Below are 114,710 nucleotides of genomic sequence, written 5' to 3' on the forward strand. Positions count from 1 at the left end.
GATAACGATGTGAATGTGCTGGTCCTGACCGAAAAGACGCTTGGGGCAGGCCGCGGAGCTAATCATATGCTCTGCATTGCGCTTGGAACGGGCGTCGGCGGTGCGGTCTTTACAGGTGGGAAGCTTGTTCACGGCGCTTGGGGCGGTGCAGGAGAGCTTGGACATCTCAGTGTGGATTTTAACGGTTTGCCTTGTGTATGCGGCGGCGTTGGATGTTTGGAGCAGTACGCTTCAGGCACCGGAATCGCCAGCAGGATGCAGGCAAAACTTCGCTCACTGGGAAGCGAACCGGCATCAGCAGTAGATTCCAGAGAAGTGCTTGCCCGCTGGCAATCGGGCGATCCGGTTGCAATGGAAGTGATGGATGAAACCTTTGCCGCCTTAGGGGCTGCTATTGCGTCACTGATCCATGCGCTAAACCCGGAAATGATCGTTATCGGCGGCGGGGTTGCGGAAGCAGGGGAGCCGTTCTTTGAGCGAGTGCGAAAGGAAACGGCAAAACGCTGCATGAAGTCTTTTATGGAAAATGTGAGCATCGTACAGGCTCATCAAGGGAATTACAGCGGGATGATCGGAGCTGCGCTTCTGGTTTTTGATGGTAAACATTCGGATGAATAAGGGAAGGATAAACGATGATTATAGGACACCAAGTCACTTGGGAGGCTGAACGGGCGTTTGCCCACCCGGTTATACGAAAAGCTGTTGATTATTTGACATCAACCGATTTTGCCTCACTTCAGCCGGGCCAGTATCCGATCCAGGGCGAGGACATGTTTGCTAGAGTCATTGAGCTGACCACCCGCCTGAAGGATGAGCAATTGGCTGAGAAACATGAGCAGTTTTTTGACATCCATTACCTGCTGGAAGGCGATGAAACCATCGGCTGGAGCCTAAGCGAAGGCGGCGATCTCCTATCTCCTGTAGAACCTTATAGCCTGGACAAGGATGCTGCGCTCTACGGGAATATTCCATCCGAAACACCCATCCGCTTAAGCCCCGGGATGTACATGGTATTGTTCCCGGAGGACATTCACCGGCCAGGGCTCACCTTAGGAGAGCCGGGTAACGTTCGGAAGGTCGTTGTTAAAATCAATACCACGCTGTTTAAGGCGACGGACTAATTACAGAATCAATTATATTCTTATCATTTAAGGGGGTTCTATTCATGTTAAAAAAACGCTTTCTGGCTATGTTCACCGCATCTGTTATGATGCTTACCTTGCTTGCCGGGTGTGGCGGCAAAGATTCGGGAGCAAGCGGTGGCACAGACAAAAACGCAGCGAATGGAAAAGAAAATGTGGAAATTTCCTTATGGCTCACACCGCAGTGGAAGGGCGTATATGAGGCGACCGAAGAAAATGCCGATTACGACAGCTTCTTTAAAGCGGCAGCTGATAAATTCGCCAAGCAGTATGACAAATATAACGTGAAGGTTAATGTGCAGGTGATTGCCGGCGATCAGCGTGATGAGCTGCTGAACGTCAACCTGAACGGCGGAACGCCGCCTGATATTTTCTTTGAAAGCGTATTCGCCATGGGAGACTTTGCTCATCGCGGCGCGCTGGTACCCCTCAATGACATCATTGATGAAGACTCAAAGAAGGATATCGCCCAGAGCTACTGGGATAACGTGACCTTCGGAGACAATATCTATTTCTATCCGTTCTCCCACAATCCAGGCACACTGGCTTACAACGCGGATATGTTCAAAGCCGCAGGCTTGGAGAGCTTTGTTGGCGGAGAGAACGAGATCAAAACATGGACGCTTAGCGAGTACGAGCAAATTCTGGAGGGTCTGAAAAACAATCTTCCACAGGATCAGTATCCTAGCGCACGTCCAATGGCCTTGTATGGTTTGAATAACCAGGGCGACACATGGAATCTTGCTTACCTGCGCATGTTCGGCAACAAATTCTTTGATGATGAAGGCAATATCGTACTGGATGATGCGAACGGAGTAAAGGCTGCTGAATGGCTTAAGAAGATTTATACAAGCGGTTACACCAATCCGGGTGCTGAATCTGTTTCCTCCAACGATGCGAATGCCATGTTCCAAAATCAGAAGCTTGCCATCAGCTTCACAAACGCTGTTCTGTTTAACAATGCCAAAGCAGATATGGAAAGCGGCAAAGCTCCTAAATTCGATATTCGGCTTGCCAACATCCCTTCGGAAAGCGGCGATCCACTGTCCTTCACTTACGTAATCGGCTCGAACGTATTTAACACAGGCGATGAGAAGAGAACCGAAGTAGCCAAAGATTTCGTGAAGTTCTATTCCTCTGATCCGGAGCTGGTGAAAGCTTCGAAGAATAGTATTCCGGTACGCAGCTCCGTTGCAGATGAGCTCAAGGACCAATATCCGCTCTTCGCAGCATATGATGCCAACTCGAAATATCTATTCAACTTCACCGGCAACGTACCAGGCTACAGCCAGCTGCGCCAAGTTCTTTACCCTGAACTGCAGGCGATCTTCATTGGTGAGAAAGAGCCGGCCCAAGCGGTGAAAGACTATCAAACCCAAGGCAATGCGGTGATTCAAAAGGCGAAGGAAAGCTCAACCGTCTACAAATAAACCTTCCCCTTATACCGACAAAATGATTCGGCGCCTGGAGCCATGCCTATAGAAGGCTCCAGGCAGCTGAATAAGAAAGGTAAAGGATATCCATGAAACTACGCCATCAACATATAAGAGAAAACATAACGGGTTATCTGTTTATTCTGCCTCAGTTCCTTCTCTTTCTCCTATTTGCTGTATATCCGATTCTGGAAGGGATCAGGCTGAGCCTGTACCGAGTCGATTATCAGAATGAAACCTTTGTCGGTCTGAGCAATTATACGACGTTATTTCAGGATCCCGTATTTTTTAAATCAATCGTCAACACCGTTATTTTTGTAGTCTTTATCGTCCTGTTGACTGTCATATTCTCTTTGTTCGTAGCATCATCCATCTTTGATAAAAATGCGAAGTACGTCTCCTTTATCCGGGGAAGCTACTATATTCCCGTCATGGTCTCCATGGTTGTTATGAGTATGGTTTGGAGCTTTTTGCTCAATCCGGCTAACGGACTGATCTCCTATTTAACGAGCCAGATCGGCTCGGGTCATATCAATTTGCTAGGGAATAAAGCGACCGTTATGCCGGTCATTATCTTCGTCACCTTTGCCACGAATGTCGGTCAGGCAATCATTCTGTATATTGCTGCGATGATCGGGGTGCCAAAGGACTTGTTCGAGGCAGCAGAAGTGGACGGGGCGAGCCGTATCAAAGTCATATTCAAAATCCTGATTCCACTCGTGAAGCCTACGACCATTTATATCACCATCATTAACATTATTGCGGTATTGAAAATTTTCGTCGTCATTCAACTGTTAACCGGCGGTGGACCGAATAACGCCTCGGTAACGATGATGTACTATCTCTACAACAATGCGTTCAAATACAACCAGATAGGCGTTGCTTCAGCTGTAGGGGTTATCATGTTCATCATCACGTTGCTGCTGTCCATTCCCCAGTTGAGAGCGATGTTCAAGGATAAGTGAGGGATCAACCATGCAGCTAATGAAAACCGGGAAAAAGCGGGAAAAGTTCGATGTGGTTGCGAATATAGTCGTCATTTTCTTTGCGATCCTTAACCTGTTCCCTCTATATTGGTTATTTACAAGTTCATTGAAGAACAGCTCGGACGTGCTGAAAATGCCGCCGGACTGGTGGCCTGCTACCATTACCTTCTCCAACTATACCGAGGTCTTCCAAAGCCAACCAGCCTTGCGCTGGACGTTTAACAGCTTGTTCGTCGCGGGTGTAACAACGGTGTTTGTAGTCGTAGCCAGCTCCATGGCAGCTTATGCCTTCTCAAAGCTGAAGTTTACAGGAAAGAACGTCATTTTCATTGTGTTTATCTCAAGCTTGATGGTTCCAAAAGAAGTCATGATTGTGCCGTTGTTCCGCATTTCCCAGGATCTTGGCCTTGTGAACAATCTGTTCGGGATGATCTGGCCGAATGTCGCCGCAGCGTTTGGTGTGTTCCTGTTGAAGGGCTTCTTCGACTCTGTGCCGGATGCACTGCGGGAAGCCTCCCGGATCGACGGGGCTGGTGAAGTCCGGACTTTCCTCCAGATCCTGCTTCCAATCGTGAAACCGGGTATCGGCGCCTTGTTCATTTTGAACTTCGTGCAGGTATGGAACGACTATCTCTGGCAGCTTGTCATCGGCCAGGATAAACAGATGAAGACGCTGATGGTCGGTGTTGCAACACTGATGCAGGACCTCAATCCGAACTTTGCCTACAAAATGGCAGGGGCTACGGTGGCCGCGATACCGATGCTTATTATCTTCATCATGTTCCAGAAATACTTCACCAGCGGTATCTCGATCGGTGCAGTAAAGGAATAGTGACAAGCTCCGTGTATGTAGGGGCAATAGCATTAAAGAAGCATCCTCGCCGGGAATTTGGCGGGGATGCTTTTTTGCTGTACATTCTTTTTCAAATTCTTTTTCAAAATAACGGTTGACAGTCGAAAGGAAATCATATATCTTGATATTAAAGTAAACAACTATATAAAAGTAAGCAAATAGAAAGGGGTAAGTTTAAAGGTGTTTAAACGTTAGCTAAGTTAATAAGTGATTTCGTGAATAAGTGAAGCATGTTAATCATTCTACATGTATATATCTTAATATTAAGATATAATCTCGTTAGGTTGAAGGATTTCTATAGATTACGAAAATGAAAGTGGAGGCGTATAAAATGGCTTTAGATATTGGATTGTTAATACTTCGTTTGGTGGTTGGGTTGTCGTTCATGGCGCATGGCGCACAGAAGCTATTTGGATGGTTTGGTGGTTACGGGCCGAAAGGGACGGGCGGCTGGATGGAGTCAATCGGCATTAAGCCAGGAGTGGCGATCGCGGTGTTGTCAGGTTTGCTGGAGCTGGTTGGCGGGCTGTTGTTTGCAGCAGGCTTTCTCACGGTGCTTGGCGCCGCGCTGATTACGCTGACGATGCTGGGTGCGATTGTGAAGGTGCACGGCCAAAATGGATATTGGGCTACAGCCAATGGTTATGAGTATAATCTGCTGTTGATCGCCGTATCGGTAGCAGTAGCGCTGGCGGGTGCAGGTGTATACTCGCTGGATGCGGTCATATTTAACTAATAGATGAGGGGCGTGCAGGATATGAGTGATCTAACTACATTAATCAGGAGCCGAAGATCGGCTAATCTGTTTATGGAAGGTATCGAAATTCCAGATCAGGATTTAAGTGAAATATTTAATGAAGTGAAATATGCTCCTTCGGCTTTTAATTTGCAGCATGCGCACTATGTTGTAGTTAAGGACCCCGATATCAAGCACAAAGTGTATGAAGCCGCCCAGAAGCAGTATAAAATACTCACCGCATCGGCCGTTCTCGTTGTTCTGGGGAATCAGCTGGCGTACAAGGATATCGGAAGAATGAATGAAGGCTTCCTGAATTTAGGCGTGATTGATAAGCTGGAATATGACATGACAGTGGAATCAGTGACAAGCTTTTATGAAAATGGCGGGTCATCCTTCATGAGAGAAGAAGCCATCCGTAACGCCAGTTTATCCGCAATGTTATTGATGATGGCAGCCAAAGATAAAGGGTGGGATACTTGTCCGATGATCGGATTTGATCCCGAAGCGCTGCAGAAGGAACTGAACATTCCGGATGCTTATGTGCCCGTCATGCTGATTGCCATCGGCAAGGAGGATACAAGGAAGCCGCGTCCTCGCGGTTATCGCAAACCAGTACTGGAATTTGTAAGCTATAATCAATTTTGATGAGTATGAATATGAGAAAGAAGCTCTCGCTGGAGGTCTAAAGATCCGGCGGGAGTTTTTTTTCGTACCAGCAATAAACATTCCTCTCCGTAATGACGATGATGAATATAAAGAGATCGGTTCAGGTTCTCGTTCCAGAGGTGTTCGTTACTTTATGTGAGGGAGGTGAGTGAAGTGAAGATCGGGAAACGTTCATATGAGCGATACGGACCAACCGTGGTTTTGGTCGTTCTGGCATTTCTGATGGCAGCATGTACGAAGGAAATGCCGCCTTCAGCGGTTCAGCCTGCGTCGACAGCTGTCGCCCCGAGTGAAGAGGGAGCAGCGAATGACAAGGAATGGTTGCCGGTCGCGAAGGAGAGCATGCAGATGGTTTTTCTGCATGGGGATCAAGCTGAGACCCAAGCCACACAAGAAACGGAGCAGCCTGAGGGGGAACCTAAGCGAGATCCGGTTGAAGCAGTTCTTGGTATGTATGAAGCGCTTCAGGCGAACGATTCTAAAGCGTATTTCCGTCTATCTGACATACCGAGCATCCGTATTTCTCCCGCCAAGCTGAAATTAACATTCGAAGAGGCTGGGAAGAGGGAAGTAAAACCGGAACGATTCATGCTATTTGATAAAGCGGTGCTAGATCCGGAAAGCAGCCGGTTGTTGTCTCTTACATACGGCAGTCAGGCCGAAATTGTGCTGGAGGAGCTTAGCCAAGGCGATTTTCATATTTGGTTTGTGACCGCGTTTACGGGTGGACTCAAGGTAGTGGAGCAGTCCACAGTCTATCCCGGAGCTTACGAGCTGGGAAGAGAGGCAGAGATAGAGGAGCTTATCGCTGAGGAAATCCGCCGTACCGCAGAGGATAGAGGATTACTGGCAGCAAGAGCGAAGGAGCCTGTGTTGAACCCGGTGCAGAGCATTTCCTTGCTCTATCAGGCAGCCCAGGCAGAGGATGAGGAAACTTTCTTCGCGATGTCGGGTGGAGACGAAGGGTATTTTGCAGGTCAGCATACATGGGATATGTCGGAATTTTCCGAAACGATGAAATCGGTTGAGAGCGTGCAGCAGATGCTGATCAAATCAATATCACGCGGAAACATCGCTGAAACCTACATAGCAGAATATGATCAACGCTTCGGCTCTGACTGGCAGTTCATTGTGGCTTGGAATCCTGAGGATGGGGAAGAAAGAAAAGGGACATCCTGGATTATGGTTCCAAGCGGGGACGGGACGAGGTATGTTGTGAAACAGACATTGACCGGCAATTTAGACCCCTTTTTAAAATGAGAAATGAAATACATACAAATAATAGCCCTGCTCATGATGAGCAGGGCTATTATGCTAAGGTCAAAGGGCTGGCTTGTCTACGGCTGCAAATTCTGGAGCGTATCCATCGTCTCTTTAATGTTATTGATGGTTTGTGCCATACCTGAATTCTGGAAGTCAGTTACTCCATTCTGGATTTGGTCCATGTAGCCGTTGATGTCGGTCAGAAGTGTATCATTTAATGCTACCAGCTGTTCATGGACGTTATTTGCAAAGGCAGGGGCCTCAATGTCGTTAAACTCCGAGATTCGGGCTTTCATGGCATCAAGCTCCTTGGTCAGCTTTTCTTTGGCGTCTGTTTGGGTGGCTGCCTGCTGGGCCAGCTCCGGAATAGACTCGGCAAATTGGGAAACCTCATTGATGAAGGTGGTTGCTTCTTTCGTATAATCCAGGGAGTTGTTTACATCTTCCACCAAGGAACAGCCAGAGAGAATTCCCAGAACAAGTGAAATCAACAATAATCGTTTGATCATTTCTCATCCTCCTGTCATATAGCTACTGCTCTTTTACGTTGTTTTACGTATGACATGAGGAATGGTTGTATTTATTTCTTGCGGATGAGCAGATTGTTGCAGGTAATGTGAACGGCATTTTTCCTACGAAAGGGATTTAATACTTGTTCTGCAGATAACGGATGAGTTCAATCAAACCGTCAAGGATGTTGAAGTTCCTTGGTCTTTTGGCTGGCTGATTGGGCTTCTCAGGCTGGATTCCCTCACCCAGAGAAGTTGTGTCCACTGATGAGGAGAGGCCGGTATTTCCGCATAGACGTGGCTTAAATTTCTCTTTGCCTTTATTTGCGAATACTACATATTCTTTGCCCTCTTCGAAAGACTCCCAGCCGTTGGTATACAGTGTGATCGTGGAAGATTTCATATCTCCTTTCCACCACTCGGCAACCTCAAACACGTAGTTGGTTTGGGATACGTCGGCTTTAGGATTGTATGAGATCAGTGTACCTCTAAATACCGTGGCCGATACTTTTAATTCCTCGGATACCGGTCGAGGTCCCGCACAAGACAGTGCGGATGCTCTGGATTGATCGGTGCCAAGCCATATTCCGAGTGAGAGGGAAAGGATGATCATGATGAGCAGTCCTTTTTTCATATGGAAGACTCCTTTATCAGATTGGATATGTATTTAGACGAGCATGATTTAGTCAATGTTGCAGTTTCTGGAAGATAGCTGATGTATGAATACGGATAAATCGAGACTTGTGACAGGATCGGCTGCTGCAAGACAGGTGGCTTTTTCTCTTGCTTTATGTTTTTCGCTTGAAGAGGCAAATACCCCGCAAGCCGTAACGGCTGCGGGGTGGGATAGGACATAAGCATGTGCTGCGAGCAGATGTAGTCTTTACACCAGAATGGCTGGTATTCGATGAAACAACAAGCATCATTCATCTCATTAAATATTAAATTTGCCTTGCTTCCAGCCGTTTGGCAATCATCGACAGGAGGTAATTCAGTGTGAAGTACAGTAAGGATGCAAACACAAGGGCAGGAATTACATAAGAATAGCTGGAGCCGCTAAGAATCTGCACATTACGCATCAGCTCAGGCAGTGAGATGATCACGGCAAGCGAAGTGTCTTTGATGAGCGAGATAAACTGGCTTACCATAGGCGGGGACATCCGGCGCAAGGCCAGCGGGAGTATCACATGACGCAGCGTCTGCATATATGACAGTCCTGAAGCCCGGGCCGCCTCGATCTGACCTTTATCTACCGATACAAGGCCACTGCGGACAATCTCGGCAATCATAGCCCCTTCAAAAATGCTTAAGCCTACGACTGCCGCCCAGAAGGTGGGAATGCGCAGCCCGGTCTGCGGCAGAACCATGCCGATAAAGAAAATAATGAGCAGCAGCGGCAGATTGCGGATCAGATCCACAAATATAGCCGTCGTTCTAGACAGAAAAGGGGTTTTCGTATATCTCACGGTTCCGAGCACGGTTCCAATGATGAAACTGAATACAATGGATAAGCCGGCAACCTGCACCGTGATCCAAAAGCCATCAAGGAGATATCGCAGATTCGGCCAGGAGTATGCACCGATAAAATCCATCTCATGCCACCTCCTGTTTTAGTAGGGCGAACTTCGTATTTAACATCAATTGCTTCTCGCAAAGCGGCGCTCCATATAATGCACGGCCAAGCTGAGCGGCACGGTCAGGAGCAGGTAGAACAGAGCAACAAACGTATAGACAGGGATGCCTTTGAAGGTGCTCAGATTGATGAGATCGGCATAATACATTAGGTCGAGTCCTGCGATAACGCCCAGAACCGAGGAGTTTTTGACCAAATTGATCAATTGGTTGCCGATGGCCGGCAGCACGATTTTGATGGCCTGCGGCATAATGATGTAGCGCATAGTCTGAATATAACTCAGGCCCGAGGAACGTGCTGCTTCCGATTGACCGGAAGGAACCGCCTGAATCCCCGCCCGAATGGCTTCGGCGATGAAGGAAGCTGTGTATACCATCAGTCCGAGCGTGCCTGAAGTAAACGGGTCAACCGGTATACCGAGAGCAGGCAGGCCGAGGAAAAAGAAAAACACAACCACAAGCAGCGGGATGTTGCGGATAAATTCGACATAGATGGTGCCGATGGCTTTCAATATGCGGAAAGGGGCAATTCGCAGGATGGCGACAAAAGTGCCAAGCACCAAGCTGCCGACCAGTCCAAGCAAGCTGGCAAGAATGGTCTGGCGCAGGCCAGCCATGAATTGATCCCAGTGCTCGACCAGAATGTTAAAATCCCACAAGGACAATACGCATCACCTCCAATTGGGATTATGAGCGATTAACTGTTGAAGAAGCCAGGCAAGTCTGCCAGATAAAAAAGAGAAACCGGATTGGCGCAACACTCCTTAGGAACAGCAGGGCCATGAATGCTTTGATTATTCCGGCTTCACGCCCATCCACTGTTCGTACAGCTTGGTGTATTCGCCGCTGTCCTTCAGCTCTTTTAACAGTTCGTTGACGGTTTTCACAAACTCCGGATTTCCTTTTTTGATAGCCATCCCGTACGGCTCATCCGTAAAGTTGCCGCCCACCAGCTCAAAGCCCGGGTCCTGCTGCTGCATACCGAGGAGGATGGAGTTATCAGTGGTCAGAGCATCACCCTGTCCCGCCTTGAGTGCGGTGAATGCGTCCTGATAATTCTCGAATTCGAGAATGACGGCGTCAGGAGCTTTCTCACGAATATTTTGTGCGGAAGTAGAGCCTTTTACCGTCAGCACCTTCGTATCTTTGTTCAGGCTCTCCAGACCCGTGATCGGGCTTCCCTTCTTCACCAGCAGCGATTGCCCGGCTTCAAAATAGACATCGCTGAAATCCACCTGCTGCTTGCGCTCTTCCGTGATTGTCATCGTCGCAATAATGATATCGATATCCCCGTTTTTCAGCATGTCGATTCGAGTCTTGGAGGTAACCTCCTTCAGCTCAACCTTGGTTTCGTCACCGAGAATCTTTTTGGCCAATGCCTTGGCGATGTCGATATCGAAGCCCTCCACATTGCCAGTGGCAGGATCCTGCAGTCCAAACAGCTTGGTATCATACTTCACACCGGCTACCAGCTTGCCCCGTTTCTTGATCGCCTCAAGCGTATCCTTATTGCCGGAGCCGCCGCATCCCGACGCAACCAGCAGGACGATGAGCGCCAGAAAGGCCGCACTCCACCGGAATGATTTCTTTAAACTCTTTTTCATATCTGCATCCCCCTAAAACTTTTGATTTTTTTCCTGAGTAACACCTCACCTGAATAGCCACACATTGAATGGTTTTCATATGCATCAACAGCGATAGAATCATAAACACCGTATTCATTCCTCACGATCTACAACTGCTTTTTCTTCCAGGTCTGCGATATCCTATTAGTGATGCAGCAGGCGGCTCAAGAATGCCCGTGCTCGTTCTTCCCGCGGCTGCTGGAAGAAGTCGGAGGCAGGCGCATCCTCGATGATCCGGCCTTCGTCCATAAAGACAATCCGGTCAGCAGCTTCACGGGCAAATCCCATCTCATGTGTAACGACGGCCATGGTCATCCCTTGATGGGCCAGTGAGCGCATGACATCCAGCACCTCACCGATCATCTCGGGGTCCAGCGCGGATGTGGGTTCATCAAACAGCATGATTTTCGGATTCATGGTCAATCCGCGGGCAATCGCAACCCGCTGCTGCTGACCGCCTGAGAGCTGGGAAGGGTAGCTGTCTGCTTTATCGGCAATCCCGACCCGCTGCAGGTAGGTCATCGCTTTTTCCGTCGCTTCCGCTTTGGTCATGCCCAGCACCTTCATCGGAGCGAGGATAATGTTATCAATCACTTTTTTGTGCGGATACAGGTTGAAATGCTGGAAGACCATTCCGATATTCCTCCGAAATGCATTGATGTCGATCTTTCGGTTATGAAGCTGGACTCCGTTGACGACAAGCTCGCCATCTGTAATGCCTTCAAGCCGGTTGATGCACCGCAGCAGTGTGCTTTTCCCTGAGCCGGAAGGTCCGACAATGACGACGACTTCCCCTTGGGTAATGGTCAGGTTGATTTCTTTCAGAACATGGAAGGTTCCGAAAAATTTGTTGACGCGGCTGAATTCAATCAGTAGAAATCCCCTCCTATTCACTTTGGATCATCGCTCTATGACTGCAAGCTTGTGTCCTGTCTGGGTGCCAGGCCCTTTTTACACTGGTATGGCAAAGGGAGCTTGTTCCATGCCACTTTCAGGAAAATTTAGTATCCAAGCAGGAGGGAGTGAGATATAATAGGGGCGTAATCAGACGAAGGAGGCAACATGGAAGAGAAACGTGCAAAAATAACCGAAATCGACCTGGTTCGGGGCTTTGCGATGATGGGTGTGCTGATGGTGCATGCGACATCATTCGCTACTGTTCAGATGCGCGGGGACGATTTTTTTGGCTTGTATAATTTCTTGAACATATTCTCGAAAGTCGGGACGACGACGTTCATATTTCTAAGCAGCTTTGTGTTGTTCTATAACTATTACCATCGTCCGTTTCGGGGCCGTGATTTGGCCCGATTCTTCAAGAACCGGCTGATGTATATCCTGGTGCCGTATCTGCTGTTCTCTGTACTGTTCTTCACGGTGGCTTGGTATCATCGCGGGGGTGAATCGGATCTGCCAGCAATGCTGGACAGCTTCTGGCCCAAGCTGGCGACGGGAAAATCCTACACGCACTTATATTTCATCTTTATAAACATCCAGTTCTATATACTGTTCCCGCTCGTGCTGATGCTGCTGAAACGATTCCGCAGCTTCGCAGCGGTCTGCGTGCTGGTCGGCATTGTGCTGCAGTGGCTGTTCTATATTGGCAATGATGCCTGGTGGGACGTAACGAATCGAAACAGCTGGTCGCTGTCGTTTCTGTCGTATTATTTTCTTGGGGCATGGTTTGGCATCTATTATGAGCGGGTAAAGGCCTGGTTGACTTCAGCGAAACAGGCAGCAAGTCCGGCTCGGCGCAGGCTGGGCTGGTTTGCGCTCTGGGTAGTATGGCTGGGCGCCGCGCTGATCCATATCGGTCTTCGATACAATCAGCGCCTGCTGGGTATGGAATATCACCCACTGCTATACGATGCCTTTTGGAATGTGCATACGTTAACAACGGCTGTGGTCATGCTTCAGGTTGCTCTCCATTTCGGAAATAAGAGAGCATGGTGGTTGAATGGGTTCAGACGGCTCGGGGTGTATTCCTTCGGTGTGTATTTGGTGCATCCGCTGGTGCTCCTCGTTTATCGGGATTATCCGCCGCAGACGGAGAACTCCTGGCTGCTGCTGGCGTGGTATGCCGGCGGTTTTGTCAGCGCACTCGTGGTCTCGTATATCGTGGTGTACAGCATAAGTCGTCTCGGGAGCTGGACCTGGATCTTCTTCGGCAAATTACCAGGCAGTCTGCGTAGGGGGAGAACACCAAGTCCTCCTGTTCCTAGCCAGCCTGTTACGAAGGTTTCGTCGTAAGCTCCATACGGGAAAGGCGCTCTCCTCGTCCGAGGAGGGCTCTTTTTCTTTTCTGGGTAGCAATATTTCAGGAGGGTTCCCTGATTTTCGGAATCACGATCATCGCCTGAGAGGTCATGATATATTTTGTTTGATGTTTTGGCCTGTATAGCAGATGAAGATCATTTCAATACTTACAGGTCAATCACATTCGTTACAGACATGAGAGCGAGGGGATGCCAATATGGACGTTAGCGGAAATCCTTTGGTAAGCGGTTTTGTTAAGGCGGATGGCAAACGTGTGGTGAATGGGGACGGGCAGGAAATACTGCTGCAGGGAGTTGGGCTTGGCAGCTGGCTCCTGCCGGAAGGATATATGTGGAAAATGCCGGAGCAGGGGGACCGCCCGCGGCGCATCGAGAGCATGATTCAGGATTTGATCGGTAAGGAGAAGGCGGCCGCATTCTGGGAGACCTATTACGAGCGGTATATCACTGAAGCCGATATCCGGCAGATTGCCTCTGAAGGCTTCAATTCCATCCGGGTGCCGATCAATGCCAGGTTAATCATGGAGGAAGGGCAGCAGCCGCCATTTGTTTATCATGAGGATCATTTGAAGCTGATCGACCGTGTGATCGATTGGTGCAGGACGCATTCGCTGTATGTTATTCTGGATTTGCATGGCGCGCCCGGCGGACAGACCGGCGCCAATATTGACGATTCCGAGCGTGATTTGCCAGAGCTGTTCACGGATCGACTGAACGCAGAGCGGACCGTGGCGCTGTGGCGGATGCTGGCGGAGCGTTATAAAGACGATTGGATTGTTGCTGGATACGACCTCCTTAATGAGCCGCTGCCAGATTGGTTCAGTGAATACTATGCTCGGGTGATGCCGCTTTATAAGGAAATTACTTCAGCGATACGCGAAGTGGACAAACGCCATATGATCATTTTGGAAGGTGTGCACTGGTCTACGGATTGGAGCATTTTTAACGAAATAATCGATGATAATCTGATGCTGCAATTCCACAAGTATTGGAATAATCCTGACAAGGAGAGTATTCAGAAGTATCTCGATATCCGCGATGAATGGAATGTGCCCATCTTTATGGGGGAAGGCGGCGAGAATAATCCGCAGTGGTATACAGGAGCATTTCGGCTGTTTGAAGACCACAACATATCTTGGAACTTCTGGACCTGGAAGAAGATGAGCACCACGAACTCGCCATTCTCGATTCGTATGCCGGAAGGCTGGTATAAGCTTGCGGCTTACCTGGAAGGTGGAGAGAAGCCTTCTCCAGCCGAAGCGGAGTCCATTCTGGACGAATACCTGGATCGCCTTCCACTGGAAGCCTGCGATGCTTACCCGAACGTATCCCGTTCACTGTTTCGGCGGCTGCCCATCCAGATTCCTGCAGAGTTTTACGGATATCGGGGGGAAGGCGTTTCCTATCATGTGGAGGAGAAGGCCAGCGAGGATATCGGCTTTCGAATTTCCGACGGCGTTCCGATGCGAATGATCACGGGCAAGCTGGAGAAGCCAAGCTACGCTCCGGAAGGCGGCAAACCGTGGATAGAAGATAACCTGGTATGTGTTCAGCTCCGGGAAGGAGATTGGCTTGTTTATAATGCGCACTGCGCTTCTGCGGACGCTTTTCATCTGGATATTCGGGGGCGAATTCCTGAAAATACAGTAGATATTATGCTTCAGATCGGGGATCGGGAGCCCGAAGCACTTACTCTGACAGACCCCGGCGAAGGGCAGTGGCATGTTCATAGGCTGGGCGGGGGAATGCTGATTGAGGAAGGCCCCGTCGATGTGGTAATCATGGTGAACCAGGGCCGAATCGAGCTGGATTGGCTGGAATTTACCAAAAACACGTTAAAGGGAGATAAGTTAAAGGGGAGATAGTGCTGTGACGGAACAGGCTGCAATATCAGAAGGTTTGTGCCAATGGCTGGACGGCTTCAATTTGGAGTCAAAACAAAATGATGCGATGCTGCTATTGAGCGTAACGGAGGACGGATGGCCGAATACGGCCATGCTCAGCGTAGGAGAGGTCCTGGCTTTGGACCAAAGCCGGCTTCGAATTGCACTATGGCAGGGAACGGGGACGGCAGGCAATCTCCTTCGGGCCGGACAGGCAACCTTGGTGGCGATTCATGAGGGGGCGGCACATTATGTTCGCTTGCGTGTTCAGCCGCTTCCAGACCTGCCGGATGCCCTGCATCCGCGGCAGCGCTTTGAGGCCGAGGTAGTGTCCGTACGTGAAGATACCGCTAAGTATGCCGATATTCTATCGGCCGTGAGATTCCAGCTGCATGAACCGGATCAAGTATTGGAACGATGGAAGGAAACGCTCGGTGAACTGCGGAAATAACATTCAGGTATAAAAATCCCGCACCAGATATGGCTCCCGGAATATACCGGGGGCTATCTTGCTTTTGCTTATGCTTTCGCCGGATAATGCCAAAGAAAATAACTTTAATTTTTCCGCAGAATATTTTGCTTTGGTATTTGCTATCGGCCAATATTTGTGTTAAGATATGAATATCGAAATCGACCTGAATTCACATATTGTAGAGGGTTGTCATTTCTGGTAACCTTGTGCAATATGTGAATTTTTTTTATTCCGTCTGCGAAGAAAAAAGGTCATGTAAATATATATCAAGGAGGATTTCCCCATGCAAACAGGAACTGTTAAATGGTTTAATGCTGAGAAGGGCTTTGGTTTCATCGAAGTTGAAGGCGGAAACGATGTATTCGTTCACTTCAGCGCGATCCAAGGCGACGGCTTCAAAACGCTTGACGAAGGCCAACGCGTTGAGTTCAACATTGTTGAAGGCAACCGTGGACCACAAGCTGAGAACGTTGTTAAATTGTAATTACAATTGAAGACTGCCCTTAATGTGAGACATTAAGGGCAGTTTTCTATTATACGGCGTTTCTATTTTCTACGACGAGAATAAGGAGGAGCGTTCATGTATTCGCGTAAAAACTCGATGGAGAGTATTCCTGAAGAAATGACGGATGTTTGGGCATGCACGAAGGAAGACTGCAAAGGTTGGATGCGGGACGATTTTGCATTCGACACGGAGCCGGTATGTCATTTGTGTCAATCCCCTATGGTCAAGGAAACCAGAAGTCTGCCGCAGCTTGTTAATACCAACAAACAACAGAAATCCCTGGCTAAAGGGATCCAAATTGAACGCAAATAGCAGCTAATACCTAGAGAAAGCGCTGGGCAAACATGAAATTCTTCTTGAAGCTACCTTCGGATTTTATGGCAAATCCGTCTATTTCTGTTTCATTATGACGAGATTGGTTAGGTAATACATGTACCCTTACATTCTGGGTCAGAATGGTTTCGCAACCTAAGGGACGCATATTTCAAAGGAGTGAAATGTATTGAACACGCAAACCGAGGTACTGAAGCGCAACATTGATAACATGATCATTCAGGAGAACCAAGGCGGCTTGAACGATCAGGAGAAGTTCATCATGCAGAAGCTGATGCGTGAGAAATACCAACAGGAACACGAGAGCAGAATGGAACATCATGATGAGGACAAAAAGGAATAACCGGGAAAATCCTTGATATACGTTTGACCAAGTGATGTTCGCCAGCATAACGGTTGAAGAGATCGTATGAAGGTGGGAAGTCACTGGCAAGGTAAGAAGCGTAGAGGACAGCTGAGGCTGTCCTCTACGCTTTTTTTTGTCTTTTTTAAGTAGAAACAACCGTTCGTTGACCCGAAAAATGAGACCCTCGAAACGAAATCTGAAACCTTACTTGCAGAGAAAGACCGATTTACAATAGATACATAAGGAATGTAAGGGTTTCTTCGATCATAGTTAGGATCAACTTGGAGGTCATAATCATGCCAAATCAACTTCATCCCGATTCCGAAACCGGTGTCGGTCCCCCGATGGAGCATTCTGTAAGGAACGAAAAGAAACTAGACAGACAAAGATGGTTCAGAAGGCTCTACAGTCAACGACATCTTCAGATTATGGCACTGCTAGGTGTTGCCTGGATGATTGTCTTTAACTACATTCCCATGTACGGAATCATCATTGCATTTAAAGAGTTCAATATCGTGAAATCCATAGGCGAAGCACCATGGGTTGGATTAGAGCATTTTAAGGAATTTTTCTCAGATGACGACTTTACGACTGTCATGCGGAACACACTCGGAATCAGCTTGCTGAAGCTGTTTATCGGGTTTCCACTCCCGATCATTTTTGCCATCTTTCTGAATGAGATCAGGTCCGTTCGGTACAAGCGAACGATTCAGACAATTTCCTATCTGCCTCACTTCTTGTCATGGGTCATTCTGGGTGGCATCCTGATGACCTGGCTTGCAGATATCGGGATTATCAACAAAATTCTGATGGCTCTGCATATGATTGATGAGCCGATCACCTATCTGGCTGAACCAAAATACTTCTGGGGGATTATTATCACTTCGGATATATGGAAGGAGCTAGGCTGGTCTGCGATTATCTATCTGGCGGCCATAGCCAGTATTTCACCTGAGATGTACGAGGCGTCGACGATTGATGGCGCGGGCCGATTTCAGAAGATGTGGTATATCACTCTTCCCAGTATCAAATCGACCATATCGATCCTCTTCATTCTTGCGGTTGGTGGTGTGCTGAATTCCAACTTCGATCAGATTCTGGTGCTCCGAAACACGCTGAACGAAAGCGCGAGCAATGTCATCGATATTTTCGTGTACCACACCGGTATTCAAAACGGGCGATATTCTTACGCACAGGCGGTCTCGTTGTTTAAGTCCGTGATTGCAATCATCCTGCTGCTGATCGCGAACAAGGTGACCAAAAAGCTGAACGATACATCACTATTCTAGCGAGACCAGCCAGAAGGGAGAAGAACAATCATGTTTAAACGAAGAACCAAAGGCGAAGCCTTGTTCGATATATTCAATAATTTCGGCATGCTGATCGTATGCTTCCTGACAATCTACCCGATCTGGTACGTGCTGGTGAATGCCTTTAATGACGGGCAGGACGCCATGCGCGGTGGAATCTACTGGTGGCCGCGGATGCTCAGCTTCGAGAACTTCAGCGCGGTGTTCCAGAGCTCCGGCATCATGACGGCAATGGGCATCACCGTAGCCAAAACCGTGGTCGGCGTATTTATTCACGTCCTCTTCACGGCGATGGTAGCATATGCTTTTTCCCGAAAGGGCCTGATCGGTGGGAAGTTCTATATTCTGCTCGGAACCGTAACGATGTTTTTCGGTGGCGGATTGATTCCTTTTTATTTGCTAATCAAGGACTTGCATATGCTCGACAGCTTCCTGGTGTACATTATTCCGTTTATGTTTAGTTTCTTTGACCTGATCATCTTCATGACGTTCTTCCGCGAGATACCCGACGGTCTGGAGGAGGCGGCGAAGATCGACGGGGCTAATGACTGGTCGATTTTCTTACGAGTCGTGCTCCCTGTGTCCATGCCGGTTATCGCAACGATCGCGCTGTTTCATGGGGTGTTCCAGTGGAATGACTATTTCACCGGTGTCCTCTACATTAATAACGCGGATTTGCAGCCGATTCAGACATATCTGTATAAGGTTGTTGCCCAGTCCAGCTCGAACCAGATGATGGCCCAGGTTCCGGGCGGAGTGTCCAAGTCGGTTACCTCTCAGTCGATCAAAATGGCGACCATGGTTGTGACAACGGCACCTATCGTATTCGTCTATCCGTTCCTGCAGCGATATTTCGTAAAAGGAATGATGATTGGTTCCATCAAGGGCTAAATCATTTGTTAAATATCCGGATAATATGCCTCACTCCTAGGGGAACCACGGGGCAATCGTATGGTAGCTTCTCTTGCTGCATCTGGCAGGAGTTCTATATATCATCTATTTTTAAATAAGAAGAGGGGTAAACACATGAGCAAGATGCTTAAGCCAAAGAGCTTTCTGTTGTTGATGTTTGCACTGGTCATGGCCTTTACAACAGCGTGCTCGTCGGGAAGTGGAAGTGATAAAGGCGCGTCAGAAAAAGAGGATCAAAAACCGGCAGAAGAAGAAGTGAAATTGACTCAGGACCAGCCGGGATGGGAGATTGATACCTCCCCGATTACGTTTGACTGGTATATCAACTTTGCCTGGTTCCCGAACAAATGGGGCGAGGACATTACCTCCCAATACGTAACGAAGAAAACAGGAGTTAACGTTAACTTCATTGTACCGGCAGGGAACGAAGTCGAGAAGATGAATACGATGATCGCTTCCGGTACGCTGCCTGATTTTATTACGCTGGGCTGGTATGAAGACGCTGTCAAAAAAATGATCGAGGGCGATCTGGTACTGCCGCTGAACGAATTGGCTGATCAGTATGATCCTTATTTCTATAAAGTAACCGACCCTGCAAAGGTGTCATGGTATACCAAGGATGACGGCAACATCTACGGTTATCCGAATGCTTCGTCTTCACCCAAGGACTATGAGAAGTTTGGCGATGAACTGACTTCCAACCAAACCTTCCTTGTGCGCAAAGATATGTATGAGGCGTTGGGAAGCCCGGACATGCGCACACCGGAAGGGTTCCTGAAGGCGCTTGAGGATGCCAAGAAAATGTTCCCGGATGTAAACGGTCAGCCCCTTATTCCGTTTGGACTGCATGATTTCCATGAGAAGGGCAACAGCTCTCTCGAAGGTTATCTGCAGAACTTCCTGGCTATTCCGCAGGATAAAGACGGGAAGCTGTACGACCGCGGCACGGATCCCGAATATGTGAGATGGCTCAAGACACTGCGCATGGCAAATGAAAAGGGCTTGATGTCCAAGGATGTTTTTGTGGATAAACGTCCGCAGATGGAAGAGAAAATTGCCCAGGGCCGTTATTTCGCGATGCTGTATCAACGCAGCGATATGGCTAATCAGCAGAACGCACTGTATGCAAACGATCCAAACTCCGTTTATATCGCGGTGGATGGAATGGCTAACTCCAAGCTGGATCAGCCGACACTGTCGGGTCCATCCATCTCCGGCTGGACAGTTACACTCATATCGAAGAACGTGAAAGACAAAGCACGCGCGATCCGTTTCCTGGATTATCTGATTTCTGAAGAAGGGCAGCGGGATACCTTCTTGGGAGAGAAAGGTGTGACTTGGGATACGATTGATGGCAAGGACCAGTTCCTTCCAGAAGTTGCGGAGCTGCTGAATAGTGACCGCGGGGCATTCGATAAGAAGTATGGTGCTTCCCATACCTTCTGGATGATGATGGATGAGAATGTAACCCAGGCTTGGAAGCCTGCAGCCGTTGAGCCGTTCAAGCAATTGGAAGATTGGACGCGCGGCAAGGCCAAAAGCTTCTCGCAATTTGACCAATTGGATCCGGATGCAAATTCTGAGGAAGGCATCATTAATGACAAGGTTATGAACGAGTGGGGGAAAATCCTGCCGAAGCTGATCTTTGCCAAGTCGGATGCCGAGTTTGATCAAATCTGGAACGATTACCAAGCAAAGCGTGAATCGCTCGGATTCGCGAAAGTTCAGGAATACAGACAGAAAGAATACGAGGAGAATGTGAAGAAGCTTGAGGAATTTCTGAAGTAAATAAGCAAGGAAACAAGTAAGCAAGCATACGTAGATCAGGCGGATGCACAACTAAATGAAGATGAAGGTACCCTAGATTCGATTTTGTCGAAATAGGGTGCCTTTTGTCGCATCACGAGCTAATATAGGAGGGTAGCCGATCTGCTGCTGCATGTCTTCCAAAATTTCCATATGTTGCAACATGCTCTGGACCCGGCTACGACTCATTTTATAGAACACGGGATGTGACGGACAGGATGAAACGAATGGCAGCACTTATTCAATCGTTTACCTATTGGGTTGGCCGCAGATCGATGCAGAGCCGCTTGGTAGCGGCTTATATCTTGATTTTGCTCATACCGAGCATCATCGTGTCCAATTACTTTTTTAAACAGATTCGGGATACCTACATCAGCGATGCTCTGAATCAGAATTCGTTCCTGCTGGAAATTGAGAAAATGAACATGCTGAACCAGATCGAAGCGATTGAAATGGCTGCGCAGCTGGCGATCTCGGATGAGGGGATTAAGGATTATTTGCGGGTCCATGAGGAGCCTGATCCTGCCTGGCTATATGATCTGGTGTGGGGTCCGATTAAGGACTTACAGCGTATCCAGATCAACAACCCCAATATTACACATCTTCGTATCTTTACAAACAATCCGAACATTTTAGAAATGTGGCCTATCATTTTTCAGGAAAAACGGGTCCTGAGCGAGCCGTGGTACCCGAAGACGAAGGAGATAAACGGCGGGGAATTGTGGGTATTTCATCACCGTGATCCGGACATTTTGCAGCGCTATGCGGCAGATGCGTCCGAAGAGCTGCCCAAAGTATCACTCATCCGACAAGTTCCTGAGGGAAGCTATAGTAAGCTGGTCCAGGTCGATATGTTGCTGAAGTATTTTGCGCCGAAGACCTTTGCCGGTATTCTGGATGATAGCTCACAGATGGTTATAGCTGATGGGGAAGGGCAGCTGTTTATGGACAAGAACCAGTTGTTCATGAGCAGTCAAGAAGGGCTGCCTAATGAGGTAAAGGCTCAATTCGCAAAACTGAAGCAGCGTACCAGCGATACCGAAGACACGGTTCATGCCCAGTTTAGTTATAACGATTCATCGTATTTGCTGATTGCGACGCCAATGAAGCGGCTGGATGCCCATTTGCTCAATGTCGTTTCTCTGGAAGGAGCATTAAATAACGTATCCAAGGCCCAGGGACAGATTATAGCAGTGAACATCGGACTGATTATTTTGTTATCGATCATTACCTACTATATGAATTCCATAATCCTGAAGAGTCTTCGCCGATTGACCGAGGCTATGAAAAGAGTTCGCAAGGGAGAAGTAACCGCAGGCATTGCCATTCAGGGTGGCGGCGAGGTTGGAGAATTGGCACATCATTTTAATAAATTGCTTCGTACCATTAATGAACTGATTGCCCAAGGAGTACGAAAGCAGGCGGTAACGAAGGAAGCCGAGCTGCGTACCCTGCATAATCAGATCGACTCTCATTTTCTCTACAACACACTGGAGAATATTAAGATGCTCGCCGAAATCGAGGGACAGCGCACCATCTCGGACGCCTTAACCTCGTTAGGCGGAATGATGCGCTACAATTTCAAATGGTCGGGTGAATACGTCAAGTTAAGGGATGAGGTTCGTCATATCCAGAACTATATCGATGTTATGAATATCCGTTTTGATGAACCGATCCAGCTGAGACTTAATATTCCGTCTGAGTTCATGGAGCTTGAGCTATTGAAGATGTCGCTCCAGCCGATCGTGGAGAATGCCGTCAAGCACGCCTGGCCCGAAGCACATGATCAAGAGAAGCAGATCAAGATCGATGTCATCGCTTGGGAGAAGGACCAGATCACGATTCACATCACGGACAATGGTATCGGTATTGAGCCCTACCGGCTTGGCAGGCTGACCGAGATTTTGCGGACGACCGATCATGAAGAGCTCCCCACGGGAGACTACGGACGCGGTGGAGTACAGGCGGGAGGCATCGGACTGCGGAATGTGCACCAGCGAATCCGGTTGTTCTATGGGAATGATTACGGAATTGAAGTGAAGAGCGAACAAGGGAAATACACGCAGGTGACCATGACATTCCCTAAGGTTCTGTTAACAGGAGGAGGCAGCGGACATGAGAAATCTGATAATCGTGGATGATGAGAAGAATATCCGGGTCGGGCTGAAAGCAATGATTGAACGGGAATTCCCCCATCAATACGAAATCCACCTGGCTGCCCAGGGTCAGGAGGCGCTGGATCATCTTCGTCAGCAACCGGCGGATATCATCATTACAGACATCAGGATGCCGGTAATGGATGGTATCCAGCTGATTGGGGCAATTGCTGATTGGGAAGAACCATTGCAGGTTAAGCCTGTCATTCTGATTCTAAGCGGATATGATGATTTTGAATACGCGAAGGCCGCGATCCGCTACCAGGTGAAGGAGTACCTCCTTAAACCGATCCGCCGTGAAGAACTGTTCGCTGCGCTCCGAAAAACAGAAGAAACGTTGAACTGGCAAGCGGATCTGCATAACCGGATTAAAGCCAGTGAGCTGCATCTCCAGCAGCTGCAGACCCATCGATTGAGGGAGCTGCTGAAACAGCCGCCAGCTCCAAGCGAAGACATGGCCATACTTGCGAAGGAGATTGGATTTGACTCGTTTGTGAAGCCGTTCAAGGTGGCAGTGATGAGATACAAGTATGAGAACGGCAATGCCATGAATAAAGATGAGCTCAAGCAATTGACCGAGAATATAATCATGTCCATGGAAGGGCGAATCCATGCTTGCTTCCCGGACAGCGCAGGAAAGCTGGTGCTCATCGGCAGTCCGGACGGACAGTTCGAGGAGCTTGCGCAGCAGTTTACCGAACGGGAAATGGATGGGCTGTTCATGGGGATTAGCCGCGAGGGCTTCTCGGTTGAGGATATTAGACCCTGCTATAATCAGGCGCTAAGCGCCTTGAATTATACGTTTATACATCCGAACGTCAAGCTGATGAGTCATGGCGATATCCAAGGGAAATTGCATACATATCCGATACCGGATGAAGCTATTCGTAAACTCGGCAACATGCTTGGTACGGAACGGGAACGGGAGATCAAGGAGCTCCTTCTTGATATTTTTCATATCGAGGATATGCCGGATGTAGCCTTGGATTATTTGGAGCATGTCAGTAAGCAGATCAATGAGCGGGTGCTGGATGAAGTGTTCCGTGTTTACGGGGAGTCTATGGTAGAAGTATTGAAGCTGTATCGGAAGGTAGGGACGATGGACAATTATCGTCATTTTCACACATATTTCAGAAATCTGGAGCATCTGCTGCTGCATGTGAATGAATATATTAAAGGAATCCGTTCGGCCCACAGCGAGCATTCTGAGATGAAAGCAGCGTTGATGTATATGGAGGAGAACTACCATCGGCCGCTTAATATGGCGATGGTCAGCAATCATGTGTCTTTGAACTATTCATATTTTAGTGAAGCGTTTAAGGCGTATACCGGTGAAAATTTTGTGGTGTATCTTAAGAAGCTGCGGATTTCAAAAGCCAAGGAGCTGCTGCGAGATGACACGATGAAACTAGCCGACATTGGCAATGCCGTCGGTTTCGAGAATACCAAGCAATTCTCCCGTGTATTTAAAGAGTTGGAAGGAGTCTCACCGCATGAATACCGGATCAAGGTGCAAACCGATGCGGGACTCCGGCAAGAATAAGCTCAATTGATGCTTACCCATCATCCCGCCGCATCTCCTGATTGATGCGGCGGGATTGCAAATGATGAGAAGTCGCGGTGGTGGTCGTTTTGGATAAACCAAAAGCGAAAGACAAAGGACGCCTATAATCCATACATTACCCGAGCGGGTGACAGTGTGGCACGGCGTCCTTTCTATTAGAGGATTATGCAATCCTTGTTTATAAAAGATTATTGAGTGGCTGCTTCCAGGGTGGATAGCGCCATTTCCATTTTGCGGGTGATTTCTTTCTGCCATTTCACATCTCCAAGCTGGATCGCAAGATTCAGCAGGTCCAGATAATCGTCCATTTGCAGAGAACAACGGCGGGAAGTCGTCTTCATAAGTCAATCGGCTCTCCTTTATATATAAACTCTCCAAGCAGAGCAAGTGTGAACATCGGGCGTTTATATTCTCAATGGATTCTCACTTGTCCGGTAATGATAATCATTATCATGTAGCTGGTTCTTATTATAAAGAGTTCCCGCCCAGGTTGCAAGCCGCTTTCTCAGATTTTTTTACATATTAAAGAATTAATTCATGAAGAAACGCTGTCTGTATTTACGAGGCGATATGCCTTCCTGTTTCGTGAAACAAGAAGTGAAGTACGCCGCATGGTTAAAACCGACTTCTTCAGCAATCCGGCTGATATTGAAGTCTGTTTGCATCAGAAGCATTTTAGCTTGCTCGATCCGGTAATGCTGCAGATATTCAACGGGCGAACATCCGAATTCCTTCTGCATGCAGCGTGCGATATATACAGGATGAAAGTTAATGCGGTCACCCAGTTCCTGTACTCTGAATTCCTCTTGGTAATGCTTGCGTAAGTATGCGGCAGCACGCTCGGCGCAGGCAGAAGAGGGGGAGGATACCGGAACATCCAGTGCGGCTGCCAGCTGCTCAATAAGCTCTTGAAACACCACCTGCTGGCGCCATAAAAATTTGGCCTGATGACCATATTGAACCAGTGATGACAGGGTCGCCAGAAATTCGACGGCTTTCTCGGGCTGAGGGAGGCTTCCAAACTGAGGAATATTTATGGAAAAATAATTCGGTGTCATCGCCTTCAGCTCGGTAACCTCGTCTCTTCTCGGCGCATGAACAGCTTCATCGGCATGCCAAGTACCCGACGTCTGAAAATGAAGCCAGTAATAATCGGTTTCTTCGGTACAGCCTGTTGTGCCGAAATGATGTGTATCGGGACGCAGGATCAGGAACATACCAGGCTTGATCTCGTAAGGATTGCCATTCTCCGTGACATTGAGCTGTCCTTTGATGACAACAAGCAGGTCGAAGATGCCGATGTTTTTACGGTTGGGATGACGCCCATTCACCGGGGCGCGGGTTAGACCGCTGTTGATGTACTCCAGCAGCGGCGGTACAGTAAAATACAAGATCGTCATAAGAAAGCCCTTTCGTGATGTTCGAGGTTGGAAATTTGATAGTTTTCGTTCGGATAATGATATTATACCTCCAGTATACCATCTATAATTTGAGGAGGTTAAACACCATTTTTTATAGCAATTGGGTTTGATCCTTACATCATGGGCGGAGGTTGGAATGTTGCATAAGAGTGCGAATAAGTTTACACTATGGGTCCTTGCATGGCCTATATTTATTGAGCTGTTCCTGCAGTTTTTGCTGGGAGCAGTGGATACATTGATGGTGAGCAGGATATCGGATGATGCGGTTGCGGTGGTAGGCTTCTCGAATCAGTTGTTTCAAGCTATGACCACATTGTTTATGACGGTTGCCAGTGGCGCCGGTATTCTCATTGCCCAGAAGATTGGCTCGCATAAAAGAGGAGATGCCCGAACGATCGGCATTATGGCGCTGAGTGTCACGACGATTATCGGTTTGGTGTGCAGTGTAATATTGTTTGCGATGCCGGAAACCATTGCTTCGGTACTGCAGCTGCCTGACCGTCTGCTGCCGCTCGCAGGGACATACATTTCCATCGTGGGTGGGGGGATGGTGCTGATTGCGATGATGGCAACGATGAGCACTGTTATCCGTAACACGGGGAACACGCGGGCTCCGATGTATGTGGCCATTGGCATGAATATCATCCATGTGGTTATGAACTACGGGTTTATATTCGGCGCTTTTGGCTTTCCACAGTGGGGACTTACCGGCGTCGCGATTTCGACGGTCGTCAGCAGACTGCTTGCCGTATTCTTGCTGTTGTATATATTTCTTCGTTCATTCGAGTATCGGATCAAGTGGAAGGAATTCCGTGTATTTAACCGCCCGCTGTTCGGTGAAATTCTGAAGATCGGATGGCCGCTAGGCATTAATATGTCTTGCTGGGTCTTTACGCAGCTGATTATATATTCTTTCATTGCAACGCTTGGGGCTGCGGAGCTGGCCGCCCGGACGTATCTGAATACATTGGAATCGTTCTGTTTTCTGCTGGGCTCGTCGATTGCGATGGCTGCCCAGATCCAGATTGCGCATCTGTTCGGCGCCGGGAAGATCAAGGAAGCTTATCGGAGCGCCTATCGCGCGCTCGGGATCGGAGCCATTTACGTTATCGTCAATGCCTTCCTTCTGTTTGTCTTTGGCAAACAACTGCTGGGACTGTTCACGGAGGATAAGACGATCATTGCGATCGGTGCATCGCTGCTGGGCATGAATTTGATTCTCCAGCCTGGCAAAATGCTGAATATGGCGCTCGGCAACTCGCTCAATGCCATTGGAGATACCAGATTCACGATGTATATTTCACTCGGTTCGATGTGGCTTGTCGCTACGGTGCTCTCTTACGTGCTGGGCATCCACATGGGATGGGGGCTCATCGGAATCTACTCCTGTATGATTGCCGACGAATATTTGCGGGGTGTGCTGTCTTTCTACCGCTGGCGTGGGCAGAAGTATCTGCGCAAGGCGGAGCAGCCCGAGCCTTCGGTGAGTCATCCAATAACGCCGTTGGAAGCAGTGCCAACGCAGGCGTGATTGCCAGTTGAACGAAACAAAACAACCATCCCGTCATGTGTTTGTCTCATGGGGATGGTTGTTTGTGTTTGGTTTATCTATCGATATGTTCTACGAACCAGCGGACAATATGATTCAAGCGCTTCACCCGCAGATGCGGATGACCGCTTCGGGATAAGTTGTGATCCGCACCAGGGAAACGGATGAGCTCGGTTGCCCGTCCCAGCCGCTTCAATGCGATAAACAGCTGTTCTCCCTGCTCGATCGGGCAGCGGAGGTCCTGCTCGCCGTGAAGGATGAGCAGTGGCGTGTTGATGTCCTTTACGTAAGCGAGTGGGGAGTGCTTCCACAGCTTCTCAAGATCGTCCCAAGGATTGCCCCAGATTTGATCCTGTGTGAAGGAATAGCCGATATCACTGACACCGTAGAAGGAGATCCAGTTACATATCGAGCGCTGGGTGACTGCTGCCTGGAACCGGTCGGTATGACCGACGATCCAGTTGGTCATGAAGCCGCCGTAACTGCCGCCGGTGACGCCAAGACGGGAGGCATCGATATAAGTGTAGGTGTTCAAAACATAATCCACGGCTTCCATCAGATCCTGGTAATCCCGCCCGCCGTAATCCCCTCTGACGGTGTTGACATGAACTTGCCCATACCCGTGGCCGCCCCGAGGATTGGTGTAGAAGACGGCATAGCCGGCCGCTGCCAGCAGTTGAAATTCGTGCATGAACGTGTGTCCGTACATAGCTTGCGGACCACCGTGAATTTCAAGCACAGCCGGAACCTTGGCTCCTTCTGTGAAGCCGGCAGGCTTCATGATCCAGCCTTGGATCGGCCAGCCGTCCGACGTACGGAACGTAAAGGTTTCCGGCGTGCTCAGCGTGAGCTCGCTCCACAGCTCCTCATTACAGTTCGTCAGGCGGCGTTCCTCAAGACTGATTGCAGTGAAGCTGAACAGATCGCCGGGCTGCAGCAGGTCGGCAGCGGCAAACACTATATTCTCTTCCGGCGTCAGCGCAAATTGATACACTTCACGTTCACCTGAGACCACCAGCTCGAAGTTTGAACCATCCAAGGCAAACCGTCCAATATGGACGCCGCCATCCTGGCTAAGCTGCAGGTATACCGATTGGCCGTCCTTGCTGAACAGAGGTGGCGTTCCTGCCCCGGAACGCATATCGCTGACCGCGGTATGCCCCAGCTGAACGTCCATATCCTTATACAGAACCTTCGATTCTCCGCCAGTGAGCGGGATCAGATGAATCTTGCTCAGCGTAGCGAAGCCGCAGCTGAGGTCGCTGGCAAGCATGAGCACATACTGTCCGTCCGGAGTAAAAGCAATGGAGCCGATCGACAAGGTTCCGTCCGTAATTTCCGTTACAGATTCGTTAGAAAGGTTCATTACGAATACATCGTTGGTCAAACGAAGATCCGGGTCCGGAAATTGCTCGGTGGCAAGACTGCAGCTGTACGCGATTCGGCTGCCATCCGGTGACCAGGCAAAGGAGTATACGTCATAATCTCCTTCAGTCAGTTGTTTGGATTCCGTAGCGGACGGATCTATGAGATATAGATGATGTCGGCGTTCATTCCACAATCCCGCGCCATCGGCTTTATATTTAATGCGCTTAATGATCATTTCTTCAGGCAGTTTATCTTTACTGTCTTTGTCTTGTTCTTCGTTTTCCGCAGACTCTGTCCCCATAACTTCGCTTCTAACCAACAGTCGGGCGCTATCCGGTGACCATTTAAAGGCGCTGACCCCATATTTCAAGTCAGTAACCGAATGGGCTTCTCCACCTGTAGCAGGCATGATCCATACCTGCGGCTTATCGTCCTGTTTACGCAGGAAGGCAAGCTTTGACCCATCAGGGGACCAGGCTGGTGCGGTGTCCGCTTCACCGGAAGTGAAGGACATATCCGGGCCCCCATCTGAAGGAAGCAGGCGAATGTGAGAGCGGTAACCATCCTTTTTCTCACTGACAGACTTATGTACATACGCGATCGCTCCGCTGGCTGGAGATACGACAGGGTCATTCACCCAGTGCATCCGGTATAAATCTTCAGGGGTTATAAGTCGTTTGTCGGTCATGTATCTTCCTCCTAATCTTCTGTGTGAGTTAAATCTCATTATCCCAGGTATTGGAATAAAAATCTATATGAAAGTGGGAGAAGGAAGACAGCGCTTCGGTCTAAATCCTAGTAAAATAGAGAGAGAATTGCATATTTCCACTAAACTGTAATATTAAAATTCGTAGATTAATCTTCACCTGGTCAATTTAGGAGCTATACGATACGCTATTTGTTATAATTGAGACAGGCTCTCAATTAGAAGAATGTACAGTAAGGCCAATAATATAAACCTCGGGAGGAATTTAGTTATGAACGTAAGTGAAGCGATCCGCACGCGCCGCAGCCTTGGCAAGGTCAAGCCTGATGCTGTACCGCAGGAGTGGATAGAGCAAATCTTAGAAGCAGGGACATGGGCGCCGAACCATAAGCTTACGGAGCCATGGAAGTTTTTTGTCATGCAAGGGGAAGGACGCGACATCCTTGGTAACGCCCTCGGCGATATTCAATCTGCCGGCAATGAGGATAAGAGCGAAGAAGCTGTAAACGCTGCACGTGAATCGGGACGTACGAAAGCCTATCGTGCACCGCTTGTTATCGGGGTAGCAGTTGAGCCGTCTACAGATCCGAAGGTAATTGAGCTTGAAGAATACGGGGCGGTATTTGCCGCCATTCAGAATATGCTCCTGCAGATTCATGAGCTTGGACTTGGTGCTGTGTGGAGAACAGGCGAGCCGTGCTTCCATGAGCTAATGAATCAAGCATTTGGATTGAAGGCTCAAGACAAAATGCTTGGCTTCCTCTATATCGGATATCCGGATATGGAGCCGAAGCAGGGTAAACGCCAACCGGCCGCGAGCAAGACCGTATGGCTGAACAGTCCTTCTGACCTATAATCGCACTACCCTCAGTCGCAAAAATCCGGTATAATGACCCTAAGTTTGTCGAGGGTGGTTTAGCATCCGGGCGATTGACGCAAGAGGAGTGTAAGTGATGAAATTTCGTTTCATGCAGTGGGATCTGGGAAGCAAGCTGATTTTTATAGCAACCTGTTTAGCGATTGCCTCTTTCTTTTTCAAATGGCTGGATATCGGTGTGGCCGCAGAGAATGGATTTTTGCAGGGCGGTGTGTTCTTCATCGTTTGCTTCATCTACCCATTTATTAAAGTAGTGCGCGAGAAGAAGATGAGCAAGGTCATTGCCTATGTTTTTGCATTGGTGGCTATCATATTAACGATGATGTACGTATCATCCAAAACGGTTGATTTCTTTGGGCAGACAATAAGAGGTGCCGCTGCGGGACCTTATCTGTTCCTGGCAGCCTGTGGTTTGCTGAGCTTTGGTATTTTTAGACGCAAGGATTAGTGAACGTTGCACAATCGTGCCATATGAAATCATAGAGAATAGGCTGTACCTGGAGGCGTCATGCTCCAAGTGGTGCGGCCTATTTGGCTATAGGGGCAACGTTGAGCGGGGGACCGAAATTTTGATATACTGAAGAAAGCGGCTTTATAACCGCTCCATTATTACATATACAGGAGGGAATTCAGAATGGCCAATCACATTTTTACCGATGGACCTACTTTGAACAATGGCGTAACGATGCCGTGGCTGGGCCTTGGCGTATGGAAGACCAAAGAAGGCGAAGAGGTTATTCAATCCGTAAAATCAGCCATCGCTGCAGGATACCGCAGCATTGATACAGCAGCCATCTACGGCAATGAAGAGGGTGTAGGGCAAGCCATTCGCGAATCCGGCGTGTCGCGTGACGAGTTGTTCATCACAACCAAGGTATGGAACGATGATCAGGGTTATGAGCAAACGCTGCAAGCTTTTGAGACAAGCCGCAAGAAATTGGGGCTGGATTTCCTTGATTTATATCTCGTGCACTGGCCGGGAAAAGATAAATACCTGGACACCTGGAAGGCATTGATCCATCTGCAAAAGGAAGGTCTTGTCCGTTCCATCGGTGTCAGCAATTTTCAAATTCGCCATCTGCAGCATATCATTGAGGATACCGGCGTTGTTCCGGTTGTTAACCAGGTGGAGCTGCACCCGCTTCTTTCCCAGAAGGAGCTGTTAAACTACGCACGTGAGAATGGCATCGTTCTGGAAGCATGGAGCCCATTGATGCAGGGCAACCTTGATCAGCCGAAGTTGGTCGAAATTGCAGAGAAATACGGAAAAACGGTGGCGCAAGTGATTCTGCGCTGGGATATTCAGAATGGCGTTATCGTCATACCGAAATCCGTTAAAGAACATCGTATCCGTGAAAATGCCGGTATCTTCGATTTCGAGCTTTCGGCAGAAGATATGGCGGTCATTGACGGCTTGAACCAAAACAAGCGTTTTGGATCGAATCCGGATGAGTTTCTGTTCTAATTAACATCATATATAAAGAGCGAGCACGCTCCGTATTAGAAGGTGTGCTCGCTCTTTTTTGTTATGGTTATTCGCTTGCAGCCCAGCCCGGATTTCGTCCGGATCAAGGTTTCCTTTTTTTGCAGGAGCCCGAGGAAGACTCGGGCTCTATAACAACTCACAAGCTAAACTATCCCTTGGCTTTAGAGGGAACGGTAATTCGTTCGTTGCCCATCAGGAATACGAATACCAAGGCAAGTACGGCAGGCACAAGCGCCCACATAAACGTGCCGGCGATGGAGTCGGCCAAAGCGGTCGTGATCTTTTCACGGACGGCCGGAGGAAGCTGTCCCATCACTTCCGGAGATAGAACGGCATCTGCATTAAACTCTGTACCTTCAGGGGCACTTCCGCCTGCTTCGGCGAGGCGACTGTTCAGGCCGTTACGCTGAATAATACCAAAGATCGTAATTCCGACCGTCATGCCGAACGAGCGGAGGAAGGAGTTCGTTGATGTTGCCGCACCGCGCTGTCTCGCATCAAAATTATGGATGGAGGCCATGCTGAGTGTGGAGAACGAGAACCCGACGCCAAAGCCTGTCAGAACCATGAACACCGTCAACAGGTAGCGCGGCGTATCCGGACTTATCGTACTCAGGCAGAATATGCCTGCGATGAAACAAAAGACAGACAAAATCATAATGTTTCTGAACGAGGTCCGGGTTGTCAGCATCCCGCCGCTTTGGCTTCCGGCTACGCTGCCGAGCATCATCGGCATCAGAATAAGGCCCGAATTGGTTGCATTACCGCCATACACACCGCTCACGAAGATCGGAATGTAGATGGTAGCCACAATAAAGGTGGCGCCATAGAACAGGGCTACGATATTACTCGAAGCAAACAGCCGCTTACGGAACATTTGAAATGAAATGATCGGCTCAGCAGCCCGGGTCTCTGCGAAGAGAAACACGATAAACAACACTAGGAATCCAGCGAATAGACCTAAGATTTGCGGTGAATCCCATGGATAGGTTTGACCACCAAGCTCCAGCCCGAACATCAGGCAGATGATCGCGCCTACGAGGGTAGCTGCTCCGGTCCAGTCAATCTTCTGTTTGACATGGGAGCGGGACTCCTTGTAAGACGTCATGATGAGGATGAAGGACACGATTCCGATCGGAACGTTGACATAGAATATCCATTCCCAGCCGATACTGTCTGTAATAAAGGCGCCAAGCAGCGGTCCCATGATGCTGGAAGTGCCGAAGACAGCGCCGAGCAATCCTGTCATCTTACCACGCTTCTCCGGCGGGAACAGGTCGAATACAATCGTAAACGCAATCGGCATTAGAGCGCCGCCGCCGATACCCTGAATCGCACGGAAAATAATGAGCTGTGTCATGCTTCCCGCCATTCCGCACAAGGCAGAACCGACGAGGAAGACGACCAGCCCGAAGATAAAGAACCGTTTCCGTCCGTACATATCAGACAGCTTGCCGAATATCGGCGTGCCCGCCATGACGGCAACCATATAGATGGAAGTTACCCATACGACCTGGTCAAAGCCTTGAAGGTCGCGAATAATTGTCGATAATGCGGTTGCTACGATGGTATTATCGATCGCGGACATGAAAATACCGAGCAGCAACCCAGTCACGACTAATTTGATATTGCTTTGTTGTGCATTCATGTGAAGATGCTCCTTTTTCATATTCAACTATGTACATACTATTCAAATTTGACCATAGAGTGGTTATATTGTAGCTGGATTAACAGAGGTTAGCAAGAAGTTTCATGCAGTCGCCTGTTTCTACAGTCTGTACAAGAAAAAACAAGGCCAACCCTGCATGCTGCAAAGAGGGCCTTGTCATTCGCGGAAATATCCGCCTGTAAAATGCCTGTGCCTGTAAATTCATCCATGTATGAATTCTCCACAATAACATGGCCGCAGTGAGGCTGTATGCGTGAAGCTTAGCAGTTCATCTGCGGTGATTTTGGATCCAGCTGCATAAATTCGATCCGGTTGCCGTCCGGGTCCCTAGCCCAGCACTGCCAGTTGAAGTCCTTTCCCTGGACCGGCTCGACGTCCAGCTTCACGCCTTGATTGCGAAGATGCTCCGCCATTCGCTCAATGTCTTCGACTTCCAGACAGAGATGGGAGAACCCTACGGGCTTCGCTACTTGCTCCGGCTTATTTTGCCCTCCGTAAAACAGCTCGATAAACTGACCCTCTGTCACCTTAATGTACTCAATCCAAGGCTCACCCTGATCATTCGGAATATCAAAGGCACGGGTAAAACCAAGGATATTACAGTAAAAATGCAATGACTTGTCCATATCGGCGACATCAAATGCCAAATGGGCGATTCCTCTAATCATGACGGCATTCCTCCTTGATCGGTGTTACAGATATATGAGGCAGATTGATTCATAAGACTATTGTAGCTTATTTCTCGTAACCATAAGGGAGATATCGTCTTGGAACGAACATTGGATGGCCTACATGCATCATATTCATGGTTTATTTAGTTATGCCATCAATTATGAGCCTTTAGCGTCTATGCGACACCGGCACTTCCTTTTTTCCCTGGGTCATGGGGGATTGGCATAGAGGGCAGAGCTTGTTCTCCCGGTTTCCTTTCCCTGCAGCCAGGATTCTTGCATTGACCCGCTGCCAGCCCTTGCAATGAGCGCTCGTGCACAGCCACACATCGACGATTTCCATGGCAGTGGGGGCAGCCTGGTCCCGCGAGTTCTGAACGGAGCCTGTACCTGAAACACTGCGCCCACTTGCGGGAGCTGCTGTAACCCTAACTCTTTGCCCCGCAGAAGAGGACGTGGACGAATGCTTGGCAGGAGTTTCTATGCGAACCGTACGCTTTGCAGTAAAGGATCGGCGGGTCGATGACATCGTGTCCTTGCCAGGAATGCTATTACCTTGCTTACTCTGTTCATCCGTGACGAATACATCCCGGAAGAAGCGGGAAACCTCCGCTTTTCGTCCCCGATAAAAGCCTGGTGAGCTGATAATGAGTTCGTCTCGTGCTCTCGTGATGGCGACATAAGCTAATCTGCGTTCCTCTTCGAGCGCATCGAGTGCCTTAACTTCTCGATCCGACAATGGACGCTGATCATCCCGGCGCTCGGCATCGAGTGCGGATGTATGCGGAAGAATTCCTTCGCTTGCCCCAATCAGTGATACCGAAGGGAACTCCAGCCCTTTGGATTTATGAATGGTCATTAAGCGGACGGCATCGGCATGCTCATCCCGTTTCATGGCCGCCATTTCCTTATGGATGGCGATTAACCGATCGACAAATTCAACGAAGTCGGCGATATGGTCAAAGCGCTTGGCGGAAGCCTCTAATTCATCAAGCGCCTCCTGTATGAATTCCTTATGAAGGGTAATCTCCTGCCGCTGGTCCGCCTCCAGAAATTTATCATAGAATTGGCGTCTCATTTCCTGAACAGCTTGCAGAGGCTCCATCGCTTTTAATCCCTTGATGAGCTTGGAACGGCCTCTGATATTCTCAATCTGGAAATCCTTCAGGCCGGGAAAGGATAGAAGGTGAGACAGCGGGCCTTTCTTGGGTCTTGGTGCGTCCTGCTGCCGGATGAAAGCCATGCCTTTGTCCCGATTGATGTAAAGCGTATGAAGCATGCCTTCCATCGCCGTGAAATTGCGCCGGTCCAGTGACAGCCGCAGATGATCCAGAAGCGGTTTGACGATCCACTGCTCATAGAACAGATCGCCGTTCTCGTAATGAATAAACGGAATTTCCCGCATGACAAGCTGTTCAAAGATAGCTCGGCTATTGTTTGCGGTTCGGTACAGAATTGCATGATCGCGGTATTGCTTTCCGTGCTCCCGGACCTGCTCGGTAATATAGGTCAGCAACAGCTCGGCTTCTTGGTCGGGATCGCCGGGACGAAGGTACAGCGGCACACCGCTGCTCTTGCGGGTAGATCGCAGCTGCTTGGAACGGCGGCGCTCATTGACGCGGATCACTTCATTTCCCAGCCCGACGATTGAAGAGAGGGAGCGGTAATTGATATCCAGCGTCACCACTTTGGCACCGGGAAAGGTCTGATCGAATTCCAGAATGAATTCGTTGCGTGCACCGTTGAAGCCGTATATGGTTTGGTCATCGTCACCGACAACCATCAGATTGCGATGCGGAGTGACGATTTTCTTCAGCAGTTCATAGGGCAGCAATCCGGTATCCTGGAACTCGTCGACCATAACATATCGGTATCGCCGCTGAAGGGAGGCAAGCAGTCCTGAATCATGACACAGCAGATGGTAGGACATGACCAGAATATCATCGAAATCCATCTGACCATGATCTTCTTTCCACGCTTCATAACGGGCGAATATTTGCTTTTGTTCCACATCGGCAGGTGTTTTGGCGGGAAGTTCTTCAAGCCCGGTCATATTCATTCGATGGGCAGACCACAGCGATAGCAGCGTCTCGGCTTCGTAGCTGTCCTGCAAGCCCATTTCCCGCAGGATACGCTTCATGATAAATTGCTGATGCCTGGCGTTGCTCAGAATTTCCTGCTTGTAGCCGCGGGTTCGCAGCATGTACAGGAAGAAGGAATGGAAGGTTCTTGCTGTTACCTTGGCTGTCTCACTTGCTCGCAATCCGGGAAGCGCCATAATGCGTTCCTTCATCTCCGCTGCCGCCTTGGAAGAGAAGGTAACGAGCAGGATCGAAGCAGGATCAATCCTCTTGGCAGCTATGAGATAGCCTGTCCGGCTGACCAGTACGGAGGTTTTGCCGGAACCTGCACCAGCCAGCGTAAGCAGCGGTCCTTGTGTATGTCGTACGGCCTGGATTTGGGCGCGGTTCAGCAGCAGCCCCTGGGATTCCAAGCCGCGAAAAAAAGCCGCATCCGGCGCATCATCGGAAATCAGGTCCCGGCTGTTCTCGAAGGAAGCCAGCTTCGCAAACGGGATATCCTGACGCTCACCGCCGTACGGGCGTTTATAGAAGGGTATGGATGTCATGTAATTCACCAATCATTTCGTATTTCGATTATCGTCTTACCAGTTTAACGGATTCGCGGAAGTCTGGCAAAGCGCAGGTTATGGATAGGGGTTTAACCTCTGCATTTGAATAACTTTACAGTTGGTGCGAGTGTTATATTATGTAGAAATGCTTTTACAACAAGAAAAGGCTATATCCAAAGGAGGGAGCACCAATGCTGGTTGTTATCGCTATATTGCAGCTTATTATGATAGGCATATTATTGAATATCAACGGCAAACTCAAACCGCGTGATTATATTGCGGATGCGATGGAGAGGGATCGCAAAGCGCGGGAGGAGCGCGAGAGGAAGCAGAGAATGGAGCAATGGTCACAGGAGCCAAACGATCGAAACATCGGCCCTTCATGAACCGATCTTTGATATGGAATAATAAAAATCCCGGGCCCTTCGCTTGAAGCGAATACCGGGATTCTCATCATTCCATGTCACTTAAATATCATCTTAACCAGGAAGCGATGCGCCGCTCTATAGCCATATGCTGCCTTTACTCGCTCCAATTCCACAGCCGCACTTCTCCGACCCGCAGATCCTGCACCCAGGAAACCTCGCGCAGGGCTAACAGCTCCTTGACAGGTCCTGTCACCACAGCCCCATAGAGCTGGATGCCATGCTGTTCCACGTATGCTAATGAAGCGTCTATATCGATGAATGGAGCCACTCGATTAGCAATCAGCTCATACTTCTGCAGCAGCCGCAGCGATTTCATGAAATGTTCATTTCGGAGCTCTCCATCCCCATACGCTTCCAAAGGGGGGTAATGTCCTCCGCTGAACTTTACTTTGCCGAACCAGCCTCTTTTTTCTTCCCCGTATGAGGTTACTGTCAGATCATCATGATGCCAGACGGGCATAGCCGGAAAGCCGACTGGATCGGAGATGATGCCATCATTGCCCCCAAACCTCTTATCCGGGCCGGTATCGACGGCAAACCAGATTGCCTCCATGTCCAGATTCTCAAATTCCTTAAGCAGCTCATCGGTCGAGAAGAAGCGGTTAAACGATACATATGCTTCGGCAACCGTACCCTCGGGGAGCTTCTTAAGCCGGGACCAGTCCCCGCTCTTGGCGGTGGAGGCAGCCTTTGATTCTTTTGCCGATTGCTGATCGCTCCCATTCTTCGCATTAGATGGGGCAGAAGCCTCAGATTTGCCATCCGGACGCTGGAAAACTTGTGAGTTCCTCGTGCTGAGTCCGTTCCAATCCTCCTTGACCGATGGCAGCCCGAACAGGAAGTTGACGGAGTATTCGCCGACCGTCACGCGATCATCGCCTACGCGCTTTTTCATATCCCCGTATACTTCCTGCATGAAGAAGACTTTGCCCTGACTGTTCAGCGAGACATCAATATTAGGATGGGAAATCGAGATAGCGGAAGCAATGGCATCCCGGTATTTATCGTTTCGGCTTGGATCACCCATCCCGTAGAATAGTGCCGTTAAGATCGAGCTAATGATGGATATAGCCAGGAATGCAGAGAGGACAGTCAGCGTATTAGAGAAACGTGCCTTCCATTTTCCCCTGCGCACGATCCGCTTTTCCTTTTTGGGAGAGAGACCGGATGGTTTGCTCGTAGTATGCGCACGCTTATTGTTATCCGCATCCGCTTGGTCCATCAACTCGTTTACGTAAGTCTGGTATTCCTCCAGTTTCTCGATTTCGCGTTCGACTTCCATTTTTTCTTCGTCACTTAACTTCCCGTCTTCGTAATCTTTAAGTCGCTGCTTGAAATCTTCGCTCATCCTAAGTCCTCCTTTCGTTTCATGTCCCGCAGCCGCTGCCTGGCCCGAAACAGCGTAATCTTGATATGCGATAAGGTAATACCCATAATGTCCGCGGCCTCCTGATACGTGAATTGGTGAAAATCGACCAAGAGGACGGCCTGTCTCTGCTTGTCGGGAATCTGCGAGAGCATCTGCCCGATTTCCCGGTGGATCTCTTGCTGGAGCAGGGCACTCTCGGGTGTACTCTGATCAACCATCTGTTCGAAAAAGACAGCATCTTTAACAACACTGCGGCTTGCTTTACGCTGATAATCAACATAAGCGTTGTGGGCGACCCGGAATAACCAGGGTTTTATTCGTTCTTCTTTCCAATCCTCAAGATATAAATAAGCCCGGTAAAAGGTCTCTTGTACCAGATCTTCCGCTGTATGGTGATCATAAGAGAGGGAGTACAGATAACGGTAAACGTCCTTCACGTAAAATTGATAAATCGATTCCAGACTGTTCAGTTTCATGTCCTCCCCTCTAGGTAATACACGTATAACCCAAGCATAAAGTTACAGTTCCGGCTGAAGTAAATGATAAATAGACTATAAGATTTGCAGAGATAAGATAAGCGCTGTTTCTGGTGGACAAGTTCAAACGTATATCAAAAAGCGCCTGAAAGGAGTCTTTCAGGCGCGGCCGGGATTATGAGCGAAGATTTTAGCCAGGCATTACGTTTCATTCTATTTACGCAGTAAGCGGGTCTTATGGGCGTAGAGGATCGCTTTGTCAGCCAAGAATGCGGCATAGAGAAGCAGGAAGACCGCATAGGGGAATCCGGTTCCGTCCAGACTGGGAACAAACCATTCAGCAGCAATAAAATACAGCAGTGTCAGCAGGACGGGAAGCTGCCGCTTCAGGTGGTATTTCCACACGGACCAGATGAGGCCGGCAACCCCGGCGAACAGCATCACAAGACGGACGGCATCCAGCGCGGATTGTACGATTTTCCTGGCATCCTCATTTCCGATCGCAGCTGCATATTTGGAGGTCCGGCCGGCAAAGATGCTGCGGAACAGATGAACGATTGGATTGCCTTCAATATATCGGGATTCCAGCCACAACGAGGCCAAATTCCATGGCCCGGACATATACATCAAGCGGTTGAAAAGAGGGATGTTCAGCCACCATGGCGACAGGATGAGTAAATAACCCATGCCAATGAGGAGAATCCCGCCAATTACGATTTTGACGGGGCTGCGATACTTGATCCAGAAGGCAATGAATAACACAGGGTACAGCAGCGCCTGGAGATTGTAGCAAGCCATCAGCGCTGTAAGCGCCCCGGCAGCAGCATACCAGCCTGCCTGCTTCAATTCCAATGCCCCGATGACTGCACAGACGAGGAGAAGCATTAAGGTTTGCATGGCAATATCGGGCAAGATGAGACGTACTGCGCCGTAAGCCGGCCAGAACAGCGCATAGATCGAGCACGAGAGAAAAGCGATTCGCGTATTAAACATATAGCGGGAGAGCACAAACACCAGGTAGACAGAAAAGGCATGAAAGACGCATTGAAGCAGCTGATAGGCTACCAGGGCAGCGTCCATGCTTCCGAACAAGGCGGCAAGTCCGGCAATCATAAGCGGCACACCGGGCATGACGCGAGAAGCGTGGTATTCCAGCTCTTCACCGGGGTGGCTGATCATGGCCGCACTTTGGATATATCGTTCTTCGATGACGCTGCTTATGCTCGGGGTACGTTCATGAAGGCCGGTCAGCACCAGCAGACATGACATAACCAGAACCGCTGCGATCAGGATTAGAAGCATTCTTCGCTGCACGCGGTTTAATGTCCATATCGAAAACAAAAGGTCCACTCCACTCTATATAATCTAACTAAAAAGGCTCCGCCATAACGGAGCCCTACGTTCAAGTTGTACTGCAGCCATCAGGCATCTCATGCTAGAAGCCGCTGTGATACTTGTCATCACTGGATGAACGCTGTTTTGATGTGCCATCTCGCTGCTTCTCTTCCTCGCGTTCCATCCTGGCATCTTCCATGGGAATGGGGTCCACATGCTGTTCGCTCTCAAACTTGTCGAACAGGCTTTCATTTTCCGTCGGATATTGTTCAGGGTGATCCATGTTACCGGCACCATTTTGAAGCGGAAGATCCTTTTTCTTATCAGCCACCGATTCTCACCTCATTATCATTAGGATACTACCTTTATACCTTTTTTGAGAGAGTATCAAACATTAAGATGAGGCGAGGGTGGGAGAACCAATTTGCAGTCGATTATTCATTAAGATGTCTCCAAGCTGGCAGCAGGCTGCTGCTGCGCTTCGGCTTTAAGCCGTAGATAACGAATGAACAGCTCGACAAGCTCCGGATCAAATTGCGTGCCCGAACAGCGGAGCAATTCTTCAATTCCTTCCTCGAAGGTTTTGGTTTGTTGGTATGGCCGTTCTGTGGTCATCGCATCAAAAGAATCGATAATGGTCAGCATGCGGCACAGCTTGGGGATTTGACTGCCTTTGAAGCCGTGAGGGTAACCGCCGCCGTCAAACCGTTCGTGGTGCAGTTCAATGTAAGGAACCAGCTCCTTGAACTTCTCGTTCGTTTCGGCAATACGTTTGCCCCAGCTGACATGCCGCTTGACGGTTTCCCATTCGCTTGCTGTGAGCTTGTCCTTTTTATTAAGAATAGCCCATGGGATCTCCAGTTTGCCAATATCATGGATAAGTGCGCCGAGTACGAAATTGCGCTGCTCCGCACTATCAAGTCCGAGTACCTCGCTCATGTCCATCGCGTAGCGGAAGACACGCTTGGAATGTTTGAACGTATCCACATCTTTATACAAGAACAGCTTCAACTGCTGCTCGATATCGCGGACATCTTCCGCAAAGTCGATCTCGGATTCTTTTTCCGCACCGCTCCCATATACATGCACATTGTTCTTTCCCTGTTTCTTGGCATAGTACAGAGCTTGATCGGCAAGCTCGACGAGCTGTGACTTGTCATGGATGTCAATTCGGTACGCGGCCACCCCAGCCGAGAAGGAGAGACACCCGGATGGGAAAATCTCGACGCCCTCAAAGTACGTGTCATTCAGCTTCTTGCGAAGCCTGTTCATGAAGGAACGCGCCTGGTTGTCATCATAGCCCGGCATAAGAATTGTGAATTCTTCGCCGCCAAAGCGGGAGGCTATTACCCCGGCTGCTTCGGCTTCGACTTTCAAATATTGGCCGAGGAATCCGAGAAGCATATCGCCCTTCAGATGTCCGAACTGATCGTTATATTTTTTGAAGTCATCGATATCAATCATGACCAGGGATAATGGTGATTCAGTTACCTTGGCTTTCTTGATTTCGTTTTCGAGCAGGTTTTCAAAATAACTATGATTATACAAGCCAGTCCGTTGATCTTTGATCGCCTTCTCCTGTAACTGCTTATACATGGTGAAGAGCTGCTTGAAAGAATAGGACAGCATAATGCTAAGACCTATAAACAAGGTGAGTCCGAACACGGCGTTATGTACGATGAGCACAGAGAGGACTAGAGACATTATGAGCGTACTCAAATAAACGAGTAGGGTATCCTTAATGAAGGACTTCAGGACGTCATATAAAGACCCGCGATATAATAAGTAATAATAGAATCCAATCAGAAACACATTGATAATAAAATATACAAGCAATGCGGCAAGATAAGCCCCAAATTGATTGTTGAGTATAGGTCCCGTCTGTCCTCCTGCTATCTTAAAAATAAGTGAGGATCCTACGATCATGAGTGTATATATGGAGAAATTAACGAAATGCTTCCAAAAAGGGACCTTTCTGTCATAGAGTGCGATCGCCAGCGTGTTGAACAGGATGACAGAAAGAGCGAAAGGAGCGCCATATATAAATATGCAAGCTAAGTATACGGAAGAATCCATAGATTGCAAATTACCTTCGGGTGGGAGCTGGAAGGTAAAATAATTTAATATGAGGGCAGCACCTAACATCGCATAAACCCATACCCACTGTGAAGGGGAATAATGTATAAATTCTCCTTTATGCACTAGTAGAAAGGTTAAACAGCCCATAAGCGATATGAATACAAAATACAGCTGTATCGGAAGCTTTTCCCGAGAAATCTTAGGACGCTTGAATATGGACATAACGGTTTCTCCTCATAAAAACATGGTGTATTCTCCAATTTTAAGATATAACGGTGGGCAAAACAACGTAAAAGATGTAAAAAAACAGGCTGGAGTTCTCAGCCTGTTTTTTGTGTAAGGTAAGGAATTAGCCCAGTCTGTAACCGGAAGTCAAAGCAACAACTACGGAAGCAACGATGATTGCATTCAATACGATGCGAGAATACTTGATTTTATCAGTTTTCTTCACAGGTCTCCCTCCTTTCCAGGTGGTATGATGTATGATTAATTTTGTGGTTCAACTTGCTCAGTCGTATCGGTTGGTCGAGTAGGAGTATGGGCGGTGGTATTCTTCCCGGAAGTCATGAGATGCATGATATAGAAGAAAATACCGATATTCATAATAATATCGCCGATACTAATGACCTGCGTTCTTGGATAAGGCGGGGATAGCGGTATGATGTCACCAAGAAGAGACAGGCGGGTTGTAGCATCCATTAAATAATGTTTGGTTGTAGCTGCCCCATCCATGAGCATGTCCACGTAGATCGGATCAAGAACAGAAGCTGCACTCATGGATACCGGCATTCTTCCGCCATTAACAGCCATGACCAGGAAGTTGAGGAAGACACCGGCCAATATGCTCCCAAAACCCTTCTGATCCCGGTTCATCCAGAGGAAGATCATGCCGGCAACATAGATGAACATAAATATATATCCGCTTGCGGAAGACAACCAGTCCGAATTCCCTTGAAAACGGAATATTAGCAGCTGAACGATCAGGAGTATGGGGAAAATGATGCCGCCCCGTAGGCGAATCCTGCTGAATTGCTGCAGGCCATGACGGAATCCGCCTCGTATCAGTCCGACAAATAATCCCAGTATAATGCCGTCAAATACCATAATAAAGTTCCTACTTTCATAGTTCAATGTTCCCTATTCATAAAGATAGTTCGACAATGAATTGGTAATTCCTGCAACAAACAATCAGATTTTATTCAAAAAGGGATATTTTAATAAAAAATGGCCGGATATGCATGAATCAGACGATTTATGTACATTATAACAGACGGAAACAAGAAATATCTTCCTAATATTTTCATATTATCTGTAGAAGAATTGAAACCTCCATGAACTTTACATACCTACGGGGGGTATAGTAAGGTTAGATTGTACAACCATTATTGGATAGGAGGGCGACAGCATGAAACAAGTGACATTAACAGTGGAAGGCATGTCCTGTAACCACTGCGTGAACTCGGTTGAAGGCGCGCTAAAGAAGGCAGGAGCTTCAGGAAAAGTCGATTTGGCATCAAGCACTGTAGATGTTGAATATGATGAAACCAAGGTCAGCCTTGAAGCATTGAAAGAGGCGATTGAAGAGCAGGGCTACGATATCGTGTCCTAATAGAAGCCCCGGTATATTATGAAGCTTGAGGGCAAGAGCTGAGTTTAGGCCGGTTGCTAGTCATAGCATGCCGGCTTTTTGCATTGTTTCACAAGCTCTCTTAGGAGCTTGAAATATAGATTATAGATTTTGCAGCAGGAATCCTATTAACCTTTACTCTAAATCGAAGGAGTGACAATATCCGATGAATGATACGATTTCACTGCTAATGAACCATCGGTCGATTCGCAAGTATTCCGATCGGCCCGTATCCGAGGAGCAGCTTAGAGCAGTCGTTGCTGCCGGCCAGATGGCATCTACCTCCAGTAATGTCCAGGCGTACAGCATCATTGCCGTTACCTCTCAAGAGAAGAAGCAGCGCTTGGCTCAATTAGCGGGAAACCAGGCGTATATCGTGGAATGTCCGGTATTTCTCGTGTGGTGCGCAGATCTGTTCCGGTTGAAAAAAAGTACAGAGGCGCTTTCGGTTGATCAAGAGACGTACGAAGATTCGACCGAGAACTTCATCGTGGCCACGGTGGATGCCGCTTTGGCTGCGCAGAATGCCGCGATTGCCGCAGAATCGCTGGGCCTTGGCATTGTATATATCGGCGGAGTCCGCAATTCCATAGCCGAGTTCTCCGAAGTTCTGGAGCTGCCGGAGCTGGTCTATCCCGTGTTTGGCATGTGCCTCGGCTATCCCGATCAGGAACCGGGACTGCGCCCCCGGCTTCCGATGGAAGCCGTTCTGCATCGGGACCGTTACGAGCGGGCAGCTGTAGAGGAAGTAAAGAATTATGACCGCATCTCTTCCGAATATTTGTCCAAGCGTACCCAGGGCAAAAATAATACGCCTTGGTCACAGCTTATGGCCAAGCGTTTGGCAGAGCCGGTAAGGCTACATATGAAGGATTTCCTGGAAGGGAAAGGCTTTATGAGACGCTAGGAAGGAGCATTGCGAATCTTGCAGGACCGTACAACGGTCAAAGGCTAAAATCTCCCGGAAGGCTGTTAGAAAGCCTAAACATTTCATAAATCATAGCAGCAAACGCCAATAGAATAAGTAGAAGACTCCAACCCGCAGAATCATGAAATTTCATAAGATCCTGCGGGTTTTTTATGTAAGGCTTAAGCTTGGCGGATTTGGGGTATGAACAAGGAGGGGAAATATCTCCATATAATATCTCTTAATGTCTAATAACGAACATCCTAGAATTTTACATTAAAGTGTAAAATATTCCTGAGGAGGGGGTATTAAATCATGGAGACCAAGGAAGGTATAAAGTTTAATATCGAGCGAGAGCGCCATAAGCTTCATATCATGAAGCAGCGATATCGTGAATTTAATCATCCCAAAGTTCTCGGACAATCGCTTGTGCTCGATGAATTGATTAATAAATATAACAGATTCCTTAAAGAAAACAAGCCGATTGCTTGAGCATTCGACCTGTGGTTTTACGGTATCTGTAAACTATAAATCATACAGCCGCATGGCATTCTCGTAGAGCTGCCTGCGGCCCTCCGGCAAGGATAATCCACACAGCTCAGCCCAGGCAGCGGCGACCGCGGAGGTCATCTGTGGGTGGGTCATCTGTCCGGTGAACTGGCCTTCAAACGGCCAAGGACCATCGGTTTCGGTCATGACGAGATGCTCTGGATATCTGCTGGCGATATCACGAATCTCGTCATCATAGAGAATATCAGGGGTAAAAGAGATATAGTATCCCCGATCTGCCATCCGCAGCAGCGTATTACGGGAGCCTTTGAACCAATGGAAATGGGCACGAGTAAGCTTATGCTTTTCAAGTAAATCACATGCAATATCCGCGTCTTCATACACAGCGTGCAGAATAACCGGCTTGTGATGCTTTTTTGCGAATGCAATGAATTGATCCAGAAGTTGCTCGTAAGGTCGGTTATCCCACGAACGGCCCTCTGATTGGGCCTCCAGCCTGGCGTAATAGGGGAGTCCCACTTCTCCGACAGCAAGCATCTCATCGCTATGTTCAGCCATCCATTCCAGCAGCTCGTTCACTTCTGCGGAGGAAGGAAGAGCTTGTTCCGGATGATAACCAAAGGCCGGACGCACCATTGGAGCGTATTGCCTAGCCAGCTCCAGGTTTCGCTTGCAGGATGCCAGGTGCATGGAGACAGAAATGACGGACCGTACCTCGCTATGCTGCATATCAGCGAGAATCTTTTGTTGATCGGTTGCCTCATAAAGATCCAGGTGAATATGGGTGTCCATCAGAGGGAAGTCTGCTTCAGTCTGTTTTAATGACGTCTTCATTACATAACCTCGCTTACAAGCTCCTGTGGAGCTCTTTATATACTATCTATCCTGTGCAGGGATACAGCGCGATACCTATCGCAACATGTTAACCCAGGTGAATAAGTGTCTGCCAGCCGCTACGATTGCCTATTGTGTTACCCTTGATGAGATCCGCGTTTATGTTGTTCTTCCCGCATGATGGCGGAGATTTCGGTTCTTAATGCGATGAAGGACGGGTCTGTCAGCATGTCATCCCGGCGCGGACGGGTGAAGGGAACCTCTATCCGTTTCAAGATGGTGCCGGGACGTGCTGACAGGATATAGATGCTATCCGATAGCAGCAGAGCCTCCTCGATATGATGGGTAATCATCAGTACCGAACGGCGCGTATCTTCCCAAATATCCAGCAGCCAGCGCTGCATATCGCTGCGTGTCAGTGCGTCAAGTGCGCTGAATGGTTCGTCCAGGCACATGACTTCCTGCGGGCTCATCAAGGCCCTTACAAAAGCAGCCCGCTGCTGCATACCACCTGAGAGAGTATGCGGGTACGCCTCCTCGAAGCCGGCCAGCCCAGCCCGTTTCATCCATTCGCGGGCGCTTTCCCTGGCAGCAGCTTTCGATGTTCCTCTCAGTTCCTCGGGAAGGAGCACATTATCTTCTATAGTCCGCCAAGGGAACAAGGCTGGCTGTTGAGGCATATAGGCGATACGGCCTTGAATCCCGGTTACGTTCTGACCGTCCATGAAGATGGAGCCGGCATCCGGAGCCGTTAAGCCGCCGATGATATGAAAAAGCGTGCTCTTCCCACTGCCGGAAGGGCCGATCATGGAGACGAATTCACCAGGCCGCACTTGGAGCGAGAGGTCGTTTAAGACATGTATCTCACTGCGCCGATCACGAAATGTTTTCTGTATGCCTCTAACTTCCAGGGCAGGGGCACTTGAGGTTAAGGTTGATGATTGGCCATGCCCGCCTTGGAGCGGCTGAGATCCTTGATAAGTCATACCGTGAACAGTCTCCTTTCTTATATGAATTGGATGTGAAAACTCCATTTATCATAAATTCATTTTTTTCGATTCCAGCGGATAAGCCGTTTCTCCAGCAACGTAATAAGCAGCACCATCATCAAGCTCAGCAGGACGATGATCAGAATGGCAACGAACACCCGGTCCGTACGATAGCCGGATTTTTGCAGCATCATATAGTAGCCGATGCCTCGGTCCGAACCGATCCACTCACCGATAACCGCTCCCATGACAGAATAAGTGGCTGCAATTCGAATTCCTGAGAAAATCGAAGGGAGCGCATGCGGCAGTTCCAGCTTCGTGAAGATTTGCCACGAAGTGGCCCCCGACATCAGCATATAATTCATCATAGTGCGGTCGGTACGTGCAAGCCCGTCCAGGGCCGCAACTGCAACAGGAAAGAAGCAGACCAGTGTAATGACGATAACCTTGGGCAGCATGCCGAAGCCGAACCAGATCATGAGCAGGGGAGCCAGGGCGATCGTCGGCACATTCTGACTAAGAATAAGAAGCGGATATAGGGCTGTTTTGAGAAAAGGCACCATATGGAGGGCCAGTGAGATGACAAGGCCGATGGTTGTACCGATGATAAATCCGATCAAGGTTAATTTCAGGGTAGCTAATGCATGCGGGAGGAGATCGGAAGCTCCAGAAACGGCTTCATGCCCGATGGCTGTCGGTGCTGGCAGAATGTATTTTTCAATATCCCATAGGGATACTGCGGCCTGCCACACCGCCAAAAAGAAGAGGACCGCCACAACGGGCGGCCAGACGGAACTCCACCAGCTTTTCATGGGCGGTATTTCTCAGTCAGCTTATCCATGCTGATCCCGCTGGGATGATGCGCGATTTTGACTTGGGATATGATGCTCGGGCTTCCCGCTTTCACCAGGGCTTCATGCATGCGCTCAACAATGTTGAGCAGCTCGGAAAGCTCTCCTTCCAGGGTCGTTTCAAGTGCGTGAACCTCGTATTTGACGCCGGATTCCTGAATAACCTTGATCGCTTCATCCACATAAGGGATGCTGTCCCCTCCATCGGGCGTTCTTGGTATCACTTGTATGCTCAGCAGAGTATTCGCCATACAAACTCATCCTTTCGTACAGTGGTATTAATGAAATGGAAGAGAGGCAGTTTTGCCGCAAAGGCCGTCTCTCTTATTGAATCGAAATAACCTTATGGCTTATCAGGTAAAAATTCATTGGTAAAGGCGCGGTCAGCATCCAGCTCTTTCTCCAGCAGCTTGCGCTCAAACATCCAGTCGGCATATCCCGACCATACTTCAGCTTTCTGTTCGCCCCAGCGGGATGCATCGTCTTGATAACGTGGGCTCAGCCATTTCTGACTGGCAAGTACCAGTTCGCTATCCAGCTCAGGAACGGCCTTCGTAAGCAGGTTGGCTGCATCCTCAGGATGTTGAATGGCATATTCATAACCTTTGGAGGTCGCCCGCATAAACGCTTGGATAAGCTCAGGGTCATCCTGAATCAGCTTCTCGTTCGTAACGATAACCGGTGTGTAATAATCAAGCTGCTCCGAGTAATCCTTAACATAAATCATATCAAGCGGCTCCTTGCGAAGCTGGGCTTCAATGCCCGTCCAGGCATAGAAGATCCAGGCGAAATCAATGTCGCGTTTGACGGCCGTGAAATAGTCAGCATCGCCCATATTAACCAAATTGACCTTGCTGACGTCGGCACCATCCATTTCCATGATGGATTTCATGACGGCTTCCTCCACAGGCGAGCCCCAGCCCCCATAGGATTTTCCTTCAAAATCGCCTGCTTTCAGAATGCCTTTATCCTTGGGAGCCGCAAAGCCGGATGTATTATGCTGAATGATGGCAGCGATGGAGACAAGCGGCAGCCCTTGGGTTCTGGCAAGCGTGACGCCTTCCTGATAGCTAATGCCAAACGGCACATTTCCAGAGGCGACCAGCGTATCGGTTCCGCCTGCTCCCGGCTGGACGATCTGGACATTAAGTCCTTCTTCCTCATAATACCCAAGCTCTTTAGCTGCATACAGGCCGGTGTGATTCGTATTGGCAGACCAATCGAGCATCAATTGTACGTCGCGGAGCTTCCCGGGGGTCTGGGCGGTTTCGTCTTCACTCGTATTGTCCTTGTTCTGTCCGCTTGAACCGCAACCCGATGCAACCATTAACAGGACGCAAGCAAGCAGCAATGGAATCCATTTTGTTCTCTTCATCGTGTCTCTCTCCTTTTGATATATTCTATGTATTTTGTTTCAACTTCATAAAAAAAAGCGCCCTGATTCAGCATCAGGACGCATGACGGCGTAAGTGTATACCACGGCAAATAATATGCCACATATATGGGCTTCCTACGCTGGCATTACCCAGATCAGGTTTAAAGGGTCAGTATCTTGGGATACACTCTCAGCCGGCCAATGTCCAGCTCCCCTGGTATTTATGAAGTTATCGGACTTACATCCGCTATTATAGTCCTAACCCTAATTCCTGTCTAGTTCGGAACAGCCATGTGCAGAATTCAGCAGATGAATAAACGGGAATGTCCATACTATATTAAAGGTTGATCCTATTAATATTTCATGCTTTGAATTGATTCTGGCGGACATCATATCAGCTCGATTCGAGCATAAATAGGCCAAATTGGCTGGATAAATACCGGGTTTAGTGCCCTGTTCGCTTCATAGCTGTTGGGATAAAATGGTACTGTATTATTCCTTTAAAATAAGGACGTATTTTCAAGAGCAAATCTGCGATAAATTACCGTTTTAGCAGGCGAAGAGATGATTTTCTTCAATTTCCTGATCTTTACTTTTGGATGGGCAAAAAGTATCATTGTATTAGATATATTCATACAAAAGACCTATTACCGAGAGCGAACAAGTTTACCTTTGGCCGAGGAGGAATGCTTATGAGTCTAACTCCAAGAGACCATCTGTGGATTCGACTCACCATAATATATGCATTCATGCAAATGTTGATAGCTTTGTGGATGCCTGAGGCCGCTTCAATGCAGCATATTCTAGTCATTATTGCTCCCGCCGCCGCTTCTTTGTATTTGTTTCGAGTATGCCGGCGATACGAGGCGCATTTGCGCAATTTCTGGCTCACGGTGAGTATCGGATTGATGGGGGATGCCGCCGCCCGGCTAATTCAGGCCTGCTATTTCTGGTTTGGGAGAAAAAGCGATTCCCCTCAATTGTTATCTCATTTATTCTGGCTCCTCGAAGTGCTGCTGTTCGCTGGTTCGCTCATTTATTTATTCCGTCACCTTCAGGGTCATTTCCGGGGGCTGCGGTTTATGCTGGATATCGTCATCGTGGGCATTACAGTGATGACGGTGGGGTGGGAGTATCTCATCAAGCCTGAGCTTGAGGGATGGGCCGTTGAAGAGGGAAGTCTATGGGTGGACATGCTGTATCCGTTGTGCGCAATCATACTTCTTTTTTTTATGTTGGTGCTATATTTTAATACAAGGCAATTGGGAAAACGGGCGACGATTTATTTATGTTTGGGCGGCAGTATTTATATTATCGCTGATGCTCTACATATCTATCTCACCGATTTTAAGAAGATCGAGGTCCGTTCTTTCTTGGATTGGCTATATACGTTATCTGTATTTTTCATTGGGTTTGCCGGCAGACAATCCGCTACCCGCATTCGATATCAGCGTGGCATCGAGAGGGAGCAACGATCGGTTGGTAACCTGATAGTAAGATATTTGCTTCCATATAGTGTGCTTGGCGGCATGTTTGTCCTCATGGCTGAGCGGTATGGGGGATGGAATGGGCTTTTTACAGGCCTTGCCCTGTGCGTGGTCCTAATCCTGCTGCGGCAGGTTCTGATCCAGTTCGAGAATGACCGTTTGTTTGACCGATTGCATGAAAGTCTGAGGCAGAGCGAGTCCTTGGCGCATCGCGATGATCTTACGGGACTGTATAACCGCCGCTATTTTAACGCAAGACTGTCGAGCTCGCTGCAGGAAGCAGCCCGCAGAGGTTCCCGAGTAGGATTGCTGTATATGGATATGAACCGGTTCAAACGAGTCAATGACCAGTACGGTCACCGTGCTGGTGATATCCTCATTCGCAAGGTTGCCGAAAGGCTGCAAACGCTGGAATCGAAGGGGATTCTCGTTTCCCGTTTAGGCGGGGATGAGTTTACTGTCATGATCAATTCAGCCGGCGAGGATCAGGAGTTGATCTGGATGGCAGAAGAGATCTGGACGATGCTTAGCGAGCCGTACGAGCTGGAAGGTCATGAGGTGATAACCACACCGAGTATCGGGATAGCGGTATATCCGGATCATGCTGCAAATGACCAGGAGCTGATTGGGCGTGCAGATGCAGCAATGTATGCGGCTAAGGAGAGACATGCCCGCTGGCATTTTGATGTAGAGCGGACAATGCTGCTGAAGTTTCTTGACCAAATCATGAAATAGAGGAACAAGATGGATATCGATACTTCGTTGTTAGCAGCTCTTAGAGTCGAATTTTGTAGAATGAAGATTGAGGGATTGCGCGAATATTGCGCATTTTTTATAAAACAGGTTATAACTTCGATAGAAAATCCATAAAATGCAAAGAAATCATATTCAAAATGCCGATAAGAAGCATAGTGAGAGCCAGCTTGCCAAGGAGGACGAACATGATTTGCGACAATTGCAGCACCTTTGAACCGATTGAGGACCAGGGGATCGTTCATATGAAGCCTGCTAGTGGTGAGCTTATTCAATTGCTGGAAGTGAATGGCTACGCGATCCAAGAGAACAATGAAGGTTGTGCTGTGAAGTACAGGGTACGGGCAGAACTTAAATCTATGATTAAGTGTCTGAAACCCCTTCCACTGAAGATTCGTCAGGAGCTCTTCTTCTGTGTTACTGGTGGAGAACCTCCTCACGAACGGCTTACGTGGACGCCGATGCGCAGGTTCGAACTGCAGATGGAGCATGACGATATGGTAAGTGTCATCCTGCACAAGCAGTTTACGAGTTACATGCAGCCCATCGTAGATCCATCCGAGCGGATCGTGGCCTATGAATTTCTGCTTCGCCCGGTAGATTGGGGCATTGCGTTTCAGCCGTATGAGCTGTTTGAGACGGCACGCAAAACCGGACTGCATTCATTCCTGGACCGGTCAGCACGCATCAGTGCCATTGAGACGAGTGCTGAGTGGCTTCCCATGGGCATGAAGCGTTTCGTCAATTTTCTGCCATCCTCGATATATGATGCAGAAATGTGTCTAAGTCATACCTTTAATACCATCGACAAGCTCCAGCTGGATCCAAAGGATTTTGTGTTTGAGGTTGTGGAGACCGAGAAGATTGAGGATATCAAACATTTGCAATCCATTTTTGAGGTATACCGTAGCCACGGAATATCCGTTGCCATGGATGACGTGGGAGCAGGCTATTCCACATTGGAGCAGATGGTGAGGCTTAAGCCGGATTATGTAAAGATTGACCGAAGCCTTATCGATCATTGTGATCGGAGTCACGCCCAGCAGAAACAGCTTGAGATCATCACGAATATGGCTCATGATTTTGGAGCCATGGTATTAGCTGAAGGCATTGAGCGACGAGAGGAGTTTCATTTTTGCCGAGATATTGGAATTGAGCTCTCACAAGGGTATTTATTCGGAAAGCCAGCTGAAAGACCTCCGCTTGAACCGCACTCTCGAATAACCTATTCATAGCATACATACTCGAATTCCTGAGAGTGTGAGGAGCGGAAGCTAAAATTCCGTACGTCCGGCTAAAGTCCGACGATGCAGATGCCTGGTACGAAACATGAAAACGGACCCGTCAAGGATTAGCGAATGGTTCTTGGGCGAGTCCGTTTTCCTATAGAGTAAGAGCCCGCTGGAATCCTCCATCGGGCTCTTGTTTTTTTATATGCAATTCTCTGATATAAAGCCATGTGCTCTTATCTTGCAGCCGTCGTTATTTCCCCAAATCCGTCGATACTGAATTCCTTCCCGCTTACATTCAGGAGGGCAGGTGTTTCTGTTTCATTCACGATGATGGTTTCATTCCCTTTGACGCTTACCTTCAGGCGAGACCCGCGGAACATCACTTTGAAGGAGAAGGAAGACCAATGACCCGGAATGAACGGGTTCAGATGCAGTACGCCGTCCTTCACGCGCAAACCGCCGAAGCCATGCACAACGGACATCCAGGTGCCCGCCATACTGGTAGTGTGGCAGCCGTCCTCGGTATCGTTGTTGTAGTTGTCCAGGTCCAAGCGGGCGGTACGGAGGTACATCTCGTACGCCTTCTCCTGATAGCCAAGCTCACATGCGAGAATAGAGTGCACGCATGGTGAGAGGGAGGACTCGTGTACCGTGAACGGTTCATAGAAGTCGAAGTTGCGTTTCTTCGTAGCCAGATCGTACCTGTCGCCCAGGAAGAACAAGCCTTGCAGCACATCAGCCTGCTTGATGTACACCGAACGCAGAATGCGGTCCCAAGACCAGTTCTGGTTCAGCGGCAGGTGCACCGGGTCCAATTCCTTCACTGGAACAAGCTCCTTGTCAAGGAAGCCGTCCTGCTGCAGGAATACGCCAAGCTCCTCATCTGCCGGATAATACATTTTTTCGATGATATCCTGCCATTTGGTCGTTTCGGCTTCCTGCAGGGCAAGCTTCGCTGTAAGCTCGTCACAACGGGCATTCTCGTTCTCTTTCAAATATTGGAGTACGTCGAGCGTGTATTCCATCGTCCAGCTGGCAATGCGGTTTGTGTACCAGTTGTTGTTCACGTTGTTCTCGTACTCGTTCGGGCCGGTAACACCCAGCATCATATACTGATCTTTCGCTGCTACGTAATTCACGCGCTCTTCCCAGAAGCGGGAGATTTCCACGAGCACTTCCAGACCGTATTGACCGAGGTAAGAGAAGTCGCCGGTATAATTTACATAGTTATAAATAGCATAGGCTATCGCGCCGTTACGGTGAATCTCTTCAAACGTAATCTCCCACTCGTTATGGCACTCCTCGCCGTTCATCGTCACCATTGGGTACAGCGCGCCTTTGGTAAAGCCGAGCTTTTTGGCGTTTTCCTTCGCTTTTTCCAAATGCTTATAACGATAAATCAGCAGGTTGCGCGAGATGCTGGCATCCGCCGTGCTAAGGTAGAATGGAAGGCAGTAAGCCTCGGTATCCCAGTAGGTGCTGCCGCCGTATTTCTCGCCAGTGAAGCCCTTCGGCCCGATGTTCAGACGGTCGTCTTCGCCGCTGTAGGTTTGGTTCAGCTGGAAGATGTTAAAGCGGATCGCTTGCTGGGCAGCTACATCGCCTTCAATGACAATATCGCTTTCCTTCCATTTATCGGCCCAAGCATCGGCTTGCTCCTTCAGCAGCTGCTCAAAACCGGTCTCCACTGCGGGTTCCAGTACAGCGCGTGCAGCTTCCACCAATTCGCCGAGTCCATGATTGCGGGAAGTAACATTAGCTACGTATTTGTACGTGGTGACGGTTTCTCCCTCAGATACCGGCACACTTACGCGGTTCCCCGCATATTTCTCTTTCTCTATCAGCTCGGCTTGGAGCTCCAGCTTCTCACCATTCTTTAAGATGGTGTAAGACATAACGGAGGTTACATGGAAATCAAGCTTCTTGGTCTTCACCGTTACGGCTGCCGAGCCAAGCGTTGCTTCCTTAAATACTTCGAGCCAGAATTTCTCGTCATAGTTCGAATCTTTATTTTTTACATCGCCATCAAGATAAGGAGTAATGGTGAGCTCACCGTTGAAATTCAGCGGAGTTACGGCATAACGAATGGCACCGATCTCGTGGCGGACAATGCTGACAAAACGGATCGCTTCGACTTTGAGCTCCTTGCCGTCTTCCATAACAGCGGTGAAACGGCGGGAGAGGAAGCCTTCCTTCATGTTGAGCTCACGTACAAAATCCTTCACCGTACATTTGGCGAGATCCAGCGGTGTCCCGTCGAATTCAATACCAATGCCGATCCAGTTGGTGCTGTTCAGCACTTTGGCGAAATATTCAGGATAACCGTTTTTCCACCAGCCAACACGGGTTTTATCCGGATAATACACGCCAGCCATATAACTGCCTTGCAGGGAAGAGCCGCTGTAGGCTTCCTCGAAGTTGGCACGCTGGCCCATAAACCCGTTCCCGATACTGAAGACACTCTCCGAGATTTCATGGGTGTGAGGATCAAATCCCTCTTCAATAATTGACCATTCATCAAGCTTTAAATATTGTTTCACAATCATCGGCTCCTTTGTTTTTAGGAAAAATGGTTGCAGATCTATATAGGATGAAACTGCTGGATGCTGTAAGCATATGTGCGTATTCGCCTACAATTCCAGCAGACAGTCCACCGTGAATCCTTCCAGGGAGGGAAGAACGATGTTGGCCTGACCCAGGGTTTCAGGCGAACCGATGCCGACGCTGCGCATCCCCGCACGGATAGCAGCTTCGATTCCGGCTTCGGCATCTTCGAATACAACGCAGGCTTCTGGCTGAGCGCCAAGCTCATGGGCTCCCAGCGTGAATACTTCCGGATCCGGCTTCGCCTGACTGGTCTTCGTTCCATCGACGATAGCGTCGAAGTAAGGTGTAAGGCCGGTGTTGTTCAGGATCAGCATAGCGTTCTTGCTGGCAGAGCCCAGCGCAACTTTGATGCCGCGTTCCTTTAAAGCTTGAATAAATTCGAGGGCACCAGGCAAAATCTCGGATTCATCCATTTTGGAAATATACTCGACGTACCAGGCGTTCTTCTTCTCGGCCAGTGCCAGCTTGGCGCTCTCATCCAGCGTTACGCCCCCAATTTCAAGCAAAATATTGAGCGAAGCCATACGGCTTACTCCCTTAAGGCGTTCATTATCCTGTTCCCTGAAATCGAAGCCCAGTTCATTGGCAAGACGCTTCCAGGCAATGTAGTGATACTTGGCGGTATCCACCAAAACACCGTCAAGATCGAATAAACAAGCGGTTATGGATGACATGAATATCCTCCTCAGTCAATTAGTGCAAACGTTTGAACCAAGCTGCAAAAATAAAGGAAGCACCTCGATGCTTCTTTATTTTGTGAATCTTCATCGTGATCTTCTCGGTCTGTCAACGGAATCCTAAGATTTCGGCAGTGAAAACATGGAGGATTCGCGGATCATAAGCCGATGCGGAATAATGTAACGATGCGGCAGTATCGTGTTATCATCGTTGCGGATGGTCTGAATCAGCGCCTGGGATGCGGTATAACCCAGATTATAAATGCCGATGTCCACGCTGCTGAGCGGCGGTGTTGACAGTTCGGTTAATGAAATGTTGTTGAAGCTGATAATAGAAACATCTTCAGGCACCTTATATCCCAGCTCATGAAGTCCCCGCAGTACCCCGAAAGATACGATATCGTCAACAATGACAAGCGCCGTTGGCCGCTCAGGCAGATTCATGAAAAAGGACATTGCCCGATAGCCGCTCTCCTGGAGGAACTCACCTTCGACAATCCATTCTTTTCTCATCTCGAGACCTGCATCGGCAAGTGCTTTGCCATAACCTTTGATCCGGTCCTGAGATACGATCAGATTAGGCGGACCACTTACAAAGCCAATCCGCTTATGTCCCAGTGAGATCAGATGCTTGGTTGCATCATAGGCAGCTTGCACATTGTCGGTATCGACGGATAGTAGATCGGGGTATTTCTCGCTCCTGCCGACAAGCACGAACGGGTAGTTGTTGGACTTGAGAAAATCGACCACCTGATCGTCCTGTCTAGAATAGAGCAGGATAGCGCCATCAACGCGGCGGCCGTTAAGAAGACGGGATACAGCTTCGACCTCTTCCTTCTCGTTGCCTCCTGAACTGAGTACTACATCGTATCCCGAACGGTTCGCCTGTGTGACAATACCCCGGATCAGCTCCATGAAGAATAAGTTAAGGAATAATTCTTCTGCAGGCTTTGGCAGAATGACGCATATGCTCTCGGTCGTTTTGGAAACGAGGCTCTTCGCCATGATATTAGGATGATAGCCCATCTCTTCCATAATCTCTTTTACCTTGCGGGAGGTCTCGCGGCTTATTCTGGGATGATTGGATAGTACCCGGGAGACGGTGGAAGGGGATACGCCAGCTCGTTTTGCAACATCTTTTATCGTTACAGACATAATAGGACCTCCAGTGGAACCGTTTGCGTTTTTTTGAAAATAAGAAAGCGACAGCGTGTGTGCTCCTTATTTCACAAGAATAATTTCCGCTAGTCGCGGTCCGTTCTTCTTTATTCAATTGTGGGTTCGTAAGGCCCTGATTATACACGAAACATCTTGATCTAAAGCCATATGTAACCGATTTTTTAAACGGTTTCACAATGCTATATTAACGTTAAACGACAGGCTTGTAAATACGTATCCAAGTCAGTTCAGGGCATTTCATTCACAAACGTATAAAAAACAAAGAAAGGGAAAGAAAATGAGAGGAAAGATGGCATTATATCGATAAATATCAGGAAAATGACATGAAACGGCTTTGTGCAAACGATTTAACAAATTGAATAAGTCAGTTATGATATATAAAAGAGCAGCCTGAATAAAAGGGAGACAACACATAGGGACATAGATTAATAACGAATTGTAAACGGTTTATTGGAATATAATAGAAGGTAATTATTCAAACGTTTGCGCCATTGTGAATTGATGGAAGGCATAGGTGTTCGCGCTTGAATATTAGCTGCATCGAACAGGAGGTCATCAGTATGGTACATAATAATAAGCGAAGAAAAATCAGGACTCTGTCTATATATCTTACCGCCATTGTTCTTACGGGGAGCCTGCTTGCAGGCTGCAGCGGCACGGCTTCTCCATCTCAAGAGACTAAGCCGATAGCGGCACCTGAAACAAAGCAGCCGGAATCCAAAACTTCAGCAACCATGGTAACAACAGAAGTGGATGAGCAGCCTTCCGATGTCTATTATGAAATTTTCGTACGCTCATTCTATGATTCCGATGGGGATGGGATCGGTGATTTACAAGGCGTCATCGAGAAGCTTGATTATTTGAATGACGGAGATCCGAACACGACCGCCGATCTTGGTGTGACGGGGATTTGGCTGATGCCGATCAATCCTTCGCCAAGCTATCACGGCTATGATGTGACGGACTATCGTTCGATTCACCCTGACTACGGGACGCTTGATGATTTTAAGAGGCTGCTTAACGAAGCGGATAAGCGTGGGATCAAGATTATTATGGATTTGGTGGTCAATCACACGAGCACGGAGCATGACTGGTTTAAGCAGGCAGCGAGTGACAAAGCTTCGGCTACCCGCGACTGGTACATCTGGGCCGAGGATCAAGGAAAGACCCCTTCGGGGGTAAGTGCGGCAGGCAGCGGTTCGCCTTGGCATGAGCTGAACGGGGCTCATTATATGGGCACGTTCTGGGGCGGAATGCCCGATCTGAACTTTGATAATCCCAAGGTCCGCGAGGAAATGAAGGAAATCGGGAAGTTTTGGCTGGAACTCGGTGTCGATGGATTTCGCATCGATGCAGCGAAACATATTTATGAGGATATGATGTCCGATAAGGGTGAGGAGACAACGGCTAAGAATACAGCATGGTGGCAGGAATTCCGCGCCAGCATGAATGAGGTGAATCCAGACGCTTATATCGTCGGAGAGATTTGGGATAATTCCGCTGCGGTTATTGCGCCATATCTGAATAATGCGTTTGATTCAGGCTTCAACTTTAGCCTGGGCGAGAGCATCATTGGTGCTGCGAGGAACGAGAAGGATAACAACCTGGCGTTCACCCTGGAGCGGACGTATGGTTTGTACAGTCAGGTATCGGGCGGCAAGTTTACGGATGCCGCATTCTTGACGAATCATGATATGAACCGTGTCATGTCGCAGTTAAAAGACGATGGGAATCACGCCAAGATGGCCGCAGGTATCCTGCTGACCATGCCCGGAAATCCGTTTATCTATTACGGTGAAGAGATCGGGATGAAGGGAGCAAAACCGGACGAACAAATCCGTGAGCCAATGATCTGGTCCAATACCGGCAGCGATAAGGGACAGACGACCTGGGAGCCGCTAAAGCATAACCGGGGCGATCAGGTGCAGGGTGTAGAACAGCAGTTGGATGATAAGGATTCTCTGCTGTCCCGCTACCGTACGCTTATCCACTGGCGCAATGAAGTGCCTGCCCTGAACCGCGGCACAATTGAATCTTACTCATCCGGTAACCAGCAAGTAATGGCTTATATCCGCCGCACAAACGATAGGAGTGCCCTGGTGGTACATAACCTGTCAGGCACAGAGCAGACGGTGGACCTCGCAGCGAAGAATGGATCTGCAGAATTTCAAACTTTGTCCAAAACAACTGACAATAACGCGGCACTAAGCGGCAGCAGCTTAAAGCTGCCTCCTTATACGACCGTAATCGTGGAATAGGCTGCAGCCTGACCACTACAGCCAAACACAGTAAGACCCCGAGCCCCTGGAAGGAGGAGTGCTCGGGGTCTTTTTTAGGCGATAAGAGTCACTCTCACCTGGATGTCTTAACCTTTGCAATCTCATGATACAATGACAAAAGATGGTTCAGAATTCGAAGATTCGTTATGAAGGGAAGAAAAATGATGAGTGCAAGCATTCTATATATCGAGGACGACCGGGAGATCGGCGGCTGGGTCTCCGATTTTCTCAGGGACAAGGGGTATGAGGTAAGGTGGCTGCTGAGCGGAGAGAAGGCAATCGGGGAAGCAGCCACGTGTGCAGTCGCTGTTCTGGACGTTATGCTACCGGGGCTTGACGGCTTTACCGTCGGACAGCGCCTCAAGAAGGCGTATCCCGGATTGCCTATCCTGATGCTGTCAGCCCGAACTTCCATTGATGATAAGCTTCAGGGGCTTGAGTTCGCCGATGATTACTTGACGAAGCCTTTCCACCCGGACGAGCTGGCTGCCCGTCTGGAGGTGCTTCTGCGCCGCTCCGTCGTGAAATCCGCGGAGCCTATCAGAGTGAAGCACTTATCCGTATATGAAAACGAGAACCGGATTGTGAACGAGGATACCGGCGAGGAAATGCTGCTGACCGGAAAGCAGCATCAAATCTTTATGTATTTGCTCCAGCATCTGGGGCGTGTCATGACAAAGGAACAAATCTATGAGTCGGTCTGGGGTGAGTCCTATATCGAGGGAGACAAAACGCTTATGGTTCACATCCGGTATCTGCGCGAGAAGTTGGAGCGGGATCCCGCCAACCCGGAAATTATTGAGACGGTTCGCGGCCTTGGTTATCGGGTGAGAGCATGAGATGGGGAAGGAAGCGGGGAAGGTTCCGCAATTCGCTGACCAACCGATATTTGCTGCTGATCTCGATGGCGATGATATTTATGCCGATCATGTTTCCGTTAGCCTCTATTTTTTACTGGTTCGTGAATGATACGTTCTCGGAGCGGCCACCGGCTCCTCCCGGAAAATATACCAGCGGTGCGGTGCTAGAGAAAATGTGGCACGAGGAAGCAGCCGGGTTAAGCGGAGCTTCGCCGAAGGCTATTGAGCAGAAGCTGAATTCGATTCGGCAGGAATATCCGGAAATCTCCATGTTCTGGGTGGACGGGGACAATATGACCAGGCTTCAACTGCCGATCCAGCCAAATATTCCTGAGGTATGGAGCGCACTTTACACTGTGCAGTTTATGAAAAGTTCCCTGGATAGTGACCCTTTCACCTCCGTGGCTTTTATTGGGGGAGAGGGATCGGGAGAAGGATTTATGGTCATGCAGCTACCGAGAAAATACCTCAACGTCCAGCAGCCGATTGCCAGCGAGCCGGCGCTCTACGGCCTGTTTATGGCCTTGATGTCCGGCCTGTTCATTCTGGTTTCCTGGCTGTTCTTCGTGCGGATCCGCAAGCGGCTGCTGCGGCTTCGCTCTGCCATGAAGTCTCCTCATACGGTGACAGGTTTACCGCAGCCTGTTACTTTAACCAAGCATGATGAGATTGGACAGCTGGAAGAGGGTTACAATGATATGGTTTTCCAGCTAGAGGAGGGGCAGCACCGCCAGCGTGAGGAAGAAGAGCTCCGCAAGTCGCTGATCGCTAATCTGTCCCATGATCTCAGAACCCCACTAACCGTGATTAGAAGCCATATTTTCTCCATGGAACGGGAGCCGCTCAGTGGGAAAGGGAAAGAATCGCTATCACTCATCGAATCAAAAATCGAGGATTTAGGGGGCCTCATCGACAATCTCTTATCCTATAACCTGCTTACCAGCGGCAAAGTGCAGCTGAGTTTGGAACCTACCGACGTTCTACGGATCGTCAAGGAAAGTGCTGCTGCCTGGTATCCTGTATGGGAGAAGGCCGGGATCGAAGCTGACATCCAGGTGCGCGATGAGCCGCTCAGATGGAGTGTAGACGTACTGTGGTTCCGGCGGCTTCTTGATAATCTGTTCCAAAATGTGGTCCGCCACGCCCAATCAGGGCAGTATATCGGCATTCATACGGAGGAGAGAGAGGGGCTTGAAGGCGTGCTTGTCATTTCCGATCACGGACCGGGAATCGAAAGTGACTCCGGCAATAAAGGCACAGGTATCGGCCTGGCCATCGTGGATCATCTGACAAGAGAAATGGGACTTGGATGCCATGTGGACAGCTCGGATGAGGGAACGAGGATCAGTATCTGGAAGCGGTGAAAAATCAAGGGCTGCATAGCGTACGGAGGGTGAGACAGTTCTAGCTGGAGTCATACGCAATTCAGGCAATCTAACACATGATGAGCATTAAGGCCGATAGGTGAAGGATTCAAACCGCGCAAGGATGTTAGGTTAAAAGTCTGTTTGGAACTACTGAGTATACGAGAAGGAACCGGAGTTGGCCGGTTCCTTTTTTGTTTGCGGAACATACACAAGCATGTGTATTCCGGGGCACGCATGGCATGGCGGTAGCCCTATGTGATCTGAAGGGGAAGGGCATTTATGGTGTAATGTACGTCCCGATTTTACTATCTAAGTTCAAGGCGGTTTGCACTCTCAAGTTCGGCGATTGTACTCTCAAGTTTAAATCATGAACTTCCACGTATACACCAGCGGAGGGGGCGGAATCGTTGCTGGAGAAGCGTAGCGGTCGCCTTTAAAACCTGGAAACCACCACTTGGACAAATTCAAGTTTCCCGGTTTTAACAGCGATCGGAAGAACGATCCGACCACGGAGCGGCCTCAGCTGCACAAAGTCACTCTTTGCCTTCTTTCACGATCATTCCTAGCTGCACGAAGTCACTCATAGCCTTCTTTCACGGTTGTTCCTAACCACATGAAGTTACTCTTAGCTTTTTTTAAAACGGTTGTTCCGAGCTGCATGAAGCATTCTCGGCAGCATGCAAGGGCTGTTAGTGCCACGGATATCCAGAAACACCCTATAATGTAGTCGTTTTACAGCCGCTCAATGAGTCTGCCAGTTTTTTAAAGAAAATTTAAACTTGGGACCGACCGGCATTTAACCTTGGGCAGGTAGGATAAGACCTGAGGTGATGAACGTGACGGAACTCGTCATTCAAACGAAAGGCTTATATAAAACATACAAGAAACGCGCAGCGGTCCAGGATCTGAACCTGGAGATTGCCCGCGGCGATATTTATGGCTTCCTGGGACCAAACGGTGCCGGGAAAACAACGACCATTCGCATGCTGCTTGGACTGATTCAGCCGACCCGCGGGGCGATACATCTGTTCGGCAAGGATTTGAAGAGCGAAAAAATGAACATTTTGCGCCGGACCGGATCGCTTGTGGAATACCCATCCTATTACGGCCATCTGACAGCGGTAGAGAATTTGGAAGCCATCCGCCGGATTACCGGCGGGCCCAAGTCCCGCATCGCGGAAGTGCTGGAAATCGTCTCCTTGACCAAGGAAGCCAAGCGTCCCGTCAAGGGATATTCGCTTGGAATGAAACAGCGGCTTGGCATTGCAGCCGCCCTGTTGAACAATCCCGAGCTGCTCATTCTCGATGAGCCCACCAACGGACTGGATCCCTCCGGCATTCATGAGATCCGGGAGCTGATCAAGAATATGCCGCGTCAATACGGGATAACCGTCCTGGTATCCAGTCACCTGCTGGGCGAGGTGGAACAGATGGCCGATAAAGTCGGCATTATCCGCGAGGGGCGGATGGTGTTCCAGGATACGATCGACAATCTGGTATCCACGGCGTCCAGCGGCTTCCGGCTATCGGTGTCAGAGCCGGAGGCAGCGCTCGGATTGGCACTAGACCTTGGATGTGCAGGCGTTCTGCGCAATCATATGCTGGAGCTGGAAACCATGCAGGATGCCCAGATCGCGCTGCTCGTGAAGCGGCTCGTGGAGAACCAGCATGCGGTATACCGGGTAGAAGAGCAGCGGAGGTCGCTCGAGGATATCTTCATGCAGATCGTAGGGGAGGGGAGCCGGGTATGATGTTCCGTGCGCTTTCCGCCGATTGGCTGAAGATCCGGGGCAAAGGCATTTGGTTTCTCGCTGCGCTCGGTCCCATCGGGCTGGCTGCGATGCAGGGCCTGAACTTTGGACTTCGATATGATTATCTGATGAAATCTTACGCGGCCGATCCCTGGGGCGGGCTGCTGGAAAACGTGCTATTTTTCGTTCCGATTGCTCTATTTCTTGGAATTACGCTGGTCTGCTCACTGATGGCTAATATTGAGCATCAGCTGAGCTCGTGGAAACAGCTGCTGGCATTGCCTATTTCCAGAACGGCAGTATTCAGTGCCAAGTTCGTACAGGCCTTTCTGATACTCTGCGTCTCCTGTCTCCTTTTGTCGGTCAGTACAGCTGTCCTTGGTATCATGCTGGGGATGGGGGCAGAGCAAATGCCGTATATGGACCTGCTGCGCATTGGCTTCGTGCAGCTCTTTGCGGCGCTTCCTGTGCTGGCCTTCCAACTATGGCTTTCCTTGACGCTCAAAAATCAGGGGATCGCCGTTGGAATCGGGGTTACGGCTTCTGTAGTCTCGATGTTTGCTATCCAATTCCCGGATTGGATGCCGCTCAAGTGGCCGCTGCTGGCTTACTTGGGACCGGGCCAAGCCAAAGTCATCGGGGCGGGTCTGCTTCTTGGCGCGCTCATAGCCTGCGCGGGCATGATTCATTTTAACCGAAAGGATGTGGACTAGGATGGCTTCTTATTTCAGAGCGGTGTCTGCGGAGTGGCTTAAGCTGTCCAAATCCAAGCTGTGGCTGCAAATCTTTCTGTGTGCGATTCTGGTCATGCTGCTGGGCATATTGAATGGAAAGCCGGATGAGTTTGCGCCTTGGGAGTATTTAATCAGCATCATGATCATTTTGCATGCGATGCTGCTGCTTCCCATTATGACGGGTATTTTCAGTGCGATGGTGTGCCGGTATGAGCACTCCGGGGGCGGGTGGAAGCAACTGCTCGTTCTGCCGGTTTCACGCGGCGCCGTCTATTTTGCGAAATTTTCAGTGGTTGCCATGCTGCTTGCTGTAGTCCAGTTACTGTTCATGGGCGCCGTGATGGGAGCCGGTATGATCCACAAGGTGGATGCGCCGATTCCGTGGGAAATACTGCTGCGCAGCGTGCTTGGCGGCTGGGTTGCCTGTTTACCGCTGGCCGCGCTGCAGCTTGGCGTCTCTACAGCCTGGAGCAGCTTTGCGGCTCCACTCGCCTTGAATGTCGTCTTTACGATACCGAACATCCTGGTGGCCAACTCGCAGACGTATGCTCCATACTATCCATGGACACAGCCATTTCTCGCGATGATGCCAGCAGGTCAAGCGGACTTCGGCGCATTTAACCTGCCATTCGAGAGTATTATGACAGTGATCGTTGGCGGGTTTCTGGTCTTCTTTCTCGGAGGACTTATCTATTTTCAGCGGAAAGAAGTGTAATCGAAAATGGCAATTTCAATAAACCATTCATGAATTGATCAGTTTTAAACCATGCAAAAAGAGCTGCTCCGAGGTCCTTACGGCCTGTAGAGCAGCTCTTTCATTGTATTTGTATAATATACGAATCATTAAGCTATACCGGCAATTCTACCCACACATACGGCGTATCTGCTGCTTTTAATCCATACTCGATAATCGTCATGACGGCGATCGTTTCTGCCGGATCGACGGCAGGCTTGCCCGTTTCGAAGAAGTTTACCAGGTTCTCGATGAACAGGGCAAAGAAATTCGACTGAGCAGTGACTTGTTTGAAGCTGTCATCGTCATGCTTGATACCCAGGGTAAAGGGGCAATTTTCTCCCATATGATTCACGGCAGCTTGACGCCCATCCCCAAAATCGATCAGCAGGGCGGGGGAATCCGGTGTCCCGGTATACATCACCCTTTTGGGGTTAGGCCCCATCAGGCTGACGATCGGCTCGATCTGATGAATCGAGTAATTGGCGAATGCGCCGGGACCCCAGCTGTTGATGGTCTGGATGCCATTCCTGTCCAGCGCAGCATATTCGCTGGCAAACCGAAGAGCAGATGTGGAATACATCGGCGTATTGTGCTTCGCTGCCAGATCGAACAGGCGAATAGCCGTATCTCGGTCCGGGGCGAATGTTTTATCGATATAAGTCGGCTTGCCGGATTGCAGCGGGAGCTGGGACAGCTCCTCGTGGAATTCCGGGTTATCCGGGGACAGCACGATCAGGTAATCGCTGCGCTCCACCACATCCTCGATCGAGGGAAGCAGCTCAATTCCATACTCCTTGCTCCAGGCTTCGTTCGTGAGCCCGTTCTCTTTATCTCTCTTGCCATAAGCATACATGACCTTCATGGTATTCCCTGCAGCCTGCTCAATCCATCCCGGATATTTATTTGCATGGAATTGGTCCAGATGCAGGTCGATGAATCCGATTTTTTTCATAGTATAATGTTCTCCTCCCTGGCGTCGAACCTCAGGTTATTGGCTACACTTGGGCAGCGGCTTGCAGTGAAACTTCTGCGCCTTGGTCGGACGAGTCGTAAATGGCCTGGATGATTTGGGAGGAGAGGATGACCGTATCGATATGTGAAGCCTGCTTCTCTCCGGTTTGGATGCAGCGGATGAAACCGTCGATTTCATTCTGGAACATGCTGCCGAGATTGAATTTTGGCGTGGCTTCGATCAAAGCGCCGTCCTCTGTGGTGTAGAAGGTGAAATCCGCGCCGTACTTCAACCGGATACCGCCTTTGTCACCAAGGAAGTCGATGAACATCTCTTCGGCGCCGATATTCTGCGCCCATGCGCCGTTCAGGGAAATGGTCGGGCCTTCGGTGCGGACAAGAGCGGTGACAAAATCATCAACGTCATACGTACCGTCATATTTCGGCGGACCTGCCCACATGTTGATGTAGGTATAATCTTCCATATCCTTGCCCAGCTTGCAGTAGGCTTGACCGGATACGGTCTTCGGCTGCGGATCTCCCGTACAATACATCACGACATCGAGGAAGTGCACACCCCAGTCGATCAACGCGCCGCCGCCGGCGATCGCCTTGGTCGTGAAGGCACCGCCAAGACCCGGAATCGAGCGGTGGGAACGGAAGCTGGCATACACATGATACAGCTCACCCAGATCGCCTTTTTGGATCATTTTTCTGATTCTGTTTACGCTTTCATTGTATCGGTTCACAACTCCGATATTGAGTGTCTTACCCGTCTCGTGCTGAACCTTTTGCATTTCCAACGCTTCGGCATAGGTCCGGGCTGCCGGTTTTTCGCATAATACATGCTTCCCTGCCCGCAAGCAATCGATGGCAATGGAGGCATGGACGTCATTTGGCGTACAGATCGATACGGCATCCACCTCGGGATCGTTCAGGATCTGGTTGTAATCCTCAATGGCTTGACCGCATTCATATTTGGTGACAGCGGCTTCTGCGCGGTCCTTCTGGATATCGCAAAAATATTTGATTTCGGATTCCTTGTTGGCCATGTAGGCGGGAATATGGGCACTATTCGCAATCGTGCCGCACCCAATTACGGCAATTGTAATTTTGTTCATCGGTTCTCCTCCAAGGTCGTGGATTGATAATGCAATGACAACAACAGCCTGTCACTTGGTCTTTCGTTATGCCTTGCCCCGAGTATAGCATGTGAACGCTTTCTTCGATTTCACTATCGTGCTGATTTATTGGATTATCGTACAGGGGTATTAGTCTATGGTCTTAAAGGCATTCTTTTTATAATAGGCGGGCGTTGTACCCGTATATTTCTTAAAACATCGGCAGAAGTAGGGAAGCTCGTTAAATCCCACCTTGAAGCACACGTCAGTTACTGACAATTCAGGCTCTGTGAGCAGTCGCATAGCCATCCGTATCCGGTAATTGGCCAAGTATTGGCTGAAGGTCCGGCCGGTAACTTCCTTAAATCTCCTGCAGAAGTTTGTCCGGGACATCATAGTCCGAGCGCATAGATCCTCCAGCCACAGAGGCTGGTCATAATGATCATGAATGTACTGGACCGATTCCAGGATAGGTTCGCGGTATTGGTTGCTGTCTCCCCTTGTTGTTGAATGCTTGCTTTGGTCGGCATGCTCACGGGTCAGGATGGCCAGCAGCTTCAGCAGATTGGCCTTCAGCAGCATATCGAAGTAAGGCCCCCGGCCTTCGTATTCGGAGAGCATTTCGGTCAGCAGCTCTTTTGCAGCCAGGTCGCTTTTGCCGGTCAAAGTGATTTTAAGCGGGACGCTCTCTTCAGTCGTAATAAACGTCTTGATAAAGGAGAGGTCGAATGTATGCGGCTCGTCGGGTCTCCCATCCAGCTGCTCGTTAATAAATGTCGGCATGAATTCGCAGCCCAGCACCTCCAGCTCCTTACCTGGTGTCATCTCCACCCGATGAATGCTGTAAGGCGGAAGCACGAAGATGTTTCCCTGGACCATCCGATATTTTTGACCATGGAAGGTATGGGTGAATTCGCCCTTGCTGACATACCAGATTTGCAGATAATCGTGCATGTGATCGGACAAACTCCCGAACTTCTCGGTAATCCGGTACATTTTGCAGGGCAGGCCACTTGCCATTTCCAACTCTGATGTAAAGTAGGCGATTCCCCTCCGGGTACATTCGTCGATATCCGGATTCAACCAGTGAATAGCCATCATTCAATCCCTCCTGAGGTACATGTCGATCCTGATATTCATAGCATAACTGATTGAGGACATGAAGGAAGGGGAAAGTTCGAAAAAAATTAATCGTTTGCCTAGAAGGTACTCCTTTTCTTGAGGGGGACATTGCCATCCGGAGATTTAATTTGGAGAGGACAGTTCACGGCGTGTCAGATTGATTATCAGCTGCTTGTCGTCCACAGTGAAACAAGATTGAAGAATTGACGAGACCTCGTAACAAACGGACATTGGCAAACGTCAGTAAGTTAGAGGTGATAATGTGATGGAAACCTTGAGGACATTCAAACTGACAAATAGGAAACTCGTTTCACTTGGGCTGCTGCTGATGGCGCTCCTGCTGGCAAGCTGCGGCTCGGACAAGGCTGGTGGTGCAAAGGATTCTTCCGAAACAGAAGGAGGAGAAAATACTTCCGTTATGGTAGGGGATAGCCGATCCCAAGATTATGTGACAATCCACCGCGGTCAAACCTTCGGCAAAGTCAGCTCCGGTATTTATGGAACGCTGGATAGCGCGGAGGAAGCAGAGGCATGGGATCAGGCCCTTCGAGAAGCGATCAAGAGACCGGGAGAAATGGATGTAAGGGAGCCCGATTATGATGCGGTGATCTACCTTGACGGAAAAAATACGTCGATTCATTTATGGCTGGATCCTGACAGTAAACGTGGAATGTTTACTTATATAACGGATACAGGGACAGGATATACACTGACCGAAAAGTCTACAGCCCAGATCAAAGAAAGGATGGGTCAATTGCGATACACATTTGAGCAGGCTGTGGACAATGGGGATGTTGTGTTTAGATTGGGCGAGATCGCCAATCGGGAAATATGGGATGAATTTGTGATGGAGGTTAAGAAGAAAAATCCCGCCTCTGTACAGCTAACGAGCTATACGAAGGAGGGCGACCCTATTTTTAATGATTTGGAGTATGATCATCAGGGCAAGGTCTTTAAGCATCGATTTGATACGACTCGTGACACGATGGGCATGCCTATAAAATCCGTGGAATTCTGTAAGACATTGGTAGCGGAGGAGACGGAGCAGGGGATCGAATATCGTCTGAACGGTTGCAGTGAGGGAGATGCTCAAGAGAGTGAGACTTTTCATGTGCTGTTTCCCTTTGATCAAACGGTACACAATAACTGAAGATCATAAACCTATTTGTGCGTGAAAATAATTTTCATGCAGCGAAGAGCCGAGGAGTCCTGCAAACTTGGACATAACCTCGGCTCTTCTTCATTATGGGCAAAATTCCTTTGTCATCTGCTCCTTCACTTCATCAATGGGAAAATGCTGGGGATAAGTGGAGATCATCAGCATGATTCCCTGCAGAGTAGAAGAGAAATATAGGGAGCGCTTGCGCGGCTCGGGAACGCCGAGGCTTTCGAATATGCTGCATTGAATCTCAAACTGCCGTGCAGCTTCTTCCACGAGTCGCTTGCTGTGAGGAAACAGCTCTTGATCCGCTTCCGGCTGGGTTTGAAGATGCAAGTAAAACCGGAATACTTCCGGCTGCTGATAGACATTGTCGATGGCTTGCTCCAGGATAAATTTCAACTGCTCTGAAGGTGATTCGAGTGAAGCAGCTTTTTCGATGACTCCGGCAACGCCTGCGATTCGCTCCTCAACCATGGCGGCTAAAAGTCCTTCCTTACCTGAAAAATAGTTGTACAGCAGCCCTTTGGATATTCCAGCTTGCTTGGCTACATCGTTAATGGAAGTAGCATGGTAGCCCTGCTGGATAAATAAATCCATAGCGGCTTCTAAAATTTTGTCTTTCGCCAACTGGCGTATGCGTTCGTTTTCGCTGGGTGAGCGTGGCATGACATTTTCATTCCTTCACAAATGAGGTGATATGGCTGGATAACTCCTCCGGATGCGTTAAGGTAAGCATGTGATCCGCTCCTGCGATGGTGACAAAGCGAATGCTCGGAACCCTCCGAAATTGTTCACCTACCTGCTGATTATCGGGCAGCTCATGATCTCCTATAATAAACAGCGTTTGGGCCTTGATATCCTCTAATCGCTCCATCGCGGGCGGCTTAGGCCAAACCGAGTCAAAGGTAGACCAGGTAAAGATACATTCAAAATGGTGGCGAAGCATGGAGATCATAAGCTCCCGCTCGGCACTATTTCTAGTGATTTCATAAGAAGGCGGTGCTATGCACAGCTCGATCATTTTCTCGATATCGGGAGCAGCAGCGCTTACGCTGAGCATGTAAGCTTGCATTTCCTCAGAATAAGGAAAACCGGACAGGGCGGGTGCAATGACAATCAATTCCGATACTCTTTCAGGATAACGGATCGCGAAATCTGTGGCAATCCGGCCGCCCATAGAGTGGCCGACGATCGCAGCTTGCGAAATATCCAGATGATCCAGTAGAGATAATAGATCTTCAACATAGTTTGGCGGCTGAACGGGAGAGGGAGAGTCACCGGCTCCGCGGCCGTCAAAGGCAATGACCTGAAAGTTTGCCGATAAGTGAGGGATAAGATAGCTCCAATCCCGCATATCCGCTCCACCGCTGTGAATGAGAACGACTGGTTTACCGCTGCCATGAATTTCGTAGTGCAGATCCAATAGAATAACCTCCAATCGATTTACAATTATGAATGCTTGATGAGATTATTTTATTATTGATTGAACGGTCGGTCAATATAAAATAATTCATGTGTTGAAAATGATGGTGAATCAGCTTTTACTTGGTCAAAAAAACTCCCTTCGACTGCGTGAGGGTCTTTTCGGACCGTATGGCATTCAAAGGGAGTTTGATGTATTTATTGTTCCGCTCTTAAGATGGCAAAGCCATACGCCGGCAGCTTCACGCTAAGCTGACCTTGCTTCGCGCGGTAGTTCTCGCCGTTCCACAGATTTGTCCACTGAGTGTCCAGCACCGGGACCGTTATGGTATTGCCCGCTTTGTCGTTGTTGACGGCAATAAGAATGGTCTCGTTGTCATCCTCGCGAAGATAAGCGATTTTGCCCCCGTTCTTCTCGGCCTTCAAAAATTTGAAGCTTCCCGTGCGCAGGGCGGAGTGCTCTTTGCGCAGTTTAATCAGCGTTTGATAGAAATTGAACAGGTCCTTGTCATGCTTGGACTCATCCCATTCCATACATTTGCGGCAGCCCGGATCATGCCCGCCGTCCATGCCGATTTCGTCGCCGTAATAAATGCAAGGCGTGCCGAAATATGTGAACTGGAACATCGCGGCGAGCTTCATCAGACGCTTGTCGCCGTTTGCCTGCGTTAACAGTCTTGCAGTGTCATGGCTGTCCAGCAGGTTGAACATCACTTCGCTGGCCTGTCTCGGATAACCGGCAAGCTGCTTGCCAAGCATGAACGAGAATTTCTCAGCATCGGCGGTGCGGTTAATGAAGAAATCCAGCACGGCATTGGTGAACGGGTAGTTCATGACAGCGTCAAATTGATCGCCTTCGAGCCAGATGGAGGATTCATGCCACACCTCGCCCAGGATATACGCGTCGGGATTGGCCTTTTTCACGACTTGGCGGAATTCACGCCAGAAGCTGTGGCCTACCTCGTTGGCTACATCGAGGCGCCAGCCATCGATGCCCGTTTCCTTGATCCAGTACTCGGCAGCCTTGAGCAGATAAGCCCGGACTTCCGGGTTCTCCGTGTTCAGCTTCGGCATCAGCGGCTCGAATGCAAACGTATCGTAAGTCGGAATGCCGTCCACCACTTCCAGCGGCAGGGAGCGCACGTAGAACCAGTCCTTATATTTGGAGTTCAAACCGTTCTTCTGTACGTCAACGAATGGCGCGAATGTTCTGCCGGAGTGATTGAAGACCGCGTCCAGCAGCACGCGGATGCCGCGTGCATGGCAGAGATCGACCAGCTTCTTTAGGGTCTCCTTGTCGCCAAACTGCGGATCGATTTCCATATAATCTTCAGTGTCGTATTTATGGTTCGTCGTTGCGGTGAACAGCGGCGTGAAATAAATCGCGTTGACTCCAAGTTCGCTTAAATGGTCGAGATGGTCGATAACCCCTTGGAGGTCACCGCCAAAGAAGTTCTTCGGCGTCGGTTCAGCACTGCCCCAAGGCAAGGCGCCTTCAGGATCATTGCTTTTATCGCCATTGGCGAAGCGTTCCGGGAAGATTTGATAGAAAATGGCGTCCTTAACCCATGCTGGTGGATGAAAGACATCATCGGGATTAATGAATGGGTACTCGAACAGGCGGTCCGGATTAGCCGGTGGCTCTGTCAGGAAATCATATTCGGTCATCCAGCGTTTCTCTTCTCCCTGCTGAAGCAGGAAGCCGTATTTCAAACGGCGATAAGGAGGAGTTGCCTCGCACTCCCAATAATCAAACATTTCATCCGAGGACAGCTTGGTCATCGGAATGTATTCCATCGTTTGATCCCACAGGTACTTGTCGCCTGTGAGGGCGTATACTTCAGTAATATCATCTTTTTTGGTGCGGATTCTGAGATGGATAGTCGTGCCGTTATAAGCGTAAGACCAGTTTTTGCGGGGACGGTGATAGATCGCTTCCAAGAACATCGATAATTCCTCCTTAGATAGTAAAATAAAAAAAGGCACAACCAGGACTATGAATAGCCGAGGTTGTACCTTTGTAAGATAACATTGCCTTTAAGTTAGGATGTTTTTAATCAGGGCGAGCCAATGAATACTCTCGCTAATTAGAAATATACCACGGCCTCTTGGTGTATACAAGTCCTAGATCGAAGTGCATTTTCGCTCCCCATCGTAATTGGACTGCCTGTGAAGGATATACTGAATCTGGTGATGGCAAGGCAAGTGGGAGGATTGGGCAGAGGTTTGATGTATAATATAGAAACAAGGCCAAGCCTGACATGTATACGTATTTAGGAGGTCATCATATGCAATACGACGATCAGATGAAGAACCGGGTCAAACGAATTGAAGGGCAGCTTCGCGGCATATTGAAGATGATGGAAGAGAACAAGGATTGCAGGGAAGTTATTACGCAATTGTCGGCTGCACGTACAGCAATTGACCGGACCATCGGGGTTGTTGTCAGTTCGAATCTGGTGGATTGTGTTCGCCAGGCGGAAGTGAACGGTGAAGATACAGAGAAGCTGGTGCTGGATGCCGTTAATCTGCTCGTTAAGAGCCGATGATTGAAGTCTAGGAAATTGGCAGACGGACAAAATGGGTAAAGGATAGGATGACGTTTTTTTAAAAGGAGGTTACCCATTTGTCTATGAATGAACATATTATATTGGCCAAGCGGCCGCAAGGCATGCCGGGCGAGTCTGATTTTACGTTGGAAGAAATCCCGTTGCCTGTCCCGCAAGCGGGAGAAGCTTTGGTTCGGACCGTGTATTTATCGGTGGATCCGTATATGCGGGGAAGAATGAGTGATGCCAAGAGTTATGTAAAGCCTTATGAGGTAGGGCAGGTTATAGCAGGAGGCGCCATAGGACAAGTTATGGAATCGGCAGATTCTACCTTTTGCGAAGGAGACTTCGTTGCGGGTACGTGGGGGTGGCAGCGCTATGCCGCCGTTCAAACGGGGACGCTTCGCAAAGTCAACCCGGATCTGGCACCGGTCTCAACGGCTCTTGGTGTGCTGGGGATGACCGGCTTGACCGCATATTTCGGACTGCTGGATATCGGTCAGCCGCAGGCAGGTGAGACTGTGGTGGTATCGGGTGGTGCAGGTGCAGTGGGCATGATTGTCGGACAGATTGCGAAGATCAAAGGGGCGCGGGTGGTCGGCATTGCCGGCTCTGACAAGAAGAACAGGTACCTGACTGAGAAGCTGGGATTTGATGCGGCGATCAATTATCGTACCGATGATCTGGCATCCGCATTAGCCGAAGCTTGCCCTGATGGAGTCGCTGTCTATTTTGACAATGTAGGCGGTGAGGTTTCCGATGCGGTTCTGCGTCTCATAAACCGAAATGCACGGATTCCGATTTGTGGACAGATCGCCCTTTATAATCTGGAGAAGCCGGATACAGGACCGAGAATTCAGAGCCTGCTGCTCACCAATACGGCATTGATGAAGGGTTTCCTGGTCGGAGATTATGCCAGTCGTTATCCTGAGGCATTGCAGGAGCTGGCCGTATGGCTCAGGGATGGGAAAATTCAATATGCCGAGAATATCGTGCACGGTTTCGAGAAGACCATAGAGGCATTTTTGGGGCTGTTTTCCGGAGAGAATCTGGGGAAACAGCTGGTGAAGGTAAGCGAAGAACATTGCTAGGTTTATATGCCATTCCAAAATAATAAAGAGTGCCGGTTTCACGCATCTTCGCGAGGCTCCCGTTCGGGAGCTTTACGGCCGGGTAGGACTTCGCTACCGGATTGCGTGAGTGACGGCACTCTTTTTTGTGAGCGTTTGAAAGCTGATAGGCAGGCCTCATAGGAAGGCTAAGGGAATATAGCCTGCTTGTTTCTACATTGCAGCTTCTGGAGTGATAAACTGCTGATATTGGCGATACATCGAGATGCGCCAGTGGACGATCATGCCGTAAGCCAGCATGAAGAACAAGGCTGCGGTCTGTGGAAGGGAAATATGCTGCTCAATATACCCGTGCAGCAAGAGCCGGACAGCGAGCAGGCCGAGCAGGATAAAGATAAAGCTTTTGGATTTCTGCATATAAATCTGCCCATCGACTTTTTCGAATTTAGTGCTTCGGATCAAAGGGTAGGAGAAGATGAACCAGCCGATCAGAAAGGCAATTCCTGCCCACCATAACGGAATTCGAACCTGCGGCTCAACAAACATTAGGAATCCGCTGCTCATGGCGATTGGCGGGATGATAATCTTCTTGATGGTTACGGGGCGGTGACTTGCCTTCATGCGAATGAAGATAACGGTCAAAGCCATAACCAGCATAACGATCGTTGAGCCTATTTGAAGAATTGGGGAATCGAAATTAACCACAATTCAGAACCTCTTTCCATAAGTAAGATGTACATGCTATTGTGCGTACTGCCTATTGATTATAGCATATTCTTATGTCAGGCAAAATCAGGCCAGCAAGGAGGTTCTGGCTGGCATATCTATTTCTGATTTTTATGAAGAGTTAGCCCATCAATGAAGATTCGAATCATGAATTCCAAGCTGTCGTCCAAACTCAGATCAAGCGCGAATTGACCCGCACGGTCGAGGGAAGAGAACCCATGACACAAGCTGCGGAGAGTCCGCACCGTATGCAAAGCCTCTGACTGGCTGAGTTGGTAAGGGGCTAATATTTGGAGCAGAAGCTCCACAATTTGATCTCCTACTTGCTGTATTTCTTGCTGATCTGGACGGATAGGTTGCAGTGCAGCTTCGTATAATCCAGGATGAGAGCGGGCAAAGTCGACATAGGAGAGGCATGCATGACGCAGAGCATCTTCGCCCGAGCGACCGGCAACAGATTTCAGCATCCGATCATGAAGGGTCTGAAGGCCATACAGTGTCATGGCAGCATACAGTCCGGATAGCCCATCTACGTGGTTATACAGGGAAGGAGACCGAACGCCCAGCTTGCCCGCAAGTGCGGCTAGGGTCAGTGCGTGCAGCCCATCCCGATCTGCTAGTTCAGCAGCAGTTTGAAGCAATTGAAGGCGGTCGATGCCGGGTCTTGGACTCACTGTGCATTCCTCCTCATCATGGACTCAGCGTGCGTGAGGGCTTTTTTCATGGCATCTGTAGGATTGCTCAGCATCCGGCCATGGCCGACAGCCAAAACGGTGGGGTGGAGTGCGGTTATTGATGCTGCGCTTTCCAAGGCAAACTTCTTGCTCCAGGTAGCCATAGCAGGGAATGGAAACCAGGGTTTGATTACACCGGATACGGCTAATCCGCCACGGGTCTGCCAGGAGTCGCCGGCGATCAGAATCCCGCTGCGTTCGTCGAAAAATGCCATATGTCCTGGTGTATGGCCGGGCGTGGCGATGGCTCTGAGTGAACCCACTCGATCCCCGTCATGCAGAAGCACATCCGGTACGGTGGTTATGCTCTTCGGAATGTCTCCACGAATGGGAGTGTTCTCTTCTCCGGGCAGCAGCTCGGTATTACCTTTAAGCAGCTGTGCATCGCGCTGCGAGATGCAGACCGTGGCGTTTGGCAGCTCTTTTTTTAACCCGTCGAGTGCTCCGACGTGGTCGCCATGGGCATGGGTCAAGACGATGCGGGTAATGGGTTTGCCGACTGCTTCTGCCGCTTGCAGAATTCCCTTTTGGGTAAATGACATGCCGGCATCTATAAGTGTCAATCCATCGCTTTCCTCAACAAGATACACGTTTATGGGGAATAGACGGGGAAGAAACGAAAGCTGGGTTATCTGATCTATGGTTGTTTTTAACATTAAAGACATCCTTCCATCAACTTTTAAAACTAATGTTATTAGTATAATGTATGATAACTAATGTTATTAGTTTACGCAAGGATTAATTTTAACATTTTCATGGATACGACGCTTTATCCCCTAATTTTTTAATATTTTTACCAAATTTTGAGTGCAATTTTCATCATTTTACGTTACCATAATGATAGATATACGGAAAAAATTGTAGGTTGAAGGGTGAGGGCAGTCGACCATGGATATGTTTAAACGCATCGTTATTGTGATTGTGATGTATGCCTTCTCAGCTTTACTATTATATGTTGCCAGTCGGCATACACCATATCTGCTTCCCATCATCTGGATCTCTGCGTTTATGCTGCTGTTATGCGGCATCGGTTATTTGTGGCACTACTACTTTTTTAAACGACGCAAAAGAAGAGGTTAAAAGATGCTATCGTTAGTCTGCCTTGCCTGGGCGGGCTTTTTTTGTGTGGAAAAATAATAAAACCGTTTGAGCGCTCTCGCAGTCTTATATAGAGTGATGTTGAAAGTGAGGCAGGATGAATGAGGGGGAAGGAATCGCATGATGGATCATAATGAGCTTGCGGTCGCAGCATGCAGAGGGGACGAGAAGGCGTTCTATGCACTTGTCACAGAGCATCGAAGGCGCCTATACGGGATCGCCTACAGCTATTTGCATAACGAGAGCGATGCGCTGGAAGTATTGCAGGAGACGGTATGCCGGGCGTGGATAAAATGCAAGAAGCTAAAAGATCCGGAGGCGTTTGTTCCCTGGATTACCCGGATTCTGATCCATTGCTGTGTAGATGAACAGAAACGAAAGAAGCGTTTGGTTCCCGTAGAGGAAGTGCGCATGCAGGAGACGGCCGCCGAGATGGTCAGCGACAACAAGTTGGATTTAGAGCGTGCGCTTAGCCGTATCAAGCCCAAATACCGACATGTGCTCATCCTGAAATATTATCAGGATATGACGATCCGCGATATTGCAAGCATTCTTGATGTGCCAGAGGGAACCGTAAAGACCCGCCTGCATCAAGGATTGAAGCTGCTTCGGCACAAAATCGAGCCAGGAGGTGCCTTATTCCATGTTTGAGAAGGAAGAGCGTATGCTGAATGAGATGCAGAAGGATACGGAAGTCAGCACAGCGGTTGTATCCGACGAAGCATTGGATGCGGCTGTGCAAAGCGGGATGCGAAGGGGGCGGTACAGGCAGCGAAGCCGGGCACGTATAACGGTGTTGTCCGGAGTGGTGGCGACCATAACGGCTGCGCTTCTGTTCGTGGTATGGAGCGGGAGCGAAGGCTTGTTGAAACCCAATGAGCAAGTGGCGGCCAAGGGACCGTATCCTGCGCTGACAGGGTTTGATTTTGGTGAGGATATTACGCTGAATACAGCTAATAAACACGGCATGATCCAGCCGGTGAACCAATCAGTGACCGAGGGTGATTACACGGTAACCGTAAACGGAATTCTTACGGGTTCTCAGCAGATGGAGATATTCTACACGATCGAGAATCATGCGGATGAACCTGCAGATTTAAAGCGGATCGAGGTGAAGCGCCTGGGCTCCAGGGAATCGCTGTCTTATGGTATCGGATCGTCAGGTGAATCCAAGATTATGCCTGGCAAGCTGTTCCGTTCTCGATCAGACATTCAAATGGGGAAGGATAACACCATACCGGGTGAACTGACGTTTTCTTTTAGCATCGCCCCCTATTCAACGAATACGGTTTATAAATCCTCGGCCAATAACGAGCAGGTACTCCATATTAATGTGTCCGTTGATCTGGAGACCGTACGTCAGCATACCACAACGGTTTCGATCAATAAAATGCTGCAGATTGAGAAGCAGAGGTTCTATCTGAAAGAAGCGGTTATGTCTCCGGCTGGAATCATCTTAAAAGCTAATGTCCCTTCCAGTAACACGATGAAGGTGTCCGGTTTATGGGATGTGGTATTGGAGTCTGTTGTTCATGGAGAAAAGGTGGAATTAAGGAGCTATTCAGCTTTTTTACCTGATGAGAACGGCGATATGACTTATTTCTTCGACAGCAATATATTGGAGAATCCGGAATCGATCACGTTGAAAGCGAGCGGATTCCAAGCGGTGGACCCCTCCGAGATGAAACTCGTGATCGATACGGATAAGAAGGAGATCCTCCGTTCCCCGGACGGCGACATTCGGTTCGGATCATACAATAGGTATCTACTTACTTTGGAATACGAAGAGCGGACGGACAGACATATGGGCAGCGTATCCATTGAGCGGGAATTCGTGGATGGGGAAGGGAAGAAGCATATGATCGACGAGGACGCAGGGGGACTCAGTTCTTCGTCCCGATCTTCTTCGGACACAGAGGTAAGCCTTATTACGCAGTATATCCACCTTAAACCAGAGGATTACCCGCAGCCGCTCACGTTTACGTTAAGCAGTTACCCTGGCGTTATGGAGCAGGCATTTGAGGTGCCGATTCAGTGAGTTTATAGATGCTGGAAGCTCAGCAGAATCACCACAAAGCCGAAAGCTATAATTACTTTGCCGATAAATTTTATGTACCATATTCTCACATCGCTAGGTTCAGTGTCATCACTCATTCTTCTGAACCACCAGGAGTAAGGGTTGCGGTTGGCATATAGACCAATCACAATGAGCATGATGCCTAGGAACACTGTAGATATGAAATTGTACATGGGTGAACCAGCCCCTTTCCTTAGAAATAAATACGTCTGATGGATGAACAAAGTTCCGATATATGTAAATCCCGGAGTATCCTTGTATGGTTATCTCCCGAATTGAAGACGTGAAAAAGGAACCGCCCCGGGCCATGAAGGTCTAAGGGATGGTTCCTTTTTCATTTATTTCAATCCTGAATTATGGTTTGATTACGCTATTCCTTATGCTTTGGAGAGGAGCCAGAGCTTGCGGCAGGCCCTTTGGCGTCCAACAGCTCAATAAGAGCTTTGGGCACTCCGTTGAGCAGCAACCATTGGCGAAGCGTTTCAATGGCCCGAATATGTCCGTTTCCTTCATCCCGCCAGGTCAGCAGCTCGATGACCTTAATGACGAGGAGCATGAGTTCCATTTTGTCATGTTCAGTTTGGTCTGCACGGACTTTTTGGAATACGGCCTCTTTCTCCCAATCAAGCAGAATTTCTTCACCAATCGTAGGCCTCATGATTGAATAGCTGTAATCACACTGCGGGCAGCGCACCGTAGCGAACGGATTTGAATGGAATATGACGCGAATCTCCGATTGACACTGATGGCAGTGGAATTGAACTTGAATGGATGTGTTTGTCTCCATATTGATGTTGCCTCCTAATAAGAGAAAGGTATCTACTTATACCCAATACTCGGTAACTGTGACCCATATTGGATGAAAGAGGCGCATCGCAGAATGACAAGAACTACCCGGTTAAAGACGAAAATATGGCGATTAGAGCTTGATATTCCTATGCGTAACGAGGGTTTATTTCTTTCTCCTAACACTCTTCACACTTTTGACATGTGTCAGTACGTTATAGAGGAAAGCGAGGATGCCAAGCGTGACCAGCACGCCGCCAGCGGCGATGACTGGCTCTACCGATTCTACTCCGCTTACGAGCAGTGCCAGGCCGATCATCATGATAGGCAAGCCGATGTTGTGGAGCCAGAAATGCACTTTGCCTGCGGTAGACTCCCCGGCTGCGGGGAACAAATAATAGATAATACCCGCCAGAGCCAGGGAAGCCCAGCCCAGAAGATTAACATGTGTATGGACGGAAGCGTAATCATAGCTGTGGGATATTGACATATACATGCCAAGCAATATACCCAGAACGAAATAAATAACGGCGATCTTAATTAATTTGACACCCATAGAACCCCTCCCTTTATGGATTACTATTATGGTATATGTCGCTTCGGGTGAAGTAGACCATGCGGGAGGGATTTTTAGGTAAAGGTCTAAGTTGCGGTGTGTTGGGAGAAGGATAACCTTGGCACCTTACCGAAAATAAATTACAAAATGACTAGGTGGGGGAATGGTTGTGAAGGAACATAAATTCTTCGTACAATTTCGTGAACTGCGTAACCAAACGTTAGCGATAGCAGACTCAATTCCAGTACATATGATGGATGTGGTGCCGCCTGGCTTTAATAACAGCATCAGGTGGAACCTGGGGCATATTCTTGTTGCTTGGGACTACGGAATTTTTCCAAAGGTAAATGAGAACCCGCAGATGCCAGCGTTATATTATCGTCTGTTTTCTAAAGGGACCAGACCTGATGCCTGGACGGAAGAGCCCCCGGAATACGATGAGATTATTGGTTTCTTGTCTTCTCAGGTAGATGAAATCTTGGCAGTCTCGAATGGAAGAATGGATGATCTAATCGCACAGCCATTTTTGAGAGTGAAGTATCTGAGAGGCATGTACAGCTTTCATATCAGGGAGGAACAGCATCACTTGGATTGTATACAACGAATTAAGGCTGCTGTCGAAACCTCGTCTGTCGTCAATTGATGTTCCGAATAAAAGAAACCGTGAACTCCTTAGCAGGAATTCACGGTTATACATATTTGTTATCTGAATATTCTATTCAACTTCCAGCACATCATAGATCAGCCATTTGCCCTCATGCTTCTTTAGCCAGTAAAGGGAAGTCGATTGGATCGTCTCACCGTCCGCATTATCGCTCTCTTCAATGTAGATCACGGCGTCGTCTCCCTGGAAGAATACCGTCCGTACGGTCTCTGCCTTGAGCATGAAATTTACTTCATCGAAGATACCTTCTGCAATGCTCTGTTGGAACATCTCGTAAAAGACTGAATCCGGATGAATGACGGACATCAGCAGCGGACCATTCTCCTCATTAAAGCCTTTATACTGGGTATCAATGGACTCCTGCAGAGCCTTCTGCTCAGCAATCGGCACCACCGGTTTGGCCTCAAGCAGCTTATCCCCCAAGAAGTATTCAGTCTCGTATTGATTCTGATCATATATTTTCCATGCACCTGATGCGTCCTTCTTCACTAGTATCTCGTAATGGAGCGTAACATCCCATGTGAAAGGCCCGCTCTTGCGGTCGAGTGTAACGTTGGTGAACGCATGGATGGATGACCCAGCCACCGTCACGTCCCACACATCAGCGGATACACTCAGATCGTATTTGAATTGATCCCGATACTCTTCTTGGATCTCTTTATAAGATGGGGAGTTGGGATGATAAGCGGTCATGACGGCATCCAGCTCCTTGGCATTGCCTGCCTTTTCGATAATGTTGTAAAGGCTCTCCACCTTAGCGCTGGCATCATCGATCGCGCTCTCACGGTCAATCTTGATGGTACGTGCCTTGGAATCCCAAGTCACGGGAAGTCCGGTAGCTTCAGCTACAAAGCGCAGAGGAACAAGCGTGTTGCCGGCATCGGTGAACGGAGCCACCTGGAGCTTGGTTTTCACCCCGTTGACATAGGCGGTATTCTGGCCGATGGTCATCTGCAGCTTCTGATCGAGAAATGTACCGGTCACCTGCTGCTTCGCGCGGTTCCAATCCACTTTATAATCCAAGGCCTGAAACAAAGGACGGAACTGAACGAAGGTAACTCCGTTCTTCATAATAGGCGCTGCTTGAAACTGGATTTCCTGGTTATCGAGGTAGACTCGGATGCTGTCCTGCTTCTTCGCGGGTGCTGCTTGCGCTGCACTAGCAAACAGAAACAGCAGGGCGATAGCCAGGAGGCTGATTTTTTTGTTCAATGTGCTGTCATCTCCTTCAACGAATGATAGAATAAGAGAGGTAATTGTGGTAATCGTACATGATATGACCATACGTAGCAATATATTTCTGCTTAACAAAGTAATGACATCAACAACAGCATGACTGATTACCGTGGCTGTATGAAGAAGCGGTAAGCACGTCCTTTTGTTGGGTAATACATAATAGGCATCAAACCGGGTCACCGGATCAAATCATTCATATAAAGGAGTGGAACACATGACAGCAGGACAGGAACTGGTATTTTACATAGGGACCTATGGTTCAGAGAACGAGAATCGCATACATTGGGGGGCGATGGATCGGGCAACGGGCGAGCTTCGTTTATTGGGAGGCACCGCAGGGATAGAAAACCCCACTTATCTGGACTTTGATGATTCCGTATCTATCTTGTATGCGGTGAGTGAGAGGGGTGAAAGCGATGTATCCGCTTATTCGGCGAACCTGGTCACGGGGGAATTGACGCTGCTGAATGCTCAGTCAACCGGCTCATCCGGCGCATGCCATGTATCCCGCACATCCGATGGGAAGTTTATCATGACAACGGGTTACAGCGACGGGCAAATTTCGGTTCTGGCATTAGAAGGCGACGGGCGGATCGGAGAGCTGGTCTCGAAGATCAAGCACAGCGGGCGCGGACTTCGCGATGACCGTCAATCGGAGGCCCATCCCCATTCGATATTGGAAGACCCGGTAAGCCGCTTCATTATTGTCAGTGACCTGGGTATGGATGAGGTGAATCTGTACCGGCTAGAAGAGGGCAAACTTGTAACCCAGCGTGAGATTAATCTGCCGCCAGGCTCGGGCCCTCGTCTTGTCGCTTTCCATCCATCAGGCAAGTGGGTGTATGGCGCGAATGAGCTGAACAGCACCGTAACCGCTTATGCGAACGATGGAACCTTTGGTGATTTGAAAATATTGCAGCATATCTCGACGCTGCCTGAAGATGTGGTTATGGATAACAACACATCGGCTCATCTGCTCGTATCGCCTTGCGGTCGTTATCTGTACGCGTCTAATCGGGGACATGACAGCATCGTTCAGTATGTAATCGATCAGGAGGACGGTACGCTGCGTGCGGTCAACTGGGTGTCTTCCGGCGGTAAAACGCCGCGTCATTTCAATATCCTGCCGGGTGGCTTCCTGCTTTCGGCAAATCAGGACAATGGCTTGATCGCAAGTTACCGGATAGACCCGGATACGGGAAATCTGGTCTCAACGGGTTATACCCTGGAAGTCACGCGTCCGGTATGCATCTGTCCTGTGGAAAAAGCGAAAAAAGCATAATGCATTTTCGTTATACAAATAGAGAAAGAGCAGCTTGCGGCCCTAATTTCGGGGCCCAGGCTGCTCTTTTATATACTCTACGGTTCTGCAGGAAGTGCAAGCGGTCATACGGCTGCTTAAACTTCCTACTTCCGATTTCAGTCATGAATTCATCTGCTGTATGTTTCAGTGGATGAATAATTAATGAGCAAAAATATGATGGCCAATCTGCACGGTTTGCGGTCTGCTCCAGATCCACTTACTCGTTGCCGTTTCCGGATTGAAATAATACAGGGACTCATAAGTGGGATCCCAGCCGCGAACGGCATCCATGGCAGCAAGATAGGCGGTCCGGTTCGGAGTCAGCCAGTACTGCCCGTCATCCACAGCGGTAAAAGCGCTCTTTTGGAAAACAACGCTCCGAATATCATTCGGAAATTCACTGGATTGTATGCGGTTCATGACAACGGCGCCGACAGCAACCTGTCCTTTGTAAGGCTCACCGCGTGCTTCGCTGTATATAACCTTGGCCATGATGTCCATTTCGGATTGATTCAAAGTATATTTCTTCAGCTGTCTCCACGTTTGCGCACCGGTGATTCCATCAGCTGGCATACCGTATTCCTTCTGGAAACGCGTAACGGCTGATTTTGTGTTGGCACCATATTTGCCATCCAGCGGCTGGGTGTAGAAGTCCAGCGTTTTCAAGCGATATTGAAGATCCCAGACATCCCCGTTCTCACTGCCCGGCTTTAACAGCGGAGCCGCCTCGGCCGTTTGGACCAGCAAGGGCAGAAGCAGAAGGGTGCTCAAGAATAGGGAGGGGATTAGTTTCCATGTTAGCTTGCGTATGGTGATCATCTCCTTTGGAGTTGAATTATAAGGATGGAAACCGGTTCATACAACCAACAGTAAATGGAAATCCGCGCCGTGTCTGCATTTATGGCTATAAAAATGGTTCTATGGGCGGAGTCGTCCTGAACTTGAATTTTTTTGAAAAAAAGGTTTGACATCGGCGATTGGACTGATTACAATGGCTACATAACATACTAAACAGGTAGGAATTATTATATATTGTTCTCACCGTATCGACGGAGGAACGCTCAAAGACTAAGAAGCAGGCCCGGTTTAAACCCACTGGCTTGGCTCTAGTCTGACGAGCCTTCCTCCGTCTTTTTTTTAAAGAGATAAGACAATATCACCTGGGAGAGATACCTGTTTAGCTAAGAATAAAAGGGGAGTGATCCATATGAAAAAGGTGTTCAAGCAAGGGGTTCTCATCGGATTAACCATGATGTTGACGGCGGCGCTTGCGGCTTGCGGCGGAGAGAAAGCAGACACGGTCGCAACCGCTAAGGGAGAAGCGCCTGCTGCCGGTTCAGGCAAGCCAAGCCTGGAATTGCTCAATGTTTCTTACGATCCAACCCGGGAGTTATATGACCAATACAACAAAGCTTTTGCAGCACATTGGGAGAAGGAAGAGGGACAGAAGGTTACGTTTAAGCAATCCCATGGGGGCTCGGGCAAACAGAGCCGTTCGGTGATTGATGGTTTGGAAGCGGATGTGGTGACACTGGCCCTCGGGTACGACATTGACGCCATCCGTCAGGCCGGATTGATCCAGGAAGGCTGGGAGAGCAAGTTTGAGCATAACAGTGCGCCTTATACCTCAACGATCGTGTTCCTTGTACGCAAAGGTAACCCGAAAGGAATCCAGGATTGGCCGGATTTGATCAAGGAGGGGGTAGAAGTGATCACGCCGAATCCGCAGACTTCCGGTGGAGCACGCTGGAACTACTTGGCGGCATGGGGCTACGCTCTGAAAGCAAATAACAACGATGAAGGGAAAGCACAGGAGTTCGTGAAGGAGCTGTTTACCCATGTACCGGTACTTGATAGTGGTGCCCGTGGTGCGACAACGACATTTGTCGAGCGCGGAATAGGGGATGTGCTGCTCGCTTGGGAGAATGAGGCTTATCTCTCAATTAACGAACTGGGGCCGGATAAATTCGAAATCGTGAACCCGTCCATCAGCATTCTGGCAGAGCCGCCGGTTGCAGTCGTGGATAAGAACGTAGATAAACGCGGCACTCGTGAAGTGGCAGAAGCCTATCTGAAATATCTGTACAGTGAAGAGGGGCAGACCATTGCGGCAGAGAACTACTACCGTCCGACGCTTGGCAGTGTAGCCGATAAGTATAAGGATAAATTCCCGGCCATCGAATTGTTTACAATCAAGGATGTATTCGGCACATGGGAAGAGACGCAAATCAAGCATTTTAACGATGGTGGTATCTTTAATCAGATTTACGTGCCAGGCAGCTGATCGGCGTAACCGCCGAAGGCAGGAAAGGATGAGAGGATATGACTGTTATCTCCGTACGGAAACAAGGCAGAAACCAGAGCAGAATACTCCCGGGTTTTGGCATCGGTATGGGTCTGACCGTGCTTTATATGAGTTTGATTGTGCTTGTGCCGCTATCGGCGCTTCTACTCAATCAAACCGGGTTGACCTGGGAGAAATTCTGGTCGGTTGCAACTGACCCAAGGGTGCTGGCCTCCTACCGGGTCAGCCTGACGACAGCGTCGCTGGCCGCTTTGGCGGATACCATCCTGGGGCTGCTACTGGCTTGGGTGCTGGTACGGTATGATTTTCCCGGCAAAAAAATATGGGATGCGCTGATCGACCTGCCCTTCGCGCTGCCGACAGCAGTGGCGGGGGTCGCATTAACCGCGATCTACTCGAATAATGGCTGGATCGGTTCGCTGCTGGAACCGCTGGGAATCAAGGCAGCATTCTCACCACTAGGCATCACACTAGCTCTGATGTTCATTGGCATCCCCTTTGTGGTGCGGACAGTCCAGCCTGTGCTGGAGGACGCGGAGCGGGATACGGAGGAGGCGGCTGCTACGCTCGGGGCTGGACGCTGGCGAACCTTTCGCACGATTATCCTGCCGGGTCTCTTGCCGCCGCTCTTAACCGGATTCGCGCTCGCTTTTGCCCGGGGGATCGGTGAATACGGCTCGGTAGTCTTTATATCGGGGAACATGCCGATGAAGACCGAGATTGCACCGCTGCTTATCATGACGAAGCTGGAGCAGTTTGATTATGCAGGGGCAACGGCCGTTGCCTTGATCCTGCTGCTGATCTCATTCGCGCTGCTGCTCGGTATTAATCTGTTGCAGCATTGGTCGCGGAAGACCGCGCGTTAAGGAGGGGGAATATACGATGGCTGAAATGATATCCAATGCCGTCCCGGCGGTAAAACGAGATGGGCCCTCCTCTTCAGCAGCGGCGGAGAAGCCATGGGTGAGATGGACATTCATTAGCTTGGCGGGGCTTGTGCTGCTGTGGCTTATTGTACTGCCTCTGATTACCGTCATGTCCGAAGCGCTTAAGAAAGGCTGGGAAGTCTATCTGGCTGCCTTATCCGATCCCGATGCACTATCTGCGCTTCGGCTGACCCTGCTGGTCGCAGCGATTGCCGTGCCGCTCAATTCCATATTCGGCGTCATCGCGGCATGGACCCTGACGAAGTTCCGTTTCAGAGGGAAGAACCTGCTCATTACGCTGCTGGATTTACCATTCGCGGTATCGCCGGTCATCGGCGGTCTCATCTTCGTACTTATTTTTGGCCGCCAGGGATGGTTAGGACCTTGGCTCGAAAGTCATGATATCAAGATCATATTTGCCGTGCCCGGCATTGTACTGGCAACGTTATTCGTAACGTTCCCCTTTGTGGCTAAAGAGCTGATTCCGTTGATGGAAGAGCAAGGGACTAAGGAAGAGGAGGCGGCTGTAACACTTGGAGCCAAGGGCTGGCAAATATTCTGGCGGGTAACCCTGCCCAATATCAAGTGGGGACTCCTGTACGGCATCATTCTATGTAATGCCAGGGCTATGGGGGAATTTGGGGCCGTGTCTGTTGTATCCGGACATATACGCGGTGAGACCAATACGCTGCCGCTTCATGTCGAGATTTTGTACAATGAGTATCAGTTTTCGGCATCATTCGCGGTGGCTTCCTTACTACTGTTGTTAGCTGTTATAACACTGCTGCTTAAACATTGGTTTACACGAAAAAATGCCCATTGACAGTCCTTTCCAACCCATGCTAATGTTAATCCATACTATATAGGTTGGAAAAGAATGAATAATGATTTCATACACGTAGATTATTAAGTTGACTTGTACTGATATGTAAATAAAATTTGGGCATTGCCCGGTTAGGAGGCGTATCCATGGCTAAACCTTTAAAGGTGGATGAAATGTGGCTCGAACGCATAGCTAGCCTGCTGAACGATATGGAATTCGGTTCGCTGCAAATTGTAGTGCATGAGGGTCAAATCGTTCAGATGGAACGAACGGAGCGCAAGCGTTTCGAGAATACGGCCTCTGGAGCGGTTAAGACATCGGGAGCGTCCCGGGCATCCGGCCAACAACGAAGAACAAGCTCGAGATAGAACAGACCCGTCTTGAGGTTCGAATGCCGTCAAACCAATTGCTTCGTAAAGAAACAGCCCTGCCATATTAACGGCAGGGCTGTTTCTTTGTAGTATGTGTCGATGCTATCTCGTTCTCAGAGGGCTGTGGATCTCTTTGGGCTCGCTTGGAGTCGCAATCTCTTGGTGGGAATCAGGATCTGCACCTGGATGAAGAAATTGTTCCATGACCTCCGGATGACCAGCATAGGGCCGCTCACGCCGCTTGCGGGTAGCTGTAACCCGGAAGCCCGCCATATATAGCAAGCACTGAGTAACGAGAACGTAAGGCGAGGAGGAGTCCCCCATCAGATTAAACAGAGCGGACGCCACGATCAACAGATGCAGCAGCGTATAGACAATGCCATGTGTTCTTCTTCTGGAATCCATTAACAGACGGTAGAAGGAAATCGTAGCAATGATATTGGAGAGCCAGAGGCACCACAGCTGGGGGCTTGTCCAGGCAGAAGGCTGCCGGAGTGCTTCAACGAGATTCATAGACCACAGAATAGCGGCTCCGAGTGCTAGGGCAGGTACGGCAGGTTTTAAGAGCAGCCACAGTCCCATTCCCCAGCCTGGTCTTTCAAGCCGTCCTACGAGCTCGTCGCGCTCCTTCATGAGTCTGATCATTTCGCGGTTTAGCAGCTTGTGAATCGTCATCAATCTGGATTCGTCCTGATCGCTGAGGAAGGTATCCAGCTGTTCATGGAGCTCACGAGTCAGCAGGTCGGCGGATTTACACTCCTGCAGCAGTTGGATGAGCAGGTCCTGAGGAACAGCCGTCCGGGTCGGGCGATTGATTAATATGCCTAGAGGACCTGCCAGTCTGGTATAGATGGTCAAGGACTGACGAATGCGGGCAAGTGAATCTTTGCGTGCACCCAATAACCGGGATGCACTGTATATGTACAGCCCTGAGAATATCGCTACGGCAAGAAGCACAGCCACCAGCGTATCCATGGAGCCAAAAATATGAGCGATCCATTCCGTAAGGGACAAGCTGATCCCTCCTTCAATTTTCTACTTTTCACTATTGCACATCGAACGAGGGATTTCAAGGGAATGAATGCGTCAAGCGAAACTTCGTGAAGCTTGTTTCAGAATGTTTCCTGAAGGAAATTCTTTTGTGCGAAGTTAACATATGGAGTGAAAGTACATATAATGCAATAACAAGAGAGGGTGTTCAAGACAGTCGAAGGGGGAGAAGCTTTATGACGAAAGTACAAGTAAGCAGAGCGCCTTTCCGGCGGACAAAGATCACAATCGGTTATGTATTGCTCCTTGTCTTGACCGCATAATCATCTACCCAGAAGGTATGGACGGATATCAGTTCTCGATTTTGCGAACGGGCGAATTAGCATACAGGCATTGTTCTGGCAGTATACCAGAGGCATGTAGTGGATAGCCGGCGTCAGTTTATTTAATTTGCGCTGTGGTCGTCTTCGGTTGTAATATCGTATGTATTTCTCAATTCGGCTTTGTCCTCTGCCGGATTTTGGATATCATAAGGATAGAGCCCTTCCGTTTTCAGATGCGAGAAGCTCTCCATGTAGGCATTGTCTAGGCAATTGCCCCGGCGAAACATGCTGATTTGGGCGCTAACCTTTGGCAGTATGTCGTGATAAGCATGAGACGTGTACTGGAACCTTTGGTCGCTGTGAACGACCAATCCGGTCACGTCTTTTTGCTTGGCAACGCTTTGGCGAACGTCTGCAGAACCAGCTCATTGTCTTTACGCTCGCTGAGCTGGTGGGCCACAATCTCGTTGTTGAATAAGTCTCTCACTGCCGAGAGATACCTCATTTAGTTTCAATGGATTGTTAAGTGTATTTGTTAATTCCCCATCAAACTTGCGTCTCATAGTAGGTGACACTATAAGGTCTAGCAATATCATTGCCGAAAGCACTGGCGGTGGAAGCTTTAACGAGCGGGACGAGGTGGGAAACTCCACAGGTTTTCCTTCCACCGTAGCTGGTATCGTTGACACTAATATCAGGATGTGGTCGACCCCGGAGATAGGTGTGACCAGATTATCATGGTTGATACCAAGCTTAACGGGCACAACCCGGCACCCGTGAAGAGGTATAGAGACTACGGAAATCTAGTATGGAAATAGTTGACCCCAGTCAATGCACAGTGCATCGCCATCGAGCCTGCGACTGGTAAGAAGTGGATAATACCTGAACAATACAAACAGAGTACAGATGTTGAATATGTAAACTAATGAACAACGCCACATAGGCGTTTTTATTTTGCCTTCGGTTATCTAGGGGACTTGTTCAGGCTTAAAGATATCGATACAACCAAAGAGCGTGAAGTGGTTCAGATTAGAGGACTTTACAAAAGCTTATTTTGAATGAGGAGCTGCCGCAGGGTTCAGATTTCATGGTTGAAGCCATGAGATATTCACGACGATGTTTCATGAATATGAGGAGGACAGGCAGCGGGATTTAAAGAAGACGTTCGTAAGAAGAAGCGACAACTGTATAAGGATACTCAAATGCTGAAAAGGGAAATGGCTGAGAAGCGTAAGACAACGAGTAAATTGGAATTACTCCATGACTTGCTGAACAAAAAGAAGGTTCATGATTTTGAAAAAGGTATTACAGACAAGCATGAGCAAGGGAGAAGGAATTATAAATAATTAAAAAAACATATTGAAAATTTTTGGTTCTTATGTAAAAATAAGGAATGCAATTACAAAACCGAAAGGGGATTTGATATGAACAACACAAAGCACGTTATTAATCCAAAAGGTTTTCGATTTAATGTATTAAGTTTAGCTGTGGTTTTAATGATTACTATTTGTACATTTTTTGTAGGCGGAAATGCAACTACTGTAGGTGCTACACCTGTATCTGTGCAATTAAGTGATGAGTTAACTCCAATTTCAGTTACAGGAGATATAGAGCAAATAACACCTGATTATTATTCGTATAATAAAAACCAATCGTTTTATAAAACACAGTTATCTATTAATGGTGTGAAATATGAAAAAGGGATTGGCTCGCATTCAAATAGTACAATTAAGTATAATTTGAATGGACAGTATACTAAATTTACAGTAGATGTAGGAATAGATGATCAAGTAGCGACGGGTCATGGTTCTGTGAATTTTGTAATAATCGCTGATGGTAAAATTTTATATATTAGTCCGGTTAAAAAATCTCACGAACCAGCTGAACATGTAGAAGTAAATATTGCAGGGAAGAATACACTTGAGTTAGTTGCGTTTTATGCTAATGATAATATCGACAATGATCATGCCAACTGGGCGGATGCAAAATTGTATACTCAATAAATAAAGATTGCTTTAGATTTTGTTTGTAAATGAATACAATATATTGTTGAAATTATAGTTTATTAAAAAACTCCCTTGGTTATTCGAGGGAGTTTTTAGTTTTGCATATAATAAAATATTCAAAAATCATCTTCTTCCTGATTTTAGATATCACTTCTAGAAACATAAAGAAGTTGGGAAAATTCAGTTACTTGTCCTAGGTCCGCTGCTTTCTCGATGAGCTTATAGCGCTCTTTTTTGCCTCCTGCATCCAGATTTCCAAACACTTTTTTAGCATTACGTTTGGACTTTTGTCCTTTAATCGCCATAGAAATGCACCCCCTAAAATTCATCGGAAAAACCAGGGGGTTTTCCAATGTCTATTCTAAGGGGTGCACTTCATTTAAGATCGTTGTTGTTTTTTATTTTTATATAACGTGGAAGGCGAGAAGGGAACGGAAAGGCCTGTATGTCCTGCTATGAGAACTCACGGTCGGAATTTATCGTTTAGCCTCGTGTAGTTCCTTCCAGTACCTGTAATCATGAATAGCGATGCCAGAGAAGGAGGAGTGCTTCTGCGCTTTGGTACATACTTTGGACAGCTGTTCTTCCATATAAGCCGTACCTTCTTCAAAGAAGGTGATGTAGTTCCCCTCATTGCTGGATTTGGTCTCAACGGCGATCAAGGCTTCTTTGCCAAGCTCATCGGCTTCCGTCAGTTCGGCAGCGGCCAGATTATAAATATTGTCTGCCTGATCACGGTAGGCCATAATCGCGATTTGGTCGAACTGTTGGATCATCCATCGGCTAACGGACATAGATTGATCAGGCAGCTGATAGGTGTGCAGCCAAAAAGTCATGTCCGAGCCGATGGGCAGGTTCAGGGAGTGAGCTTCTCCGACCAGATAACGAACATTCTCTTGCCATTGCGGAATGACCGTGGAAGGGTTAGCTCTCCATTCAGGCAAGACATGCGGCTCGATATCTACATGGATACCGGTGAATCGCTCATTCGGTGCTGCAGCGGCTTGATATTCAGCGATCCACTGCATAAAGGACGCTAATCGATGCTGCTCTGATTCTAGCGCCCAGTTAGGTGCGCCGCCAAGGACATGAACCTCAATCCCTTTGTCTCCAGCCTGACTGATAAAATGGCGGTAGTATTCGGGGCGGACGTCACGGTTCATCTGAAGATACAGAACATTAACTCCCTGGCTTGAGGCAAAATTTATAATATCCTCGGTTGAATTTTTAATCTGTTGGGTATCCCAAAACCAGGTTGCCCTCTGGTTAGCTTTGGCTGTAGCAGTATCAGGATGGAAGGACAAGCTGCCAAGCAATAACAGGCTGGTTGCAAGACAGGCGGCCAGCAAGCGGATACCTTTATTAATCATAATGAATAATCTCCTTTGGTATACGATAAGATCATTGATAAACGACATATTACGACAAAAATACTGGATAATCACGACATTGGAAGCTGGTATGCACCCTAGGGAATTTCGCGAATGTGCATCTAATTATTGTATCGGTGAAATATTTAATTGGATACATAGGTCTAAAGTAATGTTATTTAGCAGGAGAATAAACAGAAGGAGTTTGAACAGGCGTGTAAGGGGATAAGTAAAGTAGGAGGTGTTAGGTATTCGGGTGCGTTTATCTATTCCGATTGATTTCTGTATTTGTGAAGCCATTCATCACGGCAGGTGATATAGTATAATTTCTAGACAAAAAGGAGCGATGAAGTATGAAGGTAGCAATCATTGGTGCAAGCGGTACGATAGGTAAACGGATTACAGAGGAAGCCCTTCGTCGAGGGCATGATGTAACAGCGATTCTACGCAATCCCGAGCGGTTGGAGCAGGAGCATGAGCGTTTGAACAAGGTCAAGGCGGATGTGATGGATCCTTCCTCGCTGGAGAAGGCCATTCAGGGACATGAAGCTGTGATCAGTGCGTTTGGTCCGAAGTTTGGCCAGGAGGAGGAATTGCTGGCTGCCGCCCGGACGATTTTGGAGGGCACACAACGCGGCGGCGTATCTCGCCTGTTGATTGTTGGCGGTGCTGGAAGCCTGATCGGCGATACCGGTGTACCGATTATGGATACTCCGGAATTCCCAGAGGAAATTCGGCCGCTTGCCCGTGCGCATGCGGATGCGTACGATATTTATAAGGATAGCGACCTGGAATGGACGTATGCCAGCCCAGCGGCTGTGATCGAGCCGGGGAAACGCACCGGGCAGTTCCGGATTGGCATGGACCGCCTGGTGACCGATGAGAGTGGGAGCAGCCGGATCTCCGTGGAGGATTTCGCCGCGGCTATGATCGACGAACTGGATGATCCGCAGTTTATCAAATCCCGTTTTACCGTTGCATACTAAGAAATAAATAGGCAACCGGATTACCGAGCATGAAGGTTGGAGTATGTCGAAGCAAAGGGGAGAGCTTAGATGTATGTGGTGACATCTGAACAGATGAGGGCACTCGACAACCATACGATTCATCGAATCGGCATTCCGGCGGTTGCGCTGATGGAGAATGCGGGGAAAGCGATTGCCGAGGAAGTGCTGAAGGTATGCCTTGAGCGTGAACTAGTGGTACATGCGGACTTCTGCTCCCGAGCAGCCGTTCGGTCAGCTGTATGGCCGACATCCATCAAAGGATGTCTCGGACCACGCATAGTGCACACTGGGAGCAGTACAGGAAACCTTGAGGCATTCATGCTGGAGAATGGACAGCATGGAGAGCAGAGATCCTTACGGGATCATTCGGCTGCCAGGAAGGACCCTTTGGCTCTGGATCATCTGGCTCTGGAGATGAGCCGCCCGTCGCCTGTTATCGACGGGGATGCGGCTACACTGCCCACCGCGCTTGCAGCGCAGGAGCACTGGCTCATTCTGGTGGGCAAGGGCAATAACGGTGGCGATGGTGTGGTCGCCGCCCGGCATTTGCGTGACGCGGGGGTCCGGGTCACGCTTCTCTACGCCGCCGAGCCGTCCACGCTTGCCGGCGAGGCAGCGGTACAGCGGGATGCCGCGGCAGCGCTCGGCATCCCGGCACTGGTCCACGGCAGCTGTGCCGTGGACTTTGGCGCGTACACCGGCATCGTGGACGCGCTGCTTGGCACGGGCGCAACGGGTGCGCCCCGCGGCGCTTACGCCGCGCTGATCCAGGCCGCCAATGACAGCGGCCTGCCGATCGTGTCCGCGGATATTCCAAGCGGACTGGACGCCGATACCGGCGCGCGGCACGAGCCGTGCATTACGGCCGCGGTGACGGTAAGCCTCGCCTTCCTGAAGCGAGGCTTGGTGCAGTCCCCCGGCGCCGAGGCGGCCGGCCGGGTGGTGATCCGCTCCATCGGCATCCCCGCATCATTGTGCCGTGAGCAGGGCGTCGGCACCTATCTGCTCACCCCGGATGTCCTTCGGACCGAGCTGGGTGCGGACGTGACACGCCTCCGTACGCCGGACGGACATAAGGGCACCTACGGCCATGTGCTGACCGTAGGAGGTAGCCGCACGATGAGCGGCGCAGGCTTGCTTGCTTCTCGGGCTGCACTTCGTGCGGGCTGCGGCCTGGTGACCTGGGCGCTCCCGGCCAGCTTGGTGCTGCCGCTGAGCGGAGCCGCGCCCGAGGTCATGCTCGCCCCAGCGACAGGCGAGGAGAGCGGCTATTGGGACGAGCCTTCTGCTGGGCGGGTCCTGGAACTGGCGAAGACCCGCGATGTCTTGGCGGTAGGTCCGGGGCTTGGCCGTTTTGAAGGAGACGGCAGGTGGCTCCGCCGGTTGTGGGAAGAATGGGACGGGCCGCTCGTGGTGGATGCCGATGCACTGAATATGCTGTCTGCTTCCGGAGATTTCAGCAGCTGGAAGCGGCGTGACGCGTCAACGGTGCTGACCCCGCATCCCGGGGAGATGTCCCGGCTGCTGGGGATCCCGACTGCCGAGCTGCAGCGGGACCGGATCAGTGCAGCTACCAAGTTCGCGACGGAGCACGGGGTGACACTCGTGCTCAAGGGGGCGCATACCGTCGTGGCTGCACCGGACGGACAGGCCTACATCAACACAACCGGTACCTCCGGCATGGCGACCGGAGGTACCGGGGACGTGCTGACCGGCATCATTGCCAGCTTGCTGGCGCAGGGATATGCCGGTCCGTCTGCAGCCGCGCTTGGCGTGTGGCTGCACGGCCGCGCTGGCGAGAAGGCCGCGCGGCGCCGGGGTCATCCCGCCTCGGTCATCGCCGGCGATGTGATCGAAGCACTGTGAAGCGTAGATGAAGGGCTCTCCGAGGAGGGCCCTTTTTTTATGTGAAAAGAATGCTTTAAGTTAAATTAGAATCCGAAAGCTAGATCAACCAGCAGAGCAGGGGCACCGCCAAGGCGAAGAACGGGGTGGCTAGAGAATAGCTGGAGAAATTGTGCTTTCCCCACAGGAACAGCAGCAGCGTCAGCGCTCCGGCAGCAGCACGTAACCAGATCTGATCGGGAGTGCCTCCCGTAAACAGGGCAAAAAACAGAAAACCGACAGCCCCATACACGGCAGCTTGTTTGCTCTTCTGCAGCGAGGGCAGAAATGAAAGTATGGCGTCTGCTGCCAGTGACGACGTAAGCGCGTAGCCATATATCCAATGCTCCTGCGGCAGATATAACCCCAGCCATTCTGAAGCAAGGTCAGCGCTGGAAGGCCATATCCAACCGAGCAGGCTCAGCAGCAATACAACGGTGCCAGCGCTCGCCAGCTTGTTTAATGCATAAAACCCCATGTCCATCCTGCCGGACCTTCTGGGAATTTCGCTGTTCATTGCACACATCCTCTGTATGTTTATTCGTCGAATTCTCGAACATCCTTTGCACACATGGCTAGCTGGTCACCATCTGCCCACCATTGACGTGAATGGCCTGACCTGTAACATATGAGGAGTCAATAGATGAGGCCAGATACACATAAGCGGGTGCCAGCTCATAAGGCTGTGCGGCCCGTTTCATCGGCGTATCGGTTCCGAAGAAAGCGACCTCCTCCGCAGAGATGCTGGATGGGTTGAGCGGTGTCCAAACTGGGCCGGGAGCGACGGAGTTTACGCGGATACCTTGTTCAACCAGCGAGAGAGCCAAGGACCTTGTAAGCGACACAATGGCCCCTTTGGTGGTGGAGTAATCAATGAGCTCCTTGGAGCCCTCATAGGCGGTAATGGATGCCGTGTTGATAATCGATGCTCCGGATTTCAGGTAGGGGAGCGCAGCCTGAATCATGAAGAAGAAGGAAAAGATATTCGTCTGGTAGGTGTGGTGCAGCTGTTCCTCCGTGATGTTTAGGATGCTGCGCTGTACGTACTGGACGCCATGATTGTTCACAAGAACATCCAGTTTCCCGAAGCAGGCAATCGTCTCGTTCACAACGGCTTCGCAGTTTTTCTTGTGCCGCAGATCGGTCTTTATCAAGAGACAGCGCCTTCCAAACGACTCGATCCGCTGCTTGGTGACTTCGGCATCTGAAGTCTCGTATAAGTATGGGATGACCAGATCGGCACCTTCCTTGGCAAAAGCTATGGCCGCCGCTTTGCCGATACCGCTGTCTCCTCCGGTCACAATGGCGATTTTGTCCTCCAGTTTACCGCTGCCCCGGTAAGCGGGATCTTCGCTGATCGGACGTGGTGACATCAGGCTCTCAAGGCCCGGCTGGCAGCTTTGATGCTGGGGAGGAAAAGCGATGGGCTGTTCCTTGCATACAGTTTTGGAGCCTACATATGGAATGGGCTGCTGCGGATTCATTTCATTCCTCCTTTGGCATATGGATGCTTTCGTGATGTCGATGCTTTATCTCTATGCATGCGCCCACTCCAAGGTGCCGTTTAAGAGCAGAATGGGAGAAAAGTCGTGCGCAAACACGAGGTTTACTGAATTTATTGCGATGTCCTTTAGGCTATTGTGGTAAAATATTTCCAATCTATCATCACGGCCAAGGAGGATGATCACCTGATGAAACCGATACAACGTTCAAAGTTTCGCCTGTGGGCAGGCAGGCACTATTTTACATACCGGCGTTATTGGGAATGGCTGAAGAAGAGCAGCGGTGCCATCGCACGTACACAAAGTACTGAGCCGCTCCCATTTTCAGTATTCGGACACCAAACTCCGCTGATGCGCCAATTAAAAGACGTCGATATGTGGGTACAGCATAATAAGGTGATCAATCTGCGTCTGGCTGTCCGCCATTTGGACGGTCTTCTGATTCGCCCTGGAGAGACATTGTCTTATTGGAGAGCCATTGGCCGTCCGACCCGGAGGAAAGGATACGTAGACGGTATGGTTTTATTCTATGGAGGCTTTAAGACCGGCGTGGGTGGAGGCTTGTGTCAGCTGTCCAATCTCATCTACTGGATGACGCTGCATAGCCCGCTTGAAGTAAGGGAACGGCATCGTCACAGCTATGATGTGTTCCCGGATTCAAACCGGACTCAGCCCTTCGGCAGCGGCGCTACATGCGCCTATAATTATCTTGACCTTCAGATTCATAATCCAACGAATGACACGTATCAGCTCTCGGTATACGTAGGGGAAGAGGACTTAATTGGCGAATGGCGATCCAGCGCCGCTCCGCTCTATCATTATGAAGTATATGAACGGGAACATCGGATTACCCAGGAAGCATGGGGAGGATATGCGAGGCATAATGTCATTGGCCGAAAAGTATTCAGCAGGGAAGGCGATCTGCTGCACGATGAATGGATTACCGAGAATCATGCACTTATGATGTACTCACCGCTGCTTGCTGAGAAAGGTAGCGTTACATCTTGATGATTTTTTTACCATTTTGATCGTGATTTGGTTGATAAAAAATGAGGCCAGTGTTCGTGAACGCTATAGGCTAAATTGGCAGTCTCGCTACATTGACAAAAGCGCGGGCACATTGATACGATGATAATAATCCTGACAAGTTTGCTCTGATTTATTGCTGAGTTGAGGTCAGATTAAAGAGTGACTCCTTACGGAAGACTTTGCTGTCCTCATATGTCTTTTTTAAAAAAAGATGGAGGCTATGGCCGTCCAACTCTGTGTTGGGAGGACCTTACATAGCAATTGATGAATGATGAGATGACATACTATTAGATACCCGAGGTGAATGATTATGGCGAAAGCTGTTATTATTAACGGGAGTCCGACAGCCGGATCCCGATTGAATGCGGTAATGGATTATGCCGAGCAGGCACTGACTGCTGCTAATTTCGAGGTGAGCCGGATCGACGTGGCCGGGCTGCCACCTGAGGATTTGATTCATACCAAGTTTGAGAGTGAGCACATCGTTAAAGCGAATGGGCTTGTGGCTGAGGCTGATGCTGTCATTGTGGCAAGTCCGGTTTATAAAGCGTCGTTTACCGGCGTTCTCAAAACCTTCTTGGACCTGATTCCGCAAAAAGGTTTGGCTGGCAAAATCGTGCTTCCGATGTTCATCGGCGGTAGTCTGGCGCATCTGCTGGCGATTGATTATTCGCTCAAGCCCGTGCTATCTTCGATCGGAGCCCGGCATATTCTTGGTGGCGTGTACGCGGTGGATGGCCAAGTGGCACGTACCGAGGATGGCGGATTTGATGTAGCGGACGTACTTCAGGAGCGCTTGGCCTCCGCGATGGAGGAGCTCATTGAGGAAACCCGTTACCGGACAGAACGTGCGTGATGACTGTATGAGCGTAAGGCAGATATTAGAGTGATAGAGAGCATATGGGGGGATACATTTTGCAAAAACTAGTGTTTTTCGTAGGTGTGGCGGGTACAGGCAAGACAACCGTAGCCAAAAAGCTTGCAGTTCGTATACCGGCTGCATTTCTCGACCGTGACACGGTAGGGGGACGCTTCGTTGAGAAGTTCCTGGAGAGCAACGGACTAGATCCGAATGACCGTGACTCTTCCTTCTATAAAGAGAATCTGCGTGATTTGGAATATGATACGACCAAGGATATTTGCATTGAGAACTTGGGGGCCGGGCAGAATGTATTTATGATTTCTCCATTTACTGCCGAGCTCAAGAATCGCGAATGGATTGAAGAGGTCATCACATCCGCAGGATTAACGAAGAACGATGTTGATGTGAAGGTCATTGTAGTCGCGCTCAGCGACATGGACCTGCAGAAGGAGCGGATCATTGACAGACAGACCGAGCGGGATCAATGGAAGCTGGATCATTGGGACGACTTCAAGAAGCGTGTGGACTTCGTGCCGGAAGTGAACTGGGATATTCCGCAAGAATCCGTTAAAGTGTTTGATAACAGCGGTGATCTGACCGATGCAAAGGTCGAGGAGCTTTATCAATTTATCGTAAGCGAATAGTGTCGATAAAATAGTTTATTACTATGAAAAAATGCGTCATTCCAGGTGCCGATGAGCCCTGAAATGGCGCTTTTTTGGTTATTTAAACTAAAATGATGGCCTTCAGTCTCGAATAGACTATTCCACGGCAGCCGCATGGATCGCGAGTACTCTTTTCTGGTTGGTGCCATACTGAGACCATGGTATATAGTAGGAGATAATAAAAAAAGCTATCAGTAGATCAAGGAGGGGAGCGCTTGGATAACGCGGCTATGCTTGCCTATCTGCGAAGCGTTGTTTTGATGAGGGAGCGCATTCCGTCATTTCATGAATATCCTTTCAATTTGCCAGCCGTTTCTGCTATGGACGGTCTCCAGTTCCATCCCAAGGTCACGTATATCATAGGCGAGAACGGTATGGGCAAATCTACACTGCTGGAGGCCATTGCTACGGCGCTCGGGTTTAACCCGGAGGGAGGAACGATGAACTTCTCGTTCTCGACAGAGGAGACACATTCCAAGCTCCATGCCTATATTCGAACTGTCCGGGGTGTACGCAAACCACGAGATGGATTTTTCTTTCGGGCGGAGAGTTACTATAATGTGGCGACAAATATTGACCGATTGGATGCCGAGGCTAGCTTCGGACCACCTATCAGAAACTCATACGGCGGCATATCGCTTCACCAGCAGTCGCACGGTGAGTCGTTTTTTGCCACCTTTATGCATCGCTTCTGGGGGAATGGGCTATATATTATGGACGAGCCGGAAGCGGCATTATCTCCACTGCGCCAAATGGCGCTGCTCAGGCGCATTCATGACCTGGTCCGTGATGATTCGCAGTTTATTATTGCAACGCATTCACCCATTGTCATGGCCTATCCGGATTCCATTATCTATAAGCTGACATCTGAAGGATTGGAAGAGTCCAGCCTTGAGGAAACCGATCATTATATGATTACAAAGGAATTTGTTAATCATCGGGAAGCTATGCTGCAGGAACTGTTTGAAGACGATGAGGAATTGCCGTGACCTTAAAATTAACTTTAAATATTCTAACTAATTATCAAAATAATTATGAAAAAACATAGGTAAATGGTATGAAAATTATGAAAATGGTGTTTACAACTTAGAATGATTGAACTAAAATAAATACTTGAGGTGAAATACTCTGAAGTACGGAAGAGAAGCAAGCGTGGATAGACTCATGGATATGTATCGTGAGTTATCGGATAAAATGACGAGACATCGTGTCGTGTCTTTCCTGAATCATCTGAGAAAGAACGATTTGACGATGAATCAGTATAAGATCCTGAGTTTGATCGAGCAGCAGGGACCTTGGCTCCCCAACCAGTTGGCCGAGCATATGGAGCTTAAAGCTGCCACGATTACGTATTTGGTGGATGCATTGGTACAGCGGGGATTGGTGGTCCGAACGCCAAATCCGACCGATGGACGCAGCCACTATGTCAACTTTACAGCAGAAGGCCGGCAGCTTGTGCTTGATGCGCGCAGCGAGGGGGATTATCCCATCATGGAATCCTTTAAACAGATGGATCAGGATGAGGCGGATAACCTGTATATTTTGCTGCGATTGCTGGGCCGCAAATTATTTCCGACAGAGTAATGTATCGAGTAAAGTATATTATGCTTAAGTAATCCTGCCTCCAGTTCTGTACGTCAGATCCGGGCGGGATTACTTTGTTTAGGAGGCTTCTTAGTGAATACAGACGAAAAATCTTCATTTTGGCTTATTATGAGCGCCGTGTTCTTTGGGAACTTTCTAGCAGTGCTCAGTATCACCACCATCAATGTGGCCTTTCCGGTTGTGATGGAGCAGTTCCACACCACCCTGAGTACCACCCAATGGCTGATGGCCGGGTATCTGCTGGCGACGGGCATTATCGCTCCCATTGTGGGCTACATGGGGGACCAGCTTAGCTACAAAAGGCTGTTCGTTCTCGCCTTGACGGGTTTTACGCTTTCGTCGCTGTTATGCGTCGTCGCCTGGAACATCGAGTCATTGATTGCGTTCCGGATTACGCAGGGTGTATTCGGCGGGATGATCATTCCGATTACGATGACAATCATTTATCAGGTGTTCCCGCGTGAGCGGCAAGCCTATGCGATGGGTCTATGGAGCTTGGCTTCCATGCTGGCGCCGGTGATTGGGCCAACTTTAGGCGGATGGCTGGTGCAATACTTTGGATGGAAATCGATCTTCATTCTCAATGTTCCGATTGGCCTGATCTCGATCGTCATCGTCAGCAAATTTATTCCGTATTACCGGCTGACTACCAAGAAGACATTTGATTTCCTTGGCTTCTTGACAGTGGTTGCGGGCAGCTCCTTTTTGCTCCTCTCCTTCAGTAACGGCAACAATTGGGGCTGGGGGTCCTGGAAGACGCTATCCTTGCTTATATCCGGCATCGTACTTTTGTTGCTCTTTATCAAGCGGGAGCTGCGCATCTCATCTCCGTTATTGCAGCTGAAAGTATTCAAGTTCCGTCAATTCCGGTACAGCCTGATCTTGAATTGTATCGTGACAATCTCCTTGTATACGGGTACTTTGCTTGTGCCGCTCTATTTGCAGACTGTGCTCAAGCTGTCTCCGATGGATACGGGGCTGATCATGCTGCCGGGCGCGCTCGTCATGGCGGCAGCATCGCCGATTGTCGGTAAATTCTATGATCGGATTGGTCCTTTCCGACTGGTGATAACAGGGATCATCATTATTGTTGCAGCTACATTGGCGTTCAGCGGAATCGGCACCCAAACACCGGTATTGTATATTTCGTTGTTGCAGCTGATTCGCTGCCTGGGGATTGCGCTGTGTAATATGCCGTTAACAAACGCTGCGATGAGCGCGGTGTCCAGCGAGTATTCAGGTCATGCATCGTCGATTACGAACTGGGCCCGTCAAGGGCTTGCCTCGTTATCAATCGGCATTTTCAGCGCTCTGGTTGTATCCAGAACGTCCCATTACATGGACGCTGGCGCAGCTGCCACCCAGCGTGCAGCGACGACCATGGGCATCGATGATGTATTCATGATCGGCACGATGGTGGCGGTCGTGGCTATACCTCTTACATTTTTGTTACGGGTCAAAAAGAAAAAATCAACGAGTCATGTCGCGCTTTAACGCGATATTTGCCAGCCATAGGATAAAAATGACCCTTCGGCTGCGGAGACATGACGTAGAATGCTTCAACATGAATCAGATCAAGTGATTGATCGAGGTTGGTAGAAAGTTTGGTTGGCGTTAGATACTATCTAAAGAGTAATCAGATAAGATGTTAACCGATGAGAGGGCAGCTAAAGGAGCTGCCCTCTCATTTTGCTTTATACCCTAATGGCTGGGATCAATTATGACAATGCTGTTCTTTTATTCGATTCGCGCTCTGTGGTAGGGTGAAGTATACGAAAGCAAGCGGTAGGAGGAACTTATGGAATTCATACGGAAGCTGTGGTTTTTTGGTTATCAGCAGGCTTTGTCCTGCATCTTTCCGGTGATCATTTTCGGGACGCTGGCACTGACGAAGGTTGTAGAAATTCCCGGTCTGCCTCGGTATGATCTAATCCTTATCATATGTATATTGGCACAAATCGGGATGCTGGCGAGCAAGCTGGAGACATGGGATGAACTGAAGGTCATCTGTGTCTTTCACGTCATCGGCTTGATGCTGGAGCTGTATAAAGTCCATATGGGTTCTTGGTCTTACCCGGAGGCAGGTTATAGCAAAATCGGCGGCGTTCCGCTGTACAGCGGCTTTATGTATGCGAGCGTAGCCAGTTATATATGTCAGGCATGGCGCCGAATGAATCTGCGCATCACTGGCTGGCCGCTGCCAGTGCTGACCGTGCTGATTAGCGCAGCGATTTATGCCAACTTCTTTACCCATCACTATGTATGGGATGCGCGCTGGCTTCTCACGGCATTGTTATTCGTGGTGTTTGGCAGAACCATGGTCTATTTTGACGTAGACGGAAAAACCCTGCGCATGCCCTTGGTGCTGGCGTTTTTGCTGATTGGCTTTTTTATCTGGATTGCTGAGAATATCTCCACGTTTCTCGGGGCCTGGACTTACCCGGATCAGGAGCGGACATGGAGCATTGTGCATATCGGCAAAATCAGCTCGTGGTTTCTGCTGGTGGTGATCAGTGTCATTATTGTGGCTCAGCTGAAGCATCTGAAGCAGGGCAGAGGACCGTCTGCAGACAATCCGAAGGGAACGGTCATGTAAGTGAAGTAGGGCATTTGATCCTCCATGCAGAATCATGTATTCTATGGTTTAATGGAATCGTGAAACTGCACGAGGCAGAAGGGAGGGGAATCCCATGAAAGAAAGATCGTTGTTGTCTTTGTCCAAAGGTGTGGGATTCTCCACCGCTGTTTTCTTTGATCGGTCCGATGACGGGAGAAGTCTGTCCAAAATCGGATATTCGGCGATCAAAGGTCCTTTATTTCGTTGACTGAAATGAGGGAGCAGTGGAATTAAAAACACCACAGATCGCTGGCCTGTGGTTGCATAGATCGGCATGTACATCACAGGTGCGCTGTGGTGTTTTTTTGTGTTTCTAATGATTCAAACAGAGGAGAGGGATACCATGTTCATGCAAGGGAAACAGATTTATGTCAAGTCGGTAGAGGAGTCGGATGTAGAGGCACTTCTGAAGCTTGAGAAGGATAACCGGGATTTTTTTCAGCAGTTCACTGGTTTAAGGGACGAAGAGTTCTACACCCGTGATGGACAACTCGAACGAATCCGACAAGCCCTGAAATCCAGCGAGGCAGATCAGGGGTATCTCTATATGATTGGACTGCGGGATACCGAAACGATCATCGGTGAGATCATGCTGACGGAAGTGGTACGGGAGAATTTGCAGAGCTGCTGGATCGGTTATTTTCTGGACCAAAACCATAACGGAAAGGGGTATATGACCGAGGCCGTTCAAATGGTGGTGAGGTTTGCCTTTCAGGAATTGAAATTTCATCGGATTGAGGCGGGCGTCATGCCGCACAATCTGGGCTCGATCCGTGTGCTTCTGAAGGCCGGATTCCATAAAGAAGGCATCGCCAGGAAAAACGTGAAGATTAACGGGAAGTGGGAGGATCATCAGACACTGGCTATGTTGAATGAAGCCGATGAGGAGGCATCGTCCCCGATTCAGCGGTACAATCCGTCCGTCATCGCCCCGCCGATCGGTCCGTATACCCATGTAACCAAGGTTGCGAGAGGAGCTGAGCTGTTGGTGTTCTCCGGCCAGGTGGGGACCGACAGGGAGGGGAATCTGCCGGCCGACATGGAGGAGCAAGTAGAGAATACCTTGGGGAATATTCAGAGGATATTGGCCTCGGAAGGCATGTCGGCGGATCATATCATCAAAATCAACATTTGGGCGGTTCAGGAGGTCGACTGGGATCATTTTCATCGGGTATGGGAGAAATTCCACGGGGGAAAGGCGCCGTCTATGACGATGGCCTACGTGCCGGCACTGGCGATTCCGTCCCTTCAGGTGGAGATCGAGGTATGGGCAGCGAAGGGATAGTACTCGAGGTGGCTCCTTGGTTTATTCAACAAAATTAGCTGCTGGTAAAGCAAAGAACCGATGATTTTTATACGCGATAACAAGCGTCAAAATCTTTGTTCAATGTTGACAGACATATAGTTAGATATGTATATTGTAATTACCGACTATATAGTCGGTAATTACAATGAGAGATGGGTGCATGTCATGGAAAAAAAATATGGCCTTCAACCGCCGATACCATTCAGCTTCAAGTCTGTAGCAGGGTTCATCGTCATTTTTATAATTTGGCAAGGCGGTACTTTATTATGGTTAAATCTTGTTAATGCTTTGATTCCCGCTACTCGCTCAGGATTACCTAGTTTAATCACAATTTATTTGTCTTTTTTATTCCTTATTCTTGGCATCTTCCTTGTCACCAAATATTTCTTCAAAATTCGTTTCAGAACATTTTTGTTTGAAGGTAAAAGGCCCGATTTCCGAAAGTTTGCGATTTATTTCTTGTGGTATTTCATGGCACTTATCTTATATTTGCTTGTTGATATCGCCGTGCATCCTCAAGCTTTTACGCTTCATTTTGATCCGTTTCCATGGTTAGGTGTACTCATTGTTACCGCTCCTTTGATTTTGGTTCAAAGTGCTGCTGAAGAGATTTTGTTCAGAGGTTATATGTACCGTATGTTTAGATCATTAAGAGGTGGTGTATTCTGGTCCATTTTCATCACTTCCCTAACCTTTGCCCTGATCCATGGTTTTAACCCCGAAATGCTAAACTACGGGATTTTTGGACCGTTGTATTACCTGCTGGGGGCATTCTTTCTGGGAATCGTTGCCTACCACACCAATGGTCTGGCTGCTCCCATCGGAATCCATTTTGCCACGAACATTTTTAATACATCCATTTGGGGATATGGATCATCGACGCTCGAAAACATGGGGCTGCAAAATATTGTATACCGCCACACGCTAGATATGCCGTTTGCATTTTCTATGGTTTTTGCTATTGTTATCTCATATGGTGCTTTTCAATTTTTCAAGCATAAAAGGAACCGTTCATAAGGTTCCGGGAGGAGCTTATGACCAGAAGGCGATTGCCAGCAGAAGAAGCAAAAACGATGATATTAAACCATGCCAAGTTATTATTTATTGAAAAAGGTTATGATCGAGCTACAATGGACGATTTATGTGTATCGACACAGATGAGTAAAGGCAATTTGTATCATCATTTTAAAAATAAAGAGGTACTCTTTCTCCAATTGCTTGCCCAGCATGCCGAACAAATGTCACAAAAGTGGCTTCGTTCGGCCGAGCAATCCACGTCTCCCAGCGAACAGTTGCTTGAAATGGCTGATTTATTTGGAAGAGATTGTGAAAGTCCCTTAATCCAAGCACTCGAAGAGTATGCCAAAACACTTTCAAGCGAATCCGAAGCATTGGCTACATTGAGAGAGATCACAGAAGTAGCTTATCGCGCAATTAGACAAGTGCTGCAAAAAGGGATTGAGCAAGGTGCTTTTATTAATGAAGATATCGAATCGTTGAGTTTTGGTGTGATGTCCACATTAGCTGGAGCAACGCAGCTCTGCCTAACGATGCCCAAATTAAGCGGGGACGAATATGCGGCCCTGCATGTCAATGCGATCAAGCTGCTTTTAAAGGGAATATCGATGGATGATCCCAACTGAAAAAAGAGATCACACTTGCTGGAAAATGCTCATTGCCCGGACAATCGATGATCGAGAGATGTGCATAGCAGGCTTTCTTCACCCAGGTGGTCCACGAGGCACTCTCCCTATCGATCCGGGTACAGTTTTTTAGCAGCTTCGGCTATGCCTATCGAATTTTATCCGGAGTAGCTTCTTCCAATGACGTGGCCGTTTCTAAACCGCCCCTTTAATTTCAGCTCCTGCTTCTCCTGATAAAACTTCGCGAGATTCCAAGAAAGCGCGTGTTTTATTCTTGACGTAATGAACCGTAATAGTTATTATAGATCTGCAAAGTCCTTAATTGAGGTGATGTTGAATGAAGTACTCCAAGGCTACCGACTATGCCCTCCATACGATGCTCTTTCTTACTGCGGCGACACCCCAAAAGCCAATAGGCGTACAGCAGTTGGCGGAGAGACAAAGTGTGTCTCCAACCTATTTGTCCAAAATACTGACCAAGTTGGTGAAGGCGGGCATGATTGAATCGATAACAGGGGTGAATGGCGGCTATCGACTCAAACGAAATTGGGAAAATATTTCGTTCCTAGATATTATTCATGCGATTGAAGGCTCGGCCTCCTTGTTCGATTGCAGTTTCGATCATGGGCCAGGATGCCCGATTCAAAAAGTGGTTTTATCGGCAGAAGAGAAGATGGAAGAACAGTTGAGAAATCAGAAAATGTCCGATCTTGTGCGGGAACATAATATAGTCATCTGATACTTCTTTTTTTAAGTCAATTAAGGACAATAGGTATCTTTTAAATCTACAATATCGATTTATAACGAATATGATTGAATCGATAATGGGGGTGGATGGCGGTATCGACTCGAACGAAATAGGGAAAATATTTCGTTCTTTCTGGATTAGGAAGAACAAGAGTGACCCTGCCAAACGGGAAGGAGAGGAGACTATGAATATGAAAGCAATTGCGCTTGGACAATACGAGGGAGCAAAATATCATCCTTTTACGCATATTGATCACGAATTGCAAACCATATTTGAACATATGGACGTTGAATGTACGGATGATTACGCCGTGCTTCAGGAGGATAAGCTGGAGGGCTATGATCTGTTCATATCGTACGCGGATTTTTCGGATCTGGAGATACCCGAAGATCAGGTACAAGCGCTCATATCCTATGTGAGAAACGGTGGAGGGCTGCTAGTTATCCACAACGGTATCTCGCTGCAGCAAAGCAAAGAGCTGGAAAAGTTAATCGGCGGTAGGGTTACGGGACATCCGGAATATACGTCACTGCCAGTTCGATACAATCAAGGGAGTCACCCTATTGTGGAGAACTTAAGCGATTTTACGATAGATGAAGAACCGTTTCGGTTCGAGCTGAGCCCGCATGAATCGGCGGTTATACTTGCCGAATATGTGCATGATGGCCAGCGGTGGCCTGCTGCGTGGGCACATACATATGGCTCTGGCCGCGTGGTTTATCTGATGCCGGGTCATCATCTTCCATCTTTCCAGGTAGAATCCGTGCGTAAGCTGATTCGAAATAGCGGAGTGTGGGCTGCCGGGGGTGCGTAGAATAGAGATTCGACACACTAATGTTATAAAAACGTGCACCGCTATTAAAGGCGGTATTTTTTTTTAGTGCGCTACGCATGGCGATTAACTAGGTGGCGTAGATTTCTGACGGAGAAGGTAATAAAGCTGTCTGTGGTCAATGCGGATATTACGAATGAAAGATTGAAAACCTTATTATCAAAAGGGAGCGAGAAGATGGATGTATTCGAAAGCCAGTATGAATTGGTCCAGCGCACAAGAGAATCATTATTTGGTTATTGCGAAACGTTGTCACCCACAGACTATGTTAAAGAAGTTGAAACTTTAGGCGGAGTTTCTATCCGCAGTCTGCATGCTCATGTAGCCGATTGTTATAGGGTATGGTTGGGGAGTCGTGCCCTTGGTCAATCACTTCCCAAAATAAAATCAGAATTCGTTAACAATGTACAGGAAATGCGTGAAGTTTTTAAGAAAACGGATGCCCTGGTTTATGAATTTCTGAATGAATTTAAAAACACATGGGATCCTTCCATTCCAGCATCCTGGCAGAGTAGCAGTGTAGAGTTAACCGAATTATGGCTTTTTACGCACACCATCACCCACGAATTTCATCATAGAGGACAAATTGTAAAAATAGGCAGGCAGCTCGGGTATATCCCGCCGAAAATGAACCTCGTTAAAATTTAGTGATCGTCATGGAAATACTTTTCATGAAGCGTGCTCACATATCGGAGCAGAAATAATCCTCAATGTTTGAAATTTGAAAATCGACCAGCGCGGCCAGCAGTTTCAGCGGCACTTGAAGCGATCACGTACAGAAATGTCACCTTCATAAATTCTCTGATGACACATTATTGTATTACATTTTATTGTGGCTGATCATATGATATAAAAAACCTCCGTGATCCCTGTTAAGGGATCACGGAGGTTTTTGTATATGGAGCGGAGCTTATAGATCGTCAAAACCGTTGTCGTCGCCAACTTTGCCGTAGTTACGGGATTTGGCTTCGAAGAAGTCGGTCTTCGTCGCGTTGAGGGCTTCATCGGAGAAAGGCTTGATCCATGGCATGCAGTTAACGTCCACGCCTTCGTAAGCTTTTTCCAGCCCCATCATGGTGATACGACGGTTCGCAATGTACTTGATGTAATCGCTCAGTTCGTTCAGATCGATGCCGCGCACATTGCTGAGTGTGTAATGCGCCCAGTTGGTTTCGAGCTCGACAGCACGGTCGATCGTGCGGTACAGATAGTCGATGTTCTCTTTGGAGTTCAGCTCAGGGAAATCCTTGAGCAGCTGCTTGAACACTTCGGCGAAGAAGTAGCAGTGCTGGTTCTCGTCACGCTGGATATAGGAGATCATCTGGCTGGTTGCCATCATTTTCTGGTCACGAGCCAAGTTGTAGAAGAAAGCAAACGTACTATAGAAGAAGATTCCTTCAAGGATCAGGTCTGCAACCATCGCTTCAAAGAAGGTTTGCGGCGACGGATCGTTACGGAAGTTCTGATAAATGTTCGAAATGAACTGGTTGCGCTCCAGCAGAACCGGATCATGCTTCCAGTATTCGAAGATTTCTTTCTGCTCCTGCTCCGACACGATGGAAGAAAGCACGTAGGAGTAGGATTGGTTGTGAACTACCTCTTGCTGACCGATGATCGCCGAGATGGCTTCGAGCGACGAGTCGGTGAAATAACGCTTCACGTCGCCAACAAACATCGTCTGCATGGAATCCAGAACCGCCAGCAGGGAGATGTTAATCTTGAAGGTGCGCTGCTCTTCAGGGTCCAGGCGTGGGAACTGCTGTGCATCCTTGGACATCGGAATCTCGTCAGCGATCCAGTGGTTCAACAGCAGAACCTTATACAATTTATACATATGAGGCATCCGAATGTCATTCCAGTTCAGAATACCGGAGCATTCACCTTCAATAACACGAGTGGAGCGGTTGGGTGCTTCGGTGTTAAATATCTTTTGCATTTGCATGCCAAATCTCTCTCCTTGTATATCATAATAGGGCGGAAGGTTGAAGGGACCTGCTAGCGGATTCGAGGGACGGGTATCCACTCTCCAGCCGCTGTTGTCCACCCTTTGCTTGAATGTAAAGATGGTATCAAAGGGCTCCCAAAGGCGGACGTAAACTCTTCCGATTGGATACCCTTATCCTTGTTGTCTTTTATTTTAGAAAGCATATGCAATCGAGCTTCCAGCCGTTCCATGCTTGTAGTGCCGCATGAGAAGCAATTCCCGAAGGGAGAGCGATCCCAGCAGGCAGCAGCTCAACAAACGCACGAAGTTACTCAATAGTCCCTGCACCGCATGAGAAGCGATTCCCAAGGGGAGAGCGATCCCCGCAGGTAGTAACTCAACAAACATACGAAGTAACTCATTAGTCTCCGCACTACATTCCAGCGTTCCCGAAGGGAGAAAGCGCTCCTTACCACAAAAGTAACTTAGAAGCGCCTCATTCACACCATGCACACTTTGTGGGTGTCCAGAGGGCAGCGCCCTTGGGGCCCTCCCTTGGAAGGGAGGGTTTGGGTGGGTTCGAAAATAGGTCTATCGACAGTTAGCTAGCACAGCTTTCGCACTCTTCAATCGTCAGCGCACGGCTGCGCACATAGTATGTGGACTTGATGCCGGCTTTCCAGGCATGCAGATGCAGCTCCAGGAATTCCGAAGCCCGGATATCAGGGCGAACATACAGGTTAAAGCTTTGCGCTTGGTCAACGTGACGCTGACGGGCGGCAGCCATTTTGATGGACCAATGCTGATCAAGCAAGAAAGCTGTTTTATAGTACCAGATCGTTTTTTCGGACAGATCCGGAGCCGGGTTAGCCACCTTGTAGGTGGTTTTTTCTTCATAAGACAGAAGTTCGTACAAAGGATCGATGCTCGCTGTGGAACCAGCGATGATCGATGTGGAGCCGTTTGGTGCGATGGCAAACAGCCATGCGTTGCGGACACCGTTCGCTTGTACTTCTTGCTGCAATTCACGCCATTGTTCGGTAGTTACGAACTTGCCTTCATGCTCGCCGTCAGTGTAACCGCGGAACGTGAAGTACTCGCCGCTCTCCCAGTCGGAGCCTTTGAATTTCGGATAGTGGCCTTTTTCCTTGGCCAGCTCCATGCTGGATTTGACGAGCAGGTAGTTGATGTGTTCGTACAGATTATCATTATATGCAACGGCTTCGTCGGATTCCCAGCGGATGCCTTCGAGTGCCAGCAAGTGATGCAAGCCGAAGGTGCCAAGACCAACCGCGCGATATTGACTGTTAGTATATTGAGCTTGCAGCACTTCAATATTGTTAATGTCGATAACGTTATCCAGCATGCGAACTTGAATCGGAACGAGACGCTCCAGAACACCAGCAGGTACGGCACGAGCCAAATGGATGGAGTTCAGGTTGCAGACAACGAAATCACCAGGGATTTTGGAAATTACGATCCGAGTTTGGCCGTCCTTCGTAACCAGCTCCTCTTGTTCAACGACCGTTGGAGATTGGTTCTGCATGATCTCTGTGCACAGATTGGAAGAGTAGATCATGCCATGCGCAGAGTTCGGGTTCGCGCGGTTTACTGTGTCGCGGTAGAACATGTATGGTGTTCCCGTTTCAAGCTGGGACTTCATGATACGCTTCATAATATCGATGGCTTGCACCGTAATACGCGGCAGCAGCGGGTTTGCCACGGCTTCAGCATATTTCTGACGGAATTCGCCTTCGCCTTGACTTTGATCGTAGAAGTCTTCCAGACCAAGCGGACGACCGTTCTCGTCTTTCCAGCCCATAATTTTCTTCACTTCATGCGGACAGAACAAGCTCCACTCTTCACGAGCTTCTACTGCTTCCATGAACAGGTCAGGCAGACAAACACCGTGGAACACGTCATGCGCTCTCATGCGCTCATCACCGTTATTTAGCTTCAGATCCAGGAAGGACAGAATGTCTTTATGGAATACATCCAGATAAACCGCGACGGCTCCTTTGCGGGTTCCCAATTGGTCCACGCTAACAGCGGTGTTGTTCAATTGGCGAATCCAAGGGATAACGCCGGAACTGGTATTCTTGTGACCACGGATGTCTGAACCACGTGCACGAACTTTGCCCAGATATACTCCGATGCCGCCGCCCATTTTGCTGAGACGGGCAATATCCGTATTGGAATCGAAGATTCCTTCCAGGGAGTCGTCCACGGTATCGATGAAACAGCTGGAGAGCTGACCGGCTACTTTTTTGCCTGCGTTGGACATGGTTGGCGTAGCTGCTGTCATGTAGAGATTGCTCATTGCCCAGTAGGCTTCTTTTACAAGGTCCAGACGTTTGTCGGCCGGCTCTTTGTGCATCAGGAACATCGCAATGACCATATAACGCTCCTGCGGCAATTCCATAACGCGACCATCGAAATCGGTAGCCAGGTAACGCTCAGCAAGCGTCAGCAGACCGATGTAATCAAACAGCAGATCGCGGCTTGGATCAATGCATTCGCCAAGCTCTTCGATTTGTTCCTTGGAGTAGCTGTTAAGAAGATCCTCGCGATAGATACCTTTCTGAACGAGTTCTGTGATGAGCGGGTAGAAGGCGCCGTAAGGCTCTTCCGGATAGGCTTTGTATCGGCGGTTGGTGGCCGCTTTTTTATATAAAGAGGTCAAAAACGAACGCGCAGCTGCAAATTTCCAATTCGGCTCTTCCTTGGATACAAGCTCCAGAGCGGACATCGTGAAGGCATTGCTAATTTCTTCCCCGGTGACTTGCTCACCGCGTAATTTAGCATGGACGCCGCGAAGCAGGCGTTCCTTATCAAGCATGTCCAAGCCTTTCAGGTTCCGGTCGGCATAGACGGAGAGGCGAATTTCATCAAAGGCGAGCTGACGATTGTTCGGTTTAACTACGAGCTGGGGCATTAATAATTCCTCGCTTTCTTCGGGGGAAATATGAAAAAGGACATCAAAAAAACATTTTCTAAAACCCGCGGGCAGGCTTGAAAATGTCCGTGCGCTGTGAATCAAAAATGACGTTTGACATAAGCCCATGAATGGACAGGATGTTATGTACAGACGCAAGTTTAACGAACACTTACCTAAAGCCCGTAGGTCGTGTTTTCTGTATATAGGCAGGTCTCCTGACTTGGGCTCTTCCGATCGGCATTTTCTCAAGGAGCTTCAAATGGTTCTTCAGAGGCGTATGTCGAAATTCGGGAGCGGCTTAATTAAAATCAGCCGTAAAGCCGTTACAGTGGCGGGACCGTGATGGATTTACACCATGCTTCCCTATTAAGCCGGACTGCCTTATAGGTTTGTCTCGGCACCTATACACACTATATTTGGTTGCTGTCAATCTAATTTAACCCAATATATTGTGTTTGTAAACCATATTCTTAAAAAAGAATGCAACATGAATTATAGCAAACGAGCGGTTAATGTGCTAGTTAAGAAACTGTCAAAACACCATAACATTTCCTAGATTGTGACCAAATACGTCATTTTCTTCACGGATACCGCCTTATTATCGTTTTGACAAAACAGGATATATCCTGTGCGTAATCTGCGCTAGGCATACCATATCTTGTGACACAAAAAGAGTAGAGGGAATTTTGAAATGAGGGGTTACAATTGATATGATATGTGTAGCTGGGGTTTGTATTTTTTATTAGAAAGCGCCAAGGGAGGATCGCAAAATGGCTATAGCAGAGGTAACGGTAATTCCGATTGGAACCGCAACAACGAGTCTGAGCTCTTATGTCGCCGAGATGCAGCGTGTTCTAAAACAACAAGAGGGGATTAGTTATGAGCTGACTTCGATGAGCACCATTATTGAGGGAGAGCTGAGCATGATCTGGCGGGCGATTGAGGCATTGCATGAGGCTCCTTTTCTATCTGGGGCGCAGCGCGTTTCCACCTCGGTTAAGATTGACGATCGCAGGGATCAAATTTCCTCAAGCAAACAGAAGATCCAGTCGGTGCAGGAGAAATTAGGCGGATAATGCTGCAGGGCGGAGAATATTTCCGCAAGACTCGAGCTTGCAATTTGTAGCTAAAGTATTATAATGATTTTTGTCGTTTCGGTGGTACATATTATCGAATCATATTAGCTGGTGTAGCTCAGGGGTAGAGCAACGCACTCGTAATGCGTAGG

General features: G+C 48.9%; 116 protein-coding genes, 1 tRNA gene and 2 riboswitches (2 of these 119 only partly in view). Of the genes, 67 read left to right on the forward strand and 50 right to left on the reverse strand.

Going from position 1 to position 114,710, the window contains the following annotated elements; all coding sequences use genetic code 11:
• The 8 genes from ABEQ74_RS24290 to ABEQ74_RS24325 form a co-directional block, all read left to right on the forward strand.
• Positions 1-618: the 3' portion of an ROK family protein gene (locus ABEQ74_RS24290; protein WP_430124782.1), read on the forward strand. 357 nt of this gene lie to the left of the window's left edge; the window shows 618 of its 975 coding nt (coding positions 358-975); its start codon lies beyond the left edge, outside the window; its stop codon occupies positions 616-618.
• 14 nt (positions 619-632) lie between these two features.
• Positions 633-1,121, forward strand: a complete 489-nt coding sequence (locus ABEQ74_RS24295) for a YhcH/YjgK/YiaL family protein (protein ID WP_430124783.1) — start codon at positions 633-635, stop codon at positions 1,119-1,121.
• 44 nt (positions 1,122-1,165) lie between these two features.
• Positions 1,166-2,572 (forward strand): ABC transporter substrate-binding protein, encoded by a 1,407-nt coding sequence (locus tag ABEQ74_RS24300; RefSeq protein WP_430124785.1) that lies wholly within the window; start codon positions 1,166-1,168, stop codon positions 2,570-2,572.
• Positions 2,573-2,664: 92 nt separating this feature from the next.
• The gene (locus tag ABEQ74_RS24305; protein ID WP_053490213.1) at positions 2,665-3,540 is read left to right on the forward strand and encodes a carbohydrate ABC transporter permease; all 876 of its coding nucleotides are present in this window, start codon (positions 2,665-2,667) and stop codon (positions 3,538-3,540) included.
• A gap of 10 nt (positions 3,541-3,550) precedes the next feature.
• Positions 3,551-4,393 carry a carbohydrate ABC transporter permease gene (locus tag ABEQ74_RS24310; protein WP_430124787.1) on the forward strand — a complete coding sequence of 281 codons (843 nt, stop codon included), beginning with the start codon at positions 3,551-3,553 and terminating at the stop codon, positions 4,391-4,393.
• Between the two features lie 352 nt (positions 4,394-4,745).
• Positions 4,746-5,150: a DoxX family protein gene (locus ABEQ74_RS24315; RefSeq protein ID WP_430124788.1), complete on the forward strand. Its 405-nt coding sequence runs from the start codon at positions 4,746-4,748 to the stop codon at positions 5,148-5,150.
• Positions 5,151-5,171: 21 nt separating this feature from the next.
• On the forward strand, positions 5,172-5,798 hold the full coding sequence (locus ABEQ74_RS24320) for a nitroreductase family protein (RefSeq protein ID WP_430124789.1): 627 nt from the start codon (positions 5,172-5,174) through the stop codon (positions 5,796-5,798).
• Positions 5,799-5,972: 174 nt separating this feature from the next.
• A complete protein-coding gene (locus ABEQ74_RS24325) occupies positions 5,973-7,079 on the forward strand; it encodes a hypothetical protein (RefSeq protein ID WP_430124790.1) in 1,107 nt (368 codons plus the stop codon).
• A gap of 77 nt (positions 7,080-7,156) precedes the next feature.
• Here ABEQ74_RS24325 and ABEQ74_RS24330 read toward each other — a convergent pair whose 3' ends face one another.
• From ABEQ74_RS24330 to ABEQ74_RS24355, 6 genes are all read right to left on the reverse strand, one after another.
• The gene (locus ABEQ74_RS24330) at positions 7,157-7,591 is read right to left on the reverse strand and encodes a DUF6376 family protein (protein ID WP_430124791.1); all 435 of its coding nucleotides are present in this window, start codon (positions 7,589-7,591) and stop codon (positions 7,157-7,159) included.
• A gap of 136 nt (positions 7,592-7,727) precedes the next feature.
• Positions 7,728-8,225 carry a hypothetical protein gene (locus ABEQ74_RS24335; protein ID WP_430124792.1) on the reverse strand — a complete coding sequence of 166 codons (498 nt, stop codon included), beginning with the start codon at positions 8,223-8,225 and terminating at the stop codon, positions 7,728-7,730.
• Positions 8,226-8,532: 307 nt separating this feature from the next.
• Positions 8,533-9,183 carry an amino acid ABC transporter permease gene (locus ABEQ74_RS24340; protein WP_430124793.1) on the reverse strand — a complete coding sequence of 217 codons (651 nt, stop codon included), beginning with the start codon at positions 9,181-9,183 and terminating at the stop codon, positions 8,533-8,535.
• Positions 9,184-9,228: 45 nt separating this feature from the next.
• Positions 9,229-9,888, reverse strand: coding sequence for an amino acid ABC transporter permease (locus ABEQ74_RS24345; RefSeq protein ID WP_430124794.1), 660 nt, complete (start codon positions 9,886-9,888; stop codon positions 9,229-9,231).
• Positions 9,889-10,017: 129 nt separating this feature from the next.
• Positions 10,018-10,827, reverse strand: coding sequence for a glutamate ABC transporter substrate-binding protein (locus ABEQ74_RS24350; RefSeq protein ID WP_430124795.1), 810 nt, complete (start codon positions 10,825-10,827; stop codon positions 10,018-10,020).
• A 165-nt stretch (positions 10,828-10,992) separates the two neighbouring features.
• Complete coding sequence (locus tag ABEQ74_RS24355; protein WP_321178296.1) at positions 10,993-11,742, reverse strand: amino acid ABC transporter ATP-binding protein; 750 nt, start codon at positions 11,740-11,742, stop codon at positions 10,993-10,995.
• Positions 11,743-11,910: 168 nt separating this feature from the next.
• Here ABEQ74_RS24355 and ABEQ74_RS24360 point away from each other — a divergent pair, with 168 nt between their 5' ends.
• From ABEQ74_RS24360 to ABEQ74_RS24410, 11 genes are all read left to right on the forward strand, one after another.
• Complete coding sequence (locus ABEQ74_RS24360) at positions 11,911-13,095, forward strand: acyltransferase (RefSeq protein WP_430124796.1); 1,185 nt, start codon at positions 11,911-11,913, stop codon at positions 13,093-13,095.
• Positions 13,096-13,318: 223 nt separating this feature from the next.
• Positions 13,319-14,986, forward strand: coding sequence for a cellulase family glycosylhydrolase (locus ABEQ74_RS24365; RefSeq protein ID WP_430124797.1), 1,668 nt, complete (start codon positions 13,319-13,321; stop codon positions 14,984-14,986).
• A 4-nt stretch (positions 14,987-14,990) separates the two neighbouring features.
• Positions 14,991-15,455 (forward strand): pyridoxamine 5'-phosphate oxidase family protein, encoded by a 465-nt coding sequence (locus ABEQ74_RS24370; RefSeq protein ID WP_430124798.1) that lies wholly within the window; start codon positions 14,991-14,993, stop codon positions 15,453-15,455.
• A 304-nt stretch (positions 15,456-15,759) separates the two neighbouring features.
• Positions 15,760-15,960, forward strand: a complete 201-nt coding sequence (gene cspD / locus ABEQ74_RS24375; RefSeq protein ID WP_006207896.1) for a cold-shock protein CspD — start codon at positions 15,760-15,762, stop codon at positions 15,958-15,960.
• A 96-nt stretch (positions 15,961-16,056) separates the two neighbouring features.
• Positions 16,057-16,293, forward strand: a complete 237-nt coding sequence (locus tag ABEQ74_RS24380) for a cold-shock protein (protein WP_053490202.1) — start codon at positions 16,057-16,059, stop codon at positions 16,291-16,293.
• 190 nt (positions 16,294-16,483) lie between these two features.
• Positions 16,484-16,657 carry a hypothetical protein gene (locus ABEQ74_RS24385; protein WP_165593460.1) on the forward strand — a complete coding sequence of 58 codons (174 nt, stop codon included), beginning with the start codon at positions 16,484-16,486 and terminating at the stop codon, positions 16,655-16,657.
• 299 nt (positions 16,658-16,956) lie between these two features.
• Positions 16,957-17,949 (forward strand): ABC transporter permease, encoded by a 993-nt coding sequence (locus ABEQ74_RS24390; protein WP_430124799.1) that lies wholly within the window; start codon positions 16,957-16,959, stop codon positions 17,947-17,949.
• Between the two features lie 30 nt (positions 17,950-17,979).
• Positions 17,980-18,861, forward strand: coding sequence for a carbohydrate ABC transporter permease (locus tag ABEQ74_RS24395; RefSeq protein ID WP_430124801.1), 882 nt, complete (start codon positions 17,980-17,982; stop codon positions 18,859-18,861).
• Between the two features lie 135 nt (positions 18,862-18,996).
• Complete coding sequence (locus tag ABEQ74_RS24400; RefSeq protein ID WP_430124802.1) at positions 18,997-20,670, forward strand: extracellular solute-binding protein; 1,674 nt, start codon at positions 18,997-18,999, stop codon at positions 20,668-20,670.
• A 236-nt stretch (positions 20,671-20,906) separates the two neighbouring features.
• Positions 20,907-22,829 carry a cache domain-containing sensor histidine kinase gene (locus tag ABEQ74_RS24405; RefSeq protein WP_430124803.1) on the forward strand — a complete coding sequence of 641 codons (1,923 nt, stop codon included), beginning with the start codon at positions 20,907-20,909 and terminating at the stop codon, positions 22,827-22,829.
• Complete coding sequence (locus tag ABEQ74_RS24410) at positions 22,804-24,387, forward strand: response regulator (protein WP_430124804.1); 1,584 nt, start codon at positions 22,804-22,806, stop codon at positions 24,385-24,387. The genes ABEQ74_RS24405 and ABEQ74_RS24410 overlap by 26 nt, the downstream gene beginning before the upstream one ends.
• A gap of 209 nt (positions 24,388-24,596) precedes the next feature.
• On the opposite strand, the gene ABEQ74_RS24415 is transcribed toward ABEQ74_RS24410, so the two are convergent.
• Both ABEQ74_RS24415 and ABEQ74_RS24420 read right to left on the reverse strand, forming a co-directional pair.
• A complete protein-coding gene (locus ABEQ74_RS24415) occupies positions 24,597-24,749 on the reverse strand; it encodes a hypothetical protein (protein ID WP_430124805.1) in 153 nt (50 codons plus the stop codon).
• A gap of 189 nt (positions 24,750-24,938) precedes the next feature.
• The gene (locus ABEQ74_RS24420; RefSeq protein WP_430124807.1) at positions 24,939-25,808 is read right to left on the reverse strand and encodes an AraC family transcriptional regulator; all 870 of its coding nucleotides are present in this window, start codon (positions 25,806-25,808) and stop codon (positions 24,939-24,941) included.
• A gap of 157 nt (positions 25,809-25,965) precedes the next feature.
• Between ABEQ74_RS24420 and ABEQ74_RS24425 the strand changes: the two genes are divergently transcribed.
• Positions 25,966-27,360: an MATE family efflux transporter gene (locus tag ABEQ74_RS24425; protein WP_430124808.1), complete on the forward strand. Its 1,395-nt coding sequence runs from the start codon at positions 25,966-25,968 to the stop codon at positions 27,358-27,360.
• Between the two features lie 73 nt (positions 27,361-27,433).
• On the opposite strand, the gene ABEQ74_RS24430 is transcribed toward ABEQ74_RS24425, so the two are convergent.
• The gene (locus ABEQ74_RS24430; RefSeq protein ID WP_430124809.1) at positions 27,434-29,434 is read right to left on the reverse strand and encodes a prolyl oligopeptidase family serine peptidase; all 2,001 of its coding nucleotides are present in this window, start codon (positions 29,432-29,434) and stop codon (positions 27,434-27,436) included.
• Between the two features lie 289 nt (positions 29,435-29,723).
• On the opposite strand from ABEQ74_RS24430, the gene ABEQ74_RS24435 reads away from it, so the two are divergent.
• The 3 genes from ABEQ74_RS24435 (at position 29,724) to ABEQ74_RS24445 (ending at position 31,794) form a co-directional block, all read left to right on the forward strand.
• Positions 29,724-30,308, forward strand: a complete 585-nt coding sequence (locus tag ABEQ74_RS24435) for a nitroreductase family protein (RefSeq protein ID WP_430124810.1) — start codon at positions 29,724-29,726, stop codon at positions 30,306-30,308.
• A gap of 97 nt (positions 30,309-30,405) precedes the next feature.
• Positions 30,406-30,777 carry a hypothetical protein gene (locus ABEQ74_RS24440; protein WP_430124811.1) on the forward strand — a complete coding sequence of 124 codons (372 nt, stop codon included), beginning with the start codon at positions 30,406-30,408 and terminating at the stop codon, positions 30,775-30,777.
• 186 nt (positions 30,778-30,963) lie between these two features.
• The gene (locus tag ABEQ74_RS24445) at positions 30,964-31,794 is read left to right on the forward strand and encodes an aldo/keto reductase (protein WP_430124813.1); all 831 of its coding nucleotides are present in this window, start codon (positions 30,964-30,966) and stop codon (positions 31,792-31,794) included.
• 169 nt (positions 31,795-31,963) lie between these two features.
• Here the strand turns inward: ABEQ74_RS24445 and ABEQ74_RS24450 are convergent, their stop codons facing one another.
• The 3 genes from ABEQ74_RS24450 to ABEQ74_RS24460 form a co-directional block, all read right to left on the reverse strand.
• On the reverse strand, positions 31,964-33,463 hold the full coding sequence (locus ABEQ74_RS24450; RefSeq protein ID WP_430124814.1) for an MDR family MFS transporter: 1,500 nt from the start codon (positions 33,461-33,463) through the stop codon (positions 31,964-31,966).
• Positions 33,464-33,744: 281 nt separating this feature from the next.
• Positions 33,745-34,152 (reverse strand): VOC family protein, encoded by a 408-nt coding sequence (locus tag ABEQ74_RS24455; protein ID WP_430124817.1) that lies wholly within the window; start codon positions 34,150-34,152, stop codon positions 33,745-33,747.
• 172 nt (positions 34,153-34,324) lie between these two features.
• Positions 34,325-36,784: a UvrD-helicase domain-containing protein gene (locus ABEQ74_RS24460; RefSeq protein ID WP_430124819.1), complete on the reverse strand. Its 2,460-nt coding sequence runs from the start codon at positions 36,782-36,784 to the stop codon at positions 34,325-34,327.
• 194 nt (positions 36,785-36,978) lie between these two features.
• On the opposite strand from ABEQ74_RS24460, the gene ABEQ74_RS24465 reads away from it, so the two are divergent.
• Complete coding sequence (locus ABEQ74_RS24465) at positions 36,979-37,173, forward strand: hypothetical protein (protein WP_430124820.1); 195 nt, start codon at positions 36,979-36,981, stop codon at positions 37,171-37,173.
• A 136-nt stretch (positions 37,174-37,309) separates the two neighbouring features.
• Here the strand turns inward: ABEQ74_RS24465 and ABEQ74_RS24470 are convergent, their stop codons facing one another.
• From ABEQ74_RS24470 to ABEQ74_RS24495, 6 genes are all read right to left on the reverse strand, one after another.
• On the reverse strand, positions 37,310-38,563 hold the full coding sequence (locus ABEQ74_RS24470; RefSeq protein ID WP_430124822.1) for an anti sigma factor C-terminal domain-containing protein: 1,254 nt from the start codon (positions 38,561-38,563) through the stop codon (positions 37,310-37,312).
• Positions 38,560-39,060 (reverse strand): sigma-70 family RNA polymerase sigma factor, encoded by a 501-nt coding sequence (locus ABEQ74_RS24475; RefSeq protein ID WP_430124824.1) that lies wholly within the window; start codon positions 39,058-39,060, stop codon positions 38,560-38,562. The genes ABEQ74_RS24470 and ABEQ74_RS24475 overlap by 4 nt, the downstream gene beginning before the upstream one ends.
• A 213-nt stretch (positions 39,061-39,273) precedes the next feature.
• A complete protein-coding gene (locus tag ABEQ74_RS24480; protein WP_430124825.1) occupies positions 39,274-40,401 on the reverse strand; it encodes an ArnT family glycosyltransferase in 1,128 nt (375 codons plus the stop codon).
• Between the two features lie 94 nt (positions 40,402-40,495).
• A complete protein-coding gene (locus ABEQ74_RS24485; RefSeq protein ID WP_430124826.1) occupies positions 40,496-40,726 on the reverse strand; it encodes a hypothetical protein in 231 nt (76 codons plus the stop codon).
• Positions 40,727-40,836: 110 nt separating this feature from the next.
• Entirely contained in the window at positions 40,837-42,696 is a 1,860-nt protein-coding gene (locus tag ABEQ74_RS24490; protein ID WP_430124827.1) for a bifunctional diguanylate cyclase/phosphohydrolase, read from the reverse strand.
• A 264-nt stretch (positions 42,697-42,960) separates the two neighbouring features.
• Positions 42,961-43,578: a DUF5317 domain-containing protein gene (locus ABEQ74_RS24495; protein WP_430124828.1), complete on the reverse strand. Its 618-nt coding sequence runs from the start codon at positions 43,576-43,578 to the stop codon at positions 42,961-42,963.
• A 301-nt stretch (positions 43,579-43,879) separates the two neighbouring features.
• Here ABEQ74_RS24495 and ABEQ74_RS24500 point away from each other — a divergent pair, with 301 nt between their 5' ends.
• From ABEQ74_RS24500 to ABEQ74_RS24510, 3 genes are all read left to right on the forward strand, one after another.
• Positions 43,880-44,083, forward strand: a complete 204-nt coding sequence (locus tag ABEQ74_RS24500) for a copper ion binding protein (protein WP_430124829.1) — start codon at positions 43,880-43,882, stop codon at positions 44,081-44,083.
• 184 nt (positions 44,084-44,267) lie between these two features.
• On the forward strand, positions 44,268-45,008 hold the full coding sequence (nfsA, locus tag ABEQ74_RS24505) for an oxygen-insensitive NADPH nitroreductase (protein WP_430124831.1): 741 nt from the start codon (positions 44,268-44,270) through the stop codon (positions 45,006-45,008).
• Positions 45,009-45,323: 315 nt separating this feature from the next.
• On the forward strand, positions 45,324-45,500 hold the full coding sequence (locus tag ABEQ74_RS24510; RefSeq protein ID WP_053490181.1) for an aspartyl-phosphate phosphatase Spo0E family protein: 177 nt from the start codon (positions 45,324-45,326) through the stop codon (positions 45,498-45,500).
• Between the two features lie 33 nt (positions 45,501-45,533).
• Here ABEQ74_RS24510 and ABEQ74_RS24515 read toward each other — a convergent pair whose 3' ends face one another.
• The 5 genes from ABEQ74_RS24515 to ABEQ74_RS24535 all read right to left on the reverse strand — a co-directional run bounded on the left by ABEQ74_RS24515 (position 45,534) and on the right by ABEQ74_RS24535 (position 49,567).
• A complete protein-coding gene (locus ABEQ74_RS24515; protein WP_430124833.1) occupies positions 45,534-46,352 on the reverse strand; it encodes a TatD family hydrolase in 819 nt (272 codons plus the stop codon).
• A gap of 137 nt (positions 46,353-46,489) precedes the next feature.
• The gene (locus tag ABEQ74_RS24520; protein WP_430124834.1) at positions 46,490-47,338 is read right to left on the reverse strand and encodes an ABC transporter ATP-binding protein; all 849 of its coding nucleotides are present in this window, start codon (positions 47,336-47,338) and stop codon (positions 46,490-46,492) included.
• A gap of 59 nt (positions 47,339-47,397) precedes the next feature.
• Positions 47,398-48,153, reverse strand: a complete 756-nt coding sequence (locus ABEQ74_RS24525) for an ABC transporter permease (protein ID WP_430124835.1) — start codon at positions 48,151-48,153, stop codon at positions 47,398-47,400.
• Complete coding sequence (locus tag ABEQ74_RS24530; RefSeq protein ID WP_430124836.1) at positions 48,150-48,443, reverse strand: MTH1187 family thiamine-binding protein; 294 nt, start codon at positions 48,441-48,443, stop codon at positions 48,150-48,152. Before ABEQ74_RS24530 ends, ABEQ74_RS24525 begins: the two co-directional genes overlap by 4 nt.
• Positions 48,444-48,535: 92 nt before the next feature.
• On the reverse strand, positions 48,536-49,567 hold the full coding sequence (locus tag ABEQ74_RS24535) for an ABC transporter substrate-binding protein (protein WP_430124837.1): 1,032 nt from the start codon (positions 49,565-49,567) through the stop codon (positions 48,536-48,538).
• Between the two features lie 114 nt (positions 49,568-49,681).
• A riboswitch (TPP riboswitch) is annotated at positions 49,682-49,793 on the reverse strand.
• A gap of 466 nt (positions 49,794-50,259) precedes the next feature.
• On the opposite strand from ABEQ74_RS24535, the gene ABEQ74_RS24540 reads away from it, so the two are divergent.
• Positions 50,260-51,789 (forward strand): diguanylate cyclase domain-containing protein, encoded by a 1,530-nt coding sequence (locus ABEQ74_RS24540; RefSeq protein WP_430124838.1) that lies wholly within the window; start codon positions 50,260-50,262, stop codon positions 51,787-51,789.
• A 206-nt stretch (positions 51,790-51,995) separates the two neighbouring features.
• Positions 51,996-53,042, forward strand: coding sequence for an EAL domain-containing protein (locus ABEQ74_RS24545; protein ID WP_053490174.1), 1,047 nt, complete (start codon positions 51,996-51,998; stop codon positions 53,040-53,042).
• 230 nt (positions 53,043-53,272) lie between these two features.
• On the opposite strand, the gene ABEQ74_RS24550 is transcribed toward ABEQ74_RS24545, so the two are convergent.
• The 3 genes from ABEQ74_RS24550 to ABEQ74_RS24560 form a co-directional block, all read right to left on the reverse strand.
• Entirely contained in the window at positions 53,273-55,579 is a 2,307-nt protein-coding gene (locus tag ABEQ74_RS24550; RefSeq protein ID WP_430124840.1) for a glycoside hydrolase family 65 protein, read from the reverse strand.
• Between the two features lie 90 nt (positions 55,580-55,669).
• Positions 55,670-56,320, reverse strand: a complete 651-nt coding sequence (gene pgmB, locus ABEQ74_RS24555; RefSeq protein WP_430124841.1) for a beta-phosphoglucomutase — start codon at positions 56,318-56,320, stop codon at positions 55,670-55,672.
• Between the two features lie 123 nt (positions 56,321-56,443).
• Positions 56,444-57,478, reverse strand: a complete 1,035-nt coding sequence (locus ABEQ74_RS24560; protein ID WP_430124842.1) for a LacI family DNA-binding transcriptional regulator — start codon at positions 57,476-57,478, stop codon at positions 56,444-56,446.
• A 584-nt stretch (positions 57,479-58,062) separates the two neighbouring features.
• Between ABEQ74_RS24560 and ABEQ74_RS24565 the strand changes: the two genes are divergently transcribed.
• The 6 genes from ABEQ74_RS24565 to ABEQ74_RS24590 all read left to right on the forward strand — a co-directional run bounded on the left by ABEQ74_RS24565 (position 58,063) and on the right by ABEQ74_RS24590 (position 65,208).
• Positions 58,063-59,760 carry an alpha-amylase family glycosyl hydrolase gene (locus ABEQ74_RS24565; RefSeq protein ID WP_430124844.1) on the forward strand — a complete coding sequence of 566 codons (1,698 nt, stop codon included), beginning with the start codon at positions 58,063-58,065 and terminating at the stop codon, positions 59,758-59,760.
• A 185-nt stretch (positions 59,761-59,945) separates the two neighbouring features.
• On the forward strand, positions 59,946-60,620 hold the full coding sequence (locus ABEQ74_RS24570) for a response regulator transcription factor (RefSeq protein ID WP_430124845.1): 675 nt from the start codon (positions 59,946-59,948) through the stop codon (positions 60,618-60,620).
• Positions 60,617-62,005 carry a sensor histidine kinase gene (locus tag ABEQ74_RS24575; protein WP_430124846.1) on the forward strand — a complete coding sequence of 463 codons (1,389 nt, stop codon included), beginning with the start codon at positions 60,617-60,619 and terminating at the stop codon, positions 62,003-62,005. Before ABEQ74_RS24570 ends, ABEQ74_RS24575 begins: the two co-directional genes overlap by 4 nt.
• An 833-nt stretch (positions 62,006-62,838) precedes the next feature.
• The gene (locus tag ABEQ74_RS24580) at positions 62,839-63,759 is read left to right on the forward strand and encodes an ABC transporter ATP-binding protein (protein WP_430124925.1); all 921 of its coding nucleotides are present in this window, start codon (positions 62,839-62,841) and stop codon (positions 63,757-63,759) included.
• Positions 63,756-64,472, forward strand: coding sequence for an ABC transporter permease (locus ABEQ74_RS24585; protein ID WP_430124848.1), 717 nt, complete (start codon positions 63,756-63,758; stop codon positions 64,470-64,472). Before ABEQ74_RS24580 ends, ABEQ74_RS24585 begins: the two co-directional genes overlap by 4 nt.
• 1 nt (position 64,473) lies before the next feature.
• Positions 64,474-65,208 (forward strand): ABC transporter permease, encoded by a 735-nt coding sequence (locus tag ABEQ74_RS24590; protein WP_430124849.1) that lies wholly within the window; start codon positions 64,474-64,476, stop codon positions 65,206-65,208.
• Between the two features lie 133 nt (positions 65,209-65,341).
• Here ABEQ74_RS24590 and ABEQ74_RS24595 read toward each other — a convergent pair whose 3' ends face one another.
• The 3 genes from ABEQ74_RS24595 to ABEQ74_RS24605 form a co-directional block, all read right to left on the reverse strand.
• Positions 65,342-66,181, reverse strand: coding sequence for a Gfo/Idh/MocA family protein (locus tag ABEQ74_RS24595; protein ID WP_430124850.1), 840 nt, complete (start codon positions 66,179-66,181; stop codon positions 65,342-65,344).
• Between the two features lie 43 nt (positions 66,182-66,224).
• Positions 66,225-67,301: a Gfo/Idh/MocA family protein gene (locus ABEQ74_RS24600; protein ID WP_430124851.1), complete on the reverse strand. Its 1,077-nt coding sequence runs from the start codon at positions 67,299-67,301 to the stop codon at positions 66,225-66,227.
• Between the two features lie 150 nt (positions 67,302-67,451).
• Complete coding sequence (locus ABEQ74_RS24605; RefSeq protein WP_430124852.1) at positions 67,452-68,399, reverse strand: AraC family transcriptional regulator; 948 nt, start codon at positions 68,397-68,399, stop codon at positions 67,452-67,454.
• Positions 68,400-68,688: 289 nt separating this feature from the next.
• On the opposite strand from ABEQ74_RS24605, the gene ABEQ74_RS24610 reads away from it, so the two are divergent.
• On the forward strand, positions 68,689-69,573 hold the full coding sequence (locus tag ABEQ74_RS24610) for a DUF4362 domain-containing protein (protein ID WP_430124853.1): 885 nt from the start codon (positions 68,689-68,691) through the stop codon (positions 69,571-69,573).
• Between the two features lie 93 nt (positions 69,574-69,666).
• Here ABEQ74_RS24610 and ABEQ74_RS24615 read toward each other — a convergent pair whose 3' ends face one another.
• The 3 genes from ABEQ74_RS24615 to ABEQ74_RS24625 all read right to left on the reverse strand — a co-directional run bounded on the left by ABEQ74_RS24615 (position 69,667) and on the right by ABEQ74_RS24625 (position 72,954).
• Positions 69,667-70,251, reverse strand: coding sequence for a TetR/AcrR family transcriptional regulator (locus ABEQ74_RS24615; protein WP_430124854.1), 585 nt, complete (start codon positions 70,249-70,251; stop codon positions 69,667-69,669).
• A 7-nt stretch (positions 70,252-70,258) separates the two neighbouring features.
• Positions 70,259-71,008 (reverse strand): alpha/beta fold hydrolase, encoded by a 750-nt coding sequence (locus ABEQ74_RS24620; protein WP_430124855.1) that lies wholly within the window; start codon positions 71,006-71,008, stop codon positions 70,259-70,261.
• A gap of 197 nt (positions 71,009-71,205) precedes the next feature.
• Positions 71,206-72,954, reverse strand: a complete 1,749-nt coding sequence (locus ABEQ74_RS24625; RefSeq protein ID WP_430124856.1) for an alpha-glycosidase — start codon at positions 72,952-72,954, stop codon at positions 71,206-71,208.
• 341 nt (positions 72,955-73,295) lie between these two features.
• Here ABEQ74_RS24625 and ABEQ74_RS24630 point away from each other — a divergent pair, with 341 nt between their 5' ends.
• Positions 73,296-73,556, forward strand: coding sequence for a metal-sensitive transcriptional regulator (locus tag ABEQ74_RS24630; protein WP_053490159.1), 261 nt, complete (start codon positions 73,296-73,298; stop codon positions 73,554-73,556).
• Positions 73,557-73,633: 77 nt separating this feature from the next.
• Positions 73,634-74,647 carry an NADP-dependent oxidoreductase gene (locus ABEQ74_RS24635; RefSeq protein ID WP_430124857.1) on the forward strand — a complete coding sequence of 338 codons (1,014 nt, stop codon included), beginning with the start codon at positions 73,634-73,636 and terminating at the stop codon, positions 74,645-74,647.
• 192 nt (positions 74,648-74,839) lie between these two features.
• Here ABEQ74_RS24635 and ABEQ74_RS24640 read toward each other — a convergent pair whose 3' ends face one another.
• From ABEQ74_RS24640 to ABEQ74_RS24650, 3 genes are all read right to left on the reverse strand, one after another.
• Positions 74,840-75,331 (reverse strand): cytochrome c biogenesis protein CcdC, encoded by a 492-nt coding sequence (locus tag ABEQ74_RS24640; RefSeq protein WP_430124858.1) that lies wholly within the window; start codon positions 75,329-75,331, stop codon positions 74,840-74,842.
• A gap of 119 nt (positions 75,332-75,450) precedes the next feature.
• Complete coding sequence (locus ABEQ74_RS24645; RefSeq protein ID WP_430124859.1) at positions 75,451-76,026, reverse strand: TetR/AcrR family transcriptional regulator; 576 nt, start codon at positions 76,024-76,026, stop codon at positions 75,451-75,453.
• A complete protein-coding gene (locus tag ABEQ74_RS24650) occupies positions 76,023-76,742 on the reverse strand; it encodes an MBL fold metallo-hydrolase (RefSeq protein WP_430124860.1) in 720 nt (239 codons plus the stop codon). The genes ABEQ74_RS24645 and ABEQ74_RS24650 overlap by 4 nt, the downstream gene beginning before the upstream one ends.
• 232 nt (positions 76,743-76,974) lie before the next feature.
• Between ABEQ74_RS24650 and ABEQ74_RS24655 the strand changes: the two genes are divergently transcribed.
• The 3 genes from ABEQ74_RS24655 to ABEQ74_RS24665 all read left to right on the forward strand — a co-directional run bounded on the left by ABEQ74_RS24655 (position 76,975) and on the right by ABEQ74_RS24665 (position 79,222).
• Entirely contained in the window at positions 76,975-77,166 is a 192-nt protein-coding gene (locus ABEQ74_RS24655; protein ID WP_430124861.1) for a hypothetical protein, read from the forward strand.
• Between the two features lie 138 nt (positions 77,167-77,304).
• Entirely contained in the window at positions 77,305-77,835 is a 531-nt protein-coding gene (locus ABEQ74_RS24660; protein ID WP_430124863.1) for a sigma-70 family RNA polymerase sigma factor, read from the forward strand.
• Positions 77,828-79,222 (forward strand): DUF4179 domain-containing protein, encoded by a 1,395-nt coding sequence (locus tag ABEQ74_RS24665; protein WP_430124864.1) that lies wholly within the window; start codon positions 77,828-77,830, stop codon positions 79,220-79,222. Before ABEQ74_RS24660 ends, ABEQ74_RS24665 begins: the two co-directional genes overlap by 8 nt.
• A gap of 2 nt (positions 79,223-79,224) precedes the next feature.
• Here the strand turns inward: ABEQ74_RS24665 and ABEQ74_RS24670 are convergent, their stop codons facing one another.
• The 3 genes from ABEQ74_RS24670 to ABEQ74_RS24680 all read right to left on the reverse strand — a co-directional run bounded on the left by ABEQ74_RS24670 (position 79,225) and on the right by ABEQ74_RS24680 (position 80,603).
• Positions 79,225-79,434 carry a hypothetical protein gene (locus tag ABEQ74_RS24670; protein WP_430124865.1) on the reverse strand — a complete coding sequence of 70 codons (210 nt, stop codon included), beginning with the start codon at positions 79,432-79,434 and terminating at the stop codon, positions 79,225-79,227.
• Between the two features lie 197 nt (positions 79,435-79,631).
• Positions 79,632-80,048, reverse strand: a complete 417-nt coding sequence (locus tag ABEQ74_RS24675) for a hypothetical protein (RefSeq protein ID WP_430124866.1) — start codon at positions 80,046-80,048, stop codon at positions 79,632-79,634.
• A gap of 165 nt (positions 80,049-80,213) precedes the next feature.
• Entirely contained in the window at positions 80,214-80,603 is a 390-nt protein-coding gene (locus ABEQ74_RS24680) for a cytochrome-c oxidase (protein WP_430124867.1), read from the reverse strand.
• 169 nt (positions 80,604-80,772) lie between these two features.
• Here ABEQ74_RS24680 and ABEQ74_RS24685 point away from each other — a divergent pair, with 169 nt between their 5' ends.
• Positions 80,773-81,246, forward strand: a complete 474-nt coding sequence (locus tag ABEQ74_RS24685; RefSeq protein WP_430124868.1) for a DinB family protein — start codon at positions 80,773-80,775, stop codon at positions 81,244-81,246.
• Positions 81,247-81,318: 72 nt separating this feature from the next.
• Here the strand turns inward: ABEQ74_RS24685 and ABEQ74_RS24690 are convergent, their stop codons facing one another.
• Positions 81,319-82,479 (reverse strand): copper amine oxidase N-terminal domain-containing protein, encoded by a 1,161-nt coding sequence (locus ABEQ74_RS24690; protein WP_430124869.1) that lies wholly within the window; start codon positions 82,477-82,479, stop codon positions 81,319-81,321.
• A 238-nt stretch (positions 82,480-82,717) separates the two neighbouring features.
• Here ABEQ74_RS24690 and ABEQ74_RS24695 point away from each other — a divergent pair, with 238 nt between their 5' ends.
• Positions 82,718-83,785 carry a lactonase family protein gene (locus tag ABEQ74_RS24695; RefSeq protein WP_430124870.1) on the forward strand — a complete coding sequence of 356 codons (1,068 nt, stop codon included), beginning with the start codon at positions 82,718-82,720 and terminating at the stop codon, positions 83,783-83,785.
• Positions 83,786-83,965: 180 nt separating this feature from the next.
• Here ABEQ74_RS24695 and sleB read toward each other — a convergent pair whose 3' ends face one another.
• Complete coding sequence (gene sleB / locus ABEQ74_RS24700; protein WP_430124871.1) at positions 83,966-84,625, reverse strand: spore cortex-lytic enzyme; 660 nt, start codon at positions 84,623-84,625, stop codon at positions 83,966-83,968.
• 388 nt (positions 84,626-85,013) lie between these two features.
• On the opposite strand from sleB, the gene ABEQ74_RS24705 reads away from it, so the two are divergent.
• From ABEQ74_RS24705 to ABEQ74_RS24720, 4 genes are all read left to right on the forward strand, one after another.
• On the forward strand, positions 85,014-86,090 hold the full coding sequence (locus tag ABEQ74_RS24705) for a sulfate ABC transporter substrate-binding protein (protein ID WP_430124872.1): 1,077 nt from the start codon (positions 85,014-85,016) through the stop codon (positions 86,088-86,090).
• Positions 86,091-86,128: 38 nt separating this feature from the next.
• Entirely contained in the window at positions 86,129-86,977 is an 849-nt protein-coding gene (gene cysT, locus ABEQ74_RS24710) for a sulfate ABC transporter permease subunit CysT (protein WP_430124874.1), read from the forward strand.
• Positions 86,978-87,002: 25 nt separating this feature from the next.
• The gene (cysW, locus tag ABEQ74_RS24715; RefSeq protein ID WP_430124926.1) at positions 87,003-87,860 is read left to right on the forward strand and encodes a sulfate ABC transporter permease subunit CysW; all 858 of its coding nucleotides are present in this window, start codon (positions 87,003-87,005) and stop codon (positions 87,858-87,860) included.
• A gap of 146 nt (positions 87,861-88,006) precedes the next feature.
• Positions 88,007-88,228 carry a YezD family protein gene (locus tag ABEQ74_RS24720; protein ID WP_053490142.1) on the forward strand — a complete coding sequence of 74 codons (222 nt, stop codon included), beginning with the start codon at positions 88,007-88,009 and terminating at the stop codon, positions 88,226-88,228.
• A gap of 105 nt (positions 88,229-88,333) precedes the next feature.
• Here the strand turns inward: ABEQ74_RS24720 and ABEQ74_RS24725 are convergent, their stop codons facing one another.
• The 3 genes from ABEQ74_RS24725 to ABEQ74_RS24735 all read right to left on the reverse strand — a co-directional run bounded on the left by ABEQ74_RS24725 (position 88,334) and on the right by ABEQ74_RS24735 (position 89,924).
• A complete protein-coding gene (locus tag ABEQ74_RS24725) occupies positions 88,334-89,245 on the reverse strand; it encodes a hypothetical protein (protein ID WP_430124875.1) in 912 nt (303 codons plus the stop codon).
• A 299-nt stretch (positions 89,246-89,544) separates the two neighbouring features.
• Positions 89,545-89,718 (reverse strand): hypothetical protein, encoded by a 174-nt coding sequence (locus tag ABEQ74_RS24730; RefSeq protein ID WP_430124927.1) that lies wholly within the window; start codon positions 89,716-89,718, stop codon positions 89,545-89,547.
• Positions 89,667-89,924, reverse strand: coding sequence for a hypothetical protein (locus tag ABEQ74_RS24735; RefSeq protein ID WP_430124876.1), 258 nt, complete (start codon positions 89,922-89,924; stop codon positions 89,667-89,669). The genes ABEQ74_RS24730 and ABEQ74_RS24735 overlap by 52 nt, the downstream gene beginning before the upstream one ends.
• Before the next feature lie 822 nt (positions 89,925-90,746).
• Between ABEQ74_RS24735 and ABEQ74_RS24740 the strand changes: the two genes are divergently transcribed.
• Entirely contained in the window at positions 90,747-90,890 is a 144-nt protein-coding gene (locus tag ABEQ74_RS24740) for a hypothetical protein (protein ID WP_430124877.1), read from the forward strand.
• A 78-nt stretch (positions 90,891-90,968) separates the two neighbouring features.
• A complete protein-coding gene (locus tag ABEQ74_RS24745) occupies positions 90,969-91,547 on the forward strand; it encodes an NPCBM/NEW2 domain-containing protein (protein ID WP_430124878.1) in 579 nt (192 codons plus the stop codon).
• A 143-nt stretch (positions 91,548-91,690) separates the two neighbouring features.
• Here ABEQ74_RS24745 and ABEQ74_RS24750 read toward each other — a convergent pair whose 3' ends face one another.
• Both ABEQ74_RS24750 and ABEQ74_RS24755 read right to left on the reverse strand, forming a co-directional pair.
• Positions 91,691-91,855, reverse strand: a complete 165-nt coding sequence (locus tag ABEQ74_RS24750; RefSeq protein ID WP_430124879.1) for a hypothetical protein — start codon at positions 91,853-91,855, stop codon at positions 91,691-91,693.
• A 171-nt stretch (positions 91,856-92,026) separates the two neighbouring features.
• Positions 92,027-92,920, reverse strand: coding sequence for a hypothetical protein (locus tag ABEQ74_RS24755; protein WP_430124880.1), 894 nt, complete (start codon positions 92,918-92,920; stop codon positions 92,027-92,029).
• Positions 92,921-93,273: 353 nt separating this feature from the next.
• Here ABEQ74_RS24755 and ABEQ74_RS24760 point away from each other — a divergent pair, with 353 nt between their 5' ends.
• Entirely contained in the window at positions 93,274-93,906 is a 633-nt protein-coding gene (locus ABEQ74_RS24760) for an NAD(P)-dependent oxidoreductase (RefSeq protein WP_430124881.1), read from the forward strand.
• 69 nt (positions 93,907-93,975) lie between these two features.
• Positions 93,976-95,793 (forward strand): NAD(P)H-hydrate dehydratase, encoded by a 1,818-nt coding sequence (locus ABEQ74_RS24765; RefSeq protein WP_430124882.1) that lies wholly within the window; start codon positions 93,976-93,978, stop codon positions 95,791-95,793.
• A 79-nt stretch (positions 95,794-95,872) separates the two neighbouring features.
• Here ABEQ74_RS24765 and ABEQ74_RS24770 read toward each other — a convergent pair whose 3' ends face one another.
• A complete protein-coding gene (locus ABEQ74_RS24770) occupies positions 95,873-96,328 on the reverse strand; it encodes a hypothetical protein (protein WP_430124883.1) in 456 nt (151 codons plus the stop codon).
• 58 nt (positions 96,329-96,386) lie between these two features.
• Entirely contained in the window at positions 96,387-97,295 is a 909-nt protein-coding gene (locus ABEQ74_RS24775; protein ID WP_430124884.1) for an SDR family oxidoreductase, read from the reverse strand.
• 207 nt (positions 97,296-97,502) lie between these two features.
• On the opposite strand from ABEQ74_RS24775, the gene ABEQ74_RS24780 reads away from it, so the two are divergent.
• From ABEQ74_RS24780 to ABEQ74_RS24845, 14 genes are all read left to right on the forward strand, one after another.
• Entirely contained in the window at positions 97,503-98,321 is an 819-nt protein-coding gene (locus ABEQ74_RS24780; protein ID WP_430124885.1) for a VanW family protein, read from the forward strand.
• Between the two features lie 331 nt (positions 98,322-98,652).
• On the forward strand, positions 98,653-99,198 hold the full coding sequence (gene ssuE / locus ABEQ74_RS24785; protein WP_430124886.1) for an NADPH-dependent FMN reductase: 546 nt from the start codon (positions 98,653-98,655) through the stop codon (positions 99,196-99,198).
• Positions 99,199-99,257: 59 nt separating this feature from the next.
• Positions 99,258-99,848, forward strand: a complete 591-nt coding sequence (locus tag ABEQ74_RS24790; protein WP_430124887.1) for an AAA family ATPase — start codon at positions 99,258-99,260, stop codon at positions 99,846-99,848.
• A gap of 236 nt (positions 99,849-100,084) precedes the next feature.
• The gene (locus tag ABEQ74_RS24795; RefSeq protein ID WP_430124888.1) at positions 100,085-100,858 is read left to right on the forward strand and encodes an AAA family ATPase; all 774 of its coding nucleotides are present in this window, start codon (positions 100,085-100,087) and stop codon (positions 100,856-100,858) included.
• A 163-nt stretch (positions 100,859-101,021) separates the two neighbouring features.
• On the forward strand, positions 101,022-101,453 hold the full coding sequence (locus ABEQ74_RS24800; protein ID WP_242615288.1) for a MarR family winged helix-turn-helix transcriptional regulator: 432 nt from the start codon (positions 101,022-101,024) through the stop codon (positions 101,451-101,453).
• A gap of 93 nt (positions 101,454-101,546) precedes the next feature.
• Positions 101,547-102,968, forward strand: a complete 1,422-nt coding sequence (locus ABEQ74_RS24805) for a DHA2 family efflux MFS transporter permease subunit (RefSeq protein WP_430124889.1) — start codon at positions 101,547-101,549, stop codon at positions 102,966-102,968.
• Between the two features lie 304 nt (positions 102,969-103,272).
• Positions 103,273-104,070, forward strand: a complete 798-nt coding sequence (locus ABEQ74_RS24810; RefSeq protein ID WP_430124890.1) for a DUF817 domain-containing protein — start codon at positions 103,273-103,275, stop codon at positions 104,068-104,070.
• A gap of 94 nt (positions 104,071-104,164) precedes the next feature.
• A complete protein-coding gene (locus ABEQ74_RS24815; RefSeq protein WP_430124891.1) occupies positions 104,165-104,299 on the forward strand; it encodes a hypothetical protein in 135 nt (44 codons plus the stop codon).
• Between the two features lie 135 nt (positions 104,300-104,434).
• Positions 104,435-105,376 carry a GNAT family N-acetyltransferase gene (locus ABEQ74_RS24820; RefSeq protein ID WP_430124892.1) on the forward strand — a complete coding sequence of 314 codons (942 nt, stop codon included), beginning with the start codon at positions 104,435-104,437 and terminating at the stop codon, positions 105,374-105,376.
• A 186-nt stretch (positions 105,377-105,562) separates the two neighbouring features.
• Positions 105,563-106,414 (forward strand): CPBP family intramembrane glutamic endopeptidase, encoded by an 852-nt coding sequence (locus ABEQ74_RS24825; protein WP_430124893.1) that lies wholly within the window; start codon positions 105,563-105,565, stop codon positions 106,412-106,414.
• 32 nt (positions 106,415-106,446) lie between these two features.
• On the forward strand, positions 106,447-107,040 hold the full coding sequence (locus ABEQ74_RS24830; RefSeq protein WP_430124894.1) for a TetR/AcrR family transcriptional regulator: 594 nt from the start codon (positions 106,447-106,449) through the stop codon (positions 107,038-107,040).
• A 337-nt stretch (positions 107,041-107,377) separates the two neighbouring features.
• Positions 107,378-107,779, forward strand: a complete 402-nt coding sequence (locus ABEQ74_RS24835) for an Rrf2 family transcriptional regulator (RefSeq protein ID WP_053490127.1) — start codon at positions 107,378-107,380, stop codon at positions 107,777-107,779.
• Positions 107,780-107,972: 193 nt separating this feature from the next.
• Entirely contained in the window at positions 107,973-108,602 is a 630-nt protein-coding gene (locus ABEQ74_RS24840) for a ThuA domain-containing protein (RefSeq protein WP_430124895.1), read from the forward strand.
• A gap of 195 nt (positions 108,603-108,797) precedes the next feature.
• Positions 108,798-109,268, forward strand: a complete 471-nt coding sequence (locus ABEQ74_RS24845) for a DinB family protein (protein WP_430124896.1) — start codon at positions 108,798-108,800, stop codon at positions 109,266-109,268.
• A 262-nt stretch (positions 109,269-109,530) separates the two neighbouring features.
• On the opposite strand, the gene ABEQ74_RS24850 is transcribed toward ABEQ74_RS24845, so the two are convergent.
• The 3 genes from ABEQ74_RS24850 to ABEQ74_RS24860 form a co-directional block, all read right to left on the reverse strand.
• Positions 109,531-110,562: a ribonucleotide-diphosphate reductase subunit beta gene (locus ABEQ74_RS24850; protein WP_430124897.1), complete on the reverse strand. Its 1,032-nt coding sequence runs from the start codon at positions 110,560-110,562 to the stop codon at positions 109,531-109,533.
• Positions 110,563-110,757: 195 nt separating this feature from the next.
• Complete coding sequence (locus ABEQ74_RS24855; RefSeq protein WP_430124898.1) at positions 110,758-110,952, reverse strand: hypothetical protein; 195 nt, start codon at positions 110,950-110,952, stop codon at positions 110,758-110,760.
• 193 nt (positions 110,953-111,145) lie between these two features.
• Positions 111,146-113,479 (reverse strand): ribonucleoside-diphosphate reductase subunit alpha, encoded by a 2,334-nt coding sequence (locus tag ABEQ74_RS24860; protein ID WP_053490122.1) that lies wholly within the window; start codon positions 113,477-113,479, stop codon positions 111,146-111,148.
• Positions 113,480-113,670: 191 nt separating this feature from the next.
• Positions 113,671-113,902, reverse strand: a riboswitch (cobalamin riboswitch).
• A gap of 350 nt (positions 113,903-114,252) precedes the next feature.
• Here ABEQ74_RS24860 and ABEQ74_RS24865 point away from each other — a divergent pair.
• Together ABEQ74_RS24865 and ABEQ74_RS24870 are read left to right on the forward strand one after the other, a co-directional pair.
• Positions 114,253-114,558: an MTH1187 family thiamine-binding protein gene (locus ABEQ74_RS24865; protein ID WP_430124899.1), complete on the forward strand. Its 306-nt coding sequence runs from the start codon at positions 114,253-114,255 to the stop codon at positions 114,556-114,558.
• A 107-nt stretch (positions 114,559-114,665) separates the two neighbouring features.
• A tRNA-Thr gene (locus ABEQ74_RS24870) sits at positions 114,666-114,710 on the forward strand; it runs 27 nt beyond the window's last position.

The sequence above is a fragment of the Paenibacillus solani genome (assembly GCF_050475945.1).
GTDB classification, from domain to species: Bacteria; Bacillota; Bacilli; order Paenibacillales; family Paenibacillaceae; genus Paenibacillus_AQ; species Paenibacillus_AQ solani_A.

Coding starts and splice junctions, on each gene's coding strand:
- ABEQ74_RS24530 (WP_430124836.1), bottom strand. CDS start 48,443: ATGGCGAATACTCTGCTGAGCATACAAGTGATACCAAGAACGCCCGAT.
- pgmB (WP_430124841.1), bottom strand. CDS start 56,320: ATGTCATCCATAACCGCTTGTTTATTCGATCTTGACGGTGTTTTGGTG.
- ABEQ74_RS24400 (WP_430124802.1), top strand. CDS start 18,997: ATGAGCAAGATGCTTAAGCCAAAGAGCTTTCTGTTGTTGATGTTTGCA.
- ABEQ74_RS24580 (WP_430124925.1), top strand. CDS start 62,839: ATGAACGTGACGGAACTCGTCATTCAAACGAAAGGCTTATATAAAACA.
- nfsA (WP_430124831.1), top strand. CDS start 44,268: ATGAATGATACGATTTCACTGCTAATGAACCATCGGTCGATTCGCAAG.
- ABEQ74_RS24335 (WP_430124792.1), bottom strand. CDS start 8,225: ATGAAAAAAGGACTGCTCATCATGATCATCCTTTCCCTCTCACTCGGA.
- ABEQ74_RS24705 (WP_430124872.1), top strand. CDS start 85,014: ATGAAAAAGGTGTTCAAGCAAGGGGTTCTCATCGGATTAACCATGATG.
- ABEQ74_RS24405 (WP_430124803.1), top strand. CDS start 20,907: ATGAAACGAATGGCAGCACTTATTCAATCGTTTACCTATTGGGTTGGC.
- ABEQ74_RS24600 (WP_430124851.1), bottom strand. CDS start 67,301: ATGAACAAAATTACAATTGCCGTAATTGGGTGCGGCACGATTGCGAAT.
- ABEQ74_RS24455 (WP_430124817.1), bottom strand. CDS start 34,152: ATGATTAGAGGAATCGCCCATTTGGCATTTGATGTCGCCGATATGGAC.
- ABEQ74_RS24605 (WP_430124852.1), bottom strand. CDS start 68,399: ATGGCTATTCACTGGTTGAATCCGGATATCGACGAATGTACCCGGAGG.
- cysW (WP_430124926.1), top strand. CDS start 87,003: ATGATATCCAATGCCGTCCCGGCGGTAAAACGAGATGGGCCCTCCTCT.
- ABEQ74_RS24810 (WP_430124890.1), top strand. CDS start 103,273: ATGGAATTCATACGGAAGCTGTGGTTTTTTGGTTATCAGCAGGCTTTG.
- ABEQ74_RS24315 (WP_430124788.1), top strand. CDS start 4,746: ATGGCTTTAGATATTGGATTGTTAATACTTCGTTTGGTGGTTGGGTTG.
- ABEQ74_RS24380 (WP_053490202.1), top strand. CDS start 16,057: ATGTATTCGCGTAAAAACTCGATGGAGAGTATTCCTGAAGAAATGACG.
- ABEQ74_RS24815 (WP_430124891.1), top strand. CDS start 104,165: ATGAAAGAAAGATCGTTGTTGTCTTTGTCCAAAGGTGTGGGATTCTCC.
- ABEQ74_RS24575 (WP_430124846.1), top strand. CDS start 60,617: ATGAGATGGGGAAGGAAGCGGGGAAGGTTCCGCAATTCGCTGACCAAC.
- ABEQ74_RS24565 (WP_430124844.1), top strand. CDS start 58,063: ATGGTACATAATAATAAGCGAAGAAAAATCAGGACTCTGTCTATATAT.
- ABEQ74_RS24320 (WP_430124789.1), top strand. CDS start 5,172: ATGAGTGATCTAACTACATTAATCAGGAGCCGAAGATCGGCTAATCTG.
- ABEQ74_RS24770 (WP_430124883.1), bottom strand. CDS start 96,328: ATGAACAGCGAAATTCCCAGAAGGTCCGGCAGGATGGACATGGGGTTT.
- ABEQ74_RS24840 (WP_430124895.1), top strand. CDS start 107,973: ATGAATATGAAAGCAATTGCGCTTGGACAATACGAGGGAGCAAAATAT.
- ABEQ74_RS24695 (WP_430124870.1), top strand. CDS start 82,718: ATGACAGCAGGACAGGAACTGGTATTTTACATAGGGACCTATGGTTCA.
- ABEQ74_RS24510 (WP_053490181.1), top strand. CDS start 45,324: ATGGAGACCAAGGAAGGTATAAAGTTTAATATCGAGCGAGAGCGCCAT.
- ABEQ74_RS24760 (WP_430124881.1), top strand. CDS start 93,274: ATGAAGGTAGCAATCATTGGTGCAAGCGGTACGATAGGTAAACGGATT.
- ABEQ74_RS24680 (WP_430124867.1), bottom strand. CDS start 80,603: ATGGGTGTCAAATTAATTAAGATCGCCGTTATTTATTTCGTTCTGGGT.
- ABEQ74_RS24535 (WP_430124837.1), bottom strand. CDS start 49,567: ATGAAGAGAACAAAATGGATTCCATTGCTGCTTGCTTGCGTCCTGTTA.
- ABEQ74_RS24590 (WP_430124849.1), top strand. CDS start 64,474: ATGGCTTCTTATTTCAGAGCGGTGTCTGCGGAGTGGCTTAAGCTGTCC.
- ABEQ74_RS24330 (WP_430124791.1), bottom strand. CDS start 7,591: ATGATCAAACGATTATTGTTGATTTCACTTGTTCTGGGAATTCTCTCT.
- ABEQ74_RS24765 (WP_430124882.1), top strand. CDS start 93,976: ATGTATGTGGTGACATCTGAACAGATGAGGGCACTCGACAACCATACG.
- ABEQ74_RS24755 (WP_430124880.1), bottom strand. CDS start 92,920: ATGATTAATAAAGGTATCCGCTTGCTGGCCGCCTGTCTTGCAACCAGC.
- ABEQ74_RS24540 (WP_430124838.1), top strand. CDS start 50,260: ATGAGTCTAACTCCAAGAGACCATCTGTGGATTCGACTCACCATAATA.
- ABEQ74_RS24440 (WP_430124811.1), top strand. CDS start 30,406: ATGAAATTTCGTTTCATGCAGTGGGATCTGGGAAGCAAGCTGATTTTT.
- ABEQ74_RS24340 (WP_430124793.1), bottom strand. CDS start 9,183: ATGGATTTTATCGGTGCATACTCCTGGCCGAATCTGCGATATCTCCTT.
- ABEQ74_RS24665 (WP_430124864.1), top strand. CDS start 77,828: ATGTTTGAGAAGGAAGAGCGTATGCTGAATGAGATGCAGAAGGATACG.
- ABEQ74_RS24615 (WP_430124854.1), bottom strand. CDS start 70,251: ATGCCACGCTCACCCAGCGAAAACGAACGCATACGCCAGTTGGCGAAA.
- ABEQ74_RS24470 (WP_430124822.1), bottom strand. CDS start 38,563: ATGAGCGAAGATTTCAAGCAGCGACTTAAAGATTACGAAGACGGGAAG.
- ABEQ74_RS24835 (WP_053490127.1), top strand. CDS start 107,378: ATGAAGTACTCCAAGGCTACCGACTATGCCCTCCATACGATGCTCTTT.
- ABEQ74_RS24720 (WP_053490142.1), top strand. CDS start 88,007: ATGGCTAAACCTTTAAAGGTGGATGAAATGTGGCTCGAACGCATAGCT.
- ABEQ74_RS24655 (WP_430124861.1), top strand. CDS start 76,975: ATGGATATGTTTAAACGCATCGTTATTGTGATTGTGATGTATGCCTTC.
- ABEQ74_RS24545 (WP_053490174.1), top strand. CDS start 51,996: ATGATTTGCGACAATTGCAGCACCTTTGAACCGATTGAGGACCAGGGG.
- ABEQ74_RS24465 (WP_430124820.1), top strand. CDS start 36,979: ATGCTGGTTGTTATCGCTATATTGCAGCTTATTATGATAGGCATATTA.
- ABEQ74_RS24845 (WP_430124896.1), top strand. CDS start 108,798: ATGGATGTATTCGAAAGCCAGTATGAATTGGTCCAGCGCACAAGAGAA.
- ABEQ74_RS24865 (WP_430124899.1), top strand. CDS start 114,253: ATGGCTATAGCAGAGGTAACGGTAATTCCGATTGGAACCGCAACAACG.
- ABEQ74_RS24670 (WP_430124865.1), bottom strand. CDS start 79,434: ATGTACAATTTCATATCTACAGTGTTCCTAGGCATCATGCTCATTGTG.
- sleB (WP_430124871.1), bottom strand. CDS start 84,625: ATGATCACCATACGCAAGCTAACATGGAAACTAATCCCCTCCCTATTC.
- ABEQ74_RS24515 (WP_430124833.1), bottom strand. CDS start 46,352: ATGAAGACGTCATTAAAACAGACTGAAGCAGACTTCCCTCTGATGGAC.
- ABEQ74_RS24585 (WP_430124848.1), top strand. CDS start 63,756: ATGATGTTCCGTGCGCTTTCCGCCGATTGGCTGAAGATCCGGGGCAAA.
- ABEQ74_RS24360 (WP_430124796.1), top strand. CDS start 11,911: ATGGAAGAGAAACGTGCAAAAATAACCGAAATCGACCTGGTTCGGGGC.
- ABEQ74_RS24450 (WP_430124814.1), bottom strand. CDS start 33,463: ATGAATGCACAACAAAGCAATATCAAATTAGTCGTGACTGGGTTGCTG.
- ssuE (WP_430124886.1), top strand. CDS start 98,653: ATGGCGAAAGCTGTTATTATTAACGGGAGTCCGACAGCCGGATCCCGA.
- ABEQ74_RS24520 (WP_430124834.1), bottom strand. CDS start 47,338: ATGACTTATCAAGGATCTCAGCCGCTCCAAGGCGGGCATGGCCAATCA.
- ABEQ74_RS24525 (WP_430124835.1), bottom strand. CDS start 48,153: ATGAAAAGCTGGTGGAGTTCCGTCTGGCCGCCCGTTGTGGCGGTCCTC.
- ABEQ74_RS24850 (WP_430124897.1), bottom strand. CDS start 110,562: ATGCAAATGCAAAAGATATTTAACACCGAAGCACCCAACCGCTCCACT.
- ABEQ74_RS24560 (WP_430124842.1), bottom strand. CDS start 57,478: ATGTCTGTAACGATAAAAGATGTTGCAAAACGAGCTGGCGTATCCCCT.
- cysT (WP_430124874.1), top strand. CDS start 86,129: ATGACTGTTATCTCCGTACGGAAACAAGGCAGAAACCAGAGCAGAATA.
- ABEQ74_RS24420 (WP_430124807.1), bottom strand. CDS start 25,808: ATGACGATCTTGTATTTTACTGTACCGCCGCTGCTGGAGTACATCAAC.
- ABEQ74_RS24435 (WP_430124810.1), top strand. CDS start 29,724: ATGAACGTAAGTGAAGCGATCCGCACGCGCCGCAGCCTTGGCAAGGTC.
- ABEQ74_RS24395 (WP_430124801.1), top strand. CDS start 17,980: ATGTTTAAACGAAGAACCAAAGGCGAAGCCTTGTTCGATATATTCAAT.
- ABEQ74_RS24780 (WP_430124885.1), top strand. CDS start 97,503: ATGAAACCGATACAACGTTCAAAGTTTCGCCTGTGGGCAGGCAGGCAC.
- ABEQ74_RS24445 (WP_430124813.1), top strand. CDS start 30,964: ATGGCCAATCACATTTTTACCGATGGACCTACTTTGAACAATGGCGTA.
- ABEQ74_RS24305 (WP_053490213.1), top strand. CDS start 2,665: ATGAAACTACGCCATCAACATATAAGAGAAAACATAACGGGTTATCTG.
- ABEQ74_RS24425 (WP_430124808.1), top strand. CDS start 25,966: ATGTTGCATAAGAGTGCGAATAAGTTTACACTATGGGTCCTTGCATGG.
- ABEQ74_RS24775 (WP_430124884.1), bottom strand. CDS start 97,295: ATGAATCCGCAGCAGCCCATTCCATATGTAGGCTCCAAAACTGTATGC.
- ABEQ74_RS24350 (WP_430124795.1), bottom strand. CDS start 10,827: ATGAAAAAGAGTTTAAAGAAATCATTCCGGTGGAGTGCGGCCTTTCTG.
- ABEQ74_RS24310 (WP_430124787.1), top strand. CDS start 3,551: ATGCAGCTAATGAAAACCGGGAAAAAGCGGGAAAAGTTCGATGTGGTT.
- ABEQ74_RS24490 (WP_430124827.1), bottom strand. CDS start 42,696: ATGTCCATATTCAAGCGTCCTAAGATTTCTCGGGAAAAGCTTCCGATA.
- ABEQ74_RS24410 (WP_430124804.1), top strand. CDS start 22,804: ATGAGAAATCTGATAATCGTGGATGATGAGAAGAATATCCGGGTCGGG.
- ABEQ74_RS24825 (WP_430124893.1), top strand. CDS start 105,563: ATGGAAAAAAAATATGGCCTTCAACCGCCGATACCATTCAGCTTCAAG.
- ABEQ74_RS24820 (WP_430124892.1), top strand. CDS start 104,435: ATGTTCATGCAAGGGAAACAGATTTATGTCAAGTCGGTAGAGGAGTCG.
- ABEQ74_RS24365 (WP_430124797.1), top strand. CDS start 13,319: ATGGACGTTAGCGGAAATCCTTTGGTAAGCGGTTTTGTTAAGGCGGAT.
- ABEQ74_RS24860 (WP_053490122.1), bottom strand. CDS start 113,479: ATGCCCCAGCTCGTAGTTAAACCGAACAATCGTCAGCTCGCCTTTGAT.
- ABEQ74_RS24610 (WP_430124853.1), top strand. CDS start 68,689: ATGGAAACCTTGAGGACATTCAAACTGACAAATAGGAAACTCGTTTCA.
- ABEQ74_RS24625 (WP_430124856.1), bottom strand. CDS start 72,954: ATGTTCTTGGAAGCGATCTATCACCGTCCCCGCAAAAACTGGTCTTAC.
- ABEQ74_RS24595 (WP_430124850.1), bottom strand. CDS start 66,181: ATGAAAAAAATCGGATTCATCGACCTGCATCTGGACCAATTCCATGCA.
- ABEQ74_RS24675 (WP_430124866.1), bottom strand. CDS start 80,048: ATGGAGACAAACACATCCATTCAAGTTCAATTCCACTGCCATCAGTGT.
- ABEQ74_RS24500 (WP_430124829.1), top strand. CDS start 43,880: ATGAAACAAGTGACATTAACAGTGGAAGGCATGTCCTGTAACCACTGC.
- ABEQ74_RS24650 (WP_430124860.1), bottom strand. CDS start 76,742: ATGTTAAAAACAACCATAGATCAGATAACCCAGCTTTCGTTTCTTCCC.
- ABEQ74_RS24460 (WP_430124819.1), bottom strand. CDS start 36,784: ATGACATCCATACCCTTCTATAAACGCCCGTACGGCGGTGAGCGTCAG.
- ABEQ74_RS24745 (WP_430124878.1), top strand. CDS start 90,969: ATGAACAACACAAAGCACGTTATTAATCCAAAAGGTTTTCGATTTAAT.
- ABEQ74_RS24740 (WP_430124877.1), top strand. CDS start 90,747: ATGCTGAAAAGGGAAATGGCTGAGAAGCGTAAGACAACGAGTAAATTG.
- ABEQ74_RS24300 (WP_430124785.1), top strand. CDS start 1,166: ATGTTAAAAAAACGCTTTCTGGCTATGTTCACCGCATCTGTTATGATG.
- ABEQ74_RS24475 (WP_430124824.1), bottom strand. CDS start 39,060: ATGAAACTGAACAGTCTGGAATCGATTTATCAATTTTACGTGAAGGAC.
- ABEQ74_RS24415 (WP_430124805.1), bottom strand. CDS start 24,749: ATGAAGACGACTTCCCGCCGTTGTTCTCTGCAAATGGACGATTATCTG.
- ABEQ74_RS24570 (WP_430124845.1), top strand. CDS start 59,946: ATGAGTGCAAGCATTCTATATATCGAGGACGACCGGGAGATCGGCGGC.
- ABEQ74_RS24295 (WP_430124783.1), top strand. CDS start 633: ATGATTATAGGACACCAAGTCACTTGGGAGGCTGAACGGGCGTTTGCC.
- ABEQ74_RS24495 (WP_430124828.1), bottom strand. CDS start 43,578: ATGGTATTTGACGGCATTATACTGGGATTATTTGTCGGACTGATACGA.
- ABEQ74_RS24750 (WP_430124879.1), bottom strand. CDS start 91,855: ATGGCGATTAAAGGACAAAAGTCCAAACGTAATGCTAAAAAAGTGTTT.
- cspD (WP_006207896.1), top strand. CDS start 15,760: ATGCAAACAGGAACTGTTAAATGGTTTAATGCTGAGAAGGGCTTTGGT.
- ABEQ74_RS24390 (WP_430124799.1), top strand. CDS start 16,957: ATGCCAAATCAACTTCATCCCGATTCCGAAACCGGTGTCGGTCCCCCG.
- ABEQ74_RS24430 (WP_430124809.1), bottom strand. CDS start 29,434: ATGACCGACAAACGACTTATAACCCCTGAAGATTTATACCGGATGCAC.
- ABEQ74_RS24630 (WP_053490159.1), top strand. CDS start 73,296: ATGCAATACGACGATCAGATGAAGAACCGGGTCAAACGAATTGAAGGG.
- ABEQ74_RS24660 (WP_430124863.1), top strand. CDS start 77,305: ATGATGGATCATAATGAGCTTGCGGTCGCAGCATGCAGAGGGGACGAG.
- ABEQ74_RS24855 (WP_430124898.1), bottom strand. CDS start 110,952: ATGTTTGTTGAGTTACTACCTGCGGGGATCGCTCTCCCCTTGGGAATC.